Source organism: Oceanobacillus sp. CFH 90083, from assembly GCF_009389585.1.
GTDB lineage: Bacteria > Bacillota > Bacilli > Bacillales > Amphibacillaceae > Oceanobacillus.
The window spans coordinates 1-115,343 of the sequence record NZ_VIYG01000009.1; the positions used below are offsets into that span (position 1 = coordinate 1).

Sequence of the window (115,343 nt, forward strand, 5' to 3'; positions counted from 1 at the left end):
TCGCCCCATCGAATACATTTGTGGACAACATTGAACGGTTTACATCCTGTAGGTCTGGTGGCGATAGCGAAGTGGTCACACCTGTTCCCATGCCGAACGCAGAAGTTAAGTTCTTCAGCGCCAATGGTAGTTGGGGGTTTCCCCCTGCGAGAGTAGGACGTTGCCAGACAAGTCAAAAAGGGCTGTTGCATTTATTGTGACAGCCCTTTTTAGCTTTCTTCTCCTTACTTTCTATTCAAAATAAAATAATACCACTAAATCCTAAAACACCCCATATAATTAAATTAATGTAGTTTCCTTCAAAAGTAGATGAAGCCAAGGGTGCAGTATAACCTCTGCCATTGAATAGATTGGCAATACTTCATGAACTAACTGAAGCCATTGCAGCTGCTCTTGAAACGATTCCTGCCAGTTCGAAGTTGACTTTGCTAAAATATCTTTAATTTGCTCTAATAAAAAAACATGTATTTTAAAGCTAAGACACGCTCCAGCCGCATGATGTTATCGTCATTGTATAAGCGATGCCCTCCCTCTGTTTTTGGTGAATTAAAAAAGGAGTGCCAGAACAGCCTCTATATTTGAAATTAATTGATGTAAGCAGCGATGAGTCTGCATGTGAAATTGAATTTCAGATAAATATTTTATAAAAAAAGAGAAGTAAAACCAAAACTGGATACTTCTCGTCCTTCTTTATTATTTAGATATATTCCAACGGTTGTTCATTGAATCTGTCATGCTTGCAATCGCACCATCTCCAGTGACATTACATGCCGTACCTAAGCTATCTTGAGCTAGATATAGGGCAATCATCAAAGAAACCATTGTCGGCCCAAAGCCTAACATTGATTCAAGCAGCCCGATAGACGCCATTACTGCGCCCCCCGGAACCCCAGGTGCTGCGATCATCGTAACCCCTAATACAAGGAGAAAAGGGAAAACAGCTGCAAATGAAATAGATTCACCTTGTAAAAATAAAACAGCTGATGCACAGCTTAGTAACGTAATTGTGCTTCCTGATAAGTGTATATTAGCGAGTAAAGGGATAGTGAAATCAGCAATATTATCTTTCATCTTTAATTTCTTCGCTTGTTCCAAAGTAACCGGAATCGTAGCAGCAGAAGATTGGGTTCCAAGTGCTGTAAAATAAGCTGGCAGCATGGTTTTTAACATGATAAAAGGGTTTTGCTTGCTTAAAACTCCAGCTAACGAATACTGAAAAATCAAGTATAAAACATGTAATAGAATAATCATTACAAAAACAACAGCAAATACCTTTATAATAGAAGCAACTTGACCTGCATGTGTCATGTTAGCAAAAATTCCGAAAATATGGATAGGTAATAAAGGAATAATTATTTTACTGATAACCAATTCCACAATGGAACGAAAATCATTGAAAACATTTAATAATGCATCATTTTTTAAGGCTGCCATGCCAATCCCTAAAACAAATGCAAGAATAAGTGCAGTAATTACTTCAAAAGGAGGATGCAGTTCAAAATGCAAAAATCCTTCAAGCAGCGCATTACTAGGGTCATTAAACATAGTTAATGATTGCCCGCTTAAAATGGCTGGATAAAGATTACTTGCCGCTATAAAAGCAATAATACCGGCAATAATGGTTGATACATAAGCGAAAAGTGCGGTAACGGATAATAATTTCCCGGCCCCTTTGCCCATGTAGCCAATACCGGGTGCGATAAAGCCGATAATAATAAGTGGGATGATAAAGCTTAAAAATTCGCCAAATATATCATTAAAGGTGGCGAACAAGCGAATAAGCCAATCATTCGCAATTAATCCGATAACAATACCAAGAGCAATTGCAATAATAATACGTAATAATAGACCAAAACGTTGCATAAAAACTCTCCAATCCAGTTTGTGAATTAAATGTAACGTGACATAGTATAACTTAAATTTGAAAGGATAGCCAGAGTTTACATTAAAGAGGATAGAAAAGAGAAAGGTTAGCTGATGGTTTATAAAAAAATAGGAAGTATCACTAAGGATACTTCCAAGTCTGAGATACTAACTCATTCCAAACGGTCCTAATGATTCAGAGTCCTTTTTTCCTGAGGATGCATTTGGCTTTGAGCTGAAAAAAGGAGCTGCTTGCTGCAGTGCTTGACCTACATTTTGATGTTGATTGGTCATAGAATAGAAAGTGGCTGCACCAATACCGACAGAGGCAACCAAAGGAATCCAAATGGAGTTCTTTTCCATACTAGCCCTTCCCTTCGATAAAGTGAAAAAGATAGTTGTTAGAACCTGCCATACCTATAGACGGCTAAGCTCAGACAAGCTTATTATTTCCGCAGAAAAATAAATTATGAAAGTTATTAATTAACAATATTCGCTTTTGTATCAAGGGCTGCATTCATGCCGGCAATTCTTCCGGTAACGAGCGCAGACGTAATATTGTACCCGCCTGTATAGCCGTGTATATCTAAAATTTCTCCACAGAAATATAATCCAGGCATGATTTTTGATTTCATCGTGTTTGGAACAATTTCTTTAATAGAAATACCTCCGCCAGTGACAAAGGCTTTTTCCATTGGAAGGCTGCCATGTACCTGGAAGGAAAAGTTTTTAATATCTTTCACAAATTGAAGGGAGGAGCTTTTAGAGATATTGGCACATTTTTGTTCAGGACTAATGCCATGCTTTTCCATCAAGTAATCAAGAAGACGTTCCGGGATCATTCCTTTGACGGCATTTTTAAATGCTTTTTTTGGATTTTTTTCAAGAGTATCCTTAACCTGTTTAAATAAATCATCTTTTGCTATTTCCGGTAAAATATCCAGATGCATTTCTACCGTATCTCTGCCTCGCATAAGCTCTTTAACAACAAATTGGGAACAGCGTAAAACAGCTGGTCCAGAGATTCCGAAATGGGTGAAAATCATATCCATTTGATGGGTAATGATTGGCTTACCACGTTTATTTAATACACTTAAACGAATATCTCTTAAAGACAAGCCTTGGAGCTTCTTTTGCTTAATAAAATCTTCCTTTGAGGTAAGTGCCACTTCTGTCGGGTATAGTGTGGTGACAGTATGACCGGCAGTTTTAGCCCACGGATAGGCATCTCCTGTCGAACCAGTATGAGGTACAGCTTTTCCACCGGCAGCAATAACAATGGACGCAGCTTTTACGGGATTTTCTTCATCAAGATGTACTGTATGCACATTCTCACCATACTCTATCGCAGCTACCTTTGTATTCATCTTTACTGTAACACCTTGTTCTTTCAATTGATGAATGAGTGCATTGACGACATCCATCGCTTTATTTGATTTTGGGAACATTCTGCCGTGATCTTCTTCCTTTAGTGCAATGCCCAGTCCTTCAAAATAATCAATAATGTCATAATTATTAAATACAGAAAAAGCACTATATAGGAACTTTCCATTACCAGGAATATGTTTTATCACTTCCTCCTGGGGCAGACGGTTGGTTACATTACAGCGTCCGCCTCCGGAGATGGCTAGCTTCTTGCCAAGCTTTTTTCCTTTTTCAATAAGCAGTGTTTTTGCACCATGCTCAGCAGCTGAAATGGCAGCCATTAATCCGGAAGGTCCGCCGCCAATAACAATAACATCATAATTCAAGAGTTTTCTCATTCCTTTCTTTCTTATGCGTATCGTAGCATTTTCTAAAGAAATGTACAATATGTATAGCATTCAATCATAACATTCAAGAGTTTTTATAGGATTTGTCGATTTTTAGCAAATTAAATCAAAGAAAGCAATCGAAAAGTATGCTAAAATTAATAGGAAGTGCTAAAATAAAGCAATCTATTTTATTAATCTAATTGTAGGTGAAAAAGTTACAATGTCAAATATGCTAAGGGGAACGATGCTGTTATCAGGTGCATCGTTCCTGTCCAGATTTTTAGGAATGATTTTTGTTATACCGTTTTTTGCAATCGTTGGTACGACAGGCAGTGCGCTGTTTGTATATGCGTATACACCTTATAGTATTTTTATTAGTTTATCTACAGTTGGAATCCCTGCTGCTGTATCGAAATTCGTGTCTAAATATAACGCTTTAGGCGATTATCAAATTGGGATGCGAATGTTTCGTGCTGGAAGTATATTAATGCTTGGGACTGGTACTGTTGCATTTCTTGTGATGTTTTTATCGGCAGATTGGATAGGAGCATACCAGATTCAAGGAGAAGAGGGACCGATTACCTCAGAGGATATTGCCTTTGTTATTCGGATGGTCAGTTTTGCTTTAATTGTCATTCCGGCAATGAGTATTGTCCGAGGTTTTTTTCAGGGGAATCAATCGATGGGACCGACGGCTATCTCACAGACTGTAGAACAAATTGTACGTATCATCGCTATTTTAGTCGGCTCCTATATTATTGTAAGTTATTTTAACGGGTCGATTACATTGGCAGTCGGCTTTGCTGCATTTGCTGCATTAATTGGTGCGATTGCATCATGTTTCGTTCTATTTTGGTATTGGAGAAAGAGAAAACCATATATTGATAAGCAAATTGCGAAACAGACAACAACACATGACTTTCGTACAGTTGATCTATTTAAGGAATTATTCCGCTATGCCGGTCCATTTGTATTAGTCGGCTTAGCAATTCCGTTGTATCAGCTTGTCGATCAGTTTACATTTCAGCCTGCCATGGTTGCCAGTGGCAGAGGAGCAACATATGATACGGAATTAGCTGTGATTAATAATTTAGGTCATAAAATAATTATTATTCCAATGACGATTGCTACGGGATTATCTATGGCAATGCTTCCGTCATTAACGAATGCTTTTACACAAAATGATCAGCCTGCTTATACGAAGCTTATTAATCAGGCACTTCAGGTTATAATGGTTTTTGTTATTCCGGCAGCTGCGGGGATTGCGATCCTTTCTGATGAAATTTTTGGCTCTTTATTTACATTGGAAGATATTGAGATTACCGGATCATTAATGGCATGGTATGCTCCAGTAGCATTACTGTTTGGGCTGATTACCGTTACAGCAGGGATGCTGCAGGGGGTTAACCAGCAGAATTATGCGGTTGTCAGCTTACTGGCCGGCTTGTTAGTCAAAGTAATATTTAACAGTCAGTTTATTCATCTGTTCGGCGGTAAGGGCGCAATTTTAGGTACGGCGATTGCAGCAGGAATTGCCGTTGGACTCAATTTAGCACGATTAAAACGAACCGTGAATTTTTCATTTAAACAAACAATTAAACGAACAATTTTAATATTGATTTTTACAGGAATGATGTGCTTCGTTATTGTTGTTTTAAAATTTGTTTTCGGCCTCTTCCTGCCATATCAGGAAGTACGCTGGGCAACGACTATTATGCTCTTAATCGGCATATCTGCTGGCGGGTTGTCTTATCTCTTTTTAGCGTATAAATCCACTTTGCTGGATCATATTTTTAATGGAAGTGTACCAGGCTTAAATCGATTAAAGCGCATGAAAAGATAAAAGTAAAAGGAGTTTCTTTCATATGCGATTAGATAAATTATTAGCAAATATGGGTGTCGGAAGCAGGAAAGAAGTAAAACAGCTGCTGAAAGCGAAAAAAGTCACTTTAAATGAGAAAATAGTCAAAGATGGCTCCGTCCAGGTAAATCCGGACAAGGACAGTATATGTGTAGAAGGAGAACCGGTTATTTATCAGAAATTTATCTACTTAATGCTGCATAAGCCTTCCGGTGTTGTGTCAGCAACCGTGGATACCAAGGATAAAACAGTCATTGACTTATTATCGGAACAGGAGAGACATTTTCAGCCTTTTCCGGTAGGCAGGCTGGATAAGGATACAGAAGGGCTATTGTTAATTACAAATGATGGGGAGCTGGCGCATCGACTTACCTCGCCTAACAAAAATGTATCGAAAATGTATCGGGCAAAGGTAAAGGGGGAACTGCCGGCAAATGTTATTCAACAATTCGCTGCAGGTGTAAAACTGGAAGATGGCTATGTTACAAAATCAGCGAAACTGGATATACTATCAGCAAACGAGGAGCAGGGGAGTTCTGAAGTGCAAATAGAAATAACAGAAGGAAAATTCCATCAAATTAAGCGTATGTTTGCGGCGGTCGATTGTAAAGTAACCTATTTAAAGCGGTATCGGATGGGGACATTAACTCTGGACAGTCAACTGCCGCCGGGAGCTTACCGCCCGCTGACAGAACAAGAAATGGATGATTGCTTCCGTTTGAACAATAAGGAGTTTTAGCCATGTCTCATTATTTTATAGGTATTCAGATCAAGCCGGAATGGGCAAAGGTATTATCAGAATGGCAGAAAGAGCTGGTGTATCGCCTTCCATATAAGCAATGGACGGATAAGTTAGATTTTCATATAACATTGGTTTTTTTGGGAAACATAGATGAAAAGTCGCTTGATGCTCTTCGCAACGGGCTTCAGGCGGTAACAGCCTATGCGCCATTTACTTTAAAAAAATCAAAATTAGGGACTTTTGGGAATAAGCAGCAGCCAAGAGTGTTATGGCTGGGGATTGAGAATAATTCCATATTAAGTAAGATACAAAAGCAAGTTGTTCAAACCTGTGAAACGGTTGGCTATAGAAAAGAGAAAAGGATGTATACGCCTCATATTACCATAGGAAAGAAATGGACTGAGCAGGAGAAAACGTTAACAGCGAATGGCTGGAATGACATATTGTCTGGTATGCCTTTCTTAGATGAAGCATTCCAGGTGGATGCTATTCATTTATATAAAGTACATCCTGCGTCTAAGCCAAAATATGAGATTATCCAAAGCTTTCCATTGCGTGGTGAGGAATAAAGGTATGTAAGTTGGAGGGAAAATAGGTAAACAGCAGTTTACAGGATTTTTTAATGGCGGGATAAGGATAAAAGCTTTTAATTTTTTTGACAGACAAAAGGTTTAGTATTGGTGTCTGTCGCAAGGCATAAACGCTTTTAGCCGATGAAAAGGAAAGAGGAGAGAATAGGGTAAATGGCACAGTTAATCAAGCTGCAGGATTATATTTCTAGATATGCGTGGGATACCTATCGCTATCCCACGCAATATATCAGACAAAAGAAAGAGCAATGGGAATGCTTCTATTCAGAGTGGCTTGCCCCTTCTCAGCAGGAAGAGATAAATATAGAAGAGCACATAGAGGTTGAAGATGCAAAGGCAAAAAATTCTTTTCTGCAAAAATGGAAAGAGCGGTTCATCAAGTCGTCCGTTTCTGTAGAGGATTTAACACCTGATGAGGAGATAGTCAAACGAAATAAACCACCACTTAAGCTCCCTGAGACAGAAGAAGCGTTGAAGCAGGTTTTTCTGGACAGGTTACTGGAAATCCAGTTGAAATGGGCCTCATCTACTGTGTCTCAGGTTTCTGTCGTTGATTCAAGTTATTATAATGACCCGCTGTTACGATTTTTGCTGCAGCGCTTTCCTGATACATATCTTGTGATGTACCGGCCGATATTTGCTGTTAAACAGGCAGCCGTCGAAACAGATATTATTCTTATTACACCAATTGGGATAGAGATACTGTCATTTGTGGAATTAGAGACAAATGAAGTGATTATGGCCGGAGATGAGCGTACATGGACAATTACTGCTCAAAAAAATGAAGAGCCAGGTCGTCTTGTTAATCCATTAATTTCATTAAAACGGTCGGAAAAATGGATTGAAAGGTTTTTAAAAGCAGAGAATATAAATATCCCTATTAAAAAAGTCGTTATTTCCAGAACGAACCATATTCTCTATGCAACAGCACCCTACCAGACGGAAATCATCGACAAGCTCACTTTTCCGGAATGGTTTCAAGAAAAAAGAACGGTTCATTTGCCGCTTAAAAAGAGACAGCTCAATGTGGCGGAGTCTTTATTAAGAAACAGTTTATCCTATTCTTTCCCAAGACCGGAATGGGAAGAGGAATAAGCGGCAATGTACTCGATTAATTGAAGTTTCAATTTATTTTAATATCATTGATAACTTACATAGATATTGTAATTTTGATCATTTCTAGATACAATATAGACTTAACACGTTAAAAAGAATACTATTATTTATCGCAAATAGAGAAGGATTGCTTGTCTATCTGGCGAGAAGGATTCATGATAAACAGATAAAAAGCAAGAATGGTCTATGGGTAAATAAAGATTTTTCGGACGATCCTTGAATGCTAATTTTGAAAGATGGGAAGACATTATGATTAACTGGCTCGAACATGCTTTAGGTACAGGGTGGCTTGTCAGACCGGCTGGCGGTTTAACTGGCGAGGCATTTATAGCTGAAAAAAATGGGAAGCGATTGTTTTTGAAACGAAACACATCGCCCTTCTTAGCGGTACTCTCTGCTGAAGGTATTGTACCAAAGCTTATTTGGACAAAGAGAATAGAAAATGGTGATGTTATTACCGCTCAGGAATGGCTGGAAGGGCGTTCTTTGAATGAGAAAGAAATGAAGCAGCAGGCTGTGGCTGATTTATTGTATAAAATACATCATTCTTCTGAATTAATGCATATGCTCTTGAAAATGGAGAAAAAACCGACAACCTCAGATGAAAGTTTCTCACAGCTATGTATACAGTTAGAAGAGAAGGGGTTAACTGGTGAGCAGGAAGCAGTACGGGAAGCGATTGGTTTGCTGGAGATGATGCTTCCTTATACGAGGAATCAAAAGCTGGCAGTGTGTCATTGTGATATGAATCATAATAATTTAATTTTAACAAAAGAAAATATCATTTATTTAATTGATTGGGATAATGCAACCATCGCTGATCCAGCAACGGATATTGGTATGCTCTTAAAGTGGTATATTCCAAAGGATGATTGGAAAGAGTGGCTTATCAATTACGGAATCAACCCGGACAGACAATGGTTTATTCGCATGTACTGGTATCTTTTGCAGGATAATCTGCAATTCTTATGCTGGCACTTTGACCGCAAGGAGAGTGAGAAAGTCCAGCAAAGATTAAAGGAATTACAGGAAATTAACCGGTCCATTAAAGATTTTATCGTGTCATAAACGGTGGCGTATCCGCGCTTAGAGATGTTGCTGGACAGTATTAATCCAATGAGAAAATTGATCCTGATGATGATCGATATGCCTGGATAGGTCAGATGTGGAAATGCCTTCCTTGCCATATTGATGAATACTTGTCAGAACGTTTTGGATATCCTCACCAGCTAATTCTTTTTGAGCTAATATGGACGCAGCGAGCCGTTCTAGTTGAGCATGTTCATTAGCGGATACGGAGGAATTAGAATGATGCTCGTCCAAAATATCACAGAGTAATTGCAGTTTATTTTGTATAGATAATTGCATCTGAATTCACCTCGTTTCTGAGCATAGTTTACACGGATAATTAATTATTATTCATATCATAAATAAAGCAATAAAAGTGAGGAAAGCGTACATGAGACAAAGACATAAGCCTTGGGCAGATGATTATTTGAAGGAAAAAAAGCATATTGTATTAGAGAATCCCGGCGTACATAAAGGAGAATGGAAAAAAGTTTTTGGCAATGAGAACCCGATACATGTAGAAATTGGCTCTGGTAAAGGGCAATTTATTACAGGAATGGCGAAGCAGTATCCCGACATTAATTTTGTTGGCATTGAGGTTGCCAAAAGTATTATTGTCTCCACTGTTCAAAAGGTGGATGAAGAAGCATTGGACAATATTCGTCTGTTAAATGAGGATGCGAGTGATATGCTGGCATTGTTTGCAGAAAATGAAGTGGAACAGGTTTATTTGAATTTTTCTGATCCCTGGCCGAAAAATCGTCATGAAAAGCGTCGTTTAACCTATAAGAGCTTTTTAGAGCAATACCGGAATATTTTAGTGGATTCGGGTCAAATCGTTCTGAAAACAGATAATCGTGGATTATTTGAGTATTCGTTAGTCAGTTTTTCTGAATATGGGATGCATCTGATGGAAGTGAATTTAGATTTGCATGCAATCGGGGATGAAACAAATGTGAAAACCGAATATGAGGAAAAGTTCTCTTCACAGGGACATGTTATTTATCGTTGCAGAGCAAAATTCTGACCTTTATCAAATGATATTGACAGGTATAAGATGTATTGTCATAATATATCATAATGTGAACCTATGTTATAAACCTTTAATCCAGTCCTGTGAGGCTGGTAAGGTAGCTTGGATAAAGCAAAATAAATATGTCCTTTAGAAGAAGATGTTCAAAAGTTGAATAATAACGCCGCTGCAAATTTTTCGGTTTCTCTCTTAAGCTTTTGAGTATGTATTTTAAAAGATAATATTTCTTTGTATATCCCAACACCTTGCCTTCCAGACTGGCAAGGTGTTTTTGGATTGGACAGCTATGGAATATAAAATGTATACAGAAGGGACAGGTATTCATGAAATCAAGAGAAATTCAGGTACACGAACGACTGCCATTATTGCAGAGCTTTCCTTTAAGCTTGCAGCATTTATTCGCTATGTTCGGATCAACGGTTTTAGTGCCGCTTTTATTTAATGTAGATCCGGCGACCATTTTAATGATGAATGGCTTTGGGACACTGCTATATATCCTTATAACAAAAGGAAAGATTCCTGCTTACTTAGGATCGAGCTTTGCATTTATTGCGCCGGTTACAATGGTTTTGACTGAGGGGGGAGGCTATGGTGCTGCACTGGGTGGTTTCTTCGTAGTCGGTCTTGTTTTAACTCTGGTCGGGGTGATTGTAAAATATGCAGGAACAAGCTGGATTGATGTCATTTTTCCACCGGCAGCGATGGGGGCAATTGTTGCAGTAATTGGACTGGAGCTGGTTCCGACAGCGGCAGGCATGGCTGGTTTATTACCCGCAGCAGATGTACCAAGAGATATGACAGCTATAACAGTATCTTTGCTGACATTAGGGGTAACGATTATTTATTGGGTAACCTTGAGAGGGTTCTTAAAAATTATTCCAATACTGCTTGGGATCGTGACTGGCTATGTGCTGGCAGCGATGTTTGGCATCGTTGATTTTGCACCAGTTCGTGAGGCAGCCTGGATACAAATGCCGACTTATTATCAAATTGAATTTAATTGGTCGGATATTTTTATTATTTTACCGGCAGCACTTGTACTGGTACCAGAGCATATTGGACACTTAGTAGTTACAGAGAATATCGTAAAAAAGGATATGATGAAGGATCCCGGCTTAGACCGTTCTTTATTTGGTAATGGTATCTCTACAATGATTTCCAGCTTTTTCGGTTCGACACCAAATACAACCTATGGTGAAAATATAGGTGTTCTTGCAATTACCAGAGTATATTCTACTTGGGTTATTGGGGGAGCTGCTGTATTAGCAATCATTCTTTCCTTCTGTGGTAAATTGGCTGCCTTAATTTCATCCATTCCAACACCTGTTATGGGCGGGATTTCCTTATTGCTGTTTGGAATTATTGCAGTGAGCGGGTTACGCATGCTTGTAGAACAGCAAATTGACTATAATAAGTCACAAAATCTTATCTTGACCTGTGTGGTTTTAGCAATTGGTGTAAGCGGAGCAAGCATTCAGCTGGGAACAATCGAACTGAAGGGAATGGGGCTTGCAACCATTGTGGCTATCTTAATCAGTTTATTCTTTAGATTATTGGATACTTTGAATTTATCTAATGAGGACAAATAAAAATTTGCAGTCTTAGAGGATGTTCAAAAACCACGTTGCCTTGATCTGCAAGACAGCCCAATTCAGAGCTGTGACGATAATAAACCATCCTGTCTTGCTGCCTGCAAATGTGACAAAGAGAACAGTGCTTTACTGGAATTCCTGTGTGCAGGATTCTAATAATAAGCAGCTGTTCTTTTTTCTTATTTTGTTATAAGTAAACTTTGCATCAAACTCCTCCTGGAATGAAAAGGCATAAAGATTTCTATCATATGAATAAATTACTAACAGCATATAGAAAACGATACCAATTCTAATCTTATAACTATTTATTGGATAAGGTAGAAGAAAGCTGCATCCGTCCAGGTGGAAAAGCGTTAAATTATTGTTGACGGGCAGCTTGTTTGGTGATATTATTTCGATTATCACCAAAGTAGCTTTTTTTACTAATTTATCGCAGTGCACCTGACTTGAAGATCTCTGATTAAAGCTTTACTTTTTGCTTCGATGTAGAGAGCATTATCTGGAAACAAATTATTCATAGAATATTTTGAAATGGAAGCAGCGCCTGACTTTTATTGGACTGTCTTTTTTTACTTTTAAATATGAATTTTTTTCAAAAAAGTATTTTAAGATATTAATTTTTTATGCTTAAATGATAAGCTTAAAAACCGGTAAGCAACATTTTAATACGATGAATTGTCGGAAAAATATGTGAATAGAAAATAAAGCTATATATGTATTTATGCAATTTTTTTACGAAACCAGTTAATCCTTTTTGATGGTCTTTAATGTGAAAATATTCAATGCTTTTTGGTAGATAGACATCAGGAATAACACAATTTAATTTATGGAGGAAAGATAAACATGGCACAGATGCTTGCGTTAGTTCTTATTGTATTAATTTTATATATTGGAGATGTAATTGCTGCCAGAACAAAAGCCTGGGTACCCTCGATTTTTGTTTGTGCAGTACTGTTTTTAGCGGGGTATTGGACCTTCTTTCCGCAGGATATTGTTGAAATTGCAGGGATACCGCCTGTGGTCGCTACAGCACTTATGTATTTACTGATTGTAAATATGGGGACACTCTTATCATTACAGGAGTTGAAACAGCAATGGCGTACGATTTTAATTGCACTTGGTGGTATTTTAGGTGTGGTTTCCTTCTTACTGGGCTTTGGTACATTGCTCTTTGGGTTCCAGGCTATGGTTGTTGCTGTTCCACCATTAGTAGGCGGACTGGTATCCTCACTGATTATGTCGGAAGGTGCGGCAGAAGCCGGACTTGTCAGCTTATCCGTCTTTGCAATTGTTATTTATGTCATGCAAGGCTTTGCCGGATATCCTTTAACATCTGTCATGCTGAAAAAAGAAGGGAAACGATTATTGGATAAAATTCGCAGTGGTGAATTAAAGGCAGCTGATACATCAAATAAAGCAGCGGCAGAAGAATATGAGGGCGCAAGATTATTTAAAAATCTCCCTGAACAATATAATACAAGCTATTTTATATTTTTTAGATTAGCAGTCACCGGTTTTCTTGCTTATCAGGTTTCTGCCTGGCTGGACCCAGTAGTATCTATAAGCCCTATGGTGCTTTGTCTTGTATTTGGAGTAATTGGCAGGAGCGCTGGTTTCTTAGAGAAGCAGGCACTTCAGAAGGCAAACGGATTTGGTTTTGCAATGATGGGGTTAATGCTCTATATTCTTGATGGTTTAAGAAATGCTACTCCAACGATGATGCTTGATCTAGTATACTTGTTGGTAGGAAGTATCCTTTTAGCTGTCATTGGCATGTATATCTTTTCTTTTATTGTTGGAAAGCTGCTTAAGGTCAGCAAGGCAATGGCATATGCTATATCATTAACTGCTTTCTATGGCTTTCCGGCAGATTATGTAATTACCAATGAGGTAATCAACTCCTTGACAAAGGATAGTAAAGAAAGAGAAGCACTAACGAGTCATATGCTGCCGCCGATGCTAGTTGGCGGATTTGTGACCGTAACGATTGTTTCTGTTATACTGGCAGGTATATTTGTTAATTTCTTATAAGCATGTATTTAACGGAGGTAGGATAACGTGAAAGCGAATCAGGAAAGAATTGAAAAGCATATTAAAAATTTAAGTCACTTTACAGCTACACCAAATCAGGGAACCACACGATTAACGTATAGTGAAGAAGACTTACAGGCCCGTACCTATATCAAAGAACAGATGAAAGCATACGGATTAGAAGTAAGAGAAGACGGTCTCGGCAATATTTTTGGCAGGCTGGAAGGCGAAAAAAAGGATGGGCCGAGTGTTATCGTAGGGTCTCACTTTGACAGTGTTCCCAATGGCGGAGATTATGATGGCCCAGCTGGAGTCGTTGCCGGATTGGAGGTAGCGGCACTATTTCAGGAAAATCGGGTTAAGCCTGCATATCCATTAGAGATTATTGCAATGGTCGAAGAAGAGGGCTCCAGATTCGGCGGCGGTTTAATGGGCTCCAGAGGAATTGCCGGATACCTCCAAAAAGATGCTATCCAGCAGATGAAGGATAAAGATGGTATCTCTGTTCCAGAAGCAATGAAAAAGATTGGTTTAGATCCGTCTTTAGAGATGAAACGTAATCCAGAAACAATTAAAGCATTTTTAGAAATGCATATTGAACAGGGGCCTGTTTTGGAAGAAGAGCAAATTTCCATTGGTGTTGTGGAATCAATTGTCGGGCTGACACAGCTGGAGGTTACTATTACCGGTAAGGCTGGGCATGCTGGAACTACACCGATGGACAGGCGATCAGATGCACTGGTCACAGCAGCTAATATTATTGCGAAGCTTCCACAAATTGCTATAGAAGAAGGGGAAGGAACAGTTGCCACAGTAGGAAGACATGAGGTATTTCCAAATGGAGCTAATGTGATTCCGGATAAAGTCGTCTTTTCTGTTGATATCCGTTCCAGTAAAGAAATCCATGTAAAAAATGTCGTGCAAAAGGTAAAAGATGTTATTAACTCTTATGAAATGGATAATATTCAGACTACCGTAGAACAGTCATTGTACATGCAGCCTAAGGAGCTGAATAAGGAAATTCGTTCGTTGCTGAAGGATTCCTGTGAACAGTTAGATATCTCGTATTTGACGATGAACAGCGGAGCAGGTCATGATGCGATGGTTCTTTCTGATATTACAGATGTCGGATTGATTTTTGTTCCCAGCAAAGAGGGGCTCAGCCACTGCCCGGAAGAATGGACAGCGATACACGAACTCGCCGCTGGTGTGGAAGTGTTATATGAAACAACATTAAAATTAACGGAAGAATCCTAGTGCTATTTAGTGCTGGGTTTTTTTGTAGATTAACTTTGCATAATTAGGTTATCATTAATAATGTTATATATGTGTTTATTATAGATCCTTAAAATGATATTGTACCAAAAAAGCCCGCTTAAATTTAAGCAGGCTTTTTACATATGTATTGATTAATTTATGTAATAATGATAAAATAAAAAAGTTAAAGATACACCTATACATGTAAGTGCATATATTAAAATTTTACACTATAATTATAATATTGTCAACAGGTATTTTTGAAAATAAAGGAGGAAGTTGATGGATAAGCAAAATGATAGCCATGAATTTGAATATCAGCGACTGGAAAAGGTATTAGATATTATTGAGAAGAAACAAACTGCTTTGAAGGAACAGGCCTCCAAGGTGAAAGAAGATGTCGTTGAATTACGTAAAACATTTTGGGATGATATTACCGTTAACATGGATGAAATGGATGACATTATTGAAACGCAGGAAAGTATTAAGCAGCAGTCCAACATCCTTGCGCAAAAAGAACGGCATTATGGGAAAAATTATGAGCGGATGAATCAATTAGAAAGACTAAAAAAACAGCCTTATTTCGGAAGAATTGATTTTCAGGAGAAAGACAGCAAGGATATAGAGCAAATTTATATTGGTACTTCTTCGTTAATGGATGAAGAAGAGAAGGATTTTCTTATTTATGATTGGCGTGCTCCTATTTCCAGCATTTATTATGATTATGCTCCAGGTCCGGTAGAATACCAGACGGAGAAAGAAACGGTCTATGGCGATATGCATTTAAAACGTCAGTATATGATTCGTAATGGGAAGATGAAGGGAATCTTTGATACGTCGGTAACAATTATTGATGAGATGCTTCAGGAAAGCTTAAGCGGGGCAGCTGATACGCAAATGAAATCGATTGTTTCTACCATTCAGCAAGAGCAAAATGCTGTTATTCGTCATCGTGGCAGTAAAGTGCTGGTTGTTCAAGGTGCGGCAGGAAGTGGAAAAACCTCTGCTGCATTGCAGCGGATTGCATATTTGCTTTATCACCACCGGACTAATTTAACGGCGAATCAGGTTTTGTTATTATCACCTAATGACTTATTTACCAGCTATGTAGCAAACGTTTTGCCTGAATTGGGAGAGGAGCCGGTTCAGCAGCAAACCTTCCATCAATTTATTTCAAGTGGAATGGATAAAGCGTTGCATGTAGAGACTCCCTTTCAGCAAATAGAAAAACTGATGAGCTTAAAGGATGAAAATCAGCAAACACAAATCGAAGCGATCCGGTATTTTTCTAGTGTTGCTTTTATGGATAACATTAATTGGTATTTAGAAAAATTAAATCAAACGAATCTTGTTTTCAGGTCGATCCGCTTTCGAAATGAATTACTAATTGATAGGAAAGAGATTGAAAACTATTTCGCCTCTTTGGAGAAAGATATGCGGCTTCCAAATAAAATGGAGCAGCTAAGAAATTGGTTACTGCAGCGTATTCGTGTATTCCAAAAAGAAGAGAGCGGGAAGGATTGGGTTCTGGATCAGATTCAGCTGCTGAGCAAGGATGACTATATGAAAGCTTATCATGAAGTAGAGAGCGAGCTGGAAGAAAGCAGTATCCAGGATGAAGAGAAGGTTTTAAGAGAGAAAATTATTCGTAAAACATTTGCGCCATTGAAAAACATGATACGCCAGAACCGGTTTGTCAATACCTTTAAAATGTATATGGATTTTGTAGCAGAGCTGAATGGAACGAGCGCTATCCAGCAATATAAAGCAGAAGCACTGCGGGAACTCCGAAAAAAACAACTCCCGTGGGAACTGGCAACAGCTTATAGCTTCTTTAAAGGGGAAATGATTGGTCATGAAGTTATGCGGCCTGTACATTTAATCGTTATGGATGAAGCACAGGACTATACACCCTTTCAATTCGCCTATTTAAAGCATCTTTATCCATATGCCAGTTTTACACTGCTTGGCGATGTGAATCAGGCAATCTATTCCTATGCGTCAGAGGAAAATCCAATTCAAGAAAAGGGCGCACAGCAAGAAAGTACAGAACGGATTGTATTGACGAAGAGCTATCGTTCCACAAAACCGATTGCAGATTTTACATCTTATTTTTCACCAAGCAATCAACCGGTAGAAGCCTTTGATCGCAGTGGTTCCCTTCCGGAAGTGATTCGTTTGACAAAGTCGATTTCTGAAAAGGATGCGTTGCTTTACAAAATAGAGGAGAAGCAGCAGGAAGGCTATGAAACGATTGCGATTATAGCGAAGACGGCAGATGCCTGTGATAAAATATATCAGCAGCTGCATCAAGAGATAACTGTAAAACGGATTAACGAGGATACAAAAAACTATCAAAAGGGTGTTACAGTTGTTCCTGTTTATTTAGCTAAAGGTATTGAATTTGATGCTGTCATTGTTGCGGATGCTTCAGCTGAAGTGTATTCGCATTCTGCTGATAAATATTTGCTTTATACAGCATGTACGCGTGCGATGCATGATTTAACGGTGCTTTATACAGAGGAGATGTCGCCTTTCATAAGGATAGTTCCTCAAGAGAAATATAGATATGCGACGATTGTGGAGCGAGGAGAAGAATGAAATAACTGTTTATGTCTCCTTTTCCTAATTGAATAATAGTGAATATCTGCTTTTATTGTTTAAGTAAGCAGTGATATAAAAAGCCTAACATCCATTTGACTAGTTAGAATTGTGAAATGATGTTAGGCTCTGTTGCTTTAAATGAGTTTATCATGGATAACCGTTCTTAAATCTTTTGCAGAATAAAGTTTCATTTTATAGTTTTAAATCAAATTGCGATATATCTGCTGTTGAAATCATAAATAATTTTTACATTTTTAAAATAACTTTGAACCTGGTTATATCTCCTCGGTCTCTGGAAATAGAATACTCAATTGGATTGTTCTTATCATCATACGTAACAGTGTCTACCAGCTGAATAGCACTGTTTTTTTCAATATGAAGGATTTTAGCTATCTCTTCACTTGCATTAATCGCTTCAAAGGTTCTGGTCGCGTAGTCAATTTTAATTTGGTAATTTTCTCTAAGTACGTTAAATAAAGATAAAACAGCGAAATCGAAATTATCAAGATTAGGTGTTAAATCTTTTGGGAGATATGTTGTGACTAAAATAGAAGGTTCATTTTCAATATATCGTAATCTATCTAATTTATAATACTCCTTATAGCTGCTTCCAAAGATACTTTTAAGTTTCTTATTGGAATTTATTCGTTGTATATTTAGTACTTCTGTTTTCCCATGCAGTCCTTGGCGGTTTACTTCGTCATCAAAACTTCTTAACTTTTCTAAGTTCCAAAGGTTTAATGTTGGTTTTTCAATGAAAGTGCCTACTCCACGTTTTACTTTTAAATATCCTTCATTCACAAGTAATTCAACAGCTTTTCGAATAGTTGTTCTACTTACTCCGTAGCTGCTTATTAATTCATTTTCAGTAGGTAGCTTTTCATTTAATTGATACTCATTATTATTTATTTTCATAATGATATCTTCTTTGATTTGGTGATATAAGGGGATTACGCTGTTTTTATCTAGAATGACAGATTTTTTTGATTCCAATATTTTCACCTCATTTTATAATGATGTCATTACCACCTTTATTATATATATTGTTGATAGCGCTGTAAAACAAATTAGAATCTACAGGTTTTGTGACTAAATTAATAATTTTAGAAAATTTTAAAAGAAAGCGCTTTACAAAAATGAATTATAGTGATAAATTTATATCATGACGTCATGATGTCATGATAATTAAGGGAAGGTGATATATTTTGAACACATGGTTAGATTTAGAGGGTAAAGTTGTCATTGTAACAGGCGGCTGTGTTGGGATTGGCGCTAAATTAGTTGAGAGCTTTCATCAAAATGGTGCGAAGGTAATTGTTGCAGACATGTCTGTTACTGAAAACTATCATGATAATAATATTCACTATATGAAGTGCGATGTTACGAAGAAAGAAAAGATTACAAAATTAGTAAATGAAGTGATGTCTCAATATGGGAAGATAGATTGTCTTGTTAATAATGCGGGAGTGAATCGAGCCAGATTGCTGGTAGATTATTTTAATGAAGATGAGAAACATGAGCTATCGGAAGAAGACTTTGATTTCATGGTCAATGTCAATCAAAAAGCGGTTTTCTTATGTGCCCAAGCTGTTTCAAAAGTGATGATTAAGCAAGAATCAGGAGTAATTATTAATATTAGTTCAGAAGCAGGTGCAGAAGGTTCCAAAGGTCAAAGTATATATGCTGCTACGAAAGGTGCTGTGAATTCCATGACATTATCTTGGGCGAAAGAATTGGGCACTTTTAATATCCGAGTGGTTGGAGTAGCTCCAGGAATTAATGAACCTACACCAATGGGACACCCTAAACATGTAGAAGATTTAGCATACACCAGAGGAGTAAAGGCAGAGAATATTTCTTTAGATTATCAAAAAGTAATTCCGTTAGGCAGGGTAGGTAAATTAGAAGAAATAGCTGATCTTGTAACCTATTTAGCTTCTGAGAGAGCTGGTTATGTAACTGGAACGATTGTAAATGTAACTGGCGGGAAGTCTAAAGGCTAAGTGATAAGCATTGTCGCCTTTAGAAATAATTTAATTGTTTAGGAGGGATTTCATGCGCAATGAAGACGTTGTAAAACCATGGATTCTTATCGTTACACATGGGAAATTTGGAGAGGAACTGAAAAGAAGTGCAGAAATGATTATGGGGCAAATGCAAGATATCTATTGTTTTTCTTTATTAGAAGAGATGGATCCTTTAGAACTTAAAAATCAAATAAATGAAGTTCTAAACGATGCTCCAGGAGGATCCATTATTTTTACAGATATATTTGGAGGTACTCCTTCTAATATAGCTGCCACTTTTTCCAAAAATCATTATGCTGTCTCTGGTGTGAATTTACCAATGATTGTCGAGGCAGAGATGTCAAGAACGCAGATGGAAATATCGGATTTAATGCAGAAGATAATACATTCTGCTTCAGACGGTATACGAAATATTACTAAAATTATGAATGAAAGGGAGCGTATTTAATGCAGGGTATCAAGCTTGTGCGTGTTGATTTTCGGCTTATTCATGGTCAAGTAATTACAAAATGGAGAAATAAGGTTTCCGTAAATAAAATTATCGTAGTTAATAATGCATTATCCGAAGATGAATTTATGAGTGATATCTATGTAATGGCTGCTCCGCCAGATATGGAAGTAGAGGTTATATCTGAAGAAAATTTTGTACGACAAGCTCAAGCGGGCGAATATGATCATGGGGAAATTTTAGTTTTATTTAAGAGTATTATAGATGTTCTTCATGTATATAGAAAAGGAGTCCACTTTGAATCGCTGCAAATTGGAGGATTGGGAAGTGGAAATAAACGAACTTCTGTTGTAAAAGGAATAGCGATTGATCAGGATGATGCCGATATGCTGTTGGAAATGCAAGGAGAGGGAACCGATGTAACATTTCAAGTAACACCTGAAGAACCTAAATTAAAATTAGATAATGCAGTAAAAAAATTGAAAAAGTAAAGGCTAGGTGAAATGGGATGGATATGTTAGCTGTTGCTATATTTACTGGTTTATGGTATTGGATTTGTAAAACAGATATTGGTTATGGCATTACTCACGCAATCAGGCAGCCATTATTTTCTGCCATTCCCATAGGTATCATCATGGGGGATTTAAAAACTGCTTTAATTATTGGTGCAGGTGTCCAGATTCTATATATCGGATTAGTTGCTGCCGGTTCTAATTTGCCGGCTGATGATTCTTTAGCTGGTTTGATTGCTATTCCCATTGCTATCAGCGCAAATTTAAGTACAGAACTAGCGATAGCAATAGCAGTTCCGGTTGGTGTCATGGGTGTATTTATTGATCAATTAAGAAAAACCGTCAACGTCGTGTTTGTTCATATGGCAGATAAATTTGCTGCTGAAGGAAATGCAAAACAAGTGGTTCTTTCAGCGATATTATATCCTACCATACTCAGTTTCTTTATGCGTTTTCCAGTTCCTTTTTTCGCAAACCTCTATGGGGCTAATGCTGTTGAAAACTTTATGAATAATGTGCCGGAATGGCTATTGCACGGTTTTAGTGTAGCAGGAGGATTATTACCGGCTCTTGGATTTGCTTTAACGATGTTTGTTATTGGAAAAAAACAATTGCTGCCTTGGTTTTTTATCGGTTATTTTCTTGTTCAATTTAGCGGATTACCAATCATGGGGGTAGCTATATTCGGAATTTGTATCATTATTTTGCTAAATGTATATCAAAATAACAAAATGGGGGTTCAGTAACATGAAAGAAAAAGAAGCGCAGGATTTAATAAGAGAAGCTTCACATACTCCGATTACAAGAAAAGATGTAAGAAAAAGCTGGTTTTATTATTATTTGTTTGCTGAGATGGGTATTTCTTATGAACGTTTACAAGCATTGGGGTTCACAACCTCCATGGTTCCGATATTAAGAAAGTTATATCCAAATAAAAAAGACTTTGCAGAGGCCTTGCAAAGACACCTGATTTTCTATAATACAGAAGCAGTTTTCGGTGCACCAATTAATGGTGTTGTCATTGCTATGGAAGAACAAAAAGCCAAAGGAGAGCCGATTGAAGGAAATGGAATTACGGGGATGAAGACAGGGTTGATGGGGCCTTTAGCCGGAATTGGAGATTCCATTGACTGGGCTACCCTTAAGCCGATTATCTTTGGACTTGGAGCCAGCTTATCTGCTGCTGGAAATATTTTGGGAGCCTTTATTTTACTGCTGTTACCTCTGATTCAGATTATCATCGGCTTAAACCTTTCTGTAGCTGGTTATGAGACTGGGAAAGCCTCTATAAAAGACCTATTGCAATCAGGTAAGATCAAACAATTAATTACAAGTGCAAGTACATTAGGTTTGTTTATGATGGGGGCGCTTTCTTCAACCTATGTCGCAGTGAGTACACCAATACAATTTTCTTTTGGCAGTGAAACAGAGCCTTTTGTATTACAAGAAGTTCTTGATAGTATTGTTCCAGGTTTATTACCTCTGGCGGTAGTGCTGGGTATTTATTGGTGGCTGCTTAAGAAAAATCAAAATTTTGCTGTCATCATGCTTCTTATTATCGCAGTAGCTCTAATTGGTGCGATTACAGGAATATTATAAATCAGCGTAAAGAGAGTTGGGATGAAATGAAAGCAGTTCATTTTGGTGCAGGAAGTATAGGCAGAGGTTTTATTGGAGATTTATTATTTGAATCTGGCTACGAAACGACTTTTGTAGATGTAGATGAACAGATTATAAAACAGATAAATGAAACAAACAGCTACGATTTATATGTGATTGAAGAAAATTATCGTAAAAAAACAATTTCAAATGTACAAGCACTTTCTTCGGTAAACAATAGAGAAGAAGTTATCATGGAAATTTCTCAAGCAGATATCCTGACCACTTCTGTTTGGGCAAATAATCTGGAAAAGATAGCGCCGTTGATTTTAGAGGGATTAAAAGCGAGACAACAAGCTGGGAAACCAAAGCTAAATATACTGGCTTGTGAAAATGCAATGTTTAATTCGGATATGTTAAAGGGGTTTATCTTAGAAAGTGATCTCCACATATCTGAAGAAATAATTAATCAAATTGCTTGTTTTCCAAACACAACGGTGGATCGTATGGTAATAGAAGATACAAGAAATGATTTAAACGTTATTAATATAGGAAAAGATTTTGAGCTTATTGTAGAAAAAGAAAAATTAGCAGAACCTTCTAATCCACCTTTAGAAAATGTTTATTATACTGCTAACTTTCAAAAGTATATCGAGAAAAAGTTATATATTATTAATGGCGGACATGCTTGGGCAGGATATATAGGCTATGTACATGGCTATAGGATTATTCAGGATGTTTTTCAAAATGAAACGATTGTTAATGAAATAAGAGAGACGATGGTAGAATGTGCCAAACTATTAGAGCAGAAATATGACTTTCAGTTAGATGAATTGTTAACTTATATTGATTTTGCAATCCATCGCTTTCAAACTCCTGGCGTCCAGGATACGATAAATCGGGTATGCAGGTCGCCAATCCGAAAACTCCATGTGGATGATCGATTAGTAGCACCTGCGATTCAATGTGAGTCGTATCAATTAAAAAATGAAAATTTACTGCTTGGAATAGCATCTGCATTTTTATTTCGTAATGATGCAGATGATGAAGCTGTAGAATTAGAGAAATTTATTAAAAGGAACGGGATTCGTAAAGCAATAACTGTATTTACAGGTATGGAGGAAAATAATTCATTGTGCCAGAGAATAGAAGAGAAGTACAAGGAGTTAAAAGATAAATTCAATGTTTAGCAGGAAAAATTCAAAAATTTATGTGAATATCTTAGGAGGATGTTATGCGTTTTTCCAATAAAGAAGGTATTACTGTCGTACATGCGATTATCGAAGAAATTGTATCAAATAGAGACTATCTCAGCAAGGTTGATGCAGCAGTAGGTGATGGGGATCATGGAATTAATATGAGTAAAGGTTTCAACATGGCTGATAAGGAAATTGCCGGTTCAGATTTAAATATGAATGAAGGGTTCTTAGTGATAAGTAAGACGCTGATAAGCAAAATAGGCGGTTCAATGGGACCGTTGTATGGAAATTTTTTCAGAGGATTAAGTGTTGCATCTAAAGAAAAAGAAATGATTGACAGTTCAGTTATTTTAGAAATGTTAAAAAAAGCATATTCCAATATAACACTGATTACAGATGCTTCAGAAGGAGATAAAACGTTAATTGATGTTTTAAGCCCAGCAATAACTGCTTATAAGATAAATTATAAAAATGACCATAGCTTACCTGACTGCTTAAATGAAATGATGGCTAAAGCCAAAGAAGGATTAGAAAACACTAAAAATATGACCGCGAAAGTAGGACGTGGAAGCAGACTGGGAGATCGGACATTAGGACACCAGGATGCAGGTGCAACTTCTTGTTATCTTATATTAAAAGCGTTTTCAAGTTCTATTACAAAGATAGTGAATGCAGAAAGCTGAGGAGGAGATAGCAATGCAGCGGTTTATTAATAATCCAGAATTCATTGTTGATGATTTAATCAAAGGATATGTAAAAGCTTATAAAGGATTTATTGAAAAATCAGCAAATAACGATCGAGTAGTTAAAAGAAAAAATTCTCCGGAAACAGGGAAAGTTGGAATTGTAACTGGAGGAGGAAGCGGGCATGAACCAGCTTTTTTAGGGTATGTTGGTGAAAATATGGTAGATGCAGTTGCTGTTGGAGAAGTTTTTGCTTCTCCGCCCGCAGAAGCTTTTTATGATGCTATTTTAGAAGCTGACAGCGGGGAGGGTGTAGCGTGTCTTTTTGGCAATTATGCCGGAGATAATATGAACGTGAAAATGGCAATTCAGATGGCTGAGGAAGAAGGGGTTAACGTAAAATTTGTAACTGCTAAAGATGATATTGCATCTTCTCCAAAAGAAACAAGGCATCGAAGACATGGTATTGCAGGTGGTGTATATATGTGGAAAGCAGGAGGAGCAAAAGCAGCTTTAGGTGGGACGCTGGATGATGTAATCGCTGTAGCACAAAAAGCTGCAGATAACACCAGGAGTATCTGTGTCGGTTTAAGCTCTTGTACAATACCAGCCGCAGGAACACCTAATTTTGAGATAGAAGAAGGAATGATGGAAATTGGAATTGGCCATCACGGTGAGCCGGGCATACGAGTAGAGAAATTAAAAAGTGCAGCGGAAATTGCTGCTATGATGACAGATGCATTACTGGATGATTTTGCTTTTGATAGGGAACAAAATATAGCTGTACTATTGTCAGGATTAGGAAGTACGCCAAAGATGGAGCTATATGTTTTATACGATGCGATAGAAGAAGTGTTGAAAAAACAAAATCATCGTGTAGAAGTGGTTTTAATAGGAGATTATGCAACATCCCTCGATATGAATGGAATCTCTTTATCCTTAATGAAGCTAGATAATGAATTGAAAGAATTACTAGCATACCCTGCAAAAACATCAGGATTAACAATCATTCGATCATAAAATAATTAATTGATACGTTGGAGGAGAAATTTATGAAATTACAGCTGGCATTAGATGAATTACCATTGGAAGAAGCATTAGAATTTGTAGAAAAAGTAGAAGCGTATATTGACATTATTGAAATTGGTACTCCATTAATTATATCAGAGGGTATGAGAGGGGTCAGGAGTTTTAAAGAAAAGTTTCCTGAGAAAGAGATTTTATCTGATGAGAAAATTATGGATGGCGGATATTTTGAATCTGAATTAGCATTTAATGCCGGAGCAGAGTATGTCACTGTGTTAGGAGTGACAGATATTTTAACAGCAAAGGAATGCTTGAAAGCTGCGGATATATTTAATAAACAAATTGTTGCAGATATGATTTGTGTGGAAGATTTGCCTCAGAAAATTAATGAGTTGGAAGAAATTGGTGTGCAAGTTTTAGCTGTTCATACAGGTGCTGATCAACAAGCTGGAGGAAGAACACCGCTTGATGATTTGAAAGTGATGAAAAAATTTGCAAAAAAAGCAAAAATAGCGGTAGCTGGAGGGATTAATAGTAAAACGATCCATCAATATGTAGAACTGCATCCAGATATTATTATTGTTGGTACAGGAATAACGAAGGCAGAAGATCCAGTGAAAGAGGCTAAGTATATTAAAGAGGTTATTAACAGTAGAGGGAGTGCTTGATAATATGTCCAGTTATAATCATTTAATAGCGATTATAGAAGAATTAGCTGCTAATGCTCAAGAAATCGACCGGGAACAATTAGATAATGTTGAGCGCTTGATTGAGAAAGCTGATAGAATTTTTATAGCAGGCGCTGGACGTTCCGGTTTTGCAGCCAGAGCATTTGCCAATCGGCTCATGCATCTTGGTTATCATTCCTATTTCGTCGGAGAGCCTACTACTCCTTCTATACAGAGAGAGGATTTGTTGATTATTGGATCAGGCTCTGGAGAAACAGCCAGTTTGGTAACAATGGCTAAAAAAGCCAAAGAAGTCGGAGCGGCTGTTGCGACTCTGACTATTTTCCCGGCAAATACAGTCGGTTCCTTAGCTGATGCTTATATTACTTTGCCTGGAGTAACTTCTAAAGTAGATGAAGGAGAATTTGGTTCAACTTCATTGCAACCGAAAGGGTCATCTTTTGAACAATTGAGCTGGTTAGTTTATGACAGTATGATTGTTACATTAAAAAATAAAAAGAATCAATCAGATGAAGATATGTTTTTTAGACATGCTAATCTGGAATAGTCCTAACTTTAATTGTTTCCATATGCAAATCAGCCTTCTTCAAAAGGTATTTTATATGGAACGGCTGATGAGAAAACTAAAAAAATGGAGGCTGCATTGCATCTAATCCAGCCTCCATTTCTATTATTGATAATTATTCGTTTCAAAAAGATCAATCAGCTCAACATCCGGGTTTTTATCTTTAAACCAGTTTAATGCAAATTCATTCCGGAAGAGAACAAGCGGCTGATCTTGACGATCCCGAACCAGCAGATTTCCGGCGTCAAACAAGGAAGGATCAGCTTGCTCCGGCTTCAGCCATCTTGGGATGCGTTCACCGATGGGCTCCATGATGACCTCTGCATTGTACTCATTTTCCATGCGATAGGTGAAGACCTGATATTGTAATTCACCGACTGCACCTAAAATAAAGGAATCTGTTAATTTATCCCGGAATAGCTGGATCGCACCCTCCTGGACAAGCTGTTCAATGCCTTTGCGAAATTGCTTTGACTTTAAGGCATTTTTCGCCATGACCTTTTTAAAGATTTCCGGCGGGAACTGCGGCAGCTCATCAAATTCATATTTTTCTCTTCCTGTAAGTAATGTATCACCAATTTGGTAGGCATTTGGATCATAAATACCGATAATATCACCAGCATATGCTTCCTCGACGGTCTCCCTGGACGAAGCAACCATCTGCTGGGACTGCGCCAGCTTTAGCTCTTTTCCAGTTCTGGCCAGCTGGACACTCATACCGCGTGTGAATTTTCCGGAGCATACACGTAAAAAGGCAATCCGGTCACGGTGGGCGGGATTCATGTTTGCCTGGATTTTAAAAATAAATCCGGAAAAATCTTCTTCCCCGGGATCGACTGCGCCTTTGGTTGACTTGCGTGATGTCGGACTTGGTGCTAAGCGGATAAAGGAATCAAAAAAAGTTTGAACGCCAAATGGAGAGAGTGCACTCCCGAAGAAAACAGGAGTTAATTCTCCGTTTAAAATGGCTTCTTCGGAATACATATTTCCGGCTTCTTCAACGAGTTCTAATTCATTGACAGCATCTTGATAGGTTGCATTTTCCGTTAATTCCGGATGGCTTTCTAATTCTTTGTAAGGAATATAGCTTTCTTCTGCACCTGGGTGATGCTGCACAAATTGCTCATTCTCCCGATCAAAAATGCCCAGGAACCCTTTGCCCATACCGGCTGGCCAATTCATCGGGTACGTATCAATTTCTAACACTTCTTCCAGTTCCTCTAATAAAGCGAGCGGTTCTTTCCCTTCCCGGTCCAGCTTATTCATAAAGGTAAAGATAGGAATACCGCGCATACGGCACACCTTGAACAATTTAATCGTCTGTGCTTCAATTCCTTTCGTGGAATCAATAATCATCACAACACTATCGACAGCGGTTAAGGTCCGGTACGTATCCTCACTGAAATCTTCGTGTCCCGGCGTGTCTAAAATATTGATATGAAAACCTTCGTATTGAAAGTTCATCACACTGGATGTTACAGAAATACCACGCTGTTTTTCAATTTCCATCCAGTCAGATGTGGCGAACTTGCCAGATTTTTTCCCTTTTACAGTTCCGGCAGAACGAATCAGATTGCCGTATAATAGTAACTTTTCTGTCATAGTTGTTTTCCCGGCATCGGGATGCGAGATAATCGCAAATGTTTTTCTTTTCTGTACTTCTTCTTGAATTGACATAGTGAAATCCTTTCTATAAATAGACTAATCGATATGAAACAGCTCTACAGCTTGCATCCGGCTGATCAGAAGCTATGTTTAAAATGATCAATTGTTTATCTTCATGCATTGTTGCTTTATAATAAACAATAGATATATCATACTACAAGTTAACCTCTTTCGTGAAATGTAAATCTGGATATGAAGTAAAAAAACGAAATTGATGCTTATTTATCGCAGTTAACTGGCTGTAAGACTCCCGCTGCAAGAATAGAGGGAAGTCGAAAATTCTAAGTGGGAGATCTAACTAGCCAGTAACGGTCCGATTGGTTCAAGGGCCTTTAGGAGACTGGTTTTTGGCCATACCTTTAGGTGCATGCCCTTGTGGTACTATCATTCAGTGGGAGATAAAAAGAGAACCTTCATTGAATAAAGCCTCACTTTATAAAGAAAATAAGCTTTAATCATTGCAGTATGAGAAATGAATGTAAAGGTGTGCGGAAAATGGTATGGATATCCAAACAGGAAATAAAAGAACGATGCGGAGAGTTGTCCTATAAATATGGAGAACGTCTGTGGAAGAAGGGGAGTGTACAGTTAGCCTTTCTTCCTCAGGAGATTATTGGAACGGTCAGGACCACAGATGATTTTCATATTCATTTAACGTATCGGGATCATAAAATAGAAAGTATTGCGTGCAGCTGTCCAAAGCTTGGTTCTTATACATTGGATTGCCAGCATATTGCTGCTGTTTTGATCGGCATACATGAAACAGAGCAGCCGGAAACAGATCGTTCCCCGTTGACGGGAAAGCCGGACAAGGAATTCCGCCATCGCGGTTATTTTGAAACAAGACAAGCTATTCCGATTCATTTTTATTTACGGATACCTCAAGAATCGGAACGAGCGGCATTACGGATGGCCGTTCAAATTGATGGCATGCGAGTTACCGACATCATTGCTTTTTTACAAGCATTGAAAGACGGAGCATATTTTTCTATCACCGACAATAAGTCCTATAATGCTGCAAATTTTTATTTTGAAGATGACAGTAATCAGATTTTAGAACAGCTTATCCATGTTTATGAGGATCAGCAAATGATTGGAAAATCCTTTGAAGGTAATACAAGCTGGCTTTCTATCCCGGCAACAGCCTGGGGACGCATGGAAAAATTACTTTCTTCCAGCTCGCTCGTATCTCTATATATGGAAATAAATGCTTATCATAAGCAGCCATTAGGTTTTTATGATGCACTGCCTCCGCTTTCTTTTCGTGTCTATGAAACAGGTGTCAATTATTCCATCACCTTTTTAGAAAGAAATGATACAGTTTTTTTGCTTCCTTATCAGCTTATGTATCAGCAAGGTTCCCTTTACTTATTAACAGAGGAAGAAAAACAGCTGATTACGTTATGTGAACAGCTATGGAAAAAACAAACGGAAACAATTGTTGTGAGCAGGGAGCAAATGGTTTCTATTTCAGCACTTTTAGAGCGGATTGGCGAGGTGGAGGACACAACCGGAACGCTGAAGAGTCTCTTTACACCACTTAAGGCAAATGTTTATATAGACCGTGTTCATAATCGTCTTCTCGCTGGTCTGGAATTTCGATATGGTGATAAGAAAATTACCCCCTTTGAAAAGACAAGCCTGGTTCGCCGTGATAAGGAAAAGGAAGCAGAAATCATTGCTTTTCTTGAAAAAAGCGGTTTTGCAAATACGGATGGCAGTTTTATTTTGCAGCATGAGCAGCTTGAATATGACTTCTTATACCATTCCTTGCCAGAATTGTATAAGATAGCAGATGTTTTTATCACAAATGCAGTGCGTAATCAAATTAGCAAAAAGCGATTTCAACCGATTATCCGGGTGAAGCACAAACGTGACAGAACTAATTGGCTTAGCTTTTCCTTTCAGGTGAAAGGCTTTTGGGAGCAGGAGGTTCGACAGATTCTTGATGCGATAGAAGAAAAGCGCTCTTATTATCGATTAAAGGATGGTTCCTTTCTGACACTGGAAACAGAAGAGATAAAAGAATTGGAACAATATTTGCTTTCTGTTGCGATGACACCGTCTGAATTGCTGGAGGAGATCGAATTGTCGCTGAAGGATGGCTTATCATTTGCATACCGGATGGAGGAGAATGGTTATCTGGCGGATGGAGCAGCTGTGAAGGAAATGATTCATGATATTCAACTGCCGGCAAATGACAAGTATCCAATCGTAAAAGAGATGGCATCGATTCTCAAGCCTTATCAGCAGGATGGTGTCCGCTGGATGCTGGCAATGGCTCAAGCAGGACTTGGCGGTGTGCTGGCAGATGAAATGGGATTAGGGAAAACGGTGCAGGCTATCGCTTTTTGTATGACGAAAATGCAGCAGACAGAGAAAAAGATGCCTGTCCTTATTGTCTGTCCAACATCCCTGTGCCATCAGTGGAAGCAGGAATGGGAATTATTTGCTCCGTCTGTTTCCACCGGTATTCTGGAAGGAAGTATCAAGGAAAGGAATCGAAAAAAGAAAGCATTGCAAGAGCAGGATGTGTGGATTGTTTCCTATGGTGTTTTGAAAAATGAAATTGATTGGCTGAAAAGAAATATTGCTTTTCAGACGGTTATTTTTGATGAGGCGCAAATGTTTAAAAATCCTGCGACCCAGGTTTTTCGAACGGTGAAAAAATTGACGTCTGACTATCAATTTGCTTTAACCGGAACGCCTTTAGAAAATAAACTAGAGGATCTGTGGTCGGTTTTTCATATTGTATTTCCGGAATTACTCGGCGGTTTAAAGGATTTTGCGCAGCTTACGAATGACCAGGTGCTGCGGAGAGTGCATCCTTTTATGCTGCGAAGAGAAAAATGGGATGTGCTTGCGGATATACCGAAAAAGACAGAATATATCGAACGTGTTCCGCTGACAGAGGATCAAAAGCAAATCTACATTTCCTATTTGTCTAAATTGAGACATCCGAAATTTAAGCATTTAGACCGGGAGACAATTCGAAAAAATCGTATTCGTATTTTGGCAGGCTTGACAAGGTTAAGACAAATTTGCTGTGACCCGGCATTATTTGTGCGTGACTATCATGGTGAATCAGCTAAACTTAAGCGGCTAATGGAAATTGTCAAGGATGCCAGACGTTCTGGAAAGCGTATGTTGATTTTTTCTCAATTCACGCAAATGCTGCAGCGTATCGCTGAACTGCTACGAATAGAGGAAATCCCTTACTTCTATTTAGATGGGCAGACACCTGCTGCGGACAGATTACAAATCTGCCGTTCGTTTAATCAGGGGAAAAATGATCTTTGTCTGATTTCATTAAAGGCAGGCGGAACGGGGTTAAATTTAATTGGTGCAGATACAGTTATTTTATATGATACATGGTGGAATCCAGCTGTAGAAGATCAGGCAATAGATCGTGCGCACCGAATTGGTCAGACAGATGAGGTTACCGTGATTCGGATGCTGACAGAAGGAACCATTGAAGATAAAATGTTTGAACTTCAGCAGAAAAAAAGAAAGCTGATTGAGCAGATGATCCAAACAAAGGATTTATGGAATAATCAGCTGACAGATGAAGATGTAGAGAAATTGCTGCAAGGGGCGCTGGAGTAAACGCAGATTGAAAAGGAGAGAATAAAAAAAGTTCTCTCCTTTGGCATCTTCATGAAAATAAATAAGAGGCTTGACGTGTACTGAAACAAATGATTATGCTTAAAGAGGATATTCAAAAAGTCCGACAAAACGTACTTTTTGAACACACATTTAAATAGAGAGAAACATTTTGCATAAAATTGAAGGAGGCGGCTTATTATGGTGACATCAAATGAAATCATGGAACTGACTTCTGCCTATGGTGCAAACAACTATCATCCATTACCGGTAGTTATTGCAGAAGCGGAAGGAGTCTGGGTGAAGGATCCTGAAGGCAATAAATATATGGATATGCTCAGCGCATACTCAGCTGTCAATCAGGGGCACCGGCATCCGAAGATTATTCAAGCGTTAAAAGATCAGGCGGATAAAGTCACACTTACTTCAAGAGCTTTTCATCATGAACTATTAGGACCTTGGACGGAACGCGTTGCGAAATTAACAAACAAAGATAAAGTATTGCCGATGAATACAGGAGTAGAGGCTGTAGAGACAGCGATAAAAGCCGCCCGCAGATGGGCTTATGAGAAAAAAGGGATAGAGGATAACCAGGCCGAGATTATTGCAGCTAAAGGTAATTTTCATGGCAGAACAATGAATGCGATTTCATTATCAACGGACCCGGACGCAACAACTAACTATGGTCCGTTTGTTCCTGGTATTTACAAGATAAATTATGGAGATATCCAAGCATTAAAAGAAACGATTACACCAAATACGGCAGCAGTTATTTTGGAGCCGATTCAAGGAGAAGCCGGTATTCTGATTCCGTCTGAAGGCTATTTACAGGAAGTGCGAAAAATATGTGATGAGGAAAATATTTTATTTATTGCTGATGAAGTGCAGACGGGTTTGGCCCGTACAGGGAAGATGTTTGCCTGTGAGTGGGAGAATGTTGAGCCGGATATATACGTGATGGGAAAGGCGTTAGGTGGGGGAGTGATGCCTATTTCTGCCATTGCAGCTAATAAAGATATTATGGATGTATTTACACCTGGTTCACACGGCTCGACATTCGGCGGAAATCCATTAGCCTGTGCCGTTTCTATGGCTGCATTAGATGTTATTGAAGAGGAAAGACTTGCCAGTAAATCCCTTGAGCTGGGCGAATACTTTGCGATTGAATTGTCCGCCATCCATCATCCTGACTTAAAGGAAGTACGGGCGAGAGGTTTGTTTATTGGGATGGAATTTAACAAGCCTGTCCGTTCTATCTGTGAAGCATTAAAGGAAAGCGGAATTCTTTGTAAGGAAACACATGAAACAACGATTCGTTTTGCCCCGCCATTAATTATTACGAAAGAAGAACTCGACTGGGCGCTGGATAAAATAAAGAAAGTGCTGCTGACTAATTAACAATATATTATATGAAGGGTCTCCATGTGGCGTGTATGGAGACCCTTCAGCTTGTCTTCGATACCTTATAAAGTGAATTCCCAAACAGTGCCAGTATGAAATAAATGATTAGGCAAAAGATAAGCAGTGAGGAGGTGAGAGACAATGAAAACACTACATGCGATTGCAGTCACTTTATTGATTATTGGTGGTATCAACTGGGGACTAATTGGATTTTTTCAATTTGATCTAGTGTCAGCTATTTTTGGCGGACAAACCGCTATCCTTTCTCGAATTATTTATGGACTTGTTGGGCTTAGTGCGATTTATTATCTGACAACTTTATTTTCTGGAGCGGATGAACCCGTCCAGGATTCGGATAATCTGCAAACAAGCTTCCGAACAGAGTTTGGTGAGGATTATGGGATTGAAGAAGAGATTGAGGATAAATAATGAAAGCAGATGTTTAAAAAGTTTACAAATGATACCGGAGAACGCTTTAGCTGATATGACTTTTCCGGTTGGACGGGGACGGTGATTGCTCGGCCCGACGAAAACCTTTGCGATGAAAAGCTCAGGTATTCAAAAGCATAGAGGCACCTCTGCTAAGAATACCCGCATTGTGTGGAGCAACAGGGCGATGAAGGAAATTACCGGAGCCTGTCCGTAAATCATATCGCCTTGATTTTCAAGGCCAAATCTGGAACTTTTTGAACAATTAAACAAAGACCTTTCGGATAAATAAAATGCGGTTGATCCAATCTAATTGCTGTTCATTTAACTAAAGCAATTTGACGATAATGCCGGTATTTCTGAGCAGATTAGGGGAAGCTTCTCGGAAATGATATTTTATTTTATGCGAAAGGTTTTTTCTCTGCTAAATCCGCTTTCGACTCGACAAATTGCTTCCGTTCTTGTGCTGTAGGAAGGCGGCAGGTTTGTTTTTTTCTGAATATTCTATATCTGTTGCGCGCTACAAAATCATAAAGCGCATCCCGGATAAAATATGGAAGAATCTTAGCAGCTGTTAGCATTTTCCAAGGGGCAGGTATAGATTGTAACACTTGTAAAGCGGCATCCGATTTAATGAATATTTTCTCTCCATCAATCAGGAGTACACTGTCGAGATTATCAGGAACCCGGTATTTCCTTCGAATAAATGCTCCCGCCTCACTTTGTAAAGAAATAAAAAGGAATTGGTGTTGTTTATCTCTTTTCAGAATAAATTGCACAAAGCTGTCACAAACATGACATTCTCCATCAAATAAAATCAGCTTCATTTATATCACCTCATATACCCAAACGTTAGTACCATCATACAACTCCTGTCGATTGCATTCAACTCCTGATGATTGATTAAAGAAAGAATCAGCACATAGAAATCTTTCCATAAATATATAAATACGAAACAGATTTAAAACATAGAGCCTTTCTGTATGAACGAAAATGAGATTATGATAAGATAGCAAAGGTGCATTTTTTAATGTATTAAAGGAGAGAAAATTTTGGAAGGGTTTCAACTGCAATTTTTTATTTCTGTATGTATTATTTTACTGGGGTATTTTTTGAAAAGAGTAAAAATTTTAAAAGAGTCAGATGGGCAGACAATAGCAAGAATTGTCTTTAATATTACCTTACCTGCATTAGTGATTGTAACGTTTGATCAGATGGAGATCTCTTTATCTCTTATTTCACTTATTATCATTTCTCTTTTATTCGGCACGGCTGCTGCAATAATTGGTATCTTTGCTTTTCGCTCAGCGGAACCGGATATCAAAGGAATGGCTGCCATGATGGTACCTGGTGTTAATGTCGGCCTATTCGCCTTTCCCCTTGTAGAAGCAATATGGGGAAGGGAAGGAATCCAGCATTTCGGTATGTTTGATGTAGGTAATGCGGTTATTGTATTTGGAATATGCTTTTTTATAGCTGGTTATTTTGCAAAAGGAACATCAAAAGTTTATTTGCGGGAAGCATTCAGTCCGCTCATCCGGTCGATTCCATTTCTAACGTATATATTTGTCGTAGTCTTGAATTTCTCAGGATTTCATCTGCCAGACTTATTTTTAGATACAGCAGCAATTATCTCGGTAGCGAATATGCCATTATCTTTATTGTTACTGGGTCTTTATTTAAACTTTTCCTTTGAGAAGTCATGGTTTCCTTTGATAGGAAAGTATTTAGTTGTGAAATACGGATCGGGGCTGGCTTTGGGATTCAGCCTTTTCTGGCTGCTTTCTGATTACCCAATGCTTGCGAATACCGTTTTAATCGGTTTTATTCTACCGGCCTCCACAACAACAGTTGTATATGCCATCAGATATAAATATAATACAAAAATAGTCGGTACTTTAGTGAACATAACCATTATTGTAAGCTTTGTACTGATTTGGCTGCTTGTAAGCTTTGTGGCGTACCATTAAAGCTTTATAGAGGAGGTTCAAAAAGCCATCAAACGATAAGGTTCGAGGTAATGAACTTCTACTAAAATCGCCCACGTCGTGTGGGCAACGCAGAAGTCACCACATCGTGTGGAAGCTGGTTGACATAATTTTTCCGATGGGACTGGGGCTGGGATTACTCGTCCCACCAAAAAAACATTGCTCCTTTTTGAACCTATGCTTATAAAGCTTTGACATCTAATGTTTGCACAAAATCCACAAATGCGCGGACGATGTTCATTTGCAAGCTATCTTCCTGATAGTACATCCAGGTTTGTCTTTTTAAAAGTTCACCAGATGCATCTGAAATAGGTTTAATAAATAACTCAGGGTGCGGGCGGACAACCAGATTAGCAACAATTGCATAACCCAGTCCGTGAACGACCATTTCTTTACAGGTCTCCACTTGATTGACATGGATGGTGATATTAGGATGTTCGATGTAATGCTGATACCACCAGTCATCTAATAACAGACGCATATGTTCATCTGTATAATAGTCTACTCTTGGAAGCTTGGGAAGTTCCTCCCAGGTGAAATCCCAGGGTGAGGCGACACAGATTTCCTCCTCATATAACAGCGCTTTCTTTTCCTTCCAGGCATAATTCCCTTTAATAAAGCTGATATGTACATCATGATTTAATAAAAGACGATGCATGTCGCTGCTCCAGCCCGTGACAACCTGACATTCTACATCTGGATATTTTTCTTTAAACAGCTGCAGGAGCTTTGGCATTTTATTTGCTGCAAAGAAATTAGAAACACCTACCCGCAATATCCCTTTCACTTCTTCCTGCATATTGCTGAGCTTTTCCTCTATTTGACGCTGCTTTAGCAGCATTCTCTTCGCATGCTGTGCCAGTTCTTCTCCCTCTGGAGTAAACATAATTCCACGCCGCTTTCTTAAAATAAGCGGGACACCATAATGATTTTCGAGCTTTTGAATTCTTGTAGTTAATGTAGGCTGCGATAAAAATAGCCGATGCGCTGCCAGTGTAATATTTTCTGTTTCATAAAGTGTGGCAAGCATTTTCCAGTCTTGTAAATTCAAAGGTCAACCTCCTGTATTTTAGATATAGAAAAAATCTATTGTTATTTATTAAAATTATATATTTTTCTAATTTTCTATTCAAGGTTATACTGTATATAAGAGAAGTTTGTATTTGTAATTAAGCAAAAAAGAACAGCCTAAGATTTTCCCTTCAAAATAGTTTGCTTTTATCTATGTAAGAAGTTAAGTGATTACGCTTTCATTTTAAGGAGGAGAAATAATGCATACAAGTGAAGGTTTTGTTCCTGGTTTAGATGGTGTTATTGCAGCGAAAACAGAAATATCTTTTTTAGATGTCGATCGGGAAAAAATCGTTATCCGTGGCGAAGACTTAATTGAATTAGCCAAAGATAAAACGTATTTTGATGTTGTTCATTTATTACTGGAAGGATGCCTTCCCAGTCATGAAGAAAAGAAAAGTCTGGAGGACAAAATCAAAAACTTCTGCAGCCTGCCTGAAGCTGTACTGCCTTTATTTAAGCTTTTACCGAAAGGAATGCATCCGATGGACGGGATGCGTACAGCTATTTCGTTATTAGCCGGATATGACCCGGAGCTCGAAAACCGTTCTCATCAGGAAAATAAACTGCGTGCTTACAAGCTGTTGGGACAGCTGCCTTTCATCACGGTAAACAGCTATTTTGCTACGGCAGGGAAAGAAATTGTCAGTCCGGATAAAAACCTCAGCTACAGTGCTAATTTTCTATATATGATTACAGGGAAAAAGCCATCTGATTTAGAGGTGGAGATTTTTGATCAGCTGTTATTACTCTACAGTGAGCATGAAATGCCTAATTCAACCTTTGCCTCACGTGTGATTGCTTCTACTAACTCAGATATGTATGGAGCCTTAACAGGAGCGATCTCATCCTTAAAAGGCCACTTACACGGCGGAGCAAATGAAGCGGTTATGTATATGCTTTTAGAAGTGGATTCTGTAGATGCATTTAAAGCTTTGATTCGCCACAAGCTGCAAAACAAGGAAAAAATCATGGGTTTCGGCCACCGTGTGTATATGAGGAAGATGGACCCGCGGGCAACGATTACAAAGGAAGCATTACGCAAGCTTTGTGCAAGAGATAATGATTATACACTGTTAGAGATGTGTGAAGCTGGCGAAGAAATGATGCGGGAAGAAAAAGGGCTGTATCCTAATCTGGACTATTATGCAGCGCCTGTTTATTGGAAGCTCGGGATACCAATACCGCTTTACACACCGATTTTCTTCAGTGCCAGAACTGCCGGACTCACGTCACATATCATCGAACAGCATGATAATAACCGTATTTTTAGACCGAGAGTAGATTATACAGGAAAAAGCTATTAATGGGGAGGAATAATAGATGGTATCTGTAAAAACAAACCAGACAGATCAACTTTTAGAAGAGATTGCCGATTACGTATTAAATAAAGAAATCACGAGCGAAGAAGCTTATAAAACTGCACATCATGTGTTAATAGACACGATTGGATGTGGTATACTTGCCCTAAATTATCCGGAGTGTACAAAGCTGTTAGGTCCTATTGTACCTGGCACTGTCGTTCCAAATGGGGTTAGGGTTCCTGGAACATCTCATGTCCTGGATCCAGTGCAGGGAGCATTTAATATTGGCACAATGATACGCTGGTTAGATTATAACGATACATGGCTGGCAGCAGAATGGGGGCACCCTTCTGATAATTTAGGAGGTATTTTAGCTGTTGCCGATTATGTAAGTCAGCTGCGGCAGCAAAAAGGAGAAGCTCCATTAACTGTGGAAGATATTTTAGAAATGTCCATTAAAGCGCATGAAATTCAAGGTATTCTTGCTTTGGAAAACAGCTTGAACCGTGTTGGGCTCGACCATGTATTATATGTTAAAATTGCAACAGCAGCCGTTGTTACGAAAATGCTGGGCGGCGGGAGAGAAGAGATAATCAATGCATTATCGAATGCCTGGATTGATAATTCCAGTTTACGTACGTACAGGCATTTTCCGAATACCGGTTCCAGAAAATCATGGGCAGCAGGTGATGCAACGAGCCGTGCAGTTCGTCTCGCATTAATGGCGATAAAAGGAGAAATGGGCTATCAGACTGCTTTGAGTGCAGACGGATGGGGATTTCAGGATGTTCTTTTCAAAGAGAAGGAACTGATATTAAGCAGACCGCTTGATAGCTATGTGATGGAAAATGTATTATTTAAGGTTTCCTATCCGGCAGAATTTCATGCGCAAACAGCAGCAGAAGCAGCAATCCAATTACATCCGGAACTGATTGACCGTATTGATGAAATTAAAGAGATTACGATCTCAACACACGAATCAGCAATTCGTATCATTGATAAAAAAGGCCCGCTTCATAATCCGGCAGACAGGGATCATTGTTTACAATACATTACAGCGATCGGATTATTAAAAGGAAATATTGTTGCAGAGGATTATGAGGATGATGTGGCAAAAGATCCGCGTATTGATGAGCTTCGTGATAAAATGACAGTCACAGAGAATAAGCGTTATACGGAAGAATATTTAGATCCTGACAAACGCTCGATTGCAAATGCTGTGCAGGTACATTTTACGGATGGTACGTCAACAGACTTAGTGGCATGCGAATATCCTTTAGGACATCGGTTCCGAAGAGAGGAAGCAATCCCGCAAATCATTCAGAAATACCAAGCGAATTTAGCAACACAGTTTACAGAAAAGCAATCAGATCGCATTAGGAGGCAAAGTGTCGATTATGATAAGATAAAACAAATGCCAATAACAGATTTTATAGAATTATTTTTAAATTAGAAGGGTGAGGAAAAATGGCTTGGATTGTAGACAGCCCAATACCACAGCATGAATTAGCCGGGAAATTTCGGAAAATGGCAGCAGAAAAGGGGATTTTACAGATTCCTGGAGCACATGATGCAATGGCAGGATTAGTGGCAAAACAAGCAGGATTTCAGTCGCTGTATTTATCGGGAGCCGCTTATACAGCAAGTAAGGGATTGCCTGATTTAGGGATTGTCACCTCAGAAGAAGTGGCAGACCGGGCAAAGGAAATTGTCAGGGCGACAAATTTGCCATTACTTGTAGACATTGATACAGGCTTTGGCGGTGTATTAAATGTTGTACGGACAGCCAGGGAAATGATAGAAGCAAATGTCGCTGCAGTTCAGCTCGAGGATCAGCAGCTGCCTAAAAAATGCGGGCATTTGAATGGGAAGAACATTGTTACCAAAGAGGAAATGATGCAAAAGATAGCTGCTATTAAACAGGTAGCTCCAACACTTTATATTGTAGCAAGAACAGATGCCAGAGCAGTGGAAGGGCTGGAGAGTGCTATTGATCGTGCAAAAGGATATGTAGAAGCTGGAGCGGATGCGATTTTCCCGGAAGCACTGCAAAATAATGAAGAGTTTCAAGCTATTGCCAAAGCAATCAATGCTCCGTTATTAGCGAATATGACAGAATTTGGGAAAACACCTTATTTAACGGCGCAGGAATTTGAAGATTTAGGCTATGATATGGTGATTTACCCGGTAACCTCCCTGCGAGTTGCTGCCAAAGCGTATGAGCGTGTGTTTGGAATGATTCGAGATGAAGGCACACAGAAAAATGGTTTAGAGGATATGCAAACGAGAAAAGAGCTGTATGAAACGATTCAATATGAGACATTTGAGGAGTTGGATCAGGGAATTGCCAAGACGGTGATAGAGGATTATTTTAAATAAACAACAAAAAGGGATGTCTGAGACCGAAATACAGTATCAAGACATCCCTTTTTGGTTAGATAAATTTATTTTCGAGATTTTATCCCAACGCAACATCAAGCACCATCATCAGTGCAAAGCCAATCATCAGGCTGATGGTTGCTAAATCTCTATTGCCATTTTCCTGCGAGCTTGGGATAACCTCTTCCGCAACAACAAAAATCATCGCTCCTGCTGCAAAGCTCAACGCATAAGGAAGCAGCGGTTCAATGTGAGCAACAGCTAATGCCCCGATAACTGCGGCAATAGGCTCCACGAATCCTGAAAATTGTCCATACATAAAGCTTCTTCTGCGGGACATTCCTTCTCCGCGTAATGGCATTGCAACGGCAACCCCTTCAGGAAAGTTTTGAATTCCTATTCCAAGAGCAAGGGTAACGGCTCCGGCTAAAGCAGCTTCTGTACTGTGATTTGCTAATGCTCCAAAGGCAATCCCGACAGCGAGTCCTTCAGGAATATTGTGAATGGTAATAGCGAGCACCAGTAAGGTACTGCGTTTTCTTCTGGCAGGAGCGAGTCCTTCCGCATGCTTCTTTTCGGTATTTGGATGAAGGTGGGGGAGAATTTTATCAATAACCCATAAAAATCCGCCTCCCAGCAGAAAACCGACTACCGCAGGAAACCAGGGACCAATCGCATTATCAGTAGACGCTTCAATAGATGGTCCAAGTAATGACCAGTAGCTGGCTGCAATCATTACACCCCCGGCAAAGCCTAACATACTATCCAACAATTTTTGATGTACTGTTTTTGTTGCAAATACAATCGCCGCCCCAAGCGCAGTCATTCCCCACGTGAAAAGTGTTGCTGCTAATGCTTGCATGACAGGACTGAGATTTTGAAAAAACTCAAACATAATCTATATCCCTTCTTTTTTCAATCATTTATCATACATTTTATGCTAACTTTACTACTTTATCATTAAAAGCCGAAAAGATTAAATCATACACCTTTGGAAGGGGAACATGCACGGTAAATATGTATCCTCTTTGTTATTTGATTTACTTATTTATTCCACACCTTAAATGTATTTACTGAGTATAATAAGCTTTAGAAAATATAAGGTCGGTGAAATAAAGATGTATGTTATTAGTTTATTAGGGATGAGTAAAGTTATTCAAGCGCCAATTTATAAAATTTGGGAGTGGCTGGATGCTTTTAAAGCATATATTCCAATGAAAACCATTGATCAGATAACATATTTTGAAATTGAAGCTATTGAGGTTTTAATATTTATAAAAGAAAAGATGGAAGAAGAATACGATTTGATGGAAATAAGAGAATTACTCGGGAAAAGAAGCTTTGCCTGAAATTTCCTTATAAACACGGATACACATAAAGAAAATATGGAGACAGGAAAACCAGGTTATTTCTCGCGGTGTAGCTGGCTGTAAGATTCCCGCTGCCGGAAATAAGGAACAGTGTCATTTCTAAGCGGGAAATCTAACAGCCAGTAACTGCCTGATTGGTTCAGCTAAGCGGTTTTGATGGGGCAAGTAATCGTAGTCCCGGTTCCAGTCTCATTCAGAACCCTGCTGAATGAAGTTTCACTTTATTCTGATTTTCCTATCCCCATACCATACAACTAAAATAGATTATTGCAAATCTAATAAGGATTCCAGAAGCATAACAGAAATCATTGCATAAATATCTACAATAGGCTCATCTGATAAAATGGAAGTATTGAATAGTTCGGCAGTTAAATCGGTGCTGCTGTCCCAAGGATTGTCTTCTTCCCATAAGTCTTCCTCACTGCCCCACAGGTCGCCCTCATCTTCTTCCGATAAATCATCGTCCAGTTCAGAGCTGTCTCCCAAAGTTGTATAGACTTCCACTGCGCTTTCTACTTCAAAAAGCATTGTGTAATTATTGATGGAATCTCCATAATTATTAAAAAGCTCTTCCAATTCCTCAATCGAGCCAAAGTCATAGGCTTGAGCGAGCTCTTCTAAGCTTTCATCGGAAATTTCATCATCCGTTGCAAGAGAGTCATTTGTAATCAATTCTAAGCTTAACTCAATATCTTCAATGAACATATACCAAAAACTATCTGGAAATTCTTCGCCTTCTTCCAGAAAGCCTTCTTCTTCATGCAAGAGGTCATTTAATTCATCGTACGTTAAATCATATGTCTCATAAATGTCCTCTAAGCCTTCATCGGTAAGCGGTGTACCAAGATAAGCCGGATCTTCGAAATCAGCTAATTCAAAGTCAAATTCTGCTAAGTAATCCTCATAATCTTCTAATTCCCAATCAATAGACTCTAAAAAGGCTTCTAGCTGAGGATCGTCTGCATCAACTGCAAATGCCTGGGAAGGTAAAAGACCAATCATAAGTATCAGCGCAAAACCTATAGATAATAATTTCTTCTTCATCTTTGTCCTCCTTATATGTATCGAGTAACTTTAAGTATAATGTGTTTTCGGGTGAAATTCCATGAATATTGTAGCAGTGCAGAGAAAATAAACCAAAAGTCACAGGTCAAGAGTAAAATAGCATGTTCAATAAATTGACACAAAGTTATTGACAAATTATTGAACAAGGAGCATACTATAATTAAAGGAGATGAGATACATGAAAATTAATCAAAAATTATTAAAAGGCTTGTCTCTAATTTGTGGGACGTTAATTACAATTGGTGCAATCTTGTTTATATATGGATACCTTGTAAGCGCTTTACCACTTGTGACAGCTATCGGAATTGGTTTTGCAATGGGAGGGACATTTATCTTTATTATGGGATTGTTCCTTGTTGCAACAGAAGAATCTTTTATCGAGGAAAACAGGCAGCATACGCATACCTAACCTTTAAAACACGATAAAAAAGCTCAGGCAGTATGAAAACTGCTTGAGCTTTTCGAAGTATAAAATGCTTCTCTTTAATAATATCCCCATATCATTGCAAGTAAAGAACCTAAAACAGTAAGAACAGCGATTACTACCCCATAGATGGTATTGACATAAATCGCATTCTTATCTTTACTTTCTCCTGCGTGCATGAAGACAACTAACTGAACTCCCGCTTGAATAAATGCTGTAACCACGAGAATCGTTAAACCCATGGCATAGGACATGTCAAAGAAATAAACACTTAATGCAATAACAGTCAGGAGTAGTGAAAAGATATATCCATTAACCTGCTTCATTGGAAAAAGCTCTCTCATGCTACATCATTCCCTTCAAGTAAATAAAGCTGAAAATGAAGATCCACATAACATCAAGGAAGTGCCAGTATAATGAGAATATAAATGATTTATTCGCCGTTCGTGCATTTAATCCATTGCGGCAAATTTGAATAATAATCATGATACCCCAGAATAAGCCAAGTGTTACGTGGGCTCCATGTGTTCCAAGTGTTGTTAAAAGGATAGCTGTAAAACCGCTGGTTTGCAACGTTGCACCGACATGATAGTAATGAATAAATTCATATACTTCCACACTGATAAATGCAGCACCTAGCAGTAATGTAACAATCATAAAGCCGATCATTGCTTTCACCCGGTTAATACGCATAGCATGAACAGCCAAACCTATGGTGAAGCTACTTGTCAGCAGTAAAATGGTTTCTATCAGGACAGGTGTTATTTCAAAAATCTCCGAACCAGCCGGTCCGCTGCCAACACCACGATCCACATAAACGAAGTAGGTTGTAAATAATGTCGCAAACAGCATAATTTCCGCACCTAGGAATATCCAAAATCCTAAGATGTTCATTTCATTCGTTTCGGTGCTATATTCAAGAGGTAAGTTAGAATCTTGCTTCATTATTCAGCACCTCCAAATTTCTTTTCGGTTTCTTCGATTTCTTCTTTGTGAATATGATGCCCATCGTCTTTTTCAAAGGAACGGTAAATCATACAGCCGATAATTCCAAGGAAGGCAATGATCACTCCAGCCCATACATGGAAGACAAAGAAAAAGGCAAATACAAAGAAGATACCGGCAAAAATAATGGACCAGCCACTGTTATTAGGCATGTGAATGTCCTTTATCTCTCCGTTAAACAGCTTGTAACCATTCTTTTTATAATCCCAAAATGCTTCTTCTGACTGAACAGTTGGTGTGATCGCAAAGTTATACTCAGGAACAGGGTTATGTGTTGCCCACTCAAGAGAACGTGCATTCCAAGGGTCATCCCCGACATTTCGCGGTGCATAGCGGAAACTGTAGTAAACGTTATAAACAATCAAAACAAATCCGACTGCAAGTAATAATGCACCGATAAAGGATAACATGCTTAATGGACCAAACCCAGTTGCTTCCGAGTAAGTGTACATTCTTCTCGCTTGACCATTCAACCCGGTAATATACATTGGGAAGAAGGCTAGGCAGAAACCGATCACGATATTCCAGAATGCATATTTGCCAATGCGCTCGTTCAGCATAAAGCCAAACATTTTTGGCCAGTAATAAATAAGTCCGGCAATCATCGCAAATACAACACCAGGAATAATAACGTTATGGAAGTGTGCTACTAAGAACATCGTGTTGTGATATTGATAATCTGCACTTGCCATGGCAAGCATCACACCAGTTACCCCGCCAATTGTAAAGAGTGGAATAAAGGCTACAGAGTACATCATTGGCGTTGTAAATCGTATCTTTCCTTTCCACATCGTCAGGAGCCAGTTGAATATCTTAATTCCCGTTGGTACAGCGATCGCCATTGTCGTAATGGAGAAAATACTATTTGTAACAGCTCCCTGTCCCATTGTAAAGAAGTGGTGAACCCATACAAGGAAGGACAGTAAAGAAATAATAACCATGGATGCAACCATTGATTTATAACCATATAAATTACGCTCAGAGAATGTAGCGATAATCTGCGAGTAAATTCCGAATGCAGGCAGGATTAAAATATATACCTCAGGATGTCCCCAAATCCAGAACAGATTCGCCCACATCATATCCATACCGCCATCTGTTGTTGTAAAGAAGTTGGTAAAAAATTGACGGTCAAATGTTCCTAATAATAAAGCAATCGTTAAAACTGGAAATGCGAATACGATAATCAGGTTTGTAATCAATGCAGACCAGGTAAACATAGGCATTTTCATTAATTTCATACCAGGTGCACGCATTTTCATAATTGTAACGATAAAGTTAATTCCTGTCATCAGTGTTCCGGTCCCGGAAATTTGCAACGCCCAGTTGTAGTAGTTGACCCCGACATGTTCACTGAATTCTGTTCCTGCCAATGGGTAATAGTTTGTCCAACCAGCATCAGGAGATCCTCCGACAACGAAGGAAATATTGAATAACATCGCTCCGGCGAAATATAGCCAGAAGCTAAGTGCATTCAGACGAGGAAAAGCAACGTCTCTTGCCCCAATCTGTAAAGGAACAACAAAGTTCATCATTCCAATAATAAATGCCATTGCCATAAAAATAATCATCACAACACCGTGTGTTGTAAAGACTTCATTGTAATGCTGTGCATTTAAAAATGAATTTTCAGGAACAGCCGTTTGTAATCGCATCATAACAGCATCTGCGCCACCTCTGAAGAGCATGAGCAATGCTGAAATAATATACATGATTCCAATACGTTTGTGATCAACTGTGGTTAACCACTCATTCCAAAGGTATCCCCATTTCTTGAAATAGGTAACACCTGCAACAATCGCAATGCTTACAAGTCCAATCGCAACAATGGATGCATAAAGCATTGGATCATCATGAGGTGGAATCGAAAATCTATCTAAAAAATCCATGTTGATGATACTCCTTTCTAGAGCTTAGAAAATGTTTAGGCACTTTAAGAATAAGTGCATTCGCTAAAGTTTTTTTGAATATCCTCAAAAAAACAATTGATTAATGATGATGCCCGCCGTCATCCTCTGAATCGGATGGTCCGTGATTATGTGGGCTGTTTTCTCCTTCAGGTGCAGGCTGGAATGCTTGGTGTGTACCAGTAAATGCCATTTGACCTAAATGTCCAGGCTCTAATAATTCTTCAAATTTTTCTTCTGTTATTGGCTCAGCGGTATTATGAATATCTTCCACCCATGAATCAAATTCACTTGGCGGCATAGCAGTTACAGCAAATTCATTTTCTGCAAAGCCTTCTCCATTAAAGTTAGAGTTTCTTCCAAAGTATTCTCCAGGCTCGTCTGCTACCACATTAAGATAGTTAGTCATATCGGCCATTGCGTATTTTTGTCCGGCAAGCTGCGGAATCCAGAAGCTTGTAATTGTTCCATGAGAATATAAACGAAATTCAATGTTTTGATTTGTTGGAATGAAAACATAGTTCACTGTTTCAATATCCTGCTCCGGATAGCTGAAATGCCATTTCCAGTTAGACGATGACGCATAGATAACGAGCGGCTCGTCTTCTTCGTATCCTGCTGGAGGATTTTCTACTTGATGCGTGGAAATAGTAGAAACAACGGATAGAAAAGCAACAATAATAATTGGAATACCGACAATAATTCCTTCTACATATTTATTACCTTCAATATGAGGAGGTTCATAGTCGGGATCTTGCTTTGATGCTCTATATTTTAATAAAATAACGGTCAGCATTACTAAGACAACAATGACAATAACGGCCATTGTAATAATTGATATCCAAATCACATTTGCAGTTGTATCTGCCTGAGGACCTTTTGGATCAAGTACAAGTAATGGTTCACAGCCTGCCAGAAAACCGGCAATACCTGTTAAAAACGCTAAATAGGCCCACTTTAACTTCATGTTGATACCCCTTCCCTTGGTTGTATATTAGATAATTTACTGTTATTAAGAGGTTGTTCAAAATTTGAACACACAATTAATTCATTTTGCTTGTAGCAGAGATAATATTAATACTGATGTAAGGAAATTACAAGAGATTGAAAAACACTTCACAAAATGTTCATGAAAACTTCTACATATTTTTGAATATTGTCGAATAATGTCGAAAAAGACTTGACAAGAATAGGGAATGGTAGTAATAAGGTTTTTTACATTATATTGAAGTTTCGATGTAGTTTATCACAGTGCCACCGGCTGTAATACGTCAACATCAAGAAATAAATAACCTGCCATTTCTAAGTGAGAATTTAACAGCCAATAACTGCCCGGTTGATTTAAGAGGCTTTAGGAGGTTGATTTTGGTCATATCTTTAAGTACATGCTCCTGTGGTATGATTATTTACTGGGGGAAAAAATCCCCTAGCTCAATGTAGATTCCCTTTATTGGGAGACCGTATCAATGATTAAAAATGTAAATCAAATAAGCATAAAATGGAATATGCTATAATGAAAACAAGGGGGAGTCAGCATGGATCCATTAGATATTTTGATAGATTTAGATCAATTACTTCCTTATTATAAACCGATTGTTCGTGCGGATAAGCAGCTGGTAAGCGGCTATGAAGTAATTGCTTATTTTTCAGATGAAAATAATAAAGAGCAGCGTTTAGATTGGCTCTTCGATGATACAGAGATTCCAGATGAATTCCGGCTGGAGGTAAATCAGTACATTCATCAGAAAGCGATTGAGAAAAAATTACAAGAGCATTTTCCAGGGGATCTTTCCCTGTATTATGATGCGGAGTTACTCGTCCGTGATAACGGAGAGACATTTATTAATCTAGTACACGATTATCAGGAGAAAGGATTAGACTTGAATCAAATTATTCTGGAAATCAAAGATACGTGCCTGCCAAATAACACAGACCAGCTCGGACATATTATAAAATATTTAAAGGCTTTGGGAGTTAAAATCAGTATTGAACTGGCTAATCCGAATGGGAGTTTGAATCAATTAGCCATCCTGCATCCTTCCTTTATCAAAGTAGACACGTCATTTTTGAAGGATGATTTGCTGCCGCAATTGTACAAGGATGTTTATTTTGGTGTATCGATGTTATCCAGAAAAATAGGTGCATCCTTATTATTTAAAGGAATACGCTCCTATAAACAATTGAACTTTGCCTGGCAAAGCGGGGGTGAGTACTATCAGGGCAGCTTTCTGACTTATCCACAGCAGGATTTTATTGCAGAAGATTACTGTAAAAATAAATTAACCGAGTATTTTAGAGAATTTGTAACGTATGAGCAGAAGAAAGCAAAAGCGCAGTTTGAATTATTAGATGCTGTTCACGGGACGATTGACAGACTTCTTTCCCATACGAAAAAAACCAATGATGATACGTGGCTGCTAAAGCTTGCGGAGGGCTGTGAGGAATTCGTTTTTCGAATTTATATTTGCAATAGTGTCGGACTGCAAGTGTCTGTAAATATTGAAAAGGACAGTCAGGGAAATTGGATAGTGATTGAAGAAGGAAGACATAAAAACTGGAGCTGGCGACCGTATTTTTTCGAAAATATCATGCGGATGAATATCGAGAAAAAGGGAATTTTATCGGATTTATACACAGACATTGAACGTTCAGAGCTGATTAGAACATATGCTTATCCTTTGTCCCAGGAGCGATATATATTTTTTGATATACCATATAGTTATTTGATAGAAAAAGAAGGTTTACTATGACAACAGTACATTGCAGCCAGAGGCGATCAAGCTTTGTCAGACAGAAAAAATAACCTTATCAAAGCAGAAGAAATATCCGAATTACATGAAAGGAAGTTTTCTTTATCGGGAGGGTTCAAAATGAAATTCATTCATACAGCAGATTGGCATTTAGGAAAGCTGGTCCAAGGCGTCTATATGACGGAGGATCAGGCATTTATTCTCGATCAATTTGTCAAGATGGTAGAAAAAGAAAGTCCAGATGCTGTTATTATTGCAGGAGATTTATATGATCGTGCTGTCCCTCCTGTAGAAGCAGTTGATTTATTAGATAAAACACTGGATCGAATGATTAATCGGCTTGGGATACCCGTTCTGGCGATTGCCGGCAATCACGACAGTCCAGGCAGGCTTCATTTTGGCAGTCGTTTAATGGGGGAAAAAGGATATCATATTATCGGGCAGCTATCCGAAAATGTAAAGCCGGTTATACTTTCGGATGCATTTGGTGAAGTGCATTTTCATCTTGTTCCTTACACAGATCCAAGCGTGGTAAAAGCCTTATTTCAAGAAGATATCCGTAATCATCAGGATGCGAATGCTTTTCTGGTTAATCGCATCAAGGAAAATATGGATAAAAAGGCACGCCATGTTTATGTGGGACATGCTTTCGTAACGCCTTTTGGTGAGACAGAAGAGAATACGAGTGATTCAGAACGTCCATTATCCATTGGCGGAGCAGAGCATGTCGATGCACATCTATTTAAAGATTTTCATTACACAGCTCTGGGGCATCTTCATCAGGCTCACCATGTCCTGGATGAAAAAATCCGTTACTCCGGGTCTATATTGAAATATTCCCTATCTGAGGAGCATCATCAAAAGGGATATTTAGTAGTGGAACTGGATGATAAGGGGGAGGTTCAGGTAGAGAAAAAAAGCCTTATTCCTAAACGGGACATCCGTTCTTTAAAAATGAAAATGGAGGATATTTATAAGCAGCCCCGAAGTGAAGACTATGTATTTGTACGGCTGCTTGATGAATTACCGATTCTGTCTCCAATGGAAAAGGTACGTTCTATTTTCCCGAATGCTATGCACGTGGAGAGGGTCAGGACAGCAACAGTGATAAATGATGATAAAGAAAAGCAAGCTCCCAAAACGAGTTTAAGTGAAATGGAATTATTTGATACATTTTATCAGGAAGTAACGGAAAAGGAAGCTTCCAAAGAAATGAACGGGATCATGAAAGAACTATTTCAAGAAATACAGGATGCAGCCAATGAACGGAAAGCATCCAGATAAGAGCAGGTGAGAAGAGAATGCAGCCGGTACGATTAACTTTACATGCTTTTGGACCTTATAAAGAAAAAGAAATCATTGATTTTTCTGAGCTTCAAGGGAATACACTGTTTGTGATTTCCGGAAAAACAGGTGCTGGGAAGACGACGCTATTTGATGGAATAGCCTTTGCCTTATATGGAAGGGCGAGCGGATCTGATCGGGAAGACCAGCGTATGCTGCGCAGTGACTTTGCGGATGAAGATGTGCATACTTCTGCTGAGCTTATTTTTCAAATACAGGATAAAACATATCGTATTTTCCGGCAATTAGGGCATGTAAAAAAAGGAAATAAAAGTAAAACGGGAGATAAATGTGAATTTTACGAAATACGTGGAGCAGAACAGGTTCCAGCTGTAGACAGGCAGATGGTCAGCGAAATTGATCAGAAAATAGAAGGTATTATTGGATTGACACCGGATCAATTTAAGCAGATTGTGATGCTTCCTCAGGGAGAATTTCGTAAGCTGCTCACTTCAGGGACCGAAAATAAAGAAGAAATTTTGAGGCGCTTGTTTAAAACAGAGCACTATAAATACATGAATGAATTACTTCGAGAGAGAAAATTAAGACTGGAGTCAGAAAATCAGCGTATTCTCAGTCGAATGGAGCAGCTGCGCACGCAAATTTTCTCTTTGGATCTGCCGGAAGATTCTCCGGTTCTTGAGTTAGCAAATAGAGAACATGTCAATACACATCAGATTATAGAAGCTTTGGAATTAGAGCTGAAAAAGAATGCAGAAGCTATCAAAGAAGGAGATGCCTCTTATAAAGAAGCAACCAAGCAGCAGGAGCTTACGCAAAATCAATTGTTTCAAGTGAAGCAGATCAATGAGCAGTTGTCAGAATTAGAGACATATCAGAGGAGTCTGGCAGTATGGAAAGAACAAGCGCAAGAAATGGCTGCTTTGAAAAAAGGATTATCTGCTGCTGAACAGGCGAAATTAATTATTCCTTATGAACAGCAGCGAAATGAAGCAAATAAAGAGCTGCAAGAAGCAGGGAAAACGTTGCAGCAATTGGAAGCTCAGCAGGATAAAATAAAGAAGCAGAAGCAGCTGGCAGAAGCTGATTTTAAAAAGGAGCAGGAAAATGCAGGTGAACGAGATAAAATCTCGATAGAAGTCAATCGCCTGGAAGGTTTTTTACCTGTTGTAAAGGAATTAGAAGGTAAAAAACAAGAGATTCAGAAGCTGGGCAGACTGTTAGCGCAAGGGAAGCAGCAGCTGGAGAGATTAACAGAGCTCCGGGCAGCACGAAGCAAACAAATAGAGGACTTAGAAAAAGAGGAGCAGGTATTAGATAAGGATGCTGACAAGCTGGACGCAGTGAGGGAAGAATTAAGAGTTCTGCGTGAGCAGGTTATGCTGCTGAAGAAATATCAGGATAAATTAACACAAATACAGCAGGAAGAAGCAAATCTTAAACATAAAGAGGCAGTTTATCTGCAGGAAAAAGAAGCTTATTACAGGATAGAGCAAGCATGGTTTGCTAATCAGGCGCATGTATTGGCTGCACATTTACATGCTGGAGAGGCCTGTCCGGTCTGTGGCAGTTTGGAGCATCCGTCACCAGCAGCAACGAAGGAAGCAGAGATTACGAAAGAAGAGCTGGAACAGGCAAAAAAACTGATGGAGCAACAAGAATCGGCCTGGCGGGAACAAATAGCCACTATAAAAGCTTATCAATCGGAAAGAAACGGATTGGAAGGTGAGCTCGTACATTATGAGCTGGAAGTTTCCAATCCCGGACAGTGTTATCAGGAAATTGTTGCAGAAGGAAAAAAGAAAAAAGCGGAAGAGGACCGCCTAAAGCAGTCCAAAGCCCGTCTGGCTGAGTGCAAAAAAGAATTAACAAAGCAACGTCAGGAGCAGAAGCAGAGTGAAAAGGAATTAAGTGAGAAACAAACCTTGGTCAGTCAGCTCCAAACCGATTATCAAAGTAAAGAAGCTGTTTATCAGCAGCAATTGATGCAGATTCCCGAAAGCTTACGTATTCTTTCCCGATTAGAAGCTGAAATAAATCATTCAAAAACAAAAAAACAGCAGCTTGAACAGCGCTGGCTGGAGGTGCAGGAGAACTATAAAAAAGTGCATGAAGCATTTACAAAGTGGACGGCTGATGTGCATCATCTTAGAGAAAATCAAGCAAAATGGAAGCAGAAAATAGACAGCTTGCAGAAAAGCTATGAAGCGAAATTGGAGCAAGCAGGTTTTACAGAGCAGGAGTATCAAGAGGCAAAATGGGATGAAACAAGTTATCAATCTGTTAAACAGAAGCTCACAGATTATGAAAAGCAGGGCTATCAATTAGAGCAACAAATTTCAGAGCTGGAGAAGAAGCTAAAAGGACAATCGAAGCAGGATGTTTCTGAAATAGAAGCCGCCTTAACGGGCTGGAAGCAGGAAGCAGCATCCAGCCTTGAAAAGCTTCAGCGGCTGCAGCAGGAAAAGAAAGATATGACATTTTATATGAATCAGCTGCAGGAGCTTCATTTTCAAGCGGCGGATATGGAAAAGAAAAGAATGATTGTAACAGATTTATATGATACGTTGCGGGGGCAAAATCCTAAAAAGATTTCTTTTGAACGGTATTTGCAAATGGAATATCTGGATCAAATTATCGAGGCTGCGAATCTGCGCCTGAACGATCTTTCCAATGGTCAATTCTATCTGATCCGAAGTGACCGCCAGGAAGCGCGGGGGAAACAGAGCGGTTTAGGGTTAGATGTCTATGATCAATATACAGGGCAGACAAGAGATGTAAAAACATTATCCGGTGGAGAGAAATTTCACGCTTCTTTATGTCTTGCGTTAGGAATGAGCGATGTCATCCAAAGCTTCCAAGGAAATATTGTTATTCAAACGATGTTTATTGATGAAGGCTTTGGGTCGTTGGATGAAGAGTCTTTACGTAAAGCAATTGACACATTAATTCAGCTGCAGCAATCCGGCAGAATGATTGGTATTATTTCGCATGTTCAAGAACTCAAGGATGTTTTCCCTGTGGCAATCGAGGTTCAAAAAACAAAAGAGGGCCACAGTAAGACAGAGATTGTTTTGAAGTAAGAAGGCTGTATTTTAACTTGAACATGTATTTAGATAAAGGGAAACTTTATTCAGTCCCCAAGGGGAACAATGCCTAAGTATGCGCCGCAAGGCCTTTATGATCAAAATCCTGCAGGCCCGAACGAATCGAGCGTTACTGGCTTGTCCGGCTTCCACTTAGAAATTTTGACCTTCCTTTATTCTTGGAGCAGAAGTCTGACAGCCAGTTACACTGCGATAAAAAGAGCTATAATGTTTGCTATTTAAACAACCCTTGTATTATCATTTAATTATTGTATTTTTCGACAAGAATTTTCAGATGGAAGTACAGGGCTTTGAAAGCAGCCTCAATTATAGCAAGAGGAGAAGGGTAGGAATCATCGTGAAGATTGGAATTGATAAGCTGGGGTTTTATACACCACATCTGTATGTAGATATGAATGATTTAGCAAAAGAGCGGGGGATTGACCCGGGGAAATTCACCATTGGTCTTGGGCAAGACGAAATGGCTGTTCCGCCAGTTACACAGGACCCTGTTTCTTTAGCAGCTAATGCAGCGGAGCAAATCTTAGACAGCGAAGATAAAGACGCCATTGATTTAGTCATTTTTGGAACGGAATCAGGAGTGGATCATTCCAAGTCAGCTGCTGTCTATGTCCATCAATTATTAGGCTTGAATCCGCGGGCCCGTTCTGTAGAAATGAAACAGGCCTGCTATGGCGCAACAGCAGGAATACAAATGGCAAAGGGACATGTTGCACTGCATCCGGACAAGAAGGTACTTATTTTGGCATCTGATATTGCCCGCTACGGTTTAAATACGCCTGGAGAATCGACACAGGGAGCCGGTGCAGTTGCTATTTTAGTAAGTGCTTCGCCAAGATTGCTGGAGCTGGAAAGCGAAAGCACGTACTACACAGAAGATATTATGGACTTCTGGAGACCAGTATATTCTTCAACAGCTTTTGTGGATGGCAAATATTCCAATGAACAGTATATTGCTTTCTTCCAAAAAGTATGGAAAGACTACGTGGAGCAAACAGGAAGAAGCCTGGAGGACTTTGCCGCCATAGCTTTTCACCTGCCATACACAAAAATGGGCTGGAAAGCGCTGCGCACAGTAATGGAAGATGCGCCTGAAGAAGTACAGGAAAGATTAAAAAATAACTATCAAATCAGTACGAAATACAATCGTAATGTAGGAAATATTTATACAGGTTCTCTTTATCTCAGCCTGATTTCATTACTGGAGAATCAGGATGAATTAAAAGAAGGGGATACGATCGGCTTGTATAGCTATGGCTCCGGCGCTGTGGGTGAATTCTTCTCCGGCAAGCTTCAGCCTGACTATAAAAAGCATCTGCAAACAGAGGCGCATCAAGCGATGTTTGAAAATAGAGATTGCATTTCGGTAGCAGCATATGAAAAAGTATTTGAAGAAGCACTGCCAACAGACGGCAGTGAAAAGCAGCTGAATATTGATGAGGACCCGGCAAAAATTTGTTTAGCGGGTGTGAAGGATCATATTCGCAGCTATGTTGTTAAATAATTAGAATAAACTCCTGGACAATGCATGTTGTTCAGGAGTTTTTATGTGCATTCTAAAGCATTTCTAATGTAAATTAACTGAAATGGATGATTTTAAAATGTATAATGAGGGTAGAGTGAAGCATATCATGAAAGTTGGAGGGTGTTCAGATGACAAAAAATAAAGCAGTTATTGAAGTAACGAATCCAGCAACAGGTGAGATAGCAGGTACCGTCTTAAAAGGAGGGAAGAAGGAAGCGGTACAGGCGATTGATAAGGCATATCAAGCATTTCAAGACTGGTCGAAGCGATCTGTCTATGAAAGAAGCGTTTTGTTAAATAAATGGCATGTGCTTGTGGAAAAGCATGAAAGAGAATTAGCGAAAATCATGACCATGGAACAGGGCAAGCCTTTGCAGGAAGCAACAGGTGAAATTCAGTATGCCAATAGTTTTATCGCCTGGTATGCAGAAGAAGGGAAAAGACTTTATGGTGAAACAATTCCTGCAACTGCCAGGGATAAGCGGATTGTTGTCACCCGACAGTCAGTTGGTGTGATCGCAGCGATTACGCCGTGGAATTTTCCGGCAGCAATGATTACCAGAAAGGTGGCGCCAGCATTAGCAGCGGGCTGTACAGCAGTAGTAAAACCAGCAAGCGCTACACCTTTAACTGCCATTCGTCTTAGAGAGCTTGCGGTAGAAGCAGGAATTCCAGAAGACGTGCTGCAAATCGTTACAGGGAGCTCCGATGAAATTAGTAATGCATGGATGGAGGATACACGTGTTCGAAAAATATCGTTTACGGGATCTACTGAGGTAGGGAAATTACTGATGCAAAAATCGGCGGATACGGTGAAAAAACTATCTTTGGAGCTTGGCGGTCATGCGCCGTTGATTGTTATGGAGGATGCAGATATTGAAAAAGCAGTGAGCGGAGCAGTCGCGTCTAAATATCGCAATGCCGGGCAAACCTGTGTATGTGCCAATCGGATTTACGTTCATGAATCCATTGAACAGGAATTTGTAAATGCTTTTAAAGAAAAAGTGGCACAGCTTAAAGTCGGAAATGGCTTAGAAGAAGGTGTTGATATTGGCCCTTTAATTGATCGGTCTGCTGTTGAGAAAGTACAGCTGCAAATAGAAGATGCACTCCAAAAAGGAGCAGAAAAGCTGCTCGGTGATCAAACAGCATATGAAGACTTATTTTTTGCACCGACGATTTTAACCAATGTGAATGATAGTATGGTATGTATGCAGGAAGAAACCTTTGGGCCACTGGCTCCAATTACTACTTTTCAGACAAAGGAAGAGGCGGTTGCACGCGCAAATAATTCCCCGTTTGGATTGGCTGCATACGTCTTTACAGAAAATCTTACGACAGCGATCGAGGTCAGTGAACAACTAGAATATGGCATTATTGGTATTAATGATGGAGCCCCATCAACAGCACAAGCCCCATTTGGCGGTTTTAAAGAAAGCGGTCTTGGCCGGGAAGGCGGTCATCATGGCATCGATGAATATGTTGAGGTGAAATATTTATCGATTCAGCTATGATCATTACAGGAATTATATTTAAATAAGTGGAAAATAATTTTCTGCTTTCTAATGACACATTTGCAAGAAAGCTGGTATACTACTGCTAGAGAGGTGCAGATGAATGGAATTTAATATTGGTCCCCGGATGTTAAAAACAGGGCTGGCAGTAACTTTAACTTTGTTAGTAACAGGTATATTTGATATGGAATATGCTGTTATCGCAGCAATTGCAGCTGTAATAGCAATGCAGCCGTCTATCATGCGATCTTTTAATTATATTAAAGAGGTAGTTATTGCAAATTCTGTTGGGGCAACACTTGCCATTTTAGGGGTGTTTTTACTTGGCAGTCATCCCATTTCTGTCGGTGCAGTAGTCATTTTATCGATTGCGATTAATATAAAACTGGGATTAACGAAAACAATAAGCTTAACGGTTTTAACCATTGTCAGTATGATGGTAGCAAGCCATGGTGGGGATCAGATTAATTTTGTGTACATTTTATCCCGGGTATCGCTTGTTGCAATTGGCGTACTTTCTGCACTTATTGTTAATGTACTAGTTAATCCGCCGAACCACCAAAAAATACTGTTTCAAATGATTAAGGAAGCCAGCGGAAGTACGCTTTTTCTCCTGCGTGTGATTCCGAGCAATACGATGAGTGTACCGCAGATCCGTGATGAAGAAAGAAAAGTGGAGAAGCAAATTAATAAAGCAAGAGATTATTTTGATATTATTACAGACGAGAAAAACAGACTTTTTATTCGTAAACGCCGATCATTTTTCCGAAGTATTGTCATTTATAAACAAATGATACAGGTATTACGGAAAAAGCATACACTGATTGTAGAGCTGGAAAAAAATTTAAAGCAAATTGAAGAAATGGCTTCGGGAAAGTCATTCTTAATTAAAAAGCTGGTCAGTGAAATTAATAATTATAGTGAGAATGTTTTTCTCATGTATGAAGATCGAATTGTTCTTGATCGGGATTTGCAAAAAGAAACAAAACAGGCGATGAGTGTAACGATTAATAATTTAATTGATGCATTGCAAGGTACCGACTATGAAAAATGGCATTATGTTTTTCCTGTTGCGAATAGCATTGTCGAGCTTTTCTATGAATTAGATAAGCTGGAAAAGTATGTTCGTAAAAAAGAGAAGCATGCAGAAGGATAGAATGAAGAGCATAGATATAAAACAGGTAGATTGTAATAACACAGTCTGCTCTGTTTTTATGTTGGAGAAAAATATATTATCTCAGCAAGCAGGTATAAAAACCCCTTCTTATGCATATAGTAGTAATACTATGTACAGAGAAGGGGGAGTACGGAATTGGTCCGTTTTTTATCTCATCATGAATTAGAAAATCTTTATTACATGTACGGAAGGTATGAAAATGCTTATCGGGCTCTGCTGGCAAGAAAGCAGGAGCAGATGCCGGAGGGTACACAGAAACAAATAGAAGAACAGATGGAATTATTTAAGAAGCAGCAGCGTCAAATGCTTTCTTCATTAACATAAATCAGCGTGCAGATAAGTATCTGCACGCTGATTCTGTTTATCTTCGTTTTCGATGAATGTTTTTCTTAATGTAGCCGATAAATTCATTTGCTTTTGCTTCAGGAGCTTTCGTGAACAAGCTGACACTGATAAATAACAGGGTAGCCAGACCAAGCCCCCATAATCCGGAAGCCAGACCAAACGGCTTTGCTTGCAGCAACTCTAAAATTAAAACAACAGCCCCGGGAATAATCGTGCTTGCCAGTACAGCAGCTGCGGTGCCTTTTTTCCAGAAGAAGGCACCGATAATTGTCGGGACAACGACGATTAGACCGGCAGAAGAAGCAACAGACAGGACAGCAATTAAGTCTAATTGCAATTCTGCAAATAAATAAGCCATCAGGGCAATAACAGGGATAATAAATTTCCCGATCCTGAGCTGAACCTGATCGGTTGTATCTTTGCGGATATTTCCATACACATCCTTTGCAAACATCGATGATAGTGTAAGCAAAATAGAATCTATCGTTGAAACAGCTGCGGCAATAATACCTATCATCACGATAACAGCTAAAACAGGAGGTATAGCTGTTGAAGTCAGTACAACAGGTGTAGCCAGATCAGGATTGTCTAAGCCGGGTTCTAATAAGAAAGCAGAATAACCCCAGAATATAGAAACGAGTGTATAAATAAAACCAAATATCATAAAACCTAGCAGCATATGACGCATGCTTTTTAAAGAAGCTGGCATAAATAAACGCTGGCTCACTTGCGGATTGGAAATACTAAAGAAAAACCATGGTATGGTTAAGCCGATAAAGGTTAAGAAGCTGAAATAACCATTCCCGGGTACTGTCAGCATTTCCGGATGATTTGTTTCCAGCTGCTGAAAGAATCCTGTGAATCCACCGAGCTCGTGAACTAAAAAAAGGACAACGAATGTAGAACCAATAATCATAAACAGTGATTGTAAGGAATCTGTCCAGGCAACAGAACGTATCCCGGCTATGTATGCAAAAAAGAGTGCCAAAACAACAGCGATAATAACCCCGGTGCTGAAAGAAATTTGCTGGTTAGATACACCTTGTAGTAGATAGCCTACACCAGCCAGCTGCACAGCACTATAAGGAATTAAAAAAATACAATTACTGACTGCAATAGCAATAGCAGAAGCTTTACTTTGATAACGATCACCAATCATTTGCGACGGTGTAATATAACCATATTTTTTCCCGACAATCCAAAAACGGGGTCCAAAAAATGCAATTAGCGATACACCCATTAAATAAATCAATTCAAAACCTAATGCTCCTACACCGCCGCGATAAGTCAGTCCTGCTAAACCAACTAACATAAATGCACTATATGTCGTAGCACTGTAGCTTAATGCAGAAACAAAACCGCCCATTTTACGGTCACCTAGAAAATAAGCCCCCATATTCGTCTGTTTACCGGTCCGCGATAAAAAAGCGATAACAAGCGCGATAATGATATAAATTCCTAAACCCCACCAAATAAGCGATACATTCATTCTTCACTGCTCCAATCTTTTGTTAGTATGACGTTAATGATGATTACAAGTGAAGTCGCCAGTAACCAAAAAAGAAAGCTTCCATACCATTTTTCAACATCTCTGAGAAATGTAAAAGGGGTGATAAAAGCAAGAAGAATGATAATGCCGATAATCAGTGCTGCACTTTTTTCCTTCATAAGCCTGCCTCCATTTTTTGTGATAAGATTCACAATATAAAGAATGTGAATTTGTTAACAATCATAGCAGATAGTTCATAAATTTGCCACATTATTTATGATGCGAATAATAACCTATTTTTGACAGCGATTGCAATAGTGTATTTGATGAGCTAAACTTAGAGAAAAAAGGAGAGGATAAAGATGGAAACATTACAGATTGGCAGAGCGAAACTTACTTGGTTAAATGGCGGGGTTACACATCTGGACGGAGGCTCGATGTTTGGTGTGGTTCCCAAAGCCTTATGGGAGAAAAAATACCCGCATAATGATAAAAATCAAATTGAGCTGCGAACAGACCCCATTTTGGTGGAGCTTGATGATTCCTATGTACTTATTGATTCAGGGATCGGCTCACGTAAATTATCTGATAAGCAGAGAAGGAATTTCGGAGTATTGGAGGAGACAAAGGTAGAAGCATCATTATTGGAATTAGGGCTTACTGTAAATGATATAGATATTGTATTAATGACACATCTTCATTACGATCATGCAAATGGTTTAACAAAGCCAACCGGTGAGGAAGCCTATGAATCCGTGTTTAAAAATGCGAAAATTTATGTTTCTCAGGTGGAGTGGGAAGAAATGCGGCATCCTAATATCCGTTCTGTAAATACTTATTGGGAGAAAAATTGGAAGCCAATTGTGGATCAAGTCCATTCTTTTAAAGAAAAGATAGAGGTCTTACCCGGGCTGACAATGATTCATACTGGCGGTCATAGTGATGGACACGCTATTATCCGGTTTCAGGATGAAAAGGAGAGCTTTTTACATATGGCTGATATTATGCCGACACACGCACATCAAAATAAACTATGGGTGCTCGCGTATGATGATTATCCAGTTCAATCCGTATTGCAAAAAGAATATTGGATGGAGCAGGGATATAAAGAGCGTGCTTGGTTTACTTTTTATCATGATGCTTATTTCCGGGCGGTAAAGTTTGATGAAACGGGAGAGAGAATAGATCAGGTAGAGCGTTTGCGTTATTCTTACGATGACTTATGATGATAAGAACGGAACAGAGCAGCTTACCTCCGGGGGAGGAAGCTGCTCTGGATAAGCATTGTATTAAACGGCTGCTTCTGTATCAATAACAGCACCGGTTTCTATATCTACATAGAAATCAAATTGCTTGTTCGTGCCATCAATATTTCTGGTTACGCCGCCACGATAGACATCGTAAAGCAGACCGTTTCTTTCTAATTCCTCTGGTTTCATATAAATCCAGGAACCGCTGATAGGTCCTTGGCGTTTGAACATTTCTTTGGCATGATTCAATGCTTTTTCTGGAGTGATCTTCATTTGATTATTTACTTGTTCACGTGCGATATAACCAATTGCAATACCAATTGCTGCTGCAAGAAATACCTTTTTTCTGCTCAATTTATTCACCTCTGTTTTAGTAAGATTCCATGTCTGCCATATATGTAGTATATCGTAATTTGAAGGGGACATACAAATAATTTAAAGAAAACTTGGCAAGCCTAGCCTGAAAGGTGTAGGATTATCTTAGTTGCGCTTTCATCTACGAAGTACGGTCACGTCAAGTGCCGGGTGTCGATACTAGGACCTCGTGTCCGCCGTACTTTTTTCCTTAGATTCTTTATACTTTCTTAAAGTGGAACATAAATACTGGAAAGAGTTTGACTTTTTCAAGTATACTTGCAGTAGTAATCATATCGTTTTTAGTTGAGGCAGATATATACTTAGGAGGCTTTTTTATGAATAAGGAAACGTTGACATTATTTAAAAATTTAACGGAGCTGCAGGGAGCACCGGGGAATGAGCATGCCGTCCGTAATTTTATGAAACAGGAACTAGGTAAATATTCAGATGAAACGATCCAGGATAATCTGGGTGGTGTATTTGGAGTAAAGCATGGGAAAGGTCCTGTTGTCATGGTAGCCGGTCATATGGATGAAGTCGGCTTTATGGTAACACAAATTACGGATAATGGAATGATTCGTTTTCAAACTTTAGGAGGCTGGTGGAGTCAGGTTATGCTGGCCCAGCGTGTTCAGGTGATGACCAAAAATGGACCGGTTATTGGTGTCATTGCTTCAATTCCGCCACATTTACTAACAGAGGCACAGCGCGGCAAGCCAATGGAAATCAAAAATATGCTGATTGATATCGGAGCAGATGATAAAGAGGATGCAGCAAATATTGGTGTTCGCCCGGGGGATACCATTGTTCCCGTTACCCCTTTTGAACCGATGGCTAACGAGAAAAAAATCCTGGCAAAAGCTTGGGATAACCGCTACGGCTGTGGATTAGCGATTGAGCTTTTAAAGGGATTACAAGGAGAAACATTGCCAAATCAGCTTTATTCCGGCGCAACAGTGCAGGAAGAGGTTGGCTTACGCGGCGCACAAGTAGCAGCGAATATGATTAAACCGGATATTTTTTATGCGTTAGATGCTTCCCCGGCAAATGATGCATCCGGAGATAAGAATGCATTTGGACAATTAGGAAAAGGCGCTTTATTACGTATTTATGATCGAACAATGATTACACATAAGGGCATGCGTGAATTTGTTCTGGATACAGCAGAATCCAATGATATTCCTTATCAATACTTTATTTCTCCAGGCGGTACAGATGCGGGACGTGTTCATTTATCCGGTGACGGTGTTCCATCTGCGGTAGTTGGTATATGCTCCAGATATGTGCATACATCCGCATCAATGATTCATGTGGATGATTATGCCGCTGCGAAAGAATTAATTACGAAGCTTGTTAAAACAACAGATGAAACAGTTGTTTCCGGGCTTCAGCAAGGTTAACGGCATGCACGAAACAATCATTATAGGCTCGAAAAACCCGACAAAAGTAGAAGCAGTTAAAAATGTATTTCAAGAATTTGACGTAAGCTCGCTGGAAGTCGCTTCTAATGTATCTGTCCAGCCCTTTTCCGATCAAGAAACACGGATTGGTGCGATGAATCGTGCGATGGCGTGTATCGAGAGCGGGGCAGGTACGATTGGAATTGGTTTAGAAGGCGGCGTCATGTACGTGGAGGATACATTATTCCTCTGTAACTGGGGTGCGCTGGCAACGGAAGACGGGAAGCTATATACAGCCAGCGGCGCCAGGATTGCCCTTCCGAAAGAAATTGAAAACGGACTTAAAACAGCCGGAGAATTAAGTATGGTGATGGATGCATATACCAAAAAAGAAAATGTCCGCAGTCATGAGGGTGCGATTGGTATTTTTACGAATAATCTTGTGACAAGAGAAAATATGTTTACACATGTTGTCCAGCTTTTGAAAGGACAATATGATTTTGCAGGTAACAGATAAGTAAAAAAACAGGCGGAAGAGCCTGTTTTTTTACTATTCATAGATATACCCGATAACCTCTAATGCCTGCTCTACAGATTCCACGGTAATATTCGCTTTATTGGAAAGCTCTTTTAAAGGATGGATTAATTTTTCCGGGCGAATAATAATCGTCGGTTTTCCTAAAGCTATAGCAGTGCTGGCATCCATCGCTGTATTCCATTGCCTGTATTCTTCTCCAAATAAAGCAATAACGATATCCGATTTTTGCATTAATACCTGTGTCCGGAAGTTATTTACACTGGAAGCTGCATCATCACGATAAAAATTTCCAGGCTGTTTTCCTAAAATTGCTTCACCAATATCATCCGAACGATCATGGTTTGTCCGCGGAGAAACAAATGTCAGCGGCAGCTTTTTTTCTTCCGCAAGCTTTTTAACCTCATCTCTCCAATTATCATGAATTTGTCCGGCTAAGTAAACAGTTAAATTCATTCCAATCCCTCCCAATCAATGTTATCTTGTATAATACAATAGTAAAGGTTTTTAAAAACATTGTTAAGTTATTTGATTACTTGCAAGAAAAGGTTTCTTTGTGTAAATGGTATTTGTTTACAATGATAAAGGACAATCTAAGATAAATAATAATATCTAGCGGAGGAAATACACGGAGACTCCTGTGGGAATGCGCAGTGTGAAGACCCCGCAGAAAAAATGGTCTTTTTTTTTCGAGGAGGCTGAGCTCAAGCCCACGGAAAGCGTAGTGTATTTCCGTAGCGATCGCTAGACAGATTTTCTTTATGGAAAGAATGAAACAAGGTAACTTAATTGAAAGAAAATCCGCAGCAAGCTATGATAGAAGAAGAGAAAGGATGTTTAAAAATGAAAGAATTGCAAAGCACTGAACAATTTAATGCGTATATTCAAGAAGGACCAGTTGTCTTTTTATTTACTGCCGGCTGGTGTCCGGATTGTCGTGTGATTGAGCCGGTATTGCCTGAAATTGAGGAGACGTATTCTCAGTTTGAATTTGTTGAAGTAAATCGGGATAATTTTATCGAACTATGCCAGGAATACGATATCTTCGGTATTCCGAGCTTTCTTGCCTTTGAAAAAGGAGAGGAGCTTGGCCGGTTTGTAAGTAAAGATCGTAAGACACAAGAAGAAATTGAATCCTTTTTAGACGGGCTTTCTAAATAGACAAGGAGGCATTTTTATGGCGAAAATGACTAGCATTAAGATGAAGCGCCTGCTGGAGGATGAACTGAAAAATTCCGATTATCGAATTGTGTACAAGCGTGATGATGATGCTGTACGAATCGAGTGGAAGGAATCGCAACAAGGCATGACGGTTTCCTTACCTAATTTAATAGCTAAATATAATCAACGGGGAAAAGAAGCTGTCGATGAAATAGTAGAGCATGTGAATGAAGCATTAAAAATTATGAATCAGACACAGCATTTAAAAGGAATGGAAAAGCAAATCTTTCCTGTCTTGCGCTCTCCTTCTTTTCCAACAGAAACAAAGGCCGGGAAGAAGCTTATTTTTAAGGATCATACGGCAGAAACCCGGATTTTTTATGCGCTTGATTTAGGGAAATCCTACCGGTTAATTGATGAGGAATTATTGGAGGAAGAGGGCTGGTCTAAGGAACGGTTGAATGAAATAGCGGCTTTTAACATTCGTTCTTTATCTTATCAGCCGAAAATGGATCAGGTTGCGGGGAATGATTTTTACTTTCTTGCAACACAGGATGGCTATGATGCGAGCCGCATTCTGAATGAAGCATTTTTAGAAGAAATGCTGGCGAATGCAAAAGGAGAATTAACCGTTGCTGTACCGCATCAGGATGTTCTTATTTTGGGGGATATTCAAAATAAAACAGGATATGATATTTTAGCACAAATGACCATGAAGTTTTTTGCAGATGGCAGAATTCCAATTACTTCTTTGCCGTTTGTTTATGAAAATAAGAAATTAGAGCCGGTATTTATATTGGCCAAAAATAGACCTGAGAAAAAGTAGGAGTGAAAGAAATGGATGTTTTTTATAATCGACAAGGAATTGGAGATGTTTTGATTCTTCCTGTTAAAGAAGGAAACCGCTACGAATTAAAGGAAGAAACAAATGATAATATCACAAAAATAACGTCAACGGACGGGGAAGTGCTTGGCTATAATATTTTCCAGGCTTCCGCCTATTTTAATTTAGATGGAAAAAATGGTGCTATCCCTTTAACGGAGGACTTTCTAGCAGAAATTCGTACACTTTTCCAACAAAAAGGAATAGATGACCCCCTTGAATTTGATTTGCGGCCGAAATTTGTAGTGGGATTTGTAAAGTCAAAGCAAGCTCATGAAAATGCGGATAAGTTAAGTGTATGTCAAATTGATGTTGGTGAGGAGACCTTGCAAATCGTTTGCGGTGCTCCAAATATTGATGAAGGCCAAAAGGTTGTTGTTGCGAAGGTAGGGGCGACAATGCCAAGTGGAATGAAAATAAAGGCATCCGAATTAAGAGGCGTACCTTCCAATGGTATGGTTTGTTCGCAAAAAGAATTGGGACTGCCTGATGCACCAAAAGAAAAAGGTATTTATGTATTAGATGATGCCTATCAAATTGGTGAAGAATTTACATTTTAATCAATCAAATCCCTTGTGTGAGCAGGGGATTTTTTGGTAATAAAAAATCGTACCGAAATTTATTGCAGGAATAATTTAAATAGCTGTTAAAAACTGCTAGAATAAACAGTATGAACAATTAAGGAAATGAGTGAATGCATATGTGGTGGGAGCAATGGAAAGAACGGCTCAAAAACATATTTACAAAAGAAGTGGAAATAGAGGTAAAAGAATTTGTTGAGGTTGAAGAGGATGCGGGCAAACGACCGAATATCCAGACAAAAATGGCATACCATTATCCTTCTGAGCGATCATTTAAGTTTCCGGTAATTCCAGATACTGTTGATCAAAAAAAAGAAACGGTCATTGATAAGCAACCCAGTTATAAAAGAAGAAATCAGGATACTGTTCGGGACAGAAGAGAGAGAAGGATAAATACAAATAGAGAAAACAGACAAAGCAGAGAAGCAACAGCTGATAAAAAGTCGGAAAATCATCTTCCATTGTCAAATCAAAGAAGAAAAGAGCCTTCATATACACATCATACCCGCAGTGCGTCGCAAATGAATAATAATGCGGAACGAAAAGTATATAAGAAAAATCCTGATGTTCCTTTCGAGCCGACGGAGGTGCCTTCTCCGATTTATGGTTTTCAGCCAAGAGAGTCGAAAATAATTCATGAAGTACCAGCGTATCAAAGAAAAGAAGCAAAATATCAAAAAGATAAGGAAGCAGCAAGCAGCCTGGAAGATGCTGCTATGTCATCTGAATCATTGGTGCGGAAGCAGGATGAGCTGCCGGCAGTAAAGGAGAAAGAAGATCATTATTCTGAGACAAGCAAAGACGATGTATTTGAAGTAAATGATACATTAGATAGTGAGCAGGATGGCATCTCAGAAGATATGCTAGTAGAACAAACCAAAGAAATTCGACAGAATACAAGTGATTTTGTGGAGGAGACGGAAGCGACAGAAAGCTTGGTACAAGAAGTAACTGCCGAACCGGATAAAAGTGCAGTTTCCAAAAAAAGAAATCCAATTCATACAACAACTGAAAAGCAACATCAGAATAATAGTAAGAATACGGGGACGGCAACTGCTTTTAATGTGATGATGACTCCCCGGGATAAGAAAAATTTACAGGAGCAGCGAAAACGGGAAGAAACTTTCCAACGATTACAGCAAGCACATGAAAAACGGGAGAATGAGCAACGTAAAATCGAGGAAAAAATAAATAGAAAAAATGTCGAAAATGAAAAAGAAGAAATACCAGCTATGGATACAGCTCCAGCATTGGATAAACCGAAATCAAGAGATGTTCCTCTGCACTTGTTAAACGATCCTGCCTTCAAGTCAACGGAAGAAGACGAAGAATGGCTAAAAGAGCAGCAAGGTTTGCTGGAGGAGACGTTGAAGCATTTTCAAGTAAAAGCGAAAGTGGTAAAAGCAACACAAGGGCCGTCTGTAACTCGCTTTGAGGTACATCCTGAGATGGGGGTTAAGGTTAGTAAGATTAAAAACTTAGCCGATGATTTAAAACTAAATATGTCAGCCAAGGATATCCGAATTGAAGCACCAATTCCAGGTAAAAATACAGTGGGGATTGAGGTTCCTAATCTCCATCCAGAAATGGTAGGGATTCAGCGGATTATTGAATCGGATGATTTTAAAGATAGCGACTCTCCTTTAAGTGTGGCTCTTGGACTTACGATTGAAGGAATGCCGAAAGTAATTGACATTAATAAGATGCCGCATGGTTTGATTGCAGGGGCTACCGGGTCCGGTAAAAGTGTCTGCATCAATACGATCCTTGTCAGCTTGATTTATAACGCGAGTCACGAGGATGTGAGAATTCTTTTAATTGATCCTAAAATGGTTGAACTTGCTCCATATAATGGTATCCCGCACCTTGTCTCTCCTGTTATTACAGATGTAAAAGCAGCTACACAAAGCCTTAAATGGGCTGTAACAGAGATGGAGGACCGTTATGACCGTTTTGTAAATGAAGGTGTCAGAGATATAGGCAGATACAACCAAAAAATGCTGCGTGAGGGAAAAGCAGAGCAAAAGATGCCATATATCGTTATTGTTATTGATGAATTAGCTGATTTGATGATGATGTCTCCACAGGATGTAGAAGATGCTATTAGCAGAATTGCGCAAAAAGCGAGAGCATGCGGTATTCATCTGCTGCTGGCAACCCAGCGTCCATCTGTGGATGTTATTACCGGTCTGATTAAAGCTAATATTCCTACAAGGATTGCTTTTAGTGTATCTTCTCAAGTCGATTCACGAACCATTATTGATGCCAGCGGTGCGGAAAAATTACTTGGAAAAGGAGATATGCTTCTGATCGAGAATGGTGCTGGGAAAAGCATTCGCCTGCAAGGACCATTTGTGTCTGATGAAGAAATTGAGCGTGTTGCAAATTATGCAAAATCAATGGCTGAACCGCAGTATCTGTTTGAGCAGGAAGATTTATTAGAGCAAATACAGGTAGATGAAGAGGAAGATGATCTCTTAGAAGATGCGATTGAATTTGTATTGGAACAGAATAGTGCTAGTACTTCCTCCTTGCAAAGGCATTTTAAAATAGGCTACAACCGTGCAGCGAGACTCATTGACTCTCTGGAGCAGCGGGGAATTATTTCAGGGCAAAATGGAAGCCGCGCGCGGGAGGTTTTGATTACAAGAGCGCAGAGAGACAGTTGATCAACTGTCTCTCATTTTATGATGAAAAAATAATATTAGCTAAAAAAGTTGCTATAATTCCTGAAAGTTACTAAAATATAGAGGGAGCTTTTCAGGAATGAAAGAAAAACACAGGCAAAAGCACATATGATACATGATTTGTATAGAATGAAATATAGGCTCTCCATCTATGCAGGAAATAGAGCGAGCTCAATTTTTCTTGAATGTACTCATAAAAGTGATGAAAAAATAAATTTTGCTTTAAAATTAGTTATTTATTTGTTATAATCCACTGAATGGGATTGAGATTGTGTGCTAGACACAATTCGGACCGTTATGATTACAGATTAAATGACATGAAAATGAATAGATGAAAAAACGTTGGAGGTTCGTTTTATGACAACTTACCATTTTATAGGTATTAAAGGTACAGGAATGAGTGCACTGGCACAAATTCTTCATGATTCAGGTGAGAAGGTGCAGGGTTCCGATATTGACAGCCGTATCTTTACACAGATAGCATTGGAAGAAAAAAATATTTCGATTTTGTCTTTTTCAAAAGATAATATTCAATCAGGTTATACCATTATAGCCGGGAATGCTTTTCCGGAAGACCATGTTGAAATACAGCAGGCGAAAAAGCTGGGCTGTAAATTCTATTGGTATCATGAATTTTTAGGTGAATGGCTGAAACAGTATACGAGTATCGCCGTTACAGGGGCACATGGGAAAACGACAACAACAGGATTATTATCGCATGTTTTAGAAAGTGCTTATCCAATCTCTTATTTAATTGGGGACGGGACAGGACGTGGTCATGTAGACAGCAAATATTTTGCTTTTGAAGCGTGTGAGTATCGCAGACACTTTTTAAGTTATGAGCCTGACTATGCAATTATGACAAATATTGATTTTGATCATCCGGATTATTTTACAAGCTTAGATGATGTTGTAGACGCTTTTCAGTCCATGTCTGACCGTGTGAAAAAAGGGATTGTTGCCTGCGGTGATGACGAGCAGCTGCAAGGTATACACACAAAAGTACCGATTATTTATTATGGATTTAATGAATCAAATGATTTCCAGGCGAAAAATGTTGTAGAGACAGAGCATGGAACGGAATTTGATGTGTTTGTTCGAAGCACGTTCTATGAGCACTTCTTTATCCCTACATTTGGAAATCATACCATTTTAAATTCACTTGCGGTTATTGCAATTTGTCATTATGAGGGAATTCCAGTAGAGTGTATGAAGGAACTAAGCTCCTTTAAAGGGGTGAAGCGCCGTTTCACAGAGAAGACAATTGGTTCTCAGGTGGCAGTGGATGATTATGCGCATCATCCCAAGGAAATTGCAGTAACGATTGAATCTGCACGTAAAAAATATCCTAATAAAAAAGTGGTTGCTATTTTCCAACCACATACTTTTACGCGTACAAAAACATTCCTGCAAGAGTTTGCAGACAGTTTGAATCAAGCGGATAAAGTATATCTGTGTGATATTTTTGGATCAGCCCGTGAACAATCTTCAGGTCAATTAACCATTGAAGATTTACAAAAACTGATTCCTGGAAGTGATATTTTAGATTTAGACAATACAAATGTTTTACAAGAATATAAAGACAGTGTGTTGATTTTTATGGGAGCAGGAGATATTCAAAAATTCCAGAAATCCTATGAAGAAACACTTGCCTAAGTGAGTAAAAAGCAGTGAAGCAGTTCACTGCTTTTTACTCTGTTGATGTTGTATTTTAACGGGAAAATAAGATACAATAGAAATGTCGATTAAATTTTTTAAGTGGAAATGTAGTTTATTCTTAGAAAATGAAGGGTAATAATACATTATGATGCATGTTCCGTGGTCTGATAAGGAATTAACCTGAAGTAATATGAACAGTAGGTTTGACTTTTACATTCACTGCAACTGTTTTAAAGCATTAAATACTGTTATTTTTTACAGAAAAGAATGAAGTAATTCTTTTTTGGACGTTATTCTGTGTTGACCGTTGATCAGGCTGTTTGGACAATCTCTTTAGGAAGTACATACCATCATCCCTTAGAAAGCATTTAATCGCACTGACGAATAAAAAGATATATAAAGGAGTGATATAAGTTTATGGAAGCTATCCTCTATAGTGCGCTGGCGATTGTCATTGCAGCCTTGCTGATATTAATTATTTATATGGTTATTTTATTATTCAACACGAAAAAAACAATGGATGAAGTTCTGAAAACTTTAGGTAAAATTGATCATCAAGTGAAGGGGGTTAGTGGAGAGGCAACAGAGGTTGTTCAGAAATCCAAGGGCTTGGTAGAAGATTTAACTCAAAAATCAAGTCAGCTTGATGGTTTAATTCAGGGAGCAAAGGGAATAGGTGATACAGTAGAGGACTTTAATAAGTCATTACAGCAATTATCTAATATTATTTCCAAGCATTCAAAAGAGGAACAGGAAAAAGCTGCCCAGGCAGTAAAATGGGGCGCTTCCATTTTTGAGTATTGGAATAAACGAAAAATGAAATCTAATTAAATCTTAGGAGGCTATCAGGATGGCAGACAATCAGATTAACACGAAGGATTTTATAATTGGAACACTTGTAGGAAGTTTTGTAGGGGCTGCGACAGCATTATTACTTGCACCAAAATCAGGTAAAGAACTTCGAAGTGATATCAATGATGGAGCAGTTCAAGTCAAAAATCGTGCTACAGAATTAGCAGGCACAGCTCAAGAAAAAGGGATAGAATTAAAGGATAAGGCATATTCTGCAACATCTGATTTAACGAAAAAAGCTGTGGATGCGACGTCAGATTTTTCTAAGACAGTTGCTAATAAATCACAAGAGATTACAGAAAATGTAAAGCAGAAAACATCGGAAATAAAAGATGCTGTAGAAGATAAGTTAAATGATGCAAAAGATAAAGCAGAAGATATAAAAGATACAGCTGAAGAAAAGTTGGATGAAGCAAAAGAAGAGGCTTCGGAAAAAATAGAAGCTGTAAAAAAAGAACTTGAAAAGTAATTATGGCATAAAAAACATTGATGGGCATATTCGACTCATCAATGTTTTTTATATGGATTAATCCAGTCTGTGATTTCAATGATTAAATGAAAATCTGTAATGAGAGAATGGTTTTGAAGGCTTGCGAATTTTTACGATAAACAGTTTGCTTTTTGGCAGGGGAGAAAGTTTATACTTTCTTACAGCAAGAGTGCATCTGTGCTTATCGTCTAGAACCTTAATGACACCCAAGTTTTCTAAAATTTTCATCATGAATTATAATTTTACAAAAATTAAATGATGACAAAAAGAAGAATCTTAGCTATAATGGTCTCTAATTATTCTAAATGATTTAAATTGATTAAGCGATTTGAGGAGCGTGTAAAATGAGTAATGAAATGGAACAGCTAAGAGAACAAATGGACAAGGTTAATCTGGAAATATTAGAATTGATTAACAAGAGAGCAAGCATTAATCAAAAGATCGGTGACTTAAAAACCAAGCAAAGCATTAAACGCTTTGATCCGGTGCGTGAACGTGAAATGCTGGATAAAATCAAAGAAAATAATAGCGGACCTTTTCAGGATTCAACGCTCGAACATATTTTTAAAGAAATCTTTAAAGCAAGTCTTGAGCTTCAAGAAGAAGATAATAGCAAAGCACTTTTAGTTTCAAGAAAGAAACAGCCTGAAAATACAGTGGTGGAGCTTAAGGGAGAGAAAGTCGGTAACGGCGGAATCAGCTATGTATTTGGTCCTTGTGCTGTTGAAGGATATGAGCAGGTAGCTGCAGTAGCTGCTTCTGTAAAAGAAAAAGGATTAAAATTACTTCGCGGCGGTGCATTTAAACCAAGAACTTCCCCATATGATTTTCAGGGACTTGGAATTGAAGGCTTAGAAATTCTGAAAAAAGTAGCAGATGAATATGATTTAGCTGTGATCAGTGAAATTGTAAACCCTGCTGATTTAGAGCAGGCAGTAGATTACATTGATGTCGTCCAGATTGGTGCAAGAAATATGCAGAACTTTGAATTATTAAAAGCTGCAGGGGATGCGGGCAAGCCTGTATTATTAAAACGGGGACTATCAGCAACCATTCAGGAATTCATCAATGCAGCAGAGTACATTATGTCCAGAGGAAACGGAAATATTATGCTATGTGAACGCGGAATTCGTACATACGAAAAAGCAACACGTAATACACTGGATATTTCTGCAGTACCTATTTTAAAACAAGAAACACATTTGCCGGTTTTTGTTGATGTAACTCACTCAACAGGAAGAAGAGATTTATTATTGCCTACAGCCAAAGCAGCAATTGCTGTTGGCGCAGATGGCGTAATGGCTGAGGTTCATCCCGATCCTGCCGTTGCATTATCGGACTCTGCACAGCAAATGGATATTCCAACATTCGATCAGTTCTTTAAAGAAATTAAAGATGTTGAAAATCGTTTAGGAAAATAATAAAGACTGCCTCAAAAATTAGTGGTATAATTTTTGAGGCAGTTTTTTGGTAAAAGAGACAGCTATACAGAATTAGTGCTAAAATCAATTGTTGAAAATGTTTTCAAAGTTTTAGGTTTGGTTATAATAATAAAAAGGTATGTTATACTTAGAGTACCATTATGCAAGTTTTCATTTTGTTTTCATGAAAACTTTGTAATTTTTTTCATGGTAGCGTATGATATATAAATAGATGCAGCACTAGTTCCACTTTAATAAAGTATAAGTGCAGCGGTTTTCTCGGGACGAGTAATCGTAAAAGCTCTTCGATGGGGCGAGCAATCGCAGTCCCAGTCCAGACCCCAACTAAGGCAATCCTGCACCTTTCAGGCTTGGTTTGCCAAGTTTTCTTTATTATATAAATTGAATTTTAGGAGGTAAATAAACATGACTGTTACAATTTATGATGTAGCAAGAGAGGCAAATGTTTCGATGGCAACCGTATCACGTGTTGTCAATGGAAATCCAAATGTAAAACCAACAACGAGAAAGAAAGTATTAGCAACGATTGAACAATTAGGGTATCGGCCTAATGCTGTTGCCCGCGGACTTGCAAGTAAGAAGACCACCACAATTGGTGCTATTATTCCGGATATTTCAAATATTTTCTTTTCAGAGCTAGCTCGTGGAATTGAGGATATTGCAACGATGTATAAGTATAATATTATTTTAAGCAGCTCAGATCAAAATAAGGACAAGGAATTAGAATTAATTAATACCATGCTGGAAAAACAGGTAGATGGTATTCTATTTATGGGCGGGAACATAACAGAGGATCATATTCATCAATTCCAGACAAGCTCTGTACCTGTTGTGCTTGCTTCTACGTATGACCCGACAGATACCATTCCTTCTGTTAATATTGACTATGAACTGGCTGCATATGAAGCAACAAAGTCATTAATTGAGAAAACAAACAAACAGCCTGCTTTAGTAGGAAGTGAATCAGATACTAGTGTGAATGCATTGAAAACAAACGGCTACCTGCGTGCACTTAAAGAAGCGGGCATCGAGCCTGTGGAAGACTATATTTACAAAGGCTCCTATGCTTATGCAACTGGTATAGAGGCGATGGAGCACTTCTTAAAATTAGAAGACCGTCCTGCTTCTGTGTTTGTCATGTATGATGAAATTGCTTTAGGTGTTATCCACGGTGCACAGGATAATGGATTAAGCGTACCGGAGGATATAGAGGTATTTGGATTTGATAATATCCGCTTAGCGAGTATGGTTCGTCCAAAACTGACAACAGTTGTACAGCCTACATACGATATTGGAGCAGTAGGCATGCGGCTTCTGACAAAATATATGAACAATGAGGACGTAGAAGAGAAAAATGTTGTATTGCCGCATCGTATGGAATTTAGAGATTCAACGAAATAAATCATATTTTTAGAGAAAAAAGACAAAGCAGTAATGATACACTGTTTTGTCTTTTTTCGATTACATACATAAGCTAAAGAATTCTCTGTCTACTGGCAGCAAATTTTCCCCTGAGGTTGATTCTTGAAAAAGAAATAGACAATCAAATAACCGCAGTGTACTTAAGCATATCTTCTAACAATAATTTATTCTTCTCTGTGATTTCCGCTCTTCTTGGAATATTTGGCTGAATCTCTGCGCCATCCTGCCAGCTTGAAGGAAGAGTGACAGGTGCTTCCTTTTGCCACTTTTCCAACCATTGTTCCGGCAATGGCCCCTTGCAGTATGTGCCTGTTTTCATTACATTCCATACCTGTGCCCAGGCGCGTGGAACAACACGCCACATATCGTAGCCTCCGCCGCCAACCGCAAGCCACCTTCCTTCACAATACGTATCGGCGATTTCAGCAGCAAGCAATGGTATTCTTTCATATATCTTCATCGTTCCGCATAAATGTGTTAAAGGGTCAAGGCAATGACTGTCCGCTCCATTTTGTGTTACAATAATATCCGGTTTAAAGAAGGCGGCAATTTTTCGTAACGCTGTTTCGTATAATTCCAAGAAAGAATCATCCTCTGTAAAAGCATCAATAGGTAAATTAAAACTGTAGCCATGTCCGCTTTTTATACCTCTTTCATTCACATTTCCCGTCCCTGGAAAAAGATAGCGGCCGGTTTCATGAATGGAAAAGGTGCACACATTCGGATCATCATAAAAGCCGGCCTGTACGCCGTCACCATGATGTGCATCGGTATCTACATAAAGAACCTTTAAATCTTCCTGTTTCCGCAAATATTTTATAGCAATCGCACAATCGTTATAAATACAGAATCCGGAAGCCTTGCGCTGAAATCCGTGATGAAGTCCGCCGCCAATATTGGCTATTTTTTTATAATTTCCATTTAATATTTTTTCAACAGCCGTAAGCGTTCCGCCAACTAATTGAGAAGCAGCCTGATGCATATTTGAAAAAATAGGGGTATCTTCTGTGCCTAAACCGTATTCCTGTGCCCGATCCGCTTTTAAACTCCCGCTGCCGGCTCTTTTGACTGCTTCGATATAGACTGTATCATGAAAAAGGGAAAGCTCTTCATCGGCAGCAATACGCGGTATAATTAAATCCTCTGTTGTTAATGTGGACTGTCCTTCTAATAATTCTTTTGTAAGCAGAACTCTTTTGTGATTAAATGGGTGGTCTGCTGTAAATTGATAATTTAAAAAATTAGGGGTATAAATAAACCCGGCCTGCTTTGTCATTTCTTTGGCTCCATAATATTATTTGGCCACAGCAGTGTATAGCCGGCATGACGAAGATCATTAATAATAGGCATAGGATTTAATGTTTTGACACGAAATACAAGTATTTTATAGTCAGGATCTTTGTAAGGGTAGAGCAATACAGAAACAATATTTACGTTATGGTTGCCAAATACGCTTGCCACTTTTGGCAGCTGTCCCGGCTGGTCTGGTACCTTTACTTCAATAAGGGAGCTTTGTTCATGTGTTCCGGTCAATTGGATTAATTTATAAAGCATATCCTTCTCCGTCACAACACCAACCAGCCTGTTCTGACTGACAACCGGTAAGCAGGCAATCTCTTTGTCATAGAAAATATAAGCAATCTCTTCTACAAAATCCATTGGATGAATAGTGATAACTGGGCTTGTCATAATGGTCTGGATTTCCTTGTTAAGAATATGAAAATCGCTTGTATCCAGAAAAGTAGATGGGCTGGCATCCCTGACGTCACGGTCGGAAACGATACCGAGAATATGCATATCTTCATCGACAATCGTAATATGTCTGATTTTATGCTTCTCTAACAACTGCAGTGCTTCATTAATGGTGGCAGTTGGCGGAAGCGTTATCATATTTCTGTTCATTAATTCTTCAACCAGCATGGTGAATCCCCCTTTTTCGTTAATTCTCTTTTAATCCTAAGCGTCCTCTAATAATGATTGGGACCTAAAAAACGCATTTTATCAAATAGTTCAATAGACTTTTGCGGCACATTGCTTCCGATGCGGACCATCAGGCAGTTAGCCGGATGAGAGTTAATCTCAGGCTCATCGGTAGGAGCTGGAAGGAGACCGCCCGATGCCATCATCTTCTCCATTATTTTACGGTAATCCCAGATACTCAATTGACTATAATCCAGATCCCAATGCCAATAATATTCTGTTGAAATCACAATATAATTTTCCATATAAGGATCTTTCATGGATTGACGAAGCAGTGTAGAACCGACTCCTCCACCCCGGTATTTCCGGATAATCTCAATAGCACCTAATTCGATTAAGTCCTCCATTTCAAACTTGGACCATCTCTCTAACGGATCAGGATGCAAGTAAGTAACATAGCCGATAATTGTGTCTGGAGTTCGGGCAATGATAATCCTTGATTCTTTTAGATCTGCAATGTCCAAGAGTGCTTCAAATTGCTTTTCAGCAGGTCTGAATGCGGTTAATTCCTCATGGAAATGATATTGTTCTAACTGGGATCTTGAAACAGGACCTTCAATGGTCAGTGTTCCTGCAGTTGTTTCAAAAAGAATTGAATCAAATTCCTTCGTATGTTTCATCCATCCACCACCTTTATGAAATACAAAATGCTCTTGGTATCTATTATACAGAAATCAGCTATGTTTTTCTAAATAATTATAGAAATCTATCTAGGGTTAAAGTAAAATGTTACATCACTATTCATACACAAAAAACTTCATGCTGTAATGAGAATATCTCTTATAGCATGAAGTTTTATGAAAAATTGATTAATCGTCATCTGAGCTGGATGATGACATACTCGCCGGTATTCCGATTCTCAGCCACTTATCCCTTTCCGTTCTTGGATAGAGCATTGAAAAGTCCCCTATGTCATCGTAGCCATTTTCCCTCAGCCAGTCCGGATTAAACATAATTCCGTTGCTCTTGCTGAAGGAGCTTCCATCATCATCAGATTTTAAAACAAGTCTGCTGCCTCTTGTTAAACTATTGTCTTCCTCAGTCGGCACATACCGGGAATCGAACAGGTCGGTTTTGACAAGACCTACATCTTTACATAAATCAGACGGCAGCATTCCGGATACGGCACAGTAGCTTTTCTCCACAATTCCATCCGGCCGTTCAAATGGTGTTTCCGGTGTTACTAAGACCGGGTCTACCTGCGCCGATGCATTAATTACCTCTGCCCACAATTTCAGATTACGGTGACTATAGCTGAGATGATAAGAATGATTAATGGGTGCCGGTGTTTCATATCCAATCCAGGTACCAAATGTGATATTTGGGTTTGTCGCAACAAACCAGGCATCATGATAATCATTAGATGTTCCCGTTTTTCCAGCCCAGTCGACATTGGTATTTTGAAGCTGGGAATTCAGATAATTGGCTGTTCCATTATTGATAACGTCACGCATCATATCTATTGTTAAATAAGTGGTTTGTGGGGAAAAAACCTCCACAGGCTCTGTTTCATGCTCATAAATGACATCCCCATCTGCGGTCGTAATTTTATCAATCATATAAGCATCCGCAAATTTTCCGTTATTTCCAAAGGTAGAAAAGGCATTGACATTTTCCTCTACAGAGATACCACGATGTATTCCGCCTATTGCAAGAGAAGGGTTCACGTGATCTGCAGGATCTAAAGAAGTGACACCCATCTTTTCTAAATAATTTGCAGCAGGATCATTATTAATAATCTTCAAATACGTATCGACAGCCGGAATATTATAAGAGTTGGCAAGCGCTGTACGAGCGGAAACAATCCCATAATTACCCCCGCCATAGTTATTTATTGGGGGTCCCCCATTTGGAAATGACTGCGGATAATCAGCTATAGGTGTCGCAGGCTGAATAACGCCTTCTTCCATCGCCGGTGCATAATCAAGTAAAGGTTTGATGGTACTGCCGGGAGAACGTGTTGTATCGGTAGCAAAATTGACTTGATGATCGTCATCAAACCCGCGTCCGCCGATAAAAGAAATAATTTTGCCGGTATTATTTTCGATCATGATTGCTCCGGTTTGAATTGGCTGAGTTACTTCATATTCTTCCCCTTCACTGTTTGTAGCAGTAAAGGTTCTGGCATAACCATAATCGGAGTAGTTTTCTGCAACTTCTTCCATCGTATCATACATTTCTTTGTTTATTGTTGTATGAATTTGATAGCCGCCATCACGTAATTCTCTTTCTACACGATTTGCATACTCCGCCTGTAAATCTTCATCGTCAGCCAGTTCTTCCTCCGTAACACCATCTTCTTCCATTAATAATTCTTGAATTATTGCTTTTGTCCGTTTTTCTACCTCATAGGTGATATAAGGGTACTGGTCTGCAGAAGAAGGAACTGCATCAATAAAGTCCCCGGCAATATCATAATTGGCGGCTTCTTCGAGTTCCTCATCAGTTATATATTCCATATCATGCATCCGGTTTAACACTGTTCTCATCCGGTTAATGCCGGGTTGTAAATCTTCTTCTGATTTCAGCTTCCCTTCAGCTGTAAAAGGTGTGTAAGCAGAAGGTCCCTGCGGAAGCCCTGCCAAATAAGCTGCTTGGGGAAGTGTTAATTCAGAAGCCTCTACGCCAAAAATACCTTTTGATGCTGTCTGTATGCCAGCAATATTTCGACCAGATGAATTTCTTCCATAAGGAATAATATTTAAATAAGCCTCTATAATTTCATCTTTTGAAAAGTAATTCTCCAGCCGCATTGCTAGTAGTATTTCTTTAGCTTTTCGATCAAACGACACTTCGTCGGTAAGAATTTGGTTCTTAATAAGCTGCTGCGTGAGCGTGCTTCCACCAGTTTGGACAGAGGAATTTAGAAATTCCTGTGCCATTGCTCTTAAGATGGCTTTTGGTACAACACCGTTATGCTCAGGAAAATACTCATCCTCCGTTGCGATAACAGCATCAATTAATGTGGATGAGATATTCTCAAGTGCCACTTCTTCACGATATAAATCACTTCTGATATCCCCTAGATAGACATCATTTGCAAAGTAAATACTGGATGTCTCAGCATAATTGTAAATATCATTTGCCATTGATGCTTCACTTCTTAAAGGCTCTTCATGGACTAGTGATGCAAAGTATCCAAGTCCGATGCCGCCGGCAAAAATACCGCCGATGCCGCAAATGATAATGACAAATAGAACAATATTCCAAACAACATCATACGTGATTCTCGATGCCCGCTGAAGGACGCCTTTTTTCCACCAGTTCCTTGCAGTATTAAAAAAACGTTTCAGGTTCTCTTTCATAATTGACATTAAACCTCCTAATTCAATATTTATTATACCATAGAGAAAATACAGTTTGGTAGTGGAAGGAAAAAAGCTTGCATAGAAGCTCTATTTGTGTTATAAAAAGTATCATATCAATTTAACTTATAGAGGTTGTTCAAAAAGTCCGCAAATGATAAGCAGCGAACGCTTTAGTTGATGTTCGTAAAAATCATGTCGTCTTGACCTTTAAGACCCAGTTCGGCACTTTTTCTACAAACACTTATATTAAAAACATTGAAGGATCGAAGTAGTGATGTGAATCCCTGTTTTAGAGAACTGATGGGTGGTGCAAGTCAGTATACATTCACATACGAATTACAATCTGGAGTTTTTCTTTTTATTATCGCAAATCTACGTGCTAATAAGAAGAACGGTGAAAAACATCGTTAACAAACCTTAAGTGGCTATATTTTTAATAGCAACAAGGGTGGTACCGCGAATCCAACTCGTCCCTTTCTTTTTTGAGAGGGGGCGGGTTTTTTTATTCTCTTTTAACCGTGGGTTAGGAGCAGGCGGAGTTGCCAGTAGAACAAATTATCAATTAAACAGGAGGAACTTTCATGAGTATTTTACAGGATTTAGAAAGCAGAGGACTAGTAAATCAAGTAACGGATCGGGAAGGATTAGAAAAGCATCTCGAAAATAATCAAGTCACATTATACTGTGGATTTGACCCGACAGCAGACAGCTTGCATATTGGGCATCTTGTTCCTTTAACAATGCTGCGCAGATTTCAGCGGGCAGGACATAAGCCGATTGCATTAGTTGGTGGAGGAACAGGGATGATTGGTGATCCAAGCGGGCGTTCAAGCGAGCGCAGCTTGAATACGGAAGAGGTTGTTTTTGGCTTTACAGAAAGTATTCGAAAGCAAATTGCAAAAATAGTGGATATGGACGATACGTCGAATGCCAATCAGGTTGTTTCCCGCAATAACCATGATTGGTTAGGAAATATGACAATCATTGATTTTCTTCGCGGAGCTGGAAAGCATTTTGGAATTAATTACATGCTGTCTAAAGATTCGGTTGCTGCAAGACTTGCACAAGGTATTACATTCACTGAATTCAGCTACATGATTCTGCAATCTCTGGACTTCTTACGTCTATATGAAGAAGAAAATTGTACGCTGCAAATTGGTGGAAGTGATCAATGGGGCAATATTACAGCAGGATTGGAGCTTATCCGCCGTTCCAGAGAAAATCAAGGTGAAACGGCTGAAGTATTTGGTCTAACCGTACCTTTGATTACAACAGCAGATGGAACCAAATTTGGAAAAACTGCTGGAAATGCTGTTTGGCTGGATGCTGAAAAAACATCGCCGTATGAATTTTACCAATTCTGGATTAATGCAGATGATCGTGATGTTATTCGTTTTATAAAATACTTTACCTTCTTATCTGATGAGGAAATTTCGGAATTAGAAAAAGAAGTAGAAACAGCGCCGGAAAAACGTGTTGCACAGCGGCGCCTGGCTGAGGAAATGACTCGGAGCATTCATAATGAGGAAAGCCTAGCGCAAGCGCAAAGAATTTCTGAAGCTTTATTTAGCGGAGATATCAAGCAGTTAAAAGTAGATGAGGTCGAGCAGGCGTTTAAAGATGTTCCTAATCACGATGCAGTGAGAGAGCCTGCCAATTTGATTGATTTATTAGTAGAAGCTTCTATTGCTTCATCCAAGCGGCAAGCAAGAGAAGATGTGAAAAATGGAGCTATTTATATCAATGGTGAACGTGTTCAGGATTTGGATTATGTAATAGATGAAGTAGATCGTTTAGGTGATGCTTTTACAGTGATCCGCAGAGGAAAGAAAAAATATTTCTTAATTCGTTTTCAATAAAAAAGGGTGTTCATTCAGAAAGGAAGCAAAAATAGATTTGACGCTATTTTAACGTCAAATCTATTTTTTCATCCATTGCAAAGAGGGCATATATTTTACACTTTAAGGTAGTATAAAGAATGATAAGGAATAAAGTATAAGCGCAATGATTTTCGGTGGGACGAGTAATCGCAGTCCCAGTCCCAGTACCAGCCCCAACCGAGGCAATCCTACACCTTTCAGGCTTGGCTTGCCAAGTTTGCTTTATTTATTGTAGAAGAATAAAGCTAAGGTTCCCGGACCGGAATGTGCACCAATTACAGACCCGACCATTTCAATAATAATATTCTCTTCCTTCACACCAAACTGGTCCTGGATTATTTTTGAAAGCTCCTGGGCACGAGGTAAGTCATCACCGTGACTGATGCCAATTGTTTGATCTTGTAAATTACTGCCTCGCTTGTCCATGACCTCAATCATTCGCTTAAGTACCTTTTTTGACCCGCGAATTTTTTCCAGAGGGATCAGCTTGCCCTCTTCAACATGCAGGAGGGGTTTGATATTTAAAAGTCCGCCGACAAACGCTGCCGTTTTACTGACACGGCCTCCACGGTATAGATATTCTAAATTGTCGACAGTAAATATATGCTCCATCTGGGCCGCATTTATATTAGTCTGCTTGATAATTTCATCAAAGGGTGCATCCTGCTGTGCCATTTTGGCTGCTTCTAATACAACCAGCCCAAGACCCAGTGAGGCGCATTTAGAATCAATAATATGTAGCTGTGCTTCTGGATAATCCTCTTTGATTTCTTGCTCCATCATTTTTGCGGTTTGACAGGTTCCGGATAATTCAGATGAAAAAGCAATGTATAGTAAAGGCTTTCCCGCTTCTGCATGGGAGGTAAAGATTTCTTTAAATTGATTTGCAGATGCTTGCGATGTTTTTGGAGTTTTACCTCCCCTCATTGCATCGTAGACTGCCTTTGGGTTAATATCAATGCTGTCGCGGTAGTCATTTTTATCAAGATGAACAGTTAATGGTATCATTTCAATATTATATTCGTTATAATAATGTTCGGATAAATCACAAGCACTATCCGCCAGAATCGTGATTGCCATTTTAATCACATCCATTTCTTTTAAAATGTGTGTTCAAAAAGATTCCGAATTGGGTCTTGAAGATCAAGGCGAGATTCGCCTCTTATCATTTGAGAACTTTTTGAACATCCTCTTAAATTAAAGTTATATTAAGTTTACGTTTAAATGAATATTTAGTCAAAAAATTTAATAAAGGAGGCTGTTTGGTGTTTTATATTGAAGCGAAAAGGATAAGTATTGTTATATTAGGCGCATTATTAAATGCTGTATCTCTAAACTTTTTCCTGATTGGAGCAAATGTGTATGCCAGTGGATTTACAGGAGCGGCTCAGCTATTATCCAGTATTTTTAATGATTTCCTAAGTGTTGGTTTATCTACGGGGATACTATTAGCTCTTTTAAATATCCCTGTCCTGATTTTAGGCTGGCTGAAGGTAGGAAAGGGATTTACTATTTACAGTGTAGTATCCGTATTTTTCTCGACATTATTTTTAGAAATATTGCCGCTTGTTTCGATCTCTAATGATATTATTTTAAATGCTGTATTTGGCGGTGTGATTGCAGGAGTTGGTGTTGGTATCACATTAAAAGCCGGTGCTTCTACAGGCGGTATGGATATTGTGGCAATGGTTTTATCCCGTCTGAAAGATAAGCCGATTGGAACATATTTTTTAATTATGAACTCCTTGATTATAGTAATTGCCGGCGTTTTATACGAACCTGAAAATGCTTTGTATACGATGCTGACACTCTACGTAACAACCCGGGTGATTGATACGATTCATACACGTTATGAAAAGGTTACAGCGCTTATTGTAACAAAAAAAACAGACGAGCTGCAGAAAGCTATCCATGACACAATGGTGCGGGGGATTACGATTTTACCAGCAAAGGGAGCATATACAAAAACAGATAAAAGTCTGATGTACCTCGTTGTTACAAGGTATGAATTATATGATTTAGAAAGAATCATTAATGAAGTAGACCCGGAGGCATTTACGAACATTGTAGAGACTGCTGGAATATATGGATTTTTTAGAAAAGATTAAAAAGGTGTGTAGGTTATGAAACGTTGGTATGCAATTATAGCTATTACGGCACTATTGGCAGGCTGTGGAAATAGAGACGGAGAAGTAATTGAGCCCGCTGTTCCGGGGGACAACGAACAAACAACAAGTACAGTGATGTTCCAAGAAATTGATATTACAGTAGATGGAGAGCAATTTCATATCATTGGTCAAGTGAGAACAGATGGAGATGCTTTTTTCTACCGGATGGAGCAGGATGGAGAAATAATTCAGGAGGAAGAAATAGTAGAATTGGAGGAATCAGCCCCAGAAGCTTTTCAACATTTTGAAATCATGGAGACCTTCTCAGAGAATATTTTAGAGCAGGAGGAACCGCCCATTATTATTATGTATGGCAAAGATGAAGAGAATAATGAGATTAATCCAAACTATGTACCGGTAGATACGGAAGGTGAGTAGGATAGCGATGCTGTAAACCCCGGCTTCATTTAAATGTGAGGCTGGGGTTTTGCTGTGTATATTTGACCATGATAAATCAATTTGCTATAGTAAACTTACGACCGTTAGGAAGGATGAGTGCGTTGAAAAGAAAAATAATGGAGGCAGCACTTGCAGCTTTTGCGGCAAAAGGATACGAAGGGACCTCTTTGTCTCATATAGCCAAAGAGGTAGGAATAAAAAAACCATCTATATATGCACATTTTGATAGTAAATCAGCTCTTTATATAAGTATTGTCAAGGATGCGCTTCGAAAGCAGAAGCGTTCCATTTATAATTACTTTGAAGAAAATAAAAAGAAAAGCCTGGATAATCAATTGCAAAGCTTTTTTGAATGGATTGCCATAGAGATAGAAGAAAAGCCTGATGTTCATTTCATTTATCGAATCACATATTTTCCGCCGGCTTCTTTAGAAAAAAAAGTTTTTCAGCTTATTGATCCATTTTTAACGGATTTAGAGAAGCTGTTAACGCGTTATATAAGACAGTATACAGCAAGGAGAGCCTGGAGGTTGACAGAGCATCCGTCCACGGTTGCTTTAGCATATATGACGATTTTAGACGGCAGTATTCTGGAATTGTTTTTTACAGGGAAGGAATCCTATGAAAGAAAAATAAAAGCATCATGGGTTATTTTTTGGAAAGGTGTAGAAGGAGGAAGTCATATTGACTAGGCATTGGAGCTACGTTATTTTAGCAGGAATTATCGAAATAATTTGGGTGACCGGCTTAAATTACTCAACAACGATCCTGCAGTATACAGGGACAGTCATCGCGATTATTATCAGCTTTATTGTATTAATTAAAGCAACACAATATCTCCCGGTAGGAACTGTATATGCTGTGTTTGCCGGAATTGGCGCAGCAGGAACAGTGCTTGTGGAGAGTGTGTTTTTTGGTGTGCCATTCAAAGTGGAAAAAATTATTTTTATTGCACTTATCATTTCAGGTGTTGCTGGCTTGAAGCTGTTAAGTGATAAACCAAAGCGGGGTGAAGCATAATGCACTGGATTGCGTTAATCATTGCCGGTTTTCTTGAAGTGGCTGGAGTGAACTATTTAAAAAAGGTATCGATGGGCAATTATTATGCGCTTATTTTTTTTGTGCTGTTCTGGGGATTAAGCTTCACGCTGCTTGGCTTTGCGATGAACGAAATTGCAATGGGAACAGCCTATGCCATCTGGACAGGAATCGGTACAGCCGGTTCTGCGCTATTGGGGATGTTTTTTTATGGTGAATCGCGGGATTGGAAACGTCTCGTATGTATTGCCTGTATCCTGTCAGGGGCTATGGGGTTAAAATTAATTAGTTAATAAAAGAGCAAGAGGCCGGGAGCTCCCAGCCTCTTGCTAATAACCAAACCTCACAAATATTTCTTCTACTTTAGGGTTAATGTTCTCCCAGTCAGCATCAAAATGCTTGTTGACTGTAATAAAATTTTGATAACCGAATACATTATCAACGTCTTCCAGTTTCATCAGTTCATTTAATATTTCATGTTCACTTACATCACCGGGCATAACAGAAATACTGTTTGTCCCAGAAAAAATAACCTTATCCGAAGTGTATTTCATTGCATTTGGATTTGGGGTCGGGGAAATATGTACTGCCATATGAGTACCTCCTCATGTATTTGTTCATAAGTTCATATTAACAGAAAATCGGCAAGAGATAAAGAGAACTTGACAAGCCCGGCCTGAAAAACGCAGGCTGGGGTTAACCGCCCCAACAAAGACCAATTGGATTACCCGCCCCGCCAAAACGTCGTTAAAATTTTGTACTTTCCTAGCGCGTAAAGAAAGGAAGACTGCAGCTTGAAAACTTGCAGTCTCCCTTAAAATTTAAATAACGGCATTTTTCTTATTAAGATGTAAATATTCTTCTAAAAATATACCGATACCATCTTCCTCATTTGTTAAGGTTTGATGATTGGAAACAGAGATCAGCTCATCGATGGCATTTCCCATAGAAACACCGACACCGGCATAGTCAATCATTTCTAAATCATTGTCTTCATCTCCAAAAGCGATAATATTCTCCCTGGCGATATGATATTCATCAGCAATACGCTTCAGACCTACCGCTTTATTCATTCCTTTTTTTATGATTTCAATGATATTCCAAGGTGCTCCCCATTTACGGTGTTCAATGACCTCCGCATGATAATCATCCAAATGGGCCCGCAGCTCCTGCACTTGTGAAGCATCGGGATAAATTAGAACAGAAGTAGGATCATATTTTAATTTTGACTTAATATCACCAATAATATATGGAGATTCTTCGGGGATATCTTTAAAGATAGTCATAATATCTTCACTGTATTGATCTAAATAAACCTGATCTTGTACCTCAGCTAATATATTTTTTACGGCAATTTCGTTGGAAGCATCAATAATCCGGTGTGCAGTAGTTAGAGGCATCGGTGTGTGAAAACCTTTCCAGCTTGTATCCAGAGGATGATGCACGAGTGCTCCGTTGAAATTGACCATCGGTGTTTTTAATTGGAGTTCCTGATAGTATTGGATGCTGGCACGGCCAGGTCTCCCGGTAGCAATGACAACAATGTGACCATTTTCTATTGCCTGAGCGATCACTTGTTTATTTCGGCTGCTTATTTTCTTATCATCTGTTAATAACGTACCATCTAAATCAAGTGCAATTAAGTGTCTGTTTTTATTTTCCATTCCTTCACCTCTCATCTGACCTTATCGTACCATGATTTGAAAATATGTAAAGTAAAGAAAAATTAAATAAAAGCTGCATTATTTGCGAAAGATATTACAAAAACTTTACAATAGAGGTAGTATGTTGATAGTTGAAAGGAAGCGTGTCAGAGATGATAGGAATTTATCAGGAGCCAATCGAAGGAATCCCCTGCTTACATGTTGTTGATCAAAAATACACTGGAGAAGAGCGTCCTGTTGTTATTTATTATCATGGATTTACAAGTGCCAAGGAACAGAATTTGCCGATAGCCTATATGCTTGCAGATAAAGGATGTCGTGTATTGTTGCCGGATGCACTTCATCATGGGGAAAGAAGCAAAGGATTATCTGATGATAAGCGTCAATTGGCTTTTTTTGAAATCGTGTTAAAAAATATCGATGAGTTAGGGGTCTTGCGTCAATATTTACTGCAAAATAAACTTTTAAAAGATCAGGGATTAGGTGTAGCCGGGACCAGTATGGGAGGGATTACAACAAGTGCCGCACTTGTCAAATACCCTTGGGTGGATGCTGCGGCCGTTATGATGGGAACGCCAAAGCTGCAAGCTTACGCCAGACAATTACTGCATTATGTTGAAAAGAATGGACAGTCTCCGTTTACAAAAGAAGAATTAGATCACTTGTTTGAAAAACTGGCTGAAATCGATTTATCTGCCCACATGGAATCACTTTACGAGCGTCCGTTAATGTTCTGGCATGGTGAAAACGATAAGGTCGTTCCTTTCGAACAATCCCATTCTTTTTATCAGACGGTCGAGCCGGCTTATACAAATAAGAGCAATTTGCAATTTATTGGAGAAAAAGGAAGAGAGCATAAAGTCAGTGTTCCGGCAATGCATCGTGCTGCTGAGTGGTTTGAGAGGCATCTGTTGTAAAATGATTTAATTACATGTTAAAGTATGATTTAATAGAAACAAGGGAAAGGAGGATGACAGATGGACGAAGCAATGAAAGAGAATCTAATGGGCGCATTAGAAAATGTGATTGATCCAGAACTGGGTATTGATATTGTCAATCTTGGTTTAATATATGATGTGGACTTGGATGATGATGGTGTTTGTGAAGTGACAATGACATTAACTGCTATGGGATGTCCTTTATCTGCACATATTGAAGCAGATATCAGACATGCTTTATCAGATATACCAGAAGTGAAAGAAACAAAAACAACGATCGTTTGGGATCCGCCTTGGGGGAAAGATAAAATGTCCCGCTATGCAAAAATTGCCTTGGGAATTCCAGATTGATGAACAATGTAACAAAGGCACCCGCGAAATAAGCGGATGCCTTTGTTTTTGATTCTAATAAATAATTAATGCGTTCGTGAAGATTCTCTATAAGAAAATCAATACAAGAATACCTACAACCACACAGTAGTATGCAAAATACTCCAGTTTTCCGTGGCGCATGACATTCATAAACCATTTTAGTGCAAAGTAGCTGGCAATAAAAGCAGTAATAAATGCTACCAGATAAGGTGCCCACAGCTGACTCATTGCCGGATCTCTGGCGATTTCCGGAATTTCAAGAATAGCTGTTCCCAGGCTTACAGGGATATAGAGAAGGAAAGAAAATCGTAAAGCTGTTTCCTTCTTCATTCCAACAAGCATCGAAGCAACGATTGTCGCTCCAGACCGGCTTATTCCAGGTGTGACAGCTACAGATTGAACAAGCCCGACAATAACAGCATCTTTTGCTGATAAATCACCATCCTGTTTACGTCCCCTGAGGTTTCGAATAATCCAAAGAGAAAGCGCCGTAATTAACAATGTGATTCCAACGACATTTGTTCCGCTTAATGCTTCGCCAAGCACATCTCCGAACAGCACACCGATAACCCCTACAGGAATGGTTGCGATGACGAGATAGACTACAAACATGAAGTCGCTTTTGACAGTTTTATCACCTTTGAATAAGAACTTCCACGTATTAACAATTAAACGTACAATATCTTTACGATAAATCAGCATAACCGCCAGCAGCGAAGCAAAGTTAACAAAAATTTCAAAGGAAAGTCCTCTGGCTTCAATATTAAATAGCTCCCTGACAATGATTAAATGCCCGCTGGAGGATACAGGGATCGGTTCTGTAACACCTTGGACAATACCAAGGATAAAATACTGGATCAGTGTCCATAAATTACTTAAAGCATCCATTTTTTTATACCTTCCTTTATTTTTTCTTCTCTGATTGTACAGCTATTTTTAAAAATGAACAAAGCAGAAGTACAATAAATTTTAAAATGGTCTTAGACATCCATTTTTACATGACATATACGAGATTGGACCTGGTCATTATATAGTTAGTCTCTTAAGCCTGTCCTTGGGCTGTGCGTAAACATCCTCTTGTATGTAAATATGCTGATAAATATACGTATAGAACTTTTTATTTCCATGACAGGATAGTTTCTATAAAAATTAGTAGCTGATTTTAGAAATATAGAAACCCCTTGCCGCATATACTTAGACAAGGGGTTTTACTTACTCAGTGTCTTCTTTCAAAACAAAACCAGCTAAAGCAAAAACGAATACAGAAAAGATACCCGCTACAATAAGTGCATCACGAACAACAAACGGGTCTCCACCCATGCTTGTCAATACATAAGAAACTGCCAATGCGATAGCGACAGCCCAAAAAATAGTTGCGATAAAACGCATAAGTCCACCTCACTTTACTAACTTGTCTCAAAACATCATAAATATTATTTTAACATGAAAAGCCTTTTGTTGCTTGAAAGATGCAAAAAAAATTGTGAAAAATTAATGTGAATAGAAAGAGGCAGTTATCCATTTTCTGTATCACATTTTATTCAGTATATGGTAAATACAGCCCTAACCTGAGCCTATATAAAGGAGTGCTTTCGTTGCGTATATTAGTTATTCCTCATAATCATTGGATTGGTTATCATGTGGCAGCAAGGCTATTAGATGATGGCTGTCAAGTTGATGGAATCCGAAATACTCAAATTGATTCTGACTTTGAAGATTTTTTTGGAAGGAACAGTCATTTTCAAGCTGTAGATGAAGTGAAAAATAATTATGACATAGCAATTATTATAAATGATTCAGATAGAAAGCATTTGCATCAGCATGCTGCGAAGGTACTACATATTCAAACAGATCCCCGTTTGAATATGTTATCAGATAGCACGGTGACATCTGTCATTTCCGTTCCTTATCTTATCGGGGAAGGAATGGAAATGGATGGGAATGGTTTATTTGTGGATGGCAGGCTGCTTTCTTATGCAGATAAAGATTGGCAAAAAAAAGCTATTTACATTAAAGACTTTTTAAATGTATTGATGCAGTGGATAAAAATGAAGCATTTGCCTAAATTAATAGAGATTATTTCCGTTAACAATAACTTAACAAACACAAAAGTTGAAAAAAAGCAGGTTCTGCTAGAAAATAGAGATATCAATGAAGTAATAAAAACAATACAAATATTTAATAAGCGACTTCGGTAATGGAATGGATGTGCTAAGGTGAAATATGTCTTCTATCCACTAATCCTGCTAAGTTTCATTTGTATACTATCTGCCTGTTCTTATTTTGAGACAGGTCAAATACAAAATGTCGGATTTTTAACGGATACAGAAATAGATAGTAATCCTTGGACAAAACAAGGATATCAAGCATTGATGGAGATAGCTGATGAATACGATGTAGATGTATATTATGAGGAAAATGTAGAGACTATGTATCAAGTACAGCAGGCTGTTGAGCAATTCGCCTATAATGGTGTCAACTTAATTTATGGTCATAGCAATATTTATGGTGAATATTTCATGTCGCTCGCTGAAAGTTATCCGGATGTTCATTTTGTTTATGTGAATGGAGGCGAGTCAAGAGAAAATGTAACTTCCTTGAACTTTAATGGTCATGCAATGGGATTTTTTGCAGGTATGGTAGCTGGAAACATGACAGAGACCAATCAGATTGGTGTGATTGCCGCCCACTCCTGGCAGCCCGAGACAGAAGGATTTTTTGAAGGCGTTAGCTACGTTAATCAAGAAGCTGAGGTCAAATTGAATTATTTAAACGATTGGAATAATGTTGCGCTTGCGATGGATTATTATGCGGCAATGAAGGAACAAGACGTAGATATTTTTTATCCTATTGGAGATGCATTTAGTGAAAGTATTCTGAGAGAGGCTGAAGCGGATCATCTTTTTGCAATAGGTTATATGATGGATCAGATGGAGACTGCTCCAGACGCTGTTTTAACAAGTACCATTCAGCATATCGGTGAACTGTATCAATCCGTAGCAGAAGAGTTTAACAAACAGGATCTGGAGGGAAAAATTTATACGTACGATTTTAAAGATGGTTTTATTACACTTGGTGAATTTCGCGATTCTGTTCCAAGCTATGTAAAAATGCAGGTAGAAGAGGATATAGAGGAATACATTAATACGGGCTTACTGCCAAATGAATACTGACATAGGTGCATCAATAAATTAAGTGTCATGGTCAATAAAATATACTTAAGAAGAAATGAAGAAAAGAATTTGGATAGTACAGTTCCACCCTTGAGTAAAATTGTAACTTGCTATCCAATTCATTTTGTCTTAAAATTAGTACCAAGTCATAATGTTTGATATTAATGTTATTTATAGAAGGGGAGCGCGGTTAAATGAGTATCGGTATTTTAGGGACCGGCCATTATTTACCTACAAATGTAGTTACCAATCACGATTTAGAGAAAATCGTTGATACCAATGATGAATGGATTCGGACCAGAACAGGAATTCATGAAAGAAGGTTAGCTACGGACGATATTGATACTTCGGATATGGCATATTATGCATCCGTAGAAGCATTAAAAGAAGCGGATATGAAGGCAGAAGATATTGATTTAATTTTAGTGGCAACAGTTACACCGGATACTTCTTTTCCGTCAATGGCTTGTCTGATTCAGGATAAATTAGGAGCAACAAAAGCTGCAGCAATGGATGTTAGTGCTGCTTGTGCCGGATTTATGTATGGTATTATTACAGCAAATCAATTTATTGCGACTGGCACGTATAAAAATGTACTTGTAGTCGGATCAGAGAAGCTATCTAAAATTACGGACTGGTCAGACCGTTCTACGTGTGTGTTATTTGGCGATGGTGCCGGAGCAGCTGTCATTGGCGAAGTATCTGAAGGAAAGGGGATACTTTCCTTTGAGTTAGGATCTAACGGTGCCGGCGGAAAAGACCTTTATTTAAATAAAAAAGACCATATTGTAATGAATGGAAGAGAAGTTTTTAAATTTGCAGTGAGACAAATGCCAGAGTCTACCATAAATGTTGTTGAAAAAATTGGATTGTCTCGTGAAGATGTTGACTATCTTGTTCCGCATCAGGCAAATATTCGAATTATGGAGGCAGCAAGGGAGCGTTTAGGTATTTCTGAAGATAAAATGGCAAAATCAATTGAGCGTTTTGGAAATAATTCTTCGGCTTCGATCCCTATGGCTTTATCTGAAGCGGTAAAAGAGGGTAAAATAAAAGATAATGATTTAATTGTATTAGTAGGATTTGGAGGAGGCTTAACTTGGGGCGCTGTTGCAATGCGCTGGGGCAAATAGGTCTTATCTAAATTAAAGGAGGATAACAATCGTGGAAAAGAGAGTTGTAATAACAGGACTAGGGGCAGTAACTCCCGTTGGTAATGATGTTTCTACGATGTGGAAAAGCGTTATTAATGGGCAATCGGGTATTGATTTTGTTACAAAGGTGGACAAAGATCAATTCACAGCAAAAGTGGCAGCGGAGATAAAAGATTTTGATCCGGCTGCATATATGGAGAAGAAGGATGCACGTAAGATGGATCCATTTACGCAATATGCTGTCGCCGCAGCAAAAATGGCTGTACAGGATGCGAATCTGGAAATAACGGATGCAAATGCAGACCGGATCGGTGTCTGGATCGGTTCGGGAATTGGCGGAATGAAGACATGGGAGGACCAGCATTCAAAGTTTTTGGATAAAGGACCGAAGCGTGTCAGTCCGTTTTTTGTACCGATGATGATCCCGGATATGGCTGCAGGACAGGTATCCATTCAGTTAGGAGCAAAAGGGATTAATGCTTGTACAGTAACAGCCTGCTCTTCTGGTGCCAATTCGATTGGTGATGCATTCAAAGCAATTCAGCGGGGCGATGCCGATGTAATGATTACAGGCGGTACAGAGGCACCAATCAGCAATATGGCATTTGCAGGGTTTACATCAGCAAAAGCGCTAAGCACAACCGAAGATCCGAAGAAAGCAAGCCGTCCATTTGATAAAGAAAGAAATGGCTTTGTCATGGGAGAAGGTTCAGGGATACTTATTTTAGAGTCACTTGACTCTGCCAAGGAACGCGGTGCAGAAATCTATGCTGAAATTGCCGGCTATGGAGCAACAGGCGATGCATATCATATTACAGCACCTGCTGAAAATGGGGAAGGTGCTGCACGTGCGATGCAAGAGGCAATTAAAGATGCGAAACTGAATGTAAATGATATTGATTATGTAAATGCACATGGTACCAGTACCGATTTAAATGATAAATATGAGACGCAGGCGATAAAAACCGTCTTTGGTGAAAAAGCATCCAGCTTGGCCATTTCTTCAACCAAATCAATGACAGGTCATTTATTAGGTGCTGCAGGAGCGATTGAAGCGATCATTTCTATCAAAGCAATTGTTGACGGAATTGTTCCTCCGACAATCAATTATGAACATCCCGATCCGGAATGTGATTTGGATTATGTGCCAAATGAAGCCAGAAATCAGGAAGTAAATGCAGTTGTAAGTAACTCGTTAGGCTTTGGCGGACATAATGTAGCATTGGTGTTTAAAAAATTTGAAGCATAGATAAAAGAAGCTTATCTCTTTTTGGGAGATAGGCTTTTTTTACGTTAGGAAAGTATAAAATTTTAGCGACGGTTTTTGATGGGGGGAATAATCATAATCCCGATTAAGGAATTCGCCAAGCCTTTCGGCGAATGCCAAGTTTTCTTTTGATGCTGCAAAAAACCTCGTATTTTCTAAAGGACAGGCACATAGAATGATATTAATTGGACAAGCAAGCGAGGCGAGAGGATGGGTTCTTTCTTTTTATTTCTAGTCGGGTTCGGGATGACAGTTACAGGAAGTGTTACCGTTATAGCTTATTTTAATTTTCTCCCCGCGGGATTAATTTGGGCTGATTATTTTACGTTTATAGCAGGTCGGCCGGAATGTTATTTTCTTCCTTTGGGTTTATTGCTTTTACTGATTTCACTTCGTCATTTTAATGTAGAAAAATGAGTGTTTTCGCATAAAAATATGTGAGATGGTCATAATGTATTTTAAACTTGATGTTCAATAGGATTTAATGTCATAAGCATGTATGTACAAACTCTTTGAACAAAGAAATACTAAATGGCAAATAAGGTGGGGTTAGGGAATGTTATATTTACATGATGCTTGGGTAAACTGGTTTGAAGGGGAAGAGAACGGGTATAATGTATGCCCCTTCCATGAATGGCGAAAATCTGATTCAGTTGAATTATTAGATCAGGTTCCATTGCTGTACATATCAAGTGAGCTTTTTGAATACATTGAAAATGATATGTGTGAACTCCCGAAAGATTTACTCGATCGTATTTATAAAAGAACAACCATACGCAAAGGTCAAAAAAGAACAGTATTGGAATATGCCGCGGTGGTAACAGATGGGCTGGAAATACTTGCTTTTGATACAGCAGGATATTATATTCCGGTAAAAAAGAGCAGGTTAATCCCAAGACAGGAGCAATTAGTCTATAGCATGATTGAAAAAGCGGAGCAAAAAACATATGCCTTTAACAAGGAAAATTATCAAAAGGAATATCATATGCTGTCGATGCCGCCAGCCTTTATCCATGGCCTGACCAGAAGAGAGCGCCAGCTTAAACAGCTTTTAATGATTGGGTTAGACCAATTAAAGACAACGAATAATAAACAAGAATTAAGGTACTGGCTCACAGAATGGAATCCTAAAAAATATCCTTCTATAAAATATATGAATGAAGGAGAGGTTTGGGAAGCACTATATAATGGCTTGAAGGATGGATGGAGCCAGGCACATGAAGAACTGTGTAAGAAACTCATTCGTGGTCAGGCTTTCCTGGAAAGAATGTGGGAAGCTGAAATGGAATCAGAAGAAAATACCTCGAAGCAAAATTAAAAGAACAGGGAAGCTGACCATATGCAGGCAGCCTCCTTGTTCTTTTTGAACACTATCTAATAGTTTCTTTTTACAAATCCAACCGTATTCTTTTATTTTCTAACTCTGCCTAATCCCACTGCTTTCTTTGCTTTTCTTAGCGTTTTTCCGGCAGTCAAGGAAGCTTTTTCAGCTCCTTTATCAAGAATGAGATCCAGCTCTTCGGAGTTGATTAATTCGTTATGCTTCGCTTGAATTGGTTCCAGCACATTAATAACAGCATTGGCTACACCTTGTTTGAAGTCTCCGTAGCCTTTTCCGGCATATTTTTCTTCGAGACTTTCGATGGACTCTCCACTACAAACAGAATAGATCGTTAATAAGTTAGAGACACCTGGTTTATTCTCTTTATCAAATTTTACGATGCCTTCTGAATCGGTGACAGCACTTTTTATTTTTTTCTCAATTTGCTTCGGCTCGTCAAGCATAGAAATAAAGCCCTTGTGGTTGGAATCAGATTTACTCATTTTTTTCGTTGGATCCTGTAAAGACATAATACGTGCACCAACTTTAGGAATACGTACTTCCGGGATCGTAAAGATATCATTGAAACGGTGGTTAAAGCGCTGTGCTAAATCACGAGTCAGCTCCAAGTGCTGTTTTTGATCATCTCCAACAGGAACGACATTTGTATTATATAGTAAAATATCTGCTGCCATTAGCGTAGGATAAGTCAATAGCGCAGAAGGAATTGCTTCTTTTCCTTTTGATTTATCTTTATATTGTGTCATTCTTTCCAATTCACCGATATAATTAATGGACTGTAGAATCCATGCCAGCTGCGTATGCTCTGGAACTTCTGATTGAATAAAAAGTGTTACTTTATTCGGATCGATTCCGGAAGCAAGATAAAGAGCAGCTAATGACTTGATATTTTTCCTTAAGGCTAGCCGGTCCTGAGGAACAGTTATCGCATGCTCATCAACAACACAAAAATAACAATCATATTCATCCTGTAATTCGACAAATTGTTGAAGTGCACCTAAATAATTTCCTAATGTCAATGTACCACTAGGTTGAATTCCTGAAAAAATTGTTTGCAATATCTTCACCTCATTTATTTATTTGAAAGCTGAAAAGAAAAGATATTTATGCTGGAAGCTGAAGGTCTGGGTAGGAGCAATATTGTTACAAATATATTTCCCGGGCAATAAAAAAAGCCCATTCATTCCCAAAATAGGGACGAATGAACCGCGTTGCCACCCTGATTATTCTATCAAATAGAATCACTTCATTATTTAAAGCTCCAAAGTCCAATTCCATCTTACCTTGATACTTGTTTTCAGCACCACAAGCTCTCTTAAAATCAGCGGGAAAGATGTACTATATCTTTTTCATTGCTTCAGATATTAAATTAAGTTCATTATAAGTTTATTTTTGAGAAATTGCAAGGGCAGATGTATCGGGAATTTGGAAAATGTCAAACATCCTTATTCTTATCTTTTTCTAAATATACAAAGTAAAACTTTTTTCCACTTTTTTCGAGTTTTTCTTTTAAAAATTTCCTTTATTGCTTTATACTAGTAATAAAATATATATATGGGAGATTGATGGAATGAGTAAATGGAAGCGTCTGTTGATAACATTTGCTGTTGCGGGTGCAGCATTTGTTGGATTCGGACAGACAGATGAAGCTCGTGCGGAGGATGGAACAGATGTAGTAGCAAAATCACATAAAGAACGGACAACTAGTTTAAAAGAAATAGATACGTCACAGCGATTTAGCCGCTTTGTTATTTCTTCTAATTATAACTTTACATATCCAGATGCAGTACGGGGAATCTATGTTACAGGGAATTCGGCCGGTGGAGAAAGATTCGAACGTTTAATAGATTTACTATCTTCCACAGAATTAAACGCCATGGTTATTGACGTGAAAGAGGATCATGGACATATCACATTTGCTCCTGAAGAAGGTTCGGTGTATGAAGATATAGGGACAACATTTATTTCTGATCCAGAAGGTATGATGGAACGCTTAGAGGAAGAGGAAATTTATCCGATTGCACGTGTGGTTGTGTTTAAAGATAATATTTTAGCAGAAGCACGACCAGATTTGTCTTTTAAAGAAAATGGGAACGTTTGGACGAATGGAAAAGGTGAATCCTTTGTGAATCCTTTTGAAAAAGAGGTTTGGGAATACAATGTAGAAATAGCTAAAATGGCAGCAGAAATGGGCTTTAAAGAAATTCAATTTGACTATGTCCGCTTCCCGGAGGGTTTTGAAACAAAGGATGAAGATTTGGAATATTCAATGGGTGATTACGCCGATTTGGATATAGATAATATTCAGAAACGCGTGGAAGCTGTTACTGATTTTGTAGCATATGCCCGTGACGAGTTAAGTGATTATGATGTGGATGTATCCGTAGATATTTTCGGCTATGCTGCAACCATTGAAGAAGCGCCGGGAATTGGTCAAAACTTCTCAAAAATATCAGAGAATGTAGATATTATTTCATCGATGATTTATCCAAGTCACTGGACATCTTATTTTGGAATTGCCAATCCGGATGAAGAACCATACAATTTGGTCAATGAATATTCGAAAGTAGAAAATGAGGTATTAGGAGCCTTGGATAATCCGCCAATGTCACGTCCGTGGCTGCAGGATTTCAGTGCTCCATGGTTATATAGCGGTCCGACATTTGAATACGGTAAGGAAGAAGTAGAAGCGCAAATTAAAGCATTATATGAAAATGGAATTGATGAATTTTTATTATGGAATGCTGGTAACACTTATACAGAGAATGTCGATTATTTGATTGGTAAAGAAGATTAGGGGAAAACCGCTGGACAAGGTTCAGCGGTTTTTTGCTGATCGTCATTTTTTATGGAAACGTCAGCAGCAATATTTTACATATATCATTCTGATCAGGTATCATTTCACAATCAAAATGAAATCGGTTATAATGAAACGACAATAATCGATAAAGGAGCAACCTGAATGAATTGGTATGAAAAGCTGAACGATTATTTTCCGGTAGAAGAAATGAAGTCTAAGCAGCATATGGAGCTTTTGCTTGCGGAAAAGGGAGATGTCTATTTTAAAGACGAGAGCCCGAAGCATGTATTGATGTATGCTGAATTTGATACATTTATTTTTATTGATTATCTCTGGGTGTCAGCGAACACGCGGGGGCAGGGTGTCGGACATCAGTTGATGGACAAGCTGAAAGAAAAAAATAAAGCAATTATTTTGGAAGTAGAACCGATTGATTATCAAGATACAGATACGGAAAAAAGATTAAAGTTTTATTCCCGTGAAGGCTTTCGTCATGCGCGGTCAATTGGCTATAACCGCAGATCACTGGCAACAAATGAAGAAATGCCTCTGGAAATTTTATACTGGTCGCCACAGAATGATTCGGAGGAAATTATTTATAGTCAGATGAAAAAAATGTATGAGGACATTCATACTTATAAAGATAAAGAAATTTATGGAAAAAAATATCAGCCTTCCGAAGAGGTATTGCATTATAACGAAGATAACAAATCAGATAACCTTTTAGAGGGGGTACAAAAACAGAGTAAATCTAATTAGAGTAAATATAGTTAGAAAGTCAAAAGACTGTAGAAGCAGAATTTAATCTCTTCTACAGTCTTTTCTATATGAAGTATGCATTATTTATAGTTTTGTCGAATTTTCAGCAGGTACATGCTGATTTAAGCGGTCTGCCAGACCAATTGGTGTTTTTGTGCTTGAAGTTCCTTCTAAAAAACTATCTTTAAAATGATACGCACTGGAGCCGTGTTCACTGAAATCCAGCCCGGCTTTTTCTTCTTCGGCAGATACGCGAATGGGAGAGATTTTATTTAAGACAAAGGTAAACCCTCCAGCTGTCACAGAAACCCAAATGATGACTGCTAAAATGCCAATTGCTTGAATTCCTAACTGGCTGAAACCATTTCCATAAAATAGTCCGGTATCTATCGAGAAAAAGCCAATAGCCAATGTTCCCCAGATTCCGCAAACACCATGAACAGCAATAGCTCCAACAGGATCATCTACTCGCAATTTTGTGTCGATAAAGCGGATTGCCTCTACCAGTAAAATACCAGACACAAGGCCGACGATTATAGAACCACCTAGTGAAATTTCTGCTGCTCCAGCTGTAATGCCTACCAAACCACCTAATACACCATTCATTGATAGAGAGGCATCCACTTTTTTAAAGCGTAATTTTGTATAAAAGGAGGAAGACACTAATGCAGCGGATGTAGATAACAGTGTTGTTCCAATAACATAGGGCACAAGAGAAGGATCAGCAGCTAGTGTGCTTCCGCCATTGAAGCCGAACCAGCCTAACCATAGAATAAATACACCAAGTGCTCCTAACGGTAAATTATGCCCTGGAATAACATTAACCTTTGTTTTGTTATATTTTCCAAGCCTTGGTCCAAGAATAAGGACAACCATCAGAGCTGCGATTGCGCCAGTTAAATGAACAACCGTAGAGCCGGCAAAATCACTGAACCCAAGAGCTGTCAACCAGCCGTCACCCTGCCAAATCCAATGTCCGACAACTGGATAGATAAATAGTGTCATTGCAATAACGATAAGTATATAGCTTCCTAATTTTATTCGTTCTGCCACAGCCCCTGACATAATGGTTGCGCATGTAGCAACAAACATTGCCTGAAAGACGAAGAAGCCAATATCTTCCACGCCGCTTAGGAAGAATCCGTTTGTTCCAATGATAGACCCGGATGAAGTTCCAAACATAATCGCGTAGCCGGCTACAAAAAATAACATAGCAGCAATACAAATGGTTAAAAAATTTTTCATTAAGATATTTAACGTGTTTTTAGTACGGGTAAAACCTGATTCAACCATTGCGAAGCCTGCATGCATAAAGAAAACCAGAAAAGCTCCCATCATAATCCATACGAGGTTAATAGATAACTCCAGTGATTCCACTGTTGGTGCAGCTGCATATGCAGGAGTTGCAAATAAAAATGATAAAGTAAATAAGGCAATAGATTTCTTGAACATTTGATTTCCTCCCCCGTTAATAAATTGCTTTTATCCCGCTTTCGCCAGTTCGTATTCGAATAACCTGTTCGATGGAAGATATGAAAATTTTTCCATCGCCAATTTGATCCGTTTTACATGCGTCAACAATATGCTTGATGATATCATCTACTCGCTCATCCGAAACAACTAATTCAATCTTTAACTTGGAAAGTAAGGTCACTTTAAATTCAGTGGAGCGGTAAACGCCTACCTTTCCTTTTTGTTTTCCAGTTCCAGCTACCTCCGTAACTGTTAATCCATCAAAGCCGATAGCTGCTAATTTTTCACGTAAATCTTGAAACTTCTCTGGCCGTATAATTGCTTCAACCTTTTTCAATGGATATTCCCTCCTTCATACATTTGATGTTACATAACCTTACATGTAAAGTTATGTTTATTATCATAATGCTGTTTTCAGGGAATTGCAAGTCTTTTTTTAGAAAATTTTGAATGAAACGCTTTCAAGAAATCCATATCTGCGGACAGACAAACAATTAAAATTAAGATGCGATTGGATGCGTGTATTTTGTGTTTAGAAAGCACGCAGGTAAATTTATTTTAAAAATATGTTTATTATCAATTGGTTAAGGGAATCTTAAAAACATGAGAAGTGTTAAGTTAAATTAAATAAATCATTTTCTCACAACCCCTACCTTTTATTAGATATTTAGTGTATAATAAGTACATATAAATAGATTAGACTTATTATTATTTAATAAAGTCAGGTAGGATGTTGAAAATATAAAATAGATTGAGGAGTGAAGTTTCATGGTAACACTTTATACCTCACCAAGCTGTACTTCATGTAGAAAAGCAAAAGCATGGCTGGAAGAGCATAATATTCCTTTTACAGAGCGTAATATCTTTTCTGAACCTTTATCTCTTGATGAAATTAAAGAAATATTGCGTATGACAGAGGATGGAACAGATGAGATTATTTCTACTAGATCGAAGGTTTTTCAAAAGTTGAATGTAAATATTGATCAGCTGCCAATGAAAGATTTATTTAATTTAATTCAGGATAATCCCGGTTTATTGCGTCGTCCTATTATTTTAGATGAAAAACGATTACAGGTTGGGTATAACGAAGATGAGATTCGTCGTTTCCTGCCCAGGACCGTTAGAACATTCCAATTACGTGAAGCACAACGGATGGTTAATTAATAAAAATAAGCTTAGTAAAGGTGCAGATGCTCTCTGCGCCTTTCTTTTATGGTAAAAAGTGAAAATAAGCTCTGATAAATGACAAAACACTTGAAATGCGTTAGAATAACTAACTAAATAAAATGTATAAATACATTCGTATTTGACTGAGAGTAATCAAAGGAGTCACCTTTATTTTTTCAGAAAATTGATGAGAACTAGGCATATTCATTTCTTGGAGATTGTATTTTTGCATACAATGTAATCAAGCGAAACTTGATAAATAAGGTTCATGATTAGGATGATACTGATTTGGGTACATCTAAATATATAGATATTGATTATATGCTGTCGGCTCAAGCTCATGCATTGTGCAGAATAAATGTGCAGAAGATCATTCTATCTTAATGAGAAGGGGGAGCTTACAATGGAGATAGAAAGAATTAATGAAAATACGATTAAATTTTATATTTCTTATGTTGATATAGAGGAATTAGGCTTTGAAAAAGAAGAAATCTGGTACAATCGAGAAAGAAGTGAGCAATTATTTTGGCAGATGATGGATGAAGTCAATTATCGTGAAGACTTTAATCCGGAAGGTCCGCTTTGGATACAGGTTCAAGCAATGGAAAAAGGTTTGGAAATTGTTGTTACGAAAGCGAAGGTCTCCAAAAACGGCGAGCATTTGGAACTGGAAACCGAGGATGGAAATATTGATTTGCCAGTAGATGAACAGCTTGAAAATATTTTAGATGAGAAATTTGGAGACGATAAAAAGGATAGCGAAGATGAAAAGGCTGAACTGATGGAAGAGAATTTGTGGATTATCGTGGAGTTTGATGAATTTGAAAATCTCATTCAGCTTAGTCATCAACTGCATGATCTGGATGATTTTGGAGAAGAGACTTTATATTCTTATAAAGGTAATTACTATTTATATATGGAATTCTCCTACGATGTATTAGATGAACATCGTCAGGAAGATGTTATCAGTCAAGTGTTGGAATATGCATCTGATTCGTCGATTTCCGTTCATTTGCTGGAAGAGTATGGAAAGAAAATTATGGAAGTCGATACGTTTAAACAAGTTCGTAAATATTTTCCAAAAGATGTTTAACATAAAACCTACAAGAAATCCTGTGATACGATTTGTTGTAGGTTTTTTGCATGTTTTAAAAGGGGAAATATAACAAATACAATGTATTAACTGAGCGAGTATTCCGTCCGAATGAAAAGCCCCCGATGTATGAAGTTTCACTTTATTTTTTGCAGGAAAAGACAGAATGGTGTCGAAATATATAGTATGGGAGGTGATAAAGGGTGCAGTGTGCTGTGAGTAAAGCAGGGGAATCTGTTTTCCTGTTTCGTCATTCACAAGAACAGATTGCGGGCTGGAAACAGAATAAAGATCTATTTTACTGTCCGGCTTGTAAGGAGAGAGTAATTATCCGGTCTGGTGATAGAGTAATACCACATTTTGCACATTTACCGCATACAGAGTGCTTCCTTTCAGCGGGCGGAGAAGGGGCCTATCATGAAAGGGGAAAGCTGCAATTATTTAAGTGGTTATCACACTTTAATATGCAAACAGAATTAGAGGTGTATTTTCCTGAAATTTTACAAAGAGCTGATATTTTTATCCGGATTGGACAAAAGAAGCTCGCTATCGAATTTCAATGCGCCAGAATATCACAAGAAGAGATCTTTCGCCGTACACAAGGCTACAAATCTTTAGGGATAGATTCGATTTGGATTCTGGGAGCAAAATATTTAAAACAAAAGGGGCCTTATACTTTTCAAACGAACCATTTTTTAGATACATTTATTTGTTCTTCTCCGCGAAAGGACTATCCACAACTGTTCTTCTATGATCCCTTTCTATCAGAAATGGCCATTCTTCATCATTTATATCCGCTTCAAGCTTCAAAGGTTTTTGCCAAACAATTGGTATATCCACTTTCTAAATTGCATTTCAAGCATCTCTTTCAAAAAGAAAAAGTCCCCAGCAGCTTTTCGGAAATTTGGTTAAAAGAAGTGCATCGTCTTCGTAATAAGGTAGAAGGCTCTTATGGAACAATATATAAATTACGGAGATGGCTGTATCAAAAAGGTTATTTGTTCCAACACTTGCCAAGCATCTGCTTTTTACCGATTCCTTATCAGGCTGCAGTTTCTATCCCTTTTTATAAATGGCAAACAGAGCTGTATGTCTCTTGTTTAGCTAATTTAAAAACAGGCGACAGAATAGATATTGCCCAATTAAAGAAAATGCTCGATTCCTTTTATAGCAAGAGCACTATGGATTTTTCTGCCGGATTGGATATTTATCTCCTGCTGCTCCATCAATCGGGTTATATTGAGATACAATCCACTTCTATTCTCCGAACCAATCAGGAAATCATTTACTACCCTTCCCAGGAACAAGCATTCCTGGGAGATCAATCTTTTTTCAATCAATTTTTTACAGTAAAAAAAGCAAAATACGAGCATGAATAACCCTTATTTCGTTATACTAATTAAGAAGCATAAAAACAGTATGTCTTTAATACATTTACACCGGAAGAGTTAGAAAGTACTGTTGATTTGTAAAAAGGGAGGCAATAACCGTATGGCAAAAGCAACAAAGCAATTACCAAAGCGTGACGAGATACCTGAAGAATTAACCTGGCGTTTAGAGGATATTTTTGAGACGGATGACAAGTGGAAGGAAGAATTTCAAAGCTTAAAAAATGATATTTCAAAATTGGCAGCGTACAAAGGTAAACTGGGCAATTCCTCTGATACTTTACTGGAAGCGTTACAACTGCAAGATAAATTATCAGAACGTCTTGGTAAGCTGTATGTCTATGGACATTTGCGTACCGATCAGGATACGACGAATTCCTTTTACCAAGGGTTAAATGCACAAGCAGAAAATCTGCTGACTGCTGCGTCCAGTCAGTTTAGCTTCCTTGTACCGGAGATTTTGGAAATCCCAGAAGAACAGCTTCAGCAATTTATAGCAGAAAATAAAGAGCTTCAGATGTATAAAAAAGTTTTAGATGATATTAACCGCAGTCGCCCTCATGTACTGAGCGAAAAGGAAGAGGTTTTGCTTGCAGAGGCAGATGAGCCGATCGGAGCTATTTCACAAACATTCAGCATGCTGAATAATGCGGATTTAACTTTTCCATCCATTACAAATGAAGATGGAGAAGAAGTAGAGCTGACGCATGGCAGATATTCTACTTTTTTAGAATCATCAGACCGTAACGTACGGAAGCAGGCTTTTAATGCGATGTATGATACGTATGGATCATTTAAAAATACATTTGCCTCCACATTAAGCGGGGAAATAAAATCACATAATTTTAATGCAAAAGTTCGGAATTATGAAAGTGCCCGTCAGGCAGCCTTAGATAATAATCATATTCCTGAAGAAGTATATGATAATCTAGTTGAGGCAGTAAATGAAAAATTATCCTTATTGCACCGCTATGCAAAATTAAGAAAGAAAATCTTAGGTGTAGATGAACTGCATATGTATGATTTATATACGCCGCTTGTAAAGGATGTAAAGATGCCTGTTACTTACGACGAAGCGAAAAGATATGTTTTGGAAGGTTTGAAGCCTTTAGGTGATGACTATGCAGGGATTTTAGAAGAAGCATTCGATAAGCGCTGGATTGATGTAGAGGAAAACAAAGGAAAGAGAAGCGGTGCCTATTCATCCGGAACTTATGGAACAAATCCATACATTTTGCTGAACTGGCAGGACGATGTCAACAATACATTTACGCTGGCGCATGAGCTTGGTCATTCTGTACACAGCTACTATTCCAGAAAATATCAGCCATTCCGCTATGGAAATTATTCTATTTTCGTGGCAGAAGTTGCTTCAACGACAAATGAAGCCTTATTAAATGATTATTTATTAAAGCATCTTGATGATGAAAAAGAAAAGCTTTATATTTTAAATCACTTTTTAGAAGGCTTCCGTGGTACAGTATTCCGTCAAACGATGTTTGCGGAATTCGAGCATGAAATTCATGTATTGGCTCAAAATGGGGAAGCATTAACGGCAGATAAGCTGACAGAAGTCTATTATGATCTAAACAAAAAATATTATGGTGAAGATGTTGTCAGTGATGAAAAAATTGGTTTGGAATGGGCCCGGATCCCTCACTTTTACATGAATTATTATGTATATCAATATGCTACCGGCTATTCTGCAGCAACAGCATTATCAAAACAAATTTTAGATGGAGAAGAAGGGGCTGTAGAGCGATATGTCGGTTTCTTGAAATCAGGCAGCAGTGAGGACCCTATCGATGTATTGAAAAAAGCTGGCGTAGATATGACACAAAAACAAGCCATTTTAGATGCATTGGATGTTTTTGAAGAAAAATTGACAGAGATGGAACAACTGCTAGAAAAGTAAATATAAAAAACGGCCAGGCACCTGCCTGGCCGTTTTCATTGTGTTTTTAACGCCGGAATCCTTTTGTTCCTTGATAAGCAATGGAAGAAAGCATGCAGTAGATGGATGCGAGTAATAAGGGGAGTGTTATATAGACAGGTATCATGTTCATAAATCCTAATAAATTGAAGAAAAAGGCGAGAATAACCAGTAGCACGAATAGGAGAGGGAAATAATTACGCCGCATAGGTTGAACTCCTCCTTTATGATAAAAATGATTTGTACTGTATTATATGTCCGAGTTGTTTCTTCTAGAAGGGGGAGTTCAAAATCCGAATAAAAAGATTTATCGGATCCCATCATATTGTTACGTACTGCAAAGGGTGAGCAGTCATAATGGTTTTCGGTTAGCCGGGTAATCGTCAGCGCAGCCCTGACACATTTCATGAGAGATGTGTAATGCAGACTTTTAACCGCCAGGAAAGCTCCTGATGATTAAAATTTCGTTGTATAAATAAAACTAGAAGTGACTATTTTGTGAAAAAATGCACATAGTTGTTGAAAACTTGAAAATAACTTGATAAAATATAGTTGTAAGTTGATTACAAACAAATACCCCTTTTGTTTGATCATGAAACTTTCTCCCATCCCCCTTTGTAATTATACAAAGTCGGAAAAAAAGATACACGCTGCCCCGTGTATCTTTTTTTGCTTTATATTTTGCATTTTCAAGAGAGATTAAGTGAAGCATCGTTCGGTGGGTATTCTTTTCAACCTGCTGGAGTGCAGGCAAAAACCGGTTAAGTTCCTTGTTGGCTGAATGACCCGTACTTAGAAATTTCATTTTTTCATTTTTGAAGCGGGAGTCTTACAGTCAATTACACTGTGATAAAACGATAAGGAAATGATTTGTTTTATACCGTACCGAGATACCTCCAATAAGACTCATTTTTTTCTGTTACTTTTTCAACGATTTGCTGGAATTGAAGTTTTTTAAGTTCTTTTTCCGTTTTATCGATGGACCAATCATAGATAACAGACAATTCCTTTGTGCCTACAGTCTGCTGTAGCTGTAAATAATCAATTAAAGATGGTTTTACAGATGGAATTGGTGTACGCTGTAAAATTTCTTTTAATACAAACTCATAGATATCATACGGGTGAAGCCCGGAAAGCTTCACACCCTCGTCCTCTACTTCCTGGTTAAATAAAACAATAGTAGGTGTATAATCAACTTCCATTTCACAAGCAAGTCTTAAATCACATTGCAGTGCACGTTTGGCGGTATCAGAAAATAAATCTTTTTGAAATTCTTCCACATCTAAAGCTGCCTCAAATGCACAATCTAACAGGACATCCTCATTGCAGATGTTTTGTTTATCAAAAAACAAAGTCTCCTGAATTTTTCGGATAAATTGCTTGGCAGCTTTTTTTCCTTGTAATTCAGCAGCTTTAATGGCCAGAGCAGGAACCCAGGGATAGTCAAGGTCTTCATGGTCATTAGGAAAACAAACCCCGCCTGGCTGTTTTTTCTGTTTTCTTTTATTTAACCCATTTGGATTTAATGCAGTCAGCTGTCCGCTGATTACATGCTTAATCGTAAAAAAACGGCCATATTCAACATATAATTTTTTTAGATAAGGTTCTAATGCCCAGCATTCAGAACATAATGGATCAATAAAAACATACATTTCAATAGGCTTTTGGACGTATTTCATGTAGTTAAAAGAAGAATCTATTTGATTAGAAGATGAAAGTTCTAGTTGATTCCCATTCATTTTGAATGCTCCTTTCTAAGATTCTGGGGTATTCATCATATGATTTGCAGTCAATGTCATTCGCTCAATCATTTCTGTATAATAGGGTTCTTCTACTTGATTTTCTATTAATGCTTTGTCCATACAAGCTAACCATGCATCTCTAGCACTTGGTGTTATTGGGAAGGGAAGATGTCTTCTTCTTAACATAGGGTGCCCGCGTTCTGCTTCGTACAGTCTTGGACCGCCAAAAAACTGCGTTAGAAATAGTGTCTGTTTATGCATTGTTTCTGTTAAATCATCCGGGAATAGCGGTATTAAGACAGGGTGCTCTTTTACATAGCCATAGAATGTTTCCACAATCTGTTCTATCTTTTCATAACCGCCAATTCCACTATATACTGTTTCTGTATTATTCTGTTTCATATCAACTGCTCCTTGTACTAGTATTGTAGCAATATAGGGTCACTTCATCAAATAATCTGTACCGTAACAGAAGCAGGGTGCTCCGTTTGTTATTACAAATTTAAAATAAATTTACAAAGCAACTAAATTCTATCAAGATGTTCGTTGTTTTTGATGAAAAAAGCGTGCTATTTTAGCAGGGGTTTCCCGGAAAGGAATTTGATAGTTTGCTAATAAACTTCGGAATACTTTTTCTCCATCATCCTTTGAAACGGCTTCTAGCTCTAATTCAGCATCTTCGGTATCTAAGTAAATACTTTTATCTAAAACAATTAATGTACCCTGATAAGGAATTTCTTTTCGGAACGTAGTCATCCTTCCAACATAGGTGAGAGATGATATGTCAATAGCCATTTGCTTCAGCTGTTTTGAAACATTTGGAGCTTCTGTCGGTATGCCGGAGGTCCAAGACAGGAATTCATCTTCTGTCAGCCTGTCATGTGTTTCTAACAACCCATCAGGATGCGGTTCTTTTAATGTTAAAGTATATGTTTCGTTCTTTTTCCGTATTCGCAGCGCAGCGTGATTTCTTTTTAAACCAAAGGAAGGTGTTTCAAAATAATAATTTATTTGCTCTATGACTTTTGCCTGAGAAAATAAATCTTCAGCTAATCGATCATATTCCTCGGTGGTTAACAGGTTTTTAAATTCAATTTCTACTTCTTGGCTCATTCATAAATCTCCAGTTCTAAAATTAGATTACCTCTATTATGGCTTGTATGAAGAAGCATTGCAAAAAATAACTATTTCAGTTGAAAGATTTTAAGCTACCGCTCCAACAGGTTTCATGGGGAACTCTTAGCGAACGTAACCGGACTTCTTTTTTCCGTTTCTGCGCTCTCCCATGGGGGAGTCTCTGTGTTTTTCTTCTGGGGCTGCTGCGATTACTTGTCCCGGCAAAAGCGTCGCTAGTTATGGTATATGATCATCAGCTATGCATTTTTATTATGATAACAAGAAAGTGTACTTTATGATTTCAACTTCATATATAAGTAAGTATGGTTGATCTGAAAACATCCAGTTCCTTTCTGCTTTTTTTAAGCCTCTCTTTCCTTTGTACTAATGCTACTCTGTGATAAAATAAAAATAATAATATTAGTTTACATATAGGGTGATGTTCGATGGACTGGGGTAAAACGTTAGCGCCATATAAACAGGCAGTGGAAGAATTAAAAGTAAAGTTAAAAGGGATTCGCTCGGAATATCAGAGAGAATTCAGCAATTCACCAATTGAATTTGTCACAGGGAGAGTAAAACCAATACCAAGCATTATCGAAAAGGCGCGTGAACGGCAAATTCCTCTTGAGAATTTAGATAAATTACAGGATATAGCGGGGATAAGAGTTGTTTGTCAATTTGTTGATGATATTTACCCCATTGTCGAAATGCTCAGGAAACGCAATGATTTTCAAATTATTGAAGAGAAAGATTATGTCTTTCATAAAAAAGATAGCGGCTACAGATCTTATCATATGATTATTGAATATCCAGTGGAAACGGTGACAGGGAGATTAATTGTCTTAGCTGAAGTTCAAATACGTACACTTGCGATGAATTTCTGGGCGACCAATGAGCATTCTTTAAATTATAAGTATGATGGAAATCTGCCTTCAGAGGTGAAGCTGCGTCTGCAAAAAGCTGCCGAGGCTGCATTTAAACTTGATGAAGAAATGTCTAAAATCAGAAGCGAAATCCATGAAGCTCAACGTGTTTTTCATCGCAAATCATAGGTAAAGGATGGGAATATGTAATGAAATTTAAAATTGTTTCAAGAGGAGACAAGAGATCAAATAAAATCAAAATCATGATGCGGCAATATCTGGAGTCCTTCGGATTGGAGTATCATAAAGAAGAGCCTGATTTAGTCATTTCTGTTGGTGGTGACGGGACATTTTTAGAAGCTTTCCATCGCTATACCCATCGATTAAAGGACACAGCTTTTATCGGTGTGCATACCGGGCATTTAGGGTTTTATACGGATTGGACACAGGAAGAAGTGGAAAAGCTATTGATTGAGATTGCCAGGACACCATTCCAAACGGTGGAATATCCATTAATGGAAGTCATTATCCGGGATGATTTAGGTAAAAAAGAAGATAGGCATCTTGCTTTAAATGAAGCAATGATTAAAACAGCAGATGGCTCATCTGTTGTCTTAGATGTGGAATTAAAGGGCGAGCATTTTGAAACATTCCGTGGTGACGGGATATGTATATCTACGCCATCCGGAAGTACCGCATATAATAAAGCGCTCGGGGGAGCAATTATACACCCGTCCCTGGAGGCAATTCAGATAACAGAGAATGCATCGATTAATAATCGTGTTTTCCGTACAATTGGATCGCCGCTGGTTCTGCCGAAGCATCATACCTGTTTTCTGAAGCCGATGGTTGATAATTCCTTCTTAATTCAGATTGATCACTTCACAAAAAATTATCACGAAGTAAAATCGATCCAATGTCGTGTTGCCAAGGAAAAGATCCGCTTTGCTCGCTTCAGACAATTTCCTTTCTGGCATCGTGTGAGAGATTCTTTTGTTACGGAGTCAAATTGAGTGATGGTAAGCATTCAAAAAAGCTGGGTAATTGATCAAAATCATTCCCGGCTTACCGTCAAGGATTTCTTACAAAAGAAGCAGGGCTTTTCAAGAAGATTATTAACGGCCATAAAACAAGATGGTGGCAGTATCCTGATTGATAATCATCCCTGCTATGTATCAGAAACATTAGAGCCGGGTCATGAAGTAACCGTGATTTTTCCTGAAGAGGCACCAAGTAATATCGTGCCGACAAAAATGGATTTAGATATTATTTATGAAGATGAAGACCATCTGGTTATAAATAAACCGGCAGGACAAGCTTCGATGCCATCCATGACAGATCGCGTGTATACATTAGCGAACGGGATTGCATGGTATTATCAGCAAAAAAATCATCCTGCAACCATCCATATTGTGACAAGGCTGGATGCAGATACGTCTGGGCTTGTCTTAGTGGCCAAGCATCGCTATGTTCATTCTCTGTTAGCTGAACAGCAAAAGCAAAACAGCATTCATCGTATGTATGAAGCGCTGGTGACAGGAGTGCTGGAGCAGGCGGAAGGGACAATTTCAGCACCAATTAGCAGAAAGCCGCCATCTATAATTGAGAGAGAAGTAAACTGGTCTGCTGGACAAAGAGCAGTAACCCATTATAAAACAGCTGCTTCTTTTTCTTCTGCTTCTTTCCTGCACATCGAATTGGAAACAGGACGGACCCATCAAATACGTGTGCATTTTAGCAATATCGGCCACCCGCTCTTAGGAGATGATTTATATGGCGGAGAGCAAACGATGATTTCCCGGCAGGCCTTGCATTGTGCCTATATCGAATGGCAGCATCCTTTTCAAAAAAGAAAAATAAAACTCAAGCGTGAACTGCCTTCCGATATGCAGAAATGTCTGGCTTCTCTCCGTTAATCGGAATCGAAGCTTGTGAAGCGATCAGGCGAAAAAGGCTGTTTGGATAAAACGGAAACAAAGGTCAGGTCAGGGAATTGCAGAGCTGTTAGTTTATTTCCAAAGACACAGCCCGTATCAATATTGATGGTGCGGTGTACAATTCTGGGCTCTAAAACAGGTGTATGTCCGTAGATAACCCAGGCTTTTCCCTGATATTTTTTTGCCCAGTCCCGTCTGATTGGGCGTCCCTGTTCATCCGTCTGACCAGTCGTATCGCCGTAAAGTACAAATGATTTGACCCGCTCCGATGCTGCCCCGATTAAATTTTCCTTGATCCCTGCATGTGCAATGACTAAGTTCTCCTCTTTAAAATGGAAGTATAAAGGTGCTGTTTCATATAAATACATAAATTTTTCTTTTATTTGACTTTGCTGCTGTGTCTGTAAATTTTTCCATTCTGCCACAGTTGTTTCTAAGCCATATTTTTGTTGTACGTTATTTCCCAGGAAGTAGCGGTAGAGCTTATTACAATGGTTGCCAGGAATATAGAAAGCTATCTTCTGCTCTGCAACAAGCTGATAAACAAGCTTGATCACGGCCATTGAATTTGGTCCGCGATCTGTAATATCTCCGAGAAAAACAAGTTTATGATCAGCAGGAGCTGTGTAGCTTCCTTGCTGTTTCATGTAGCCGAGCTTTTGAATCAGCTCGTTTAATTCATCTATACAGCCATGTACATCGCCAATAATATCAAAATGCATAGGCAGCCTCCTTCGTTGTAGTTATTCCTTATTATAATCAGAATACCTTTTCTTATAAGATGCATTCAAGCGGTAAAGCATTAACCGTAGCAGAGGAAGGCTGTCATACGAATATATCTGTAAATTAAATGTTTATATTTTGTTTTAAGAAAAAATAAGTCAATATGCAATATATTTGACAAAAAAATATATTGTATAAAAAAGTGGCGGGAAATAACTTTTCCTGGAGAGCGTAAGATTAGAGCAGGAGTGTATAATTTTCTGATATTACATGCTGATAGTCTTGTAGCTTATAATGGATATTGTTTTATGAAAGGAAAAATGCTAACTATTTTTACAAAGTGTAATGTAAGTATTGGCTGGGACTTGCTATTTGTTTTGCATCTTGTAAAATAGGGAAGGATGTGTAAGAATAAGAAAATCAGTGGAAAGAAAGGAGGAGCTGCTATGAAAAAGGATCAATATGATGTTCAATATGAAGAACAATTTCAAGAACATATTGATAAAGTTCGAGAAGCATTAGAAAGTGAAAATATGGAGGAATTTCGAACAGAATTTCTGGAAATTCATCCATATGATCAGGCAGTATTTTTCCAGCAGCAGGATAAGGAAAGAAGGGCGCAGATATACACGTATTTATCTCCTGAAGAAATGTCAGAGATGTTAATTAATATTGATTTTGATGATGTCGTTGAGTTTTTTGAGGAGATGGATCCGAGATATGCTGCGATGATTTTTGGTGAAATGCCTGTCGATGATGCAGTAGATATTTTAAATGAGCTGGATAAAGAAAAAGTAGTAAGCTATCTAACGATCATGGACAAGGAATCAGCTGACGATATTAAACAGCTTCTTCATTATGAAGAGAAAACCGCTGGTAGTATCATGACCACAGAATATGTTGTGCTTTTTGAAAATCAAACTGTTGCAGAGACAATGAGTCAGCTGAAGAAAGAAGCACCTGATGCAGAGACCATTTACTATTTGTTTGTCCTTGATAATGATAAACGTTTAGTTGGTGTCTTATCTATCCGGGATTTAATTATTGCAGATAATGATATGCTGATTAAAGAAGTTATGAGTACGAAAGTTGTCGCTGTATCTGTTGCAAAAGATCAGGAGGAAGTTGCGCAGATGTTTAGAGATTATGATTTTCTCGCACTTCCGGTCGTTGATTTTCAAGACCATCTTTTAGGTATTATTACGGTTGATGATATTTTAGACGTTATGGAAGAAGAGGCTAGTGAGGACTATTCCAAATTAGCGGCAATGTCGAATACCGATATTAAAGACGATACAGCTATCCGTTCTGCCAGAAAAAGACTTCCCTGGCTGGTTATCCTGCTATTTCTTGGAATGCTGACAGCAACATTAATTGCCAGCTTTGAGGAAACATTAGATCAGGTTGCTGTTTTAGCTGCTTTTATCCCCCTGATTGCCGGTATGGCCGGGAATTCTGGCACACAAGCACTGGCAGTATCTGTACGGGGAATGGCCACAGGAGAATTTAATGATACTGGCAAGTGGAAGCTCTTAGGAAGAGAAGCATTAACAGGATTGATTAATGGAGTAATCTGCGGCGTCATTCTTATTTTCATTATTTTTATATGGCAGGGCAGCCTGTATTTAGGTATCCTTGTAGGATTATCTATTATGGGTTCATTGATTGTAGCTACATTAGCAGGTGCTCTTATCCCCATGCTGATGAATCGCTTAAATATCGATCCGGCAGTAGCATCTGGACCTTTTATCACAACGATTAATGACCTTATCTCTACATTAATTTACTTCGGAATGGCTACTGCGTTTATGAGCTATTTAATTTAATCAAAGGATTGTCTCAATCTGGGGCAGTCCTTTTTAGATAGGAAGAGACAGGTATTCTTTGACACAAAACAAATTCTAGGTTCATACACTATACAAGATAAGCCAAGAAGGGGTGTAAATGACCGATGACGAATAAAAATAAAGCGCAGGGTCCTTTGCTTTACATCAGCCAGCCTCAGCTGCAGGAATCTAGAGCTCCAATGCAGGAGAATTATGTTGGTGATTATAGAAAAACAAAACAAAAGGATTTACAACAAGCCTCAGATAAAAACAGAGGGCGGCCAAAAGATAGGAAGGATCTATTTGACGATCATTCCCGGGCTCCTGGAGCGCGTTCCAGTAAAAAGAAGTTTATGGAAATGACGGTTATCGAAAAGGTAGATTATTTAACCAATCGATCAGAATTTGCTCCTCCGCTAAAATGTGAAGTAATCACTGCTTCCGAAAAGAAATATCGAGGATTGATTCGTGAAAGGAAGGCAGACACGCTTTCTTTTCAATTAAATAATCGAAAAAACCGGATAGAAATTGCCTTAAAAGATATCGAAAATATTCAGTTATTAGGATTTTAAGAGACACCATTCAGGAGGAAGCTCCTGAATGGTGTCTCTTTCATCCAATGAAAAGGTATTTTAATGAAATGCTTTGATTGCTGGTAAGCAGGTAACATGACAAAAGCAGTTTAAGTCTGCGGAGATACAAATACCTGTTGCTTCCAAGTCCTCTGTATTTTGATCAGTTGGGTCTTTCATATGATCAAAGTTACAGTTTTCTCCATCGCTTAGTAATAATTCGAGAATAGCACAATTGTTTTTATCTACTTTTTTTACTCGAAAGATAAAACTTGATAAAATTGGATTCATTTTATGGTGATGGTCTTTTGTTGCGCCAAATCCTTTAAAAGGCTTGCAGTCATTACAGTATAAAATAATCGGTACGGTGTCAAAGTCATTACATACTTCATTTTTGCATAAGAGGTCGTTGATTGATTGTTCACAGCTCGTATCACAGCAATTTTCTACAATGTCATTTTGAGCATCAACAATGTCTTTTAAAATATCTGCAACACAACTTCCAGTATCGTAATTTTTTCCACAACCCATGAGAAATTGCTCCTTTCACAATTTGAATTTTCTTTCCTTATAGGATATGTGTCTTTATTGTGTTGGTGTGGGCGAGTGTAGCTAAGATGAATGGCTACTTTAATAAAAAAGATTATTTTGACTATACAAGATAAAAAAAAGTGTATATAATATTTCAATAAAGCGGTTTCATAGGTTGGAAGATGGGGTATATACAGTTGAATATATTAGGAGGTGAGGGAGATGGGTTATATTATTCCGGTACAGAATTCGCAGTATGTGGATTATCATCAAAGAATACAGCCGGCACAGAAAAGAAGTCATCAGATCGAAGCTTCTTTTAAAGTTCAGCTGGAGCGGAGGCATCAGGAATTAAGTGCAACCTATGAAAGGTATTACCGCAATAGGCCTGAACCTCAAAAGCCGTTAGATCTGCCATTAGATTCCTCCTTCATTATTGGAAAGGGAAGATATATTAATCAGTATGTATAGAAGCATTCCGCTGTTTATAAAAGGAATGCTTCTTTCATGTCAAGAAAGTATAAAGAGTCTCAGGGATAAAGTATATGTGCAAGACTTTCTAAGGGGTGCGTCATCACAAATGTTTTCATCGGGGCGAGTAATCGCGGTCCCAGTCCCGGCGTCCCAACGAAGGCGAACAATCCTGCGCTCTTCAGGCTTGGCTTGCCAAGCTTTCTTTATAGAAGAGGAAGCGGTTTAATCAAAATCAGTATATTTTTTGTGCTCCCGATTAAAGAAGGGGAGAATATACAATGGGTTTCCTTTCGTATATTCCGCATAAAACACTTCTGAAATGTCCTTGTAGCCCTGCTCACGAATCGACTCCTCCAGCCAGGATACAGGAAGGTTTTTCTCCTCCAAATTATCTTTAATAATCTCCCCGTCATTAATAAGCATGGTTGGTAATGCTACTTCTTTTGGAGATAATTTTA

The 115,343-nt window shown here is 38.5% G+C and carries 111 protein-coding genes, 1 rRNA gene and 2 other annotated features (1 of these 114 running past the window's edge); of the genes, 75 read left to right on the forward strand and 37 right to left on the reverse strand.

Annotation, left to right across the window (positions count from 1 at the left end):
- Positions 1-53: 53 nt before the first annotated feature.
- Positions 54-169: ribosomal RNA gene (rrf, locus tag FLK20_RS13975) — 5S ribosomal RNA — on the forward strand.
- Positions 170-693: 524 nt separating this feature from the next.
- Here the strand turns inward: rrf and FLK20_RS13985 are convergent.
- From FLK20_RS13985 to FLK20_RS13995, 3 genes are all read right to left on the reverse strand, one after another.
- Positions 694-1,863 (reverse strand): dicarboxylate/amino acid:cation symporter, encoded by a 1,170-nt coding sequence (locus tag FLK20_RS13985; RefSeq protein ID WP_152657216.1) that lies wholly within the window; start codon positions 1,861-1,863, stop codon positions 694-696.
- A 168-nt stretch (positions 1,864-2,031) separates the two neighbouring features.
- The gene (locus FLK20_RS13990; protein WP_152657217.1) at positions 2,032-2,226 is read right to left on the reverse strand and encodes a hypothetical protein; all 195 of its coding nucleotides are present in this window, start codon (positions 2,224-2,226) and stop codon (positions 2,032-2,034) included.
- Positions 2,227-2,342: 116 nt separating this feature from the next.
- Positions 2,343-3,614, reverse strand: a complete 1,272-nt coding sequence (locus FLK20_RS13995; RefSeq protein WP_152657374.1) for a BaiN/RdsA family NAD(P)/FAD-dependent oxidoreductase — start codon at positions 3,612-3,614, stop codon at positions 2,343-2,345.
- Positions 3,615-3,837: 223 nt separating this feature from the next.
- Between FLK20_RS13995 and FLK20_RS14000 the strand changes: the two genes are divergently transcribed.
- The 5 genes from FLK20_RS14000 to FLK20_RS14020 all read left to right on the forward strand — a co-directional run bounded on the left by FLK20_RS14000 (position 3,838) and on the right by FLK20_RS14020 (position 8,994).
- On the forward strand, positions 3,838-5,460 hold the full coding sequence (locus FLK20_RS14000) for a putative polysaccharide biosynthesis protein (RefSeq protein ID WP_152657218.1): 1,623 nt from the start codon (positions 3,838-3,840) through the stop codon (positions 5,458-5,460).
- Between the two features lie 22 nt (positions 5,461-5,482).
- Positions 5,483-6,217 (forward strand): pseudouridine synthase, encoded by a 735-nt coding sequence (locus FLK20_RS14005; protein WP_152657219.1) that lies wholly within the window; start codon positions 5,483-5,485, stop codon positions 6,215-6,217.
- Between the two features lie 2 nt (positions 6,218-6,219).
- On the forward strand, positions 6,220-6,789 hold the full coding sequence (gene thpR, locus FLK20_RS14010) for an RNA 2',3'-cyclic phosphodiesterase (protein ID WP_152657220.1): 570 nt from the start codon (positions 6,220-6,222) through the stop codon (positions 6,787-6,789).
- Between the two features lie 174 nt (positions 6,790-6,963).
- On the forward strand, positions 6,964-7,905 hold the full coding sequence (locus FLK20_RS14015; RefSeq protein WP_152657221.1) for a nuclease-related domain-containing protein: 942 nt from the start codon (positions 6,964-6,966) through the stop codon (positions 7,903-7,905).
- Between the two features lie 270 nt (positions 7,906-8,175).
- On the forward strand, positions 8,176-8,994 hold the full coding sequence (locus FLK20_RS14020) for a phosphotransferase family protein (RefSeq protein WP_152657222.1): 819 nt from the start codon (positions 8,176-8,178) through the stop codon (positions 8,992-8,994).
- Between the two features lie 18 nt (positions 8,995-9,012).
- Here the strand turns inward: FLK20_RS14020 and FLK20_RS14025 are convergent, their stop codons facing one another.
- A complete protein-coding gene (locus FLK20_RS14025; protein WP_152657223.1) occupies positions 9,013-9,294 on the reverse strand; it encodes a YtzH-like family protein in 282 nt (93 codons plus the stop codon).
- A 91-nt stretch (positions 9,295-9,385) separates the two neighbouring features.
- Here FLK20_RS14025 and trmB point away from each other — a divergent pair, with 91 nt between their 5' ends.
- The 5 genes from trmB (at position 9,386) to helD (ending at position 17,508) form a co-directional block, all read left to right on the forward strand.
- Positions 9,386-10,021: a tRNA (guanosine(46)-N7)-methyltransferase TrmB gene (gene trmB / locus FLK20_RS14030; protein ID WP_152657224.1), complete on the forward strand. Its 636-nt coding sequence runs from the start codon at positions 9,386-9,388 to the stop codon at positions 10,019-10,021.
- Between the two features lie 329 nt (positions 10,022-10,350).
- Entirely contained in the window at positions 10,351-11,616 is a 1,266-nt protein-coding gene (gene uraA, locus FLK20_RS14035) for a uracil permease (RefSeq protein WP_152657225.1), read from the forward strand.
- A gap of 846 nt (positions 11,617-12,462) precedes the next feature.
- Complete coding sequence (locus FLK20_RS14040; RefSeq protein WP_152657226.1) at positions 12,463-13,650, forward strand: hypothetical protein; 1,188 nt, start codon at positions 12,463-12,465, stop codon at positions 13,648-13,650.
- 27 nt (positions 13,651-13,677) lie between these two features.
- Complete coding sequence (locus tag FLK20_RS14045; protein ID WP_152657227.1) at positions 13,678-14,907, forward strand: Zn-dependent hydrolase; 1,230 nt, start codon at positions 13,678-13,680, stop codon at positions 14,905-14,907.
- Between the two features lie 282 nt (positions 14,908-15,189).
- The gene (helD, locus tag FLK20_RS14050) at positions 15,190-17,508 is read left to right on the forward strand and encodes an RNA polymerase recycling motor HelD (protein ID WP_152657228.1); all 2,319 of its coding nucleotides are present in this window, start codon (positions 15,190-15,192) and stop codon (positions 17,506-17,508) included.
- A 249-nt stretch (positions 17,509-17,757) separates the two neighbouring features.
- Here helD and FLK20_RS14055 read toward each other — a convergent pair whose 3' ends face one another.
- Positions 17,758-18,504: a GntR family transcriptional regulator gene (locus FLK20_RS14055; protein WP_227995060.1), complete on the reverse strand. Its 747-nt coding sequence runs from the start codon at positions 18,502-18,504 to the stop codon at positions 17,758-17,760.
- Between the two features lie 209 nt (positions 18,505-18,713).
- Here FLK20_RS14055 and FLK20_RS14060 point away from each other — a divergent pair, with 209 nt between their 5' ends.
- From FLK20_RS14060 to hxlB, 10 genes are read left to right on the forward strand one after another with little or no spacing between them, the layout of a single operon-like run.
- Complete coding sequence (locus FLK20_RS14060) at positions 18,714-19,514, forward strand: SDR family oxidoreductase (protein ID WP_152657229.1); 801 nt, start codon at positions 18,714-18,716, stop codon at positions 19,512-19,514.
- Positions 19,515-19,566: 52 nt separating this feature from the next.
- On the forward strand, positions 19,567-19,986 hold the full coding sequence (locus FLK20_RS14065; RefSeq protein ID WP_152657230.1) for a PTS sugar transporter subunit IIA: 420 nt from the start codon (positions 19,567-19,569) through the stop codon (positions 19,984-19,986).
- Entirely contained in the window at positions 19,986-20,477 is a 492-nt protein-coding gene (locus FLK20_RS14070; RefSeq protein ID WP_152657231.1) for a PTS sugar transporter subunit IIB, read from the forward strand. Before FLK20_RS14065 ends, FLK20_RS14070 begins: the two co-directional genes overlap by 1 nt.
- 17 nt (positions 20,478-20,494) lie before the next feature.
- Complete coding sequence (locus FLK20_RS14075) at positions 20,495-21,244, forward strand: PTS mannose/fructose/sorbose/N-acetylgalactosamine transporter subunit IIC (protein WP_227995062.1); 750 nt, start codon at positions 20,495-20,497, stop codon at positions 21,242-21,244.
- Position 21,245: 1 nt separating this feature from the next.
- Positions 21,246-22,097, forward strand: coding sequence for a PTS system mannose/fructose/sorbose family transporter subunit IID (locus FLK20_RS14080; protein WP_152657232.1), 852 nt, complete (start codon positions 21,246-21,248; stop codon positions 22,095-22,097).
- A gap of 26 nt (positions 22,098-22,123) precedes the next feature.
- Positions 22,124-23,287, forward strand: a complete 1,164-nt coding sequence (locus FLK20_RS14085; RefSeq protein WP_152657233.1) for a mannitol dehydrogenase family protein — start codon at positions 22,124-22,126, stop codon at positions 23,285-23,287.
- Positions 23,288-23,331: 44 nt separating this feature from the next.
- Positions 23,332-23,979 (forward strand): dihydroxyacetone kinase subunit DhaL, encoded by a 648-nt coding sequence (dhaL, locus tag FLK20_RS14090; RefSeq protein ID WP_152657234.1) that lies wholly within the window; start codon positions 23,332-23,334, stop codon positions 23,977-23,979.
- 13 nt (positions 23,980-23,992) lie between these two features.
- Entirely contained in the window at positions 23,993-25,000 is a 1,008-nt protein-coding gene (locus FLK20_RS14095) for a dihydroxyacetone kinase subunit DhaK (protein ID WP_152657235.1), read from the forward strand.
- A 32-nt stretch (positions 25,001-25,032) separates the two neighbouring features.
- Positions 25,033-25,674, forward strand: a complete 642-nt coding sequence (hxlA, locus tag FLK20_RS14100; protein ID WP_152657236.1) for a 3-hexulose-6-phosphate synthase — start codon at positions 25,033-25,035, stop codon at positions 25,672-25,674.
- Between the two features lie 4 nt (positions 25,675-25,678).
- On the forward strand, positions 25,679-26,242 hold the full coding sequence (gene hxlB / locus FLK20_RS14105; RefSeq protein WP_152657237.1) for a 6-phospho-3-hexuloisomerase: 564 nt from the start codon (positions 25,679-25,681) through the stop codon (positions 26,240-26,242).
- 123 nt (positions 26,243-26,365) lie between these two features.
- On the opposite strand, the gene FLK20_RS14110 is transcribed toward hxlB, so the two are convergent.
- The gene (locus FLK20_RS14110; RefSeq protein WP_152657238.1) at positions 26,366-27,937 is read right to left on the reverse strand and encodes a peptide chain release factor 3; all 1,572 of its coding nucleotides are present in this window, start codon (positions 27,935-27,937) and stop codon (positions 26,366-26,368) included.
- 483 nt (positions 27,938-28,420) lie between these two features.
- Here FLK20_RS14110 and FLK20_RS14115 point away from each other — a divergent pair, with 483 nt between their 5' ends.
- From FLK20_RS14115 to FLK20_RS14125, 3 genes are all read left to right on the forward strand, one after another.
- Complete coding sequence (locus FLK20_RS14115) at positions 28,421-31,531, forward strand: DEAD/DEAH box helicase (RefSeq protein WP_152657239.1); 3,111 nt, start codon at positions 28,421-28,423, stop codon at positions 31,529-31,531.
- Positions 31,532-31,729: 198 nt separating this feature from the next.
- A complete protein-coding gene (locus tag FLK20_RS14120; protein WP_152657240.1) occupies positions 31,730-32,926 on the forward strand; it encodes an ornithine--oxo-acid transaminase in 1,197 nt (398 codons plus the stop codon).
- A 144-nt stretch (positions 32,927-33,070) separates the two neighbouring features.
- Positions 33,071-33,358, forward strand: a complete 288-nt coding sequence (locus FLK20_RS14125; RefSeq protein ID WP_152657241.1) for a DUF378 domain-containing protein — start codon at positions 33,071-33,073, stop codon at positions 33,356-33,358.
- 401 nt (positions 33,359-33,759) lie between these two features.
- Here the strand turns inward: FLK20_RS14125 and FLK20_RS14130 are convergent, their stop codons facing one another.
- Positions 33,760-34,185 carry a thiol-disulfide oxidoreductase DCC family protein gene (locus tag FLK20_RS14130; RefSeq protein ID WP_152657242.1) on the reverse strand — a complete coding sequence of 142 codons (426 nt, stop codon included), beginning with the start codon at positions 34,183-34,185 and terminating at the stop codon, positions 33,760-33,762.
- A 225-nt stretch (positions 34,186-34,410) separates the two neighbouring features.
- Here FLK20_RS14130 and FLK20_RS14135 point away from each other — a divergent pair, with 225 nt between their 5' ends.
- Positions 34,411-35,328, forward strand: a complete 918-nt coding sequence (locus FLK20_RS14135) for an AEC family transporter (RefSeq protein ID WP_152657243.1) — start codon at positions 34,411-34,413, stop codon at positions 35,326-35,328.
- 199 nt (positions 35,329-35,527) lie between these two features.
- Here the strand turns inward: FLK20_RS14135 and FLK20_RS14140 are convergent, their stop codons facing one another.
- Positions 35,528-36,397 (reverse strand): LysR family transcriptional regulator, encoded by an 870-nt coding sequence (locus FLK20_RS14140; RefSeq protein WP_152657244.1) that lies wholly within the window; start codon positions 36,395-36,397, stop codon positions 35,528-35,530.
- Positions 36,398-36,617: 220 nt separating this feature from the next.
- On the opposite strand from FLK20_RS14140, the gene mmgD reads away from it, so the two are divergent.
- From mmgD to prpB, 3 genes are read left to right on the forward strand one after another with little or no spacing between them, the layout of a single operon-like run.
- Positions 36,618-37,724, forward strand: a complete 1,107-nt coding sequence (gene mmgD / locus FLK20_RS14145; protein ID WP_152657245.1) for a citrate synthase — start codon at positions 36,618-36,620, stop codon at positions 37,722-37,724.
- A gap of 16 nt (positions 37,725-37,740) precedes the next feature.
- Positions 37,741-39,174, forward strand: coding sequence for a bifunctional 2-methylcitrate dehydratase/aconitate hydratase (locus tag FLK20_RS14150; RefSeq protein ID WP_152657246.1), 1,434 nt, complete (start codon positions 37,741-37,743; stop codon positions 39,172-39,174).
- 14 nt (positions 39,175-39,188) lie between these two features.
- The gene (prpB, locus tag FLK20_RS14155; RefSeq protein ID WP_152657247.1) at positions 39,189-40,100 is read left to right on the forward strand and encodes a methylisocitrate lyase; all 912 of its coding nucleotides are present in this window, start codon (positions 39,189-39,191) and stop codon (positions 40,098-40,100) included.
- A gap of 79 nt (positions 40,101-40,179) precedes the next feature.
- Here the strand turns inward: prpB and FLK20_RS14160 are convergent, their stop codons facing one another.
- Positions 40,180-40,995: a ZIP family metal transporter gene (locus FLK20_RS14160; RefSeq protein ID WP_152657248.1), complete on the reverse strand. Its 816-nt coding sequence runs from the start codon at positions 40,993-40,995 to the stop codon at positions 40,180-40,182.
- Positions 40,996-41,218: 223 nt separating this feature from the next.
- Here FLK20_RS14160 and FLK20_RS14165 point away from each other — a divergent pair, with 223 nt between their 5' ends.
- Complete coding sequence (locus FLK20_RS14165) at positions 41,219-41,449, forward strand: hypothetical protein (RefSeq protein ID WP_152657249.1); 231 nt, start codon at positions 41,219-41,221, stop codon at positions 41,447-41,449.
- 285 nt (positions 41,450-41,734) lie between these two features.
- On the opposite strand, the gene FLK20_RS14170 is transcribed toward FLK20_RS14165, so the two are convergent.
- Positions 41,735-42,514: a processed acidic surface protein gene (locus FLK20_RS14170; protein WP_152657250.1), complete on the reverse strand. Its 780-nt coding sequence runs from the start codon at positions 42,512-42,514 to the stop codon at positions 41,735-41,737.
- 199 nt (positions 42,515-42,713) lie between these two features.
- Here FLK20_RS14170 and FLK20_RS14175 point away from each other — a divergent pair, with 199 nt between their 5' ends.
- Positions 42,714-42,944, forward strand: a complete 231-nt coding sequence (locus FLK20_RS14175) for a hypothetical protein (protein WP_152657251.1) — start codon at positions 42,714-42,716, stop codon at positions 42,942-42,944.
- Positions 42,945-43,018: 74 nt separating this feature from the next.
- On the opposite strand, the gene qoxD is transcribed toward FLK20_RS14175, so the two are convergent.
- The 4 genes from qoxD to qoxA form a co-directional block, all read right to left on the reverse strand.
- Positions 43,019-43,303, reverse strand: coding sequence for a cytochrome aa3 quinol oxidase subunit IV (gene qoxD, locus FLK20_RS14180; protein ID WP_152657252.1), 285 nt, complete (start codon positions 43,301-43,303; stop codon positions 43,019-43,021).
- Between the two features lies 1 nt (position 43,304).
- A complete protein-coding gene (gene qoxC / locus FLK20_RS14185; RefSeq protein ID WP_152657253.1) occupies positions 43,305-43,904 on the reverse strand; it encodes a cytochrome aa3 quinol oxidase subunit III in 600 nt (199 codons plus the stop codon).
- Positions 43,904-45,853: a cytochrome aa3 quinol oxidase subunit I gene (qoxB, locus tag FLK20_RS14190; RefSeq protein WP_152657254.1), complete on the reverse strand. Its 1,950-nt coding sequence runs from the start codon at positions 45,851-45,853 to the stop codon at positions 43,904-43,906. The genes qoxC and qoxB overlap by 1 nt, the downstream gene beginning before the upstream one ends.
- A gap of 100 nt (positions 45,854-45,953) precedes the next feature.
- On the reverse strand, positions 45,954-46,838 hold the full coding sequence (gene qoxA / locus FLK20_RS14195; protein ID WP_152657255.1) for a cytochrome aa3 quinol oxidase subunit II: 885 nt from the start codon (positions 46,836-46,838) through the stop codon (positions 45,954-45,956).
- 568 nt (positions 46,839-47,406) lie between these two features.
- Here qoxA and FLK20_RS14200 point away from each other — a divergent pair.
- The 7 genes from FLK20_RS14200 (at position 47,407) to FLK20_RS14230 (ending at position 57,573) form a co-directional block, all read left to right on the forward strand.
- The gene (locus tag FLK20_RS14200) at positions 47,407-48,621 is read left to right on the forward strand and encodes an EAL domain-containing protein (protein WP_152657256.1); all 1,215 of its coding nucleotides are present in this window, start codon (positions 47,407-47,409) and stop codon (positions 48,619-48,621) included.
- 120 nt (positions 48,622-48,741) lie between these two features.
- Positions 48,742-49,905, forward strand: a complete 1,164-nt coding sequence (locus FLK20_RS14205; protein ID WP_152657257.1) for an exonuclease SbcCD subunit D — start codon at positions 48,742-48,744, stop codon at positions 49,903-49,905.
- Between the two features lie 17 nt (positions 49,906-49,922).
- Positions 49,923-53,009, forward strand: a complete 3,087-nt coding sequence (locus tag FLK20_RS14210) for an AAA family ATPase (RefSeq protein WP_152657258.1) — start codon at positions 49,923-49,925, stop codon at positions 53,007-53,009.
- A 361-nt stretch (positions 53,010-53,370) separates the two neighbouring features.
- Positions 53,371-54,537: a hydroxymethylglutaryl-CoA synthase gene (locus FLK20_RS14215; protein ID WP_152657259.1), complete on the forward strand. Its 1,167-nt coding sequence runs from the start codon at positions 53,371-53,373 to the stop codon at positions 54,535-54,537.
- A 149-nt stretch (positions 54,538-54,686) separates the two neighbouring features.
- The gene (locus tag FLK20_RS14220; protein WP_152657260.1) at positions 54,687-56,072 is read left to right on the forward strand and encodes an NAD-dependent succinate-semialdehyde dehydrogenase; all 1,386 of its coding nucleotides are present in this window, start codon (positions 54,687-54,689) and stop codon (positions 56,070-56,072) included.
- A 103-nt stretch (positions 56,073-56,175) separates the two neighbouring features.
- Positions 56,176-57,228, forward strand: a complete 1,053-nt coding sequence (locus FLK20_RS14225) for an FUSC family protein (protein ID WP_152657261.1) — start codon at positions 56,176-56,178, stop codon at positions 57,226-57,228.
- A 156-nt stretch (positions 57,229-57,384) separates the two neighbouring features.
- Positions 57,385-57,573, forward strand: coding sequence for a hypothetical protein (locus tag FLK20_RS14230; RefSeq protein ID WP_152657262.1), 189 nt, complete (start codon positions 57,385-57,387; stop codon positions 57,571-57,573).
- A gap of 37 nt (positions 57,574-57,610) precedes the next feature.
- Here FLK20_RS14230 and FLK20_RS14235 read toward each other — a convergent pair whose 3' ends face one another.
- Positions 57,611-59,083: a sodium:solute symporter family protein gene (locus FLK20_RS14235; protein ID WP_152657263.1), complete on the reverse strand. Its 1,473-nt coding sequence runs from the start codon at positions 59,081-59,083 to the stop codon at positions 57,611-57,613.
- Positions 59,080-59,262, reverse strand: coding sequence for a hypothetical protein (locus tag FLK20_RS14240; RefSeq protein ID WP_152657264.1), 183 nt, complete (start codon positions 59,260-59,262; stop codon positions 59,080-59,082). Before FLK20_RS14240 ends, FLK20_RS14235 begins: the two co-directional genes overlap by 4 nt.
- Before the next feature lie 183 nt (positions 59,263-59,445).
- Here FLK20_RS14240 and FLK20_RS14245 point away from each other — a divergent pair, with 183 nt between their 5' ends.
- Complete coding sequence (locus tag FLK20_RS14245) at positions 59,446-60,309, forward strand: YtnP family quorum-quenching lactonase (protein ID WP_152657265.1); 864 nt, start codon at positions 59,446-59,448, stop codon at positions 60,307-60,309.
- 63 nt (positions 60,310-60,372) lie between these two features.
- On the opposite strand, the gene FLK20_RS14250 is transcribed toward FLK20_RS14245, so the two are convergent.
- A complete protein-coding gene (locus FLK20_RS14250; RefSeq protein WP_152657266.1) occupies positions 60,373-60,687 on the reverse strand; it encodes a PepSY domain-containing protein in 315 nt (104 codons plus the stop codon).
- A 338-nt stretch (positions 60,688-61,025) separates the two neighbouring features.
- Between FLK20_RS14250 and FLK20_RS14255 the strand changes: the two genes are divergently transcribed.
- Together FLK20_RS14255 and FLK20_RS14260 are read left to right on the forward strand one after the other, a co-directional pair.
- The gene (locus tag FLK20_RS14255; RefSeq protein ID WP_152657267.1) at positions 61,026-62,090 is read left to right on the forward strand and encodes a M42 family metallopeptidase; all 1,065 of its coding nucleotides are present in this window, start codon (positions 61,026-61,028) and stop codon (positions 62,088-62,090) included.
- Positions 62,091-62,094: 4 nt separating this feature from the next.
- Positions 62,095-62,607, forward strand: a complete 513-nt coding sequence (locus FLK20_RS14260) for a DUF84 family protein (RefSeq protein ID WP_152657268.1) — start codon at positions 62,095-62,097, stop codon at positions 62,605-62,607.
- 33 nt (positions 62,608-62,640) lie between these two features.
- Here FLK20_RS14260 and FLK20_RS14265 read toward each other — a convergent pair whose 3' ends face one another.
- Entirely contained in the window at positions 62,641-63,081 is a 441-nt protein-coding gene (locus FLK20_RS14265) for a YtoQ family protein (protein WP_152657269.1), read from the reverse strand.
- A 387-nt stretch (positions 63,082-63,468) separates the two neighbouring features.
- On the opposite strand from FLK20_RS14265, the gene FLK20_RS14270 reads away from it, so the two are divergent.
- The 9 genes from FLK20_RS14270 to ccpA all read left to right on the forward strand — a co-directional run bounded on the left by FLK20_RS14270 (position 63,469) and on the right by ccpA (position 73,781).
- A complete protein-coding gene (locus tag FLK20_RS14270) occupies positions 63,469-63,786 on the forward strand; it encodes a thioredoxin family protein (RefSeq protein ID WP_152657270.1) in 318 nt (105 codons plus the stop codon).
- A gap of 16 nt (positions 63,787-63,802) precedes the next feature.
- Positions 63,803-64,612 carry a DUF1444 domain-containing protein gene (locus FLK20_RS14275; RefSeq protein ID WP_152657271.1) on the forward strand — a complete coding sequence of 270 codons (810 nt, stop codon included), beginning with the start codon at positions 63,803-63,805 and terminating at the stop codon, positions 64,610-64,612.
- 11 nt (positions 64,613-64,623) lie between these two features.
- Positions 64,624-65,229 (forward strand): YtpR family tRNA-binding protein, encoded by a 606-nt coding sequence (gene ytpR, locus FLK20_RS14280; protein WP_152657272.1) that lies wholly within the window; start codon positions 64,624-64,626, stop codon positions 65,227-65,229.
- Positions 65,230-65,363: 134 nt separating this feature from the next.
- On the forward strand, positions 65,364-67,919 hold the full coding sequence (locus FLK20_RS14285; protein ID WP_152657273.1) for a DNA translocase FtsK: 2,556 nt from the start codon (positions 65,364-65,366) through the stop codon (positions 67,917-67,919).
- Positions 67,920-68,294: 375 nt separating this feature from the next.
- Positions 68,295-69,593: a UDP-N-acetylmuramate--L-alanine ligase gene (gene murC, locus FLK20_RS14290; RefSeq protein WP_152657274.1), complete on the forward strand. Its 1,299-nt coding sequence runs from the start codon at positions 68,295-68,297 to the stop codon at positions 69,591-69,593.
- A gap of 420 nt (positions 69,594-70,013) precedes the next feature.
- Positions 70,014-70,427 (forward strand): DUF948 domain-containing protein, encoded by a 414-nt coding sequence (locus FLK20_RS14295; RefSeq protein WP_152657275.1) that lies wholly within the window; start codon positions 70,014-70,016, stop codon positions 70,425-70,427.
- A 19-nt stretch (positions 70,428-70,446) separates the two neighbouring features.
- Entirely contained in the window at positions 70,447-70,917 is a 471-nt protein-coding gene (locus tag FLK20_RS14300; protein ID WP_152657276.1) for a YtxH domain-containing protein, read from the forward strand.
- A 365-nt stretch (positions 70,918-71,282) separates the two neighbouring features.
- Positions 71,283-72,359, forward strand: coding sequence for a bifunctional 3-deoxy-7-phosphoheptulonate synthase/chorismate mutase (locus FLK20_RS14305; RefSeq protein WP_152657277.1), 1,077 nt, complete (start codon positions 71,283-71,285; stop codon positions 72,357-72,359).
- Between the two features lie 426 nt (positions 72,360-72,785).
- Positions 72,786-73,781 (forward strand): catabolite control protein A, encoded by a 996-nt coding sequence (ccpA, locus tag FLK20_RS14310; RefSeq protein WP_152657278.1) that lies wholly within the window; start codon positions 72,786-72,788, stop codon positions 73,779-73,781.
- 142 nt (positions 73,782-73,923) lie between these two features.
- Here ccpA and FLK20_RS14315 read toward each other — a convergent pair whose 3' ends face one another.
- The 4 genes from FLK20_RS14315 to FLK20_RS14330 form a co-directional block, all read right to left on the reverse strand.
- Positions 73,924-75,078 (reverse strand): acetoin utilization protein AcuC, encoded by a 1,155-nt coding sequence (locus tag FLK20_RS14315; protein WP_152657279.1) that lies wholly within the window; start codon positions 75,076-75,078, stop codon positions 73,924-73,926.
- Entirely contained in the window at positions 75,075-75,722 is a 648-nt protein-coding gene (locus FLK20_RS14320; RefSeq protein WP_152657280.1) for an acetoin utilization AcuB family protein, read from the reverse strand. Before FLK20_RS14320 ends, FLK20_RS14315 begins: the two co-directional genes overlap by 4 nt.
- A 47-nt stretch (positions 75,723-75,769) precedes the next feature.
- Complete coding sequence (locus FLK20_RS14325; protein WP_152657281.1) at positions 75,770-76,402, reverse strand: GNAT family N-acetyltransferase; 633 nt, start codon at positions 76,400-76,402, stop codon at positions 75,770-75,772.
- Positions 76,403-76,591: 189 nt separating this feature from the next.
- A complete protein-coding gene (locus FLK20_RS14330) occupies positions 76,592-79,096 on the reverse strand; it encodes a transglycosylase domain-containing protein (protein ID WP_227995063.1) in 2,505 nt (834 codons plus the stop codon).
- Between the two features lie 240 nt (positions 79,097-79,336).
- Positions 79,337-79,568: a binding site (T-box leader), on the forward strand.
- A 103-nt stretch (positions 79,569-79,671) separates the two neighbouring features.
- Here FLK20_RS14330 and tyrS point away from each other — a divergent pair.
- A complete protein-coding gene (gene tyrS / locus FLK20_RS14335) occupies positions 79,672-80,949 on the forward strand; it encodes a tyrosine--tRNA ligase (protein ID WP_152657282.1) in 1,278 nt (425 codons plus the stop codon).
- A gap of 243 nt (positions 80,950-81,192) precedes the next feature.
- Here the strand turns inward: tyrS and FLK20_RS14340 are convergent, their stop codons facing one another.
- Complete coding sequence (locus tag FLK20_RS14340; protein ID WP_152657283.1) at positions 81,193-82,050, reverse strand: DegV family protein; 858 nt, start codon at positions 82,048-82,050, stop codon at positions 81,193-81,195.
- 185 nt (positions 82,051-82,235) lie between these two features.
- On the opposite strand from FLK20_RS14340, the gene FLK20_RS14345 reads away from it, so the two are divergent.
- The 5 genes from FLK20_RS14345 (at position 82,236) to FLK20_RS14365 (ending at position 84,868) form a co-directional block, all read left to right on the forward strand.
- Positions 82,236-83,078, forward strand: coding sequence for a YitT family protein (locus tag FLK20_RS14345; RefSeq protein ID WP_152657284.1), 843 nt, complete (start codon positions 82,236-82,238; stop codon positions 83,076-83,078).
- 15 nt (positions 83,079-83,093) lie between these two features.
- Entirely contained in the window at positions 83,094-83,516 is a 423-nt protein-coding gene (locus FLK20_RS14350) for a hypothetical protein (protein ID WP_152657285.1), read from the forward strand.
- Between the two features lie 122 nt (positions 83,517-83,638).
- Positions 83,639-84,229 carry a TetR/AcrR family transcriptional regulator gene (locus FLK20_RS14355; protein ID WP_194165632.1) on the forward strand — a complete coding sequence of 197 codons (591 nt, stop codon included), beginning with the start codon at positions 83,639-83,641 and terminating at the stop codon, positions 84,227-84,229.
- Complete coding sequence (locus FLK20_RS14360) at positions 84,222-84,557, forward strand: DMT family transporter (protein WP_194165633.1); 336 nt, start codon at positions 84,222-84,224, stop codon at positions 84,555-84,557. The genes FLK20_RS14355 and FLK20_RS14360 overlap by 8 nt, the downstream gene beginning before the upstream one ends.
- The gene (locus FLK20_RS14365; protein ID WP_152657288.1) at positions 84,557-84,868 is read left to right on the forward strand and encodes a DMT family transporter; all 312 of its coding nucleotides are present in this window, start codon (positions 84,557-84,559) and stop codon (positions 84,866-84,868) included. The genes FLK20_RS14360 and FLK20_RS14365 overlap by 1 nt, the downstream gene beginning before the upstream one ends.
- Positions 84,869-84,904: 36 nt before the next feature.
- Here FLK20_RS14365 and FLK20_RS14370 read toward each other — a convergent pair whose 3' ends face one another.
- Both FLK20_RS14370 and FLK20_RS14375 read right to left on the reverse strand, forming a co-directional pair.
- The gene (locus FLK20_RS14370; protein WP_152657289.1) at positions 84,905-85,168 is read right to left on the reverse strand and encodes a NifU N-terminal domain-containing protein; all 264 of its coding nucleotides are present in this window, start codon (positions 85,166-85,168) and stop codon (positions 84,905-84,907) included.
- Between the two features lie 228 nt (positions 85,169-85,396).
- On the reverse strand, positions 85,397-86,239 hold the full coding sequence (locus FLK20_RS14375) for a Cof-type HAD-IIB family hydrolase (protein ID WP_152657290.1): 843 nt from the start codon (positions 86,237-86,239) through the stop codon (positions 85,397-85,399).
- Positions 86,240-86,391: 152 nt separating this feature from the next.
- Between FLK20_RS14375 and FLK20_RS14380 the strand changes: the two genes are divergently transcribed.
- Together FLK20_RS14380 and FLK20_RS14385 are read left to right on the forward strand one after the other, a co-directional pair.
- Positions 86,392-87,156: an alpha/beta fold hydrolase gene (locus FLK20_RS14380; protein WP_152657291.1), complete on the forward strand. Its 765-nt coding sequence runs from the start codon at positions 86,392-86,394 to the stop codon at positions 87,154-87,156.
- Between the two features lie 60 nt (positions 87,157-87,216).
- Positions 87,217-87,528 carry a metal-sulfur cluster assembly factor gene (locus FLK20_RS14385; RefSeq protein ID WP_152657292.1) on the forward strand — a complete coding sequence of 104 codons (312 nt, stop codon included), beginning with the start codon at positions 87,217-87,219 and terminating at the stop codon, positions 87,526-87,528.
- 87 nt (positions 87,529-87,615) lie between these two features.
- Here the strand turns inward: FLK20_RS14385 and FLK20_RS14390 are convergent, their stop codons facing one another.
- Together FLK20_RS14390 and FLK20_RS14395 are read right to left on the reverse strand one after the other, a co-directional pair.
- Positions 87,616-88,437, reverse strand: coding sequence for an undecaprenyl-diphosphate phosphatase (locus FLK20_RS14390; protein ID WP_152657293.1), 822 nt, complete (start codon positions 88,435-88,437; stop codon positions 87,616-87,618).
- 324 nt (positions 88,438-88,761) lie between these two features.
- Entirely contained in the window at positions 88,762-88,938 is a 177-nt protein-coding gene (locus tag FLK20_RS14395; RefSeq protein ID WP_152657294.1) for a DUF2929 family protein, read from the reverse strand.
- Between the two features lie 206 nt (positions 88,939-89,144).
- Here FLK20_RS14395 and FLK20_RS14400 point away from each other — a divergent pair, with 206 nt between their 5' ends.
- The 6 genes from FLK20_RS14400 (at position 89,145) to FLK20_RS14425 (ending at position 94,461) form a co-directional block, all read left to right on the forward strand.
- Positions 89,145-89,747: an NAD(P)-dependent oxidoreductase gene (locus tag FLK20_RS14400; protein WP_152657295.1), complete on the forward strand. Its 603-nt coding sequence runs from the start codon at positions 89,145-89,147 to the stop codon at positions 89,745-89,747.
- Between the two features lie 18 nt (positions 89,748-89,765).
- Positions 89,766-90,722 carry a BMP family ABC transporter substrate-binding protein gene (locus FLK20_RS14405; RefSeq protein ID WP_152657296.1) on the forward strand — a complete coding sequence of 319 codons (957 nt, stop codon included), beginning with the start codon at positions 89,766-89,768 and terminating at the stop codon, positions 90,720-90,722.
- A 194-nt stretch (positions 90,723-90,916) separates the two neighbouring features.
- On the forward strand, positions 90,917-91,855 hold the full coding sequence (locus FLK20_RS14410) for a beta-ketoacyl-ACP synthase III (protein ID WP_152657297.1): 939 nt from the start codon (positions 90,917-90,919) through the stop codon (positions 91,853-91,855).
- A gap of 28 nt (positions 91,856-91,883) precedes the next feature.
- On the forward strand, positions 91,884-93,125 hold the full coding sequence (gene fabF / locus FLK20_RS14415; protein WP_152657298.1) for a beta-ketoacyl-ACP synthase II: 1,242 nt from the start codon (positions 91,884-91,886) through the stop codon (positions 93,123-93,125).
- Positions 93,126-93,353: 228 nt separating this feature from the next.
- Positions 93,354-93,560 (forward strand): YuzI family membrane protein, encoded by a 207-nt coding sequence (locus FLK20_RS22390; RefSeq protein WP_152657299.1) that lies wholly within the window; start codon positions 93,354-93,356, stop codon positions 93,558-93,560.
- 139 nt (positions 93,561-93,699) lie between these two features.
- Positions 93,700-94,461 (forward strand): YjbA family protein, encoded by a 762-nt coding sequence (locus tag FLK20_RS14425; RefSeq protein WP_152657300.1) that lies wholly within the window; start codon positions 93,700-93,702, stop codon positions 94,459-94,461.
- 92 nt (positions 94,462-94,553) lie between these two features.
- On the opposite strand, the gene trpS is transcribed toward FLK20_RS14425, so the two are convergent.
- Entirely contained in the window at positions 94,554-95,543 is a 990-nt protein-coding gene (gene trpS, locus FLK20_RS14430; RefSeq protein ID WP_152657301.1) for a tryptophan--tRNA ligase, read from the reverse strand.
- Positions 95,544-95,675: 132 nt separating this feature from the next.
- Positions 95,676-95,847: a binding site (T-box leader), on the reverse strand.
- A gap of 208 nt (positions 95,848-96,055) precedes the next feature.
- Here trpS and FLK20_RS14435 point away from each other — a divergent pair.
- The gene (locus tag FLK20_RS14435; RefSeq protein WP_152657302.1) at positions 96,056-97,282 is read left to right on the forward strand and encodes a putative glycoside hydrolase; all 1,227 of its coding nucleotides are present in this window, start codon (positions 96,056-96,058) and stop codon (positions 97,280-97,282) included.
- A 165-nt stretch (positions 97,283-97,447) separates the two neighbouring features.
- A complete protein-coding gene (locus tag FLK20_RS14440; protein ID WP_152657303.1) occupies positions 97,448-98,044 on the forward strand; it encodes a GNAT family N-acetyltransferase in 597 nt (198 codons plus the stop codon).
- A gap of 84 nt (positions 98,045-98,128) precedes the next feature.
- Here FLK20_RS14440 and FLK20_RS14445 read toward each other — a convergent pair whose 3' ends face one another.
- Both FLK20_RS14445 and FLK20_RS14450 read right to left on the reverse strand, forming a co-directional pair.
- Entirely contained in the window at positions 98,129-99,496 is a 1,368-nt protein-coding gene (locus FLK20_RS14445; RefSeq protein ID WP_152657304.1) for an ammonium transporter, read from the reverse strand.
- A 16-nt stretch (positions 99,497-99,512) separates the two neighbouring features.
- Positions 99,513-99,854 carry a P-II family nitrogen regulator gene (locus FLK20_RS14450; protein ID WP_152657305.1) on the reverse strand — a complete coding sequence of 114 codons (342 nt, stop codon included), beginning with the start codon at positions 99,852-99,854 and terminating at the stop codon, positions 99,513-99,515.
- Between the two features lie 431 nt (positions 99,855-100,285).
- On the opposite strand from FLK20_RS14450, the gene spxA reads away from it, so the two are divergent.
- The 4 genes from spxA (at position 100,286) to pepF (ending at position 105,080) form a co-directional block, all read left to right on the forward strand.
- The gene (gene spxA, locus FLK20_RS14455; protein ID WP_040979700.1) at positions 100,286-100,681 is read left to right on the forward strand and encodes a transcriptional regulator SpxA; all 396 of its coding nucleotides are present in this window, start codon (positions 100,286-100,288) and stop codon (positions 100,679-100,681) included.
- A gap of 406 nt (positions 100,682-101,087) precedes the next feature.
- Positions 101,088-101,777, forward strand: coding sequence for an adaptor protein MecA (gene mecA / locus FLK20_RS14460; protein ID WP_152657306.1), 690 nt, complete (start codon positions 101,088-101,090; stop codon positions 101,775-101,777).
- Positions 101,778-101,992: 215 nt separating this feature from the next.
- Positions 101,993-103,156, forward strand: coding sequence for a competence protein CoiA family protein (locus FLK20_RS14465; RefSeq protein WP_194165634.1), 1,164 nt, complete (start codon positions 101,993-101,995; stop codon positions 103,154-103,156).
- A 112-nt stretch (positions 103,157-103,268) separates the two neighbouring features.
- Complete coding sequence (gene pepF / locus FLK20_RS14470; protein ID WP_152657308.1) at positions 103,269-105,080, forward strand: oligoendopeptidase F; 1,812 nt, start codon at positions 103,269-103,271, stop codon at positions 105,078-105,080.
- 46 nt (positions 105,081-105,126) lie between these two features.
- Here the strand turns inward: pepF and FLK20_RS14475 are convergent, their stop codons facing one another.
- The 4 genes from FLK20_RS14475 to FLK20_RS14490 form a co-directional block, all read right to left on the reverse strand.
- Positions 105,127-105,306, reverse strand: a complete 180-nt coding sequence (locus FLK20_RS14475; RefSeq protein WP_152657309.1) for a hypothetical protein — start codon at positions 105,304-105,306, stop codon at positions 105,127-105,129.
- 667 nt (positions 105,307-105,973) lie between these two features.
- On the reverse strand, positions 105,974-106,837 hold the full coding sequence (locus FLK20_RS14480) for a ClpXP adapter SpxH family protein (protein ID WP_152657310.1): 864 nt from the start codon (positions 106,835-106,837) through the stop codon (positions 105,974-105,976).
- Positions 106,838-106,852: 15 nt separating this feature from the next.
- Positions 106,853-107,242, reverse strand: a complete 390-nt coding sequence (locus tag FLK20_RS14485) for a globin domain-containing protein (RefSeq protein WP_152657311.1) — start codon at positions 107,240-107,242, stop codon at positions 106,853-106,855.
- A 132-nt stretch (positions 107,243-107,374) separates the two neighbouring features.
- Positions 107,375-107,953 (reverse strand): CYTH domain-containing protein, encoded by a 579-nt coding sequence (locus FLK20_RS14490; RefSeq protein WP_152657312.1) that lies wholly within the window; start codon positions 107,951-107,953, stop codon positions 107,375-107,377.
- Between the two features lie 449 nt (positions 107,954-108,402).
- Here FLK20_RS14490 and yjbM point away from each other — a divergent pair, with 449 nt between their 5' ends.
- From yjbM to FLK20_RS14505, 3 genes are read left to right on the forward strand one after another with little or no spacing between them, the layout of a single operon-like run.
- A complete protein-coding gene (gene yjbM, locus FLK20_RS14495) occupies positions 108,403-109,011 on the forward strand; it encodes a GTP diphosphokinase (protein ID WP_152657313.1) in 609 nt (202 codons plus the stop codon).
- A 20-nt stretch (positions 109,012-109,031) separates the two neighbouring features.
- Positions 109,032-109,835: an NAD kinase gene (locus FLK20_RS14500; RefSeq protein WP_152657314.1), complete on the forward strand. Its 804-nt coding sequence runs from the start codon at positions 109,032-109,034 to the stop codon at positions 109,833-109,835.
- Between the two features lie 3 nt (positions 109,836-109,838).
- Positions 109,839-110,738 carry an RluA family pseudouridine synthase gene (locus tag FLK20_RS14505; protein WP_152657378.1) on the forward strand — a complete coding sequence of 300 codons (900 nt, stop codon included), beginning with the start codon at positions 109,839-109,841 and terminating at the stop codon, positions 110,736-110,738.
- Here the strand turns inward: FLK20_RS14505 and prpE are convergent.
- Entirely contained in the window at positions 110,735-111,481 is a 747-nt protein-coding gene (gene prpE, locus FLK20_RS14510) for a bis(5'-nucleosyl)-tetraphosphatase PrpE (protein ID WP_152657315.1), read from the reverse strand. The two genes, FLK20_RS14505 and prpE, sit on opposite strands and share 4 nt — an antisense overlap.
- Before the next feature lie 447 nt (positions 111,482-111,928).
- On the opposite strand from prpE, the gene mgtE reads away from it, so the two are divergent.
- Positions 111,929-113,308 (forward strand): magnesium transporter, encoded by a 1,380-nt coding sequence (mgtE, locus tag FLK20_RS14515; RefSeq protein ID WP_152657316.1) that lies wholly within the window; start codon positions 111,929-111,931, stop codon positions 113,306-113,308.
- Between the two features lie 125 nt (positions 113,309-113,433).
- Complete coding sequence (locus FLK20_RS14520) at positions 113,434-113,880, forward strand: CotO family spore coat protein (RefSeq protein WP_152657317.1); 447 nt, start codon at positions 113,434-113,436, stop codon at positions 113,878-113,880.
- Between the two features lie 60 nt (positions 113,881-113,940).
- Here FLK20_RS14520 and FLK20_RS14525 read toward each other — a convergent pair whose 3' ends face one another.
- Positions 113,941-114,411 (reverse strand): CotY/CotZ family spore coat protein, encoded by a 471-nt coding sequence (locus FLK20_RS14525; protein ID WP_152657318.1) that lies wholly within the window; start codon positions 114,409-114,411, stop codon positions 113,941-113,943.
- 222 nt (positions 114,412-114,633) lie between these two features.
- Here FLK20_RS14525 and FLK20_RS14530 point away from each other — a divergent pair, with 222 nt between their 5' ends.
- On the forward strand, positions 114,634-114,882 hold the full coding sequence (locus tag FLK20_RS14530) for a hypothetical protein (RefSeq protein ID WP_152657319.1): 249 nt from the start codon (positions 114,634-114,636) through the stop codon (positions 114,880-114,882).
- 225 nt (positions 114,883-115,107) lie between these two features.
- Here the strand turns inward: FLK20_RS14530 and FLK20_RS14535 are convergent, their stop codons facing one another.
- Positions 115,108-115,343, reverse strand: partial view of a YetF domain-containing protein gene (locus FLK20_RS14535; RefSeq protein WP_152657320.1) — the 3' portion only. It continues 478 nt past the right edge of the window; 236 of the gene's 714 nt are visible here — the last part of the coding sequence; the start codon falls outside the window, past its right edge; its stop codon occupies positions 115,108-115,110.

What these genes read in the sequence shown, in the direction of transcription:
- FLK20_RS13985 (WP_152657216.1), bottom strand. Translation starts at nt 1,863, where the DNA reads ATGCAACGTTTTGGTCTATTATTACGTATTATTATTGCAATTGCTCTT.
- FLK20_RS13990 (WP_152657217.1), bottom strand. Translation starts at nt 2,226, where the DNA reads ATGGAAAAGAACTCCATTTGGATTCCTTTGGTTGCCTCTGTCGGTATT.
- FLK20_RS14000 (WP_152657218.1), top strand. Translation starts at nt 3,838, where the DNA reads ATGTCAAATATGCTAAGGGGAACGATGCTGTTATCAGGTGCATCGTTC.
- FLK20_RS14005 (WP_152657219.1), top strand. Translation starts at nt 5,483, where the DNA reads ATGCGATTAGATAAATTATTAGCAAATATGGGTGTCGGAAGCAGGAAA.
- thpR (WP_152657220.1), top strand. Translation starts at nt 6,220, where the DNA reads ATGTCTCATTATTTTATAGGTATTCAGATCAAGCCGGAATGGGCAAAG.
- FLK20_RS14015 (WP_152657221.1), top strand. Translation starts at nt 6,964, where the DNA reads ATGGCACAGTTAATCAAGCTGCAGGATTATATTTCTAGATATGCGTGG.
- FLK20_RS14020 (WP_152657222.1), top strand. Translation starts at nt 8,176, where the DNA reads ATGATTAACTGGCTCGAACATGCTTTAGGTACAGGGTGGCTTGTCAGA.
- FLK20_RS14025 (WP_152657223.1), bottom strand. Translation starts at nt 9,294, where the DNA reads ATGCAATTATCTATACAAAATAAACTGCAATTACTCTGTGATATTTTG.
- trmB (WP_152657224.1), top strand. Translation starts at nt 9,386, where the DNA reads ATGAGACAAAGACATAAGCCTTGGGCAGATGATTATTTGAAGGAAAAA.
- uraA (WP_152657225.1), top strand. Translation starts at nt 10,351, where the DNA reads ATGAAATCAAGAGAAATTCAGGTACACGAACGACTGCCATTATTGCAG.
- FLK20_RS14040 (WP_152657226.1), top strand. Translation starts at nt 12,463, where the DNA reads ATGGCACAGATGCTTGCGTTAGTTCTTATTGTATTAATTTTATATATT.
- helD (WP_152657228.1), top strand. Translation starts at nt 15,190, where the DNA reads ATGGATAAGCAAAATGATAGCCATGAATTTGAATATCAGCGACTGGAA.
- FLK20_RS14065 (WP_152657230.1), top strand. Translation starts at nt 19,567, where the DNA reads ATGCGCAATGAAGACGTTGTAAAACCATGGATTCTTATCGTTACACAT.
- FLK20_RS14070 (WP_152657231.1), top strand. Translation starts at nt 19,986, where the DNA reads ATGCAGGGTATCAAGCTTGTGCGTGTTGATTTTCGGCTTATTCATGGT.
- FLK20_RS14075 (WP_227995062.1), top strand. Translation starts at nt 20,495, where the DNA reads ATGGATATGTTAGCTGTTGCTATATTTACTGGTTTATGGTATTGGATT.
- FLK20_RS14080 (WP_152657232.1), top strand. Translation starts at nt 21,246, where the DNA reads ATGAAAGAAAAAGAAGCGCAGGATTTAATAAGAGAAGCTTCACATACT.
- FLK20_RS14085 (WP_152657233.1), top strand. Translation starts at nt 22,124, where the DNA reads ATGAAAGCAGTTCATTTTGGTGCAGGAAGTATAGGCAGAGGTTTTATT.
- dhaL (WP_152657234.1), top strand. Translation starts at nt 23,332, where the DNA reads ATGCGTTTTTCCAATAAAGAAGGTATTACTGTCGTACATGCGATTATC.
- FLK20_RS14095 (WP_152657235.1), top strand. Translation starts at nt 23,993, where the DNA reads ATGCAGCGGTTTATTAATAATCCAGAATTCATTGTTGATGATTTAATC.
- hxlA (WP_152657236.1), top strand. Translation starts at nt 25,033, where the DNA reads ATGAAATTACAGCTGGCATTAGATGAATTACCATTGGAAGAAGCATTA.
- hxlB (WP_152657237.1), top strand. Translation starts at nt 25,679, where the DNA reads ATGTCCAGTTATAATCATTTAATAGCGATTATAGAAGAATTAGCTGCT.
- FLK20_RS14110 (WP_152657238.1), bottom strand. Translation starts at nt 27,937, where the DNA reads ATGTCAATTCAAGAAGAAGTACAGAAAAGAAAAACATTTGCGATTATC.
- FLK20_RS14115 (WP_152657239.1), top strand. Translation starts at nt 28,421, where the DNA reads ATGGTATGGATATCCAAACAGGAAATAAAAGAACGATGCGGAGAGTTG.
- FLK20_RS14120 (WP_152657240.1), top strand. Translation starts at nt 31,730, where the DNA reads ATGGTGACATCAAATGAAATCATGGAACTGACTTCTGCCTATGGTGCA.
- FLK20_RS14125 (WP_152657241.1), top strand. Translation starts at nt 33,071, where the DNA reads ATGAAAACACTACATGCGATTGCAGTCACTTTATTGATTATTGGTGGT.
- FLK20_RS14130 (WP_152657242.1), bottom strand. Translation starts at nt 34,185, where the DNA reads ATGAAGCTGATTTTATTTGATGGAGAATGTCATGTTTGTGACAGCTTT.
- mmgD (WP_152657245.1), top strand. Translation starts at nt 36,618, where the DNA reads ATGCATACAAGTGAAGGTTTTGTTCCTGGTTTAGATGGTGTTATTGCA.
- FLK20_RS14150 (WP_152657246.1), top strand. Translation starts at nt 37,741, where the DNA reads ATGGTATCTGTAAAAACAAACCAGACAGATCAACTTTTAGAAGAGATT.
- prpB (WP_152657247.1), top strand. Translation starts at nt 39,189, where the DNA reads ATGGCTTGGATTGTAGACAGCCCAATACCACAGCATGAATTAGCCGGG.
- FLK20_RS14160 (WP_152657248.1), bottom strand. Translation starts at nt 40,995, where the DNA reads ATGTTTGAGTTTTTTCAAAATCTCAGTCCTGTCATGCAAGCATTAGCA.
- FLK20_RS14165 (WP_152657249.1), top strand. Translation starts at nt 41,219, where the DNA reads ATGTATGTTATTAGTTTATTAGGGATGAGTAAAGTTATTCAAGCGCCA.
- FLK20_RS14170 (WP_152657250.1), bottom strand. Translation starts at nt 42,514, where the DNA reads ATGAAGAAGAAATTATTATCTATAGGTTTTGCGCTGATACTTATGATT.
- FLK20_RS14175 (WP_152657251.1), top strand. Translation starts at nt 42,714, where the DNA reads ATGAAAATTAATCAAAAATTATTAAAAGGCTTGTCTCTAATTTGTGGG.
- qoxD (WP_152657252.1), bottom strand. Translation starts at nt 43,303, where the DNA reads ATGAGAGAGCTTTTTCCAATGAAGCAGGTTAATGGATATATCTTTTCA.
- qoxC (WP_152657253.1), bottom strand. Translation starts at nt 43,904, where the DNA reads ATGAAGCAAGATTCTAACTTACCTCTTGAATATAGCACCGAAACGAAT.
- qoxB (WP_152657254.1), bottom strand. Translation starts at nt 45,853, where the DNA reads ATGGATTTTTTAGATAGATTTTCGATTCCACCTCATGATGATCCAATG.
- qoxA (WP_152657255.1), bottom strand. Translation starts at nt 46,838, where the DNA reads ATGAAGTTAAAGTGGGCCTATTTAGCGTTTTTAACAGGTATTGCCGGT.
- FLK20_RS14200 (WP_152657256.1), top strand. Translation starts at nt 47,407, where the DNA reads ATGGATCCATTAGATATTTTGATAGATTTAGATCAATTACTTCCTTAT.
- FLK20_RS14205 (WP_152657257.1), top strand. Translation starts at nt 48,742, where the DNA reads ATGAAATTCATTCATACAGCAGATTGGCATTTAGGAAAGCTGGTCCAA.
- FLK20_RS14210 (WP_152657258.1), top strand. Translation starts at nt 49,923, where the DNA reads ATGCAGCCGGTACGATTAACTTTACATGCTTTTGGACCTTATAAAGAA.
- FLK20_RS14220 (WP_152657260.1), top strand. Translation starts at nt 54,687, where the DNA reads ATGACAAAAAATAAAGCAGTTATTGAAGTAACGAATCCAGCAACAGGT.
- FLK20_RS14225 (WP_152657261.1), top strand. Translation starts at nt 56,176, where the DNA reads ATGGAATTTAATATTGGTCCCCGGATGTTAAAAACAGGGCTGGCAGTA.
- FLK20_RS14235 (WP_152657263.1), bottom strand. Translation starts at nt 59,083, where the DNA reads ATGAATGTATCGCTTATTTGGTGGGGTTTAGGAATTTATATCATTATC.
- FLK20_RS14240 (WP_152657264.1), bottom strand. Translation starts at nt 59,262, where the DNA reads ATGAAGGAAAAAAGTGCAGCACTGATTATCGGCATTATCATTCTTCTT.
- FLK20_RS14245 (WP_152657265.1), top strand. Translation starts at nt 59,446, where the DNA reads ATGGAAACATTACAGATTGGCAGAGCGAAACTTACTTGGTTAAATGGC.
- FLK20_RS14255 (WP_152657267.1), top strand. Translation starts at nt 61,026, where the DNA reads ATGAATAAGGAAACGTTGACATTATTTAAAAATTTAACGGAGCTGCAG.
- FLK20_RS14260 (WP_152657268.1), top strand. Translation starts at nt 62,095, where the DNA reads ATGCACGAAACAATCATTATAGGCTCGAAAAACCCGACAAAAGTAGAA.
- FLK20_RS14265 (WP_152657269.1), bottom strand. Translation starts at nt 63,081, where the DNA reads ATGAATTTAACTGTTTACTTAGCCGGACAAATTCATGATAATTGGAGA.
- FLK20_RS14270 (WP_152657270.1), top strand. Translation starts at nt 63,469, where the DNA reads ATGAAAGAATTGCAAAGCACTGAACAATTTAATGCGTATATTCAAGAA.
- FLK20_RS14275 (WP_152657271.1), top strand. Translation starts at nt 63,803, where the DNA reads ATGGCGAAAATGACTAGCATTAAGATGAAGCGCCTGCTGGAGGATGAA.
- ytpR (WP_152657272.1), top strand. Translation starts at nt 64,624, where the DNA reads ATGGATGTTTTTTATAATCGACAAGGAATTGGAGATGTTTTGATTCTT.
- FLK20_RS14285 (WP_152657273.1), top strand. Translation starts at nt 65,364, where the DNA reads ATGCATATGTGGTGGGAGCAATGGAAAGAACGGCTCAAAAACATATTT.
- murC (WP_152657274.1), top strand. Translation starts at nt 68,295, where the DNA reads ATGACAACTTACCATTTTATAGGTATTAAAGGTACAGGAATGAGTGCA.
- FLK20_RS14295 (WP_152657275.1), top strand. Translation starts at nt 70,014, where the DNA reads ATGGAAGCTATCCTCTATAGTGCGCTGGCGATTGTCATTGCAGCCTTG.
- FLK20_RS14300 (WP_152657276.1), top strand. Translation starts at nt 70,447, where the DNA reads ATGGCAGACAATCAGATTAACACGAAGGATTTTATAATTGGAACACTT.
- FLK20_RS14305 (WP_152657277.1), top strand. Translation starts at nt 71,283, where the DNA reads ATGAGTAATGAAATGGAACAGCTAAGAGAACAAATGGACAAGGTTAAT.
- ccpA (WP_152657278.1), top strand. Translation starts at nt 72,786, where the DNA reads ATGACTGTTACAATTTATGATGTAGCAAGAGAGGCAAATGTTTCGATG.
- FLK20_RS14315 (WP_152657279.1), bottom strand. Translation starts at nt 75,078, where the DNA reads ATGACAAAGCAGGCCGGGTTTATTTATACCCCTAATTTTTTAAATTAT.
- FLK20_RS14320 (WP_152657280.1), bottom strand. Translation starts at nt 75,722, where the DNA reads ATGCTGGTTGAAGAATTAATGAACAGAAATATGATAACGCTTCCGCCA.
- FLK20_RS14325 (WP_152657281.1), bottom strand. Translation starts at nt 76,402, where the DNA reads ATGAAACATACGAAGGAATTTGATTCAATTCTTTTTGAAACAACTGCA.
- FLK20_RS14330 (WP_227995063.1), bottom strand. Translation starts at nt 79,096, where the DNA reads ATGTCAATTATGAAAGAGAACCTGAAACGTTTTTTTAATACTGCAAGG.
- tyrS (WP_152657282.1), top strand. Translation starts at nt 79,672, where the DNA reads ATGAGTATTTTACAGGATTTAGAAAGCAGAGGACTAGTAAATCAAGTA.
- FLK20_RS14340 (WP_152657283.1), bottom strand. Translation starts at nt 82,050, where the DNA reads ATGGCAATCACGATTCTGGCGGATAGTGCTTGTGATTTATCCGAACAT.
- FLK20_RS14350 (WP_152657285.1), top strand. Translation starts at nt 83,094, where the DNA reads ATGAAACGTTGGTATGCAATTATAGCTATTACGGCACTATTGGCAGGC.
- FLK20_RS14365 (WP_152657288.1), top strand. Translation starts at nt 84,557, where the DNA reads ATGCACTGGATTGCGTTAATCATTGCCGGTTTTCTTGAAGTGGCTGGA.
- FLK20_RS14370 (WP_152657289.1), bottom strand. Translation starts at nt 85,168, where the DNA reads ATGGCAGTACATATTTCCCCGACCCCAAATCCAAATGCAATGAAATAC.
- FLK20_RS14375 (WP_152657290.1), bottom strand. Translation starts at nt 86,239, where the DNA reads ATGGAAAATAAAAACAGACACTTAATTGCACTTGATTTAGATGGTACG.
- FLK20_RS14380 (WP_152657291.1), top strand. Translation starts at nt 86,392, where the DNA reads ATGATAGGAATTTATCAGGAGCCAATCGAAGGAATCCCCTGCTTACAT.
- FLK20_RS14385 (WP_152657292.1), top strand. Translation starts at nt 87,217, where the DNA reads ATGGACGAAGCAATGAAAGAGAATCTAATGGGCGCATTAGAAAATGTG.
- FLK20_RS14390 (WP_152657293.1), bottom strand. Translation starts at nt 88,437, where the DNA reads ATGGATGCTTTAAGTAATTTATGGACACTGATCCAGTATTTTATCCTT.
- FLK20_RS14395 (WP_152657294.1), bottom strand. Translation starts at nt 88,938, where the DNA reads ATGCGTTTTATCGCAACTATTTTTTGGGCTGTCGCTATCGCATTGGCA.
- FLK20_RS14410 (WP_152657297.1), top strand. Translation starts at nt 90,917, where the DNA reads ATGAGTATCGGTATTTTAGGGACCGGCCATTATTTACCTACAAATGTA.
- FLK20_RS22390 (WP_152657299.1), top strand. Translation starts at nt 93,354, where the DNA reads ATGGGTTCTTTCTTTTTATTTCTAGTCGGGTTCGGGATGACAGTTACA.
- FLK20_RS14425 (WP_152657300.1), top strand. Translation starts at nt 93,700, where the DNA reads ATGTTATATTTACATGATGCTTGGGTAAACTGGTTTGAAGGGGAAGAG.
- FLK20_RS14435 (WP_152657302.1), top strand. Translation starts at nt 96,056, where the DNA reads ATGAGTAAATGGAAGCGTCTGTTGATAACATTTGCTGTTGCGGGTGCA.
- FLK20_RS14440 (WP_152657303.1), top strand. Translation starts at nt 97,448, where the DNA reads ATGAATTGGTATGAAAAGCTGAACGATTATTTTCCGGTAGAAGAAATG.
- FLK20_RS14445 (WP_152657304.1), bottom strand. Translation starts at nt 99,496, where the DNA reads ATGTTCAAGAAATCTATTGCCTTATTTACTTTATCATTTTTATTTGCA.
- spxA (WP_040979700.1), top strand. Translation starts at nt 100,286, where the DNA reads ATGGTAACACTTTATACCTCACCAAGCTGTACTTCATGTAGAAAAGCA.
- mecA (WP_152657306.1), top strand. Translation starts at nt 101,088, where the DNA reads ATGGAGATAGAAAGAATTAATGAAAATACGATTAAATTTTATATTTCT.
- pepF (WP_152657308.1), top strand. Translation starts at nt 103,269, where the DNA reads ATGGCAAAAGCAACAAAGCAATTACCAAAGCGTGACGAGATACCTGAA.
- FLK20_RS14475 (WP_152657309.1), bottom strand. Translation starts at nt 105,306, where the DNA reads ATGCGGCGTAATTATTTCCCTCTCCTATTCGTGCTACTGGTTATTCTC.
- FLK20_RS14480 (WP_152657310.1), bottom strand. Translation starts at nt 106,837, where the DNA reads ATGAATGGGAATCAACTAGAACTTTCATCTTCTAATCAAATAGATTCT.
- FLK20_RS14485 (WP_152657311.1), bottom strand. Translation starts at nt 107,242, where the DNA reads ATGAAACAGAATAATACAGAAACAGTATATAGTGGAATTGGCGGTTAT.
- FLK20_RS14490 (WP_152657312.1), bottom strand. Translation starts at nt 107,953, where the DNA reads ATGAGCCAAGAAGTAGAAATTGAATTTAAAAACCTGTTAACCACCGAG.
- yjbM (WP_152657313.1), top strand. Translation starts at nt 108,403, where the DNA reads ATGGACTGGGGTAAAACGTTAGCGCCATATAAACAGGCAGTGGAAGAA.
- FLK20_RS14500 (WP_152657314.1), top strand. Translation starts at nt 109,032, where the DNA reads ATGAAATTTAAAATTGTTTCAAGAGGAGACAAGAGATCAAATAAAATC.
- FLK20_RS14505 (WP_152657378.1), top strand. Translation starts at nt 109,839, where the DNA reads ATGGTAAGCATTCAAAAAAGCTGGGTAATTGATCAAAATCATTCCCGG.
- prpE (WP_152657315.1), bottom strand. Translation starts at nt 111,481, where the DNA reads ATGCATTTTGATATTATTGGCGATGTACATGGCTGTATAGATGAATTA.
- mgtE (WP_152657316.1), top strand. Translation starts at nt 111,929, where the DNA reads ATGAAAAAGGATCAATATGATGTTCAATATGAAGAACAATTTCAAGAA.
- FLK20_RS14520 (WP_152657317.1), top strand. Translation starts at nt 113,434, where the DNA reads ATGACGAATAAAAATAAAGCGCAGGGTCCTTTGCTTTACATCAGCCAG.
- FLK20_RS14525 (WP_152657318.1), bottom strand. Translation starts at nt 114,411, where the DNA reads ATGGGTTGTGGAAAAAATTACGATACTGGAAGTTGTGTTGCAGATATT.
- FLK20_RS14530 (WP_152657319.1), top strand. Translation starts at nt 114,634, where the DNA reads ATGGGTTATATTATTCCGGTACAGAATTCGCAGTATGTGGATTATCAT.